This is a genomic window from Lonsdalea populi (assembly GCF_015999465.1).
Taxonomy (GTDB): Bacteria; Pseudomonadota; Gammaproteobacteria; order Enterobacterales; family Enterobacteriaceae; genus Lonsdalea; species Lonsdalea populi.
In genome coordinates, this window is sequence record NZ_CP065534.1 from 3,632,872 (window position 1) to 3,748,214 (window position 115,343).

Annotated in this window: 102 protein-coding genes, 1 tRNA gene and 4 pseudogenes (2 of these 107 only partly in view); 42 read left to right on the forward strand and 65 right to left on the reverse strand. The window is 56.0% G+C overall.

Going from position 1 to position 115,343, the window contains the following annotated elements:
* Window positions 1-596, forward strand: partial view of a tRNA (uridine(54)-C5)-methyltransferase TrmA gene (trmA, locus tag I6N93_RS16105; protein ID WP_085689924.1) — the 3' portion only. 508 nt of this gene lie to the left of the window's left edge; only the last 596 of its 1,104 coding nucleotides appear in the window; its start codon lies beyond the left edge, outside the window; it ends in the stop codon at window positions 594-596.
* Window positions 597-636: 40 nt separating this feature from the next.
* On the opposite strand, the gene I6N93_RS16110 is transcribed toward trmA, so the two are convergent.
* The 6 genes from I6N93_RS16110 to metB all read right to left on the reverse strand — a co-directional run bounded on the left by I6N93_RS16110 (window position 637) and on the right by metB (window position 8,225).
* Entirely contained in the window at window positions 637-1,005 is a 369-nt protein-coding gene (locus I6N93_RS16110; RefSeq protein WP_085689926.1) for a YijD family membrane protein, read from the reverse strand.
* Between the two features lie 25 nt (window positions 1,006-1,030).
* Window positions 1,031-1,675 carry an HTH-type transcriptional repressor FabR gene (fabR, locus tag I6N93_RS16115; RefSeq protein ID WP_074729089.1) on the reverse strand — a complete coding sequence of 215 codons (645 nt, stop codon included), beginning with the start codon at window positions 1,673-1,675 and terminating at the stop codon, window positions 1,031-1,033.
* 392 nt (window positions 1,676-2,067) lie between these two features.
* Window positions 2,068-2,985 (reverse strand): DNA-binding transcriptional regulator OxyR, encoded by a 918-nt coding sequence (gene oxyR, locus I6N93_RS16120; RefSeq protein WP_085689928.1) that lies wholly within the window; start codon window positions 2,983-2,985, stop codon window positions 2,068-2,070.
* A gap of 483 nt (window positions 2,986-3,468) precedes the next feature.
* The gene (gene metF / locus I6N93_RS16125) at window positions 3,469-4,365 is read right to left on the reverse strand and encodes a methylenetetrahydrofolate reductase (RefSeq protein WP_085689930.1); all 897 of its coding nucleotides are present in this window, start codon (window positions 4,363-4,365) and stop codon (window positions 3,469-3,471) included.
* 261 nt (window positions 4,366-4,626) lie between these two features.
* Window positions 4,627-7,062: a bifunctional aspartate kinase/homoserine dehydrogenase II gene (locus tag I6N93_RS16130; protein WP_085689932.1), complete on the reverse strand. Its 2,436-nt coding sequence runs from the start codon at window positions 7,060-7,062 to the stop codon at window positions 4,627-4,629.
* A 2-nt stretch (window positions 7,063-7,064) separates the two neighbouring features.
* A complete protein-coding gene (gene metB, locus I6N93_RS16135; protein ID WP_085689934.1) occupies window positions 7,065-8,225 on the reverse strand; it encodes a cystathionine gamma-synthase in 1,161 nt (386 codons plus the stop codon).
* A 187-nt stretch (window positions 8,226-8,412) separates the two neighbouring features.
* Here metB and metJ point away from each other — a divergent pair, with 187 nt between their 5' ends.
* Window positions 8,413-8,730 carry a met regulon transcriptional regulator MetJ gene (metJ, locus tag I6N93_RS16140; RefSeq protein WP_085689936.1) on the forward strand — a complete coding sequence of 106 codons (318 nt, stop codon included), beginning with the start codon at window positions 8,413-8,415 and terminating at the stop codon, window positions 8,728-8,730.
* A 95-nt stretch (window positions 8,731-8,825) separates the two neighbouring features.
* On the opposite strand, the gene rpmE is transcribed toward metJ, so the two are convergent.
* Window positions 8,826-9,041: a 50S ribosomal protein L31 gene (gene rpmE / locus I6N93_RS16145; RefSeq protein WP_085689938.1), complete on the reverse strand. Its 216-nt coding sequence runs from the start codon at window positions 9,039-9,041 to the stop codon at window positions 8,826-8,828.
* 275 nt (window positions 9,042-9,316) lie between these two features.
* Here rpmE and priA point away from each other — a divergent pair, with 275 nt between their 5' ends.
* The 7 genes from priA (at window position 9,317) to rraA (ending at window position 17,284) form a co-directional block, all read left to right on the forward strand.
* The gene (gene priA / locus I6N93_RS16150) at window positions 9,317-11,515 is read left to right on the forward strand and encodes a primosomal protein N' (RefSeq protein WP_085689940.1); all 2,199 of its coding nucleotides are present in this window, start codon (window positions 9,317-9,319) and stop codon (window positions 11,513-11,515) included.
* A 231-nt stretch (window positions 11,516-11,746) separates the two neighbouring features.
* On the forward strand, window positions 11,747-12,787 hold the full coding sequence (cytR, locus tag I6N93_RS16155; RefSeq protein ID WP_085689941.1) for a DNA-binding transcriptional regulator CytR: 1,041 nt from the start codon (window positions 11,747-11,749) through the stop codon (window positions 12,785-12,787).
* Between the two features lie 80 nt (window positions 12,788-12,867).
* Window positions 12,868-13,680 (forward strand): cell division protein FtsN, encoded by an 813-nt coding sequence (gene ftsN / locus I6N93_RS16160; protein ID WP_085689943.1) that lies wholly within the window; start codon window positions 12,868-12,870, stop codon window positions 13,678-13,680.
* A gap of 84 nt (window positions 13,681-13,764) precedes the next feature.
* Window positions 13,765-14,295, forward strand: a complete 531-nt coding sequence (gene hslV / locus I6N93_RS16165) for an ATP-dependent protease subunit HslV (RefSeq protein WP_026740890.1) — start codon at window positions 13,765-13,767, stop codon at window positions 14,293-14,295.
* 9 nt (window positions 14,296-14,304) lie between these two features.
* Window positions 14,305-15,636, forward strand: a complete 1,332-nt coding sequence (hslU, locus tag I6N93_RS16170) for an HslU--HslV peptidase ATPase subunit (protein WP_085689945.1) — start codon at window positions 14,305-14,307, stop codon at window positions 15,634-15,636.
* 109 nt (window positions 15,637-15,745) lie between these two features.
* Complete coding sequence (locus tag I6N93_RS16175) at window positions 15,746-16,663, forward strand: 1,4-dihydroxy-2-naphthoate polyprenyltransferase (protein ID WP_085689947.1); 918 nt, start codon at window positions 15,746-15,748, stop codon at window positions 16,661-16,663.
* A gap of 135 nt (window positions 16,664-16,798) precedes the next feature.
* Window positions 16,799-17,284, forward strand: a complete 486-nt coding sequence (gene rraA / locus I6N93_RS16180) for a ribonuclease E activity regulator RraA (RefSeq protein WP_026740887.1) — start codon at window positions 16,799-16,801, stop codon at window positions 17,282-17,284.
* 49 nt (window positions 17,285-17,333) lie between these two features.
* Here rraA and zapB read toward each other — a convergent pair whose 3' ends face one another.
* The gene (gene zapB, locus I6N93_RS16185; RefSeq protein WP_026740886.1) at window positions 17,334-17,576 is read right to left on the reverse strand and encodes a septal ring assembly protein ZapB; all 243 of its coding nucleotides are present in this window, start codon (window positions 17,574-17,576) and stop codon (window positions 17,334-17,336) included.
* Between the two features lie 585 nt (window positions 17,577-18,161).
* On the opposite strand from zapB, the gene I6N93_RS16190 reads away from it, so the two are divergent.
* From I6N93_RS16190 to fpr, 4 genes are all read left to right on the forward strand, one after another.
* Window positions 18,162-19,016 carry an MIP/aquaporin family protein gene (locus I6N93_RS16190; protein ID WP_085689949.1) on the forward strand — a complete coding sequence of 285 codons (855 nt, stop codon included), beginning with the start codon at window positions 18,162-18,164 and terminating at the stop codon, window positions 19,014-19,016.
* Between the two features lie 12 nt (window positions 19,017-19,028).
* A complete protein-coding gene (gene glpK, locus I6N93_RS16195; protein WP_085689951.1) occupies window positions 19,029-20,540 on the forward strand; it encodes a glycerol kinase GlpK in 1,512 nt (503 codons plus the stop codon).
* Between the two features lie 142 nt (window positions 20,541-20,682).
* Entirely contained in the window at window positions 20,683-21,693 is a 1,011-nt protein-coding gene (gene glpX / locus I6N93_RS16200) for a class II fructose-bisphosphatase (RefSeq protein WP_085689953.1), read from the forward strand.
* Between the two features lie 165 nt (window positions 21,694-21,858).
* Window positions 21,859-22,605 carry a ferredoxin--NADP(+) reductase gene (gene fpr / locus I6N93_RS16205; RefSeq protein WP_085689955.1) on the forward strand — a complete coding sequence of 249 codons (747 nt, stop codon included), beginning with the start codon at window positions 21,859-21,861 and terminating at the stop codon, window positions 22,603-22,605.
* A gap of 3 nt (window positions 22,606-22,608) precedes the next feature.
* Here the strand turns inward: fpr and I6N93_RS16210 are convergent, their stop codons facing one another.
* A complete protein-coding gene (locus I6N93_RS16210; RefSeq protein ID WP_085689957.1) occupies window positions 22,609-23,031 on the reverse strand; it encodes a DUF805 domain-containing protein in 423 nt (140 codons plus the stop codon).
* Window positions 23,032-23,195: 164 nt separating this feature from the next.
* Here I6N93_RS16210 and I6N93_RS16215 point away from each other — a divergent pair, with 164 nt between their 5' ends.
* The 3 genes and pseudogenes from I6N93_RS16215 to I6N93_RS16225 all read left to right on the forward strand — a co-directional run bounded on the left by I6N93_RS16215 (window position 23,196) and on the right by I6N93_RS16225 (window position 25,904).
* On the forward strand, window positions 23,196-23,786 hold the full coding sequence (locus I6N93_RS16215; protein ID WP_085689959.1) for a DUF1454 family protein: 591 nt from the start codon (window positions 23,196-23,198) through the stop codon (window positions 23,784-23,786).
* 125 nt (window positions 23,787-23,911) lie between these two features.
* The gene (gene tpiA / locus I6N93_RS16220) at window positions 23,912-24,679 is read left to right on the forward strand and encodes a triose-phosphate isomerase (protein ID WP_085689961.1); all 768 of its coding nucleotides are present in this window, start codon (window positions 23,912-23,914) and stop codon (window positions 24,677-24,679) included.
* A gap of 133 nt (window positions 24,680-24,812) precedes the next feature.
* Window positions 24,813-25,904: pseudogene (locus I6N93_RS16225) on the forward strand (IS4 family transposase).
* 77 nt (window positions 25,905-25,981) lie between these two features.
* On the opposite strand, the gene aguA reads toward I6N93_RS16225, so the two are convergent.
* From aguA to I6N93_RS16250, 5 genes are all read right to left on the reverse strand, one after another.
* Window positions 25,982-27,097: an agmatine deiminase gene (gene aguA, locus I6N93_RS16230; RefSeq protein WP_085690222.1), complete on the reverse strand. Its 1,116-nt coding sequence runs from the start codon at window positions 27,095-27,097 to the stop codon at window positions 25,982-25,984.
* Window positions 27,098-27,100: 3 nt separating this feature from the next.
* Window positions 27,101-27,985 (reverse strand): N-carbamoylputrescine amidase, encoded by an 885-nt coding sequence (aguB, locus tag I6N93_RS16235; RefSeq protein WP_085690220.1) that lies wholly within the window; start codon window positions 27,983-27,985, stop codon window positions 27,101-27,103.
* Window positions 27,986-28,170: 185 nt separating this feature from the next.
* Complete coding sequence (gene pfkA / locus I6N93_RS16240) at window positions 28,171-29,133, reverse strand: 6-phosphofructokinase (protein WP_085690218.1); 963 nt, start codon at window positions 29,131-29,133, stop codon at window positions 28,171-28,173.
* A 225-nt stretch (window positions 29,134-29,358) separates the two neighbouring features.
* Window positions 29,359-30,261 carry a CDF family cation-efflux transporter FieF gene (gene fieF / locus I6N93_RS16245; RefSeq protein WP_085690216.1) on the reverse strand — a complete coding sequence of 301 codons (903 nt, stop codon included), beginning with the start codon at window positions 30,259-30,261 and terminating at the stop codon, window positions 29,359-29,361.
* Window positions 30,262-30,360: 99 nt separating this feature from the next.
* Complete coding sequence (locus I6N93_RS16250) at window positions 30,361-30,552, reverse strand: 2TM domain-containing protein (protein WP_085690214.1); 192 nt, start codon at window positions 30,550-30,552, stop codon at window positions 30,361-30,363.
* A 76-nt stretch (window positions 30,553-30,628) separates the two neighbouring features.
* On the opposite strand from I6N93_RS16250, the gene I6N93_RS17370 reads away from it, so the two are divergent.
* Complete coding sequence (locus I6N93_RS17370) at window positions 30,629-30,976, forward strand: NUDIX domain-containing protein (protein ID WP_167459598.1); 348 nt, start codon at window positions 30,629-30,631, stop codon at window positions 30,974-30,976.
* Window positions 30,977-31,091: 115 nt separating this feature from the next.
* Here the strand turns inward: I6N93_RS17370 and I6N93_RS16260 are convergent, their stop codons facing one another.
* Window positions 31,092-31,907, reverse strand: coding sequence for a CPBP family intramembrane glutamic endopeptidase (locus I6N93_RS16260; protein ID WP_085690212.1), 816 nt, complete (start codon window positions 31,905-31,907; stop codon window positions 31,092-31,094).
* Window positions 31,908-32,196: 289 nt separating this feature from the next.
* Window positions 32,197-32,629 (reverse strand): annotated as a pseudogene (locus I6N93_RS16265) (IS3 family transposase); the annotation flags it as partial.
* Between the two features lie 65 nt (window positions 32,630-32,694).
* On the opposite strand from I6N93_RS16265, the pseudogene I6N93_RS16270 reads away from it, so the two are divergent.
* A pseudogene (locus I6N93_RS16270) lies at window positions 32,695-33,715 on the forward strand (IS110 family RNA-guided transposase).
* A gap of 222 nt (window positions 33,716-33,937) precedes the next feature.
* On the opposite strand, the pseudogene I6N93_RS16275 reads toward I6N93_RS16270, so the two are convergent.
* Both I6N93_RS16275 and cpxP read right to left on the reverse strand, forming a co-directional pair.
* Window positions 33,938-34,054: pseudogene (locus I6N93_RS16275) on the reverse strand (transposase); the annotation flags it as partial.
* Window positions 34,055-34,366: 312 nt separating this feature from the next.
* On the reverse strand, window positions 34,367-34,864 hold the full coding sequence (cpxP, locus tag I6N93_RS16280) for a cell-envelope stress modulator CpxP (RefSeq protein ID WP_085686707.1): 498 nt from the start codon (window positions 34,862-34,864) through the stop codon (window positions 34,367-34,369).
* A 151-nt stretch (window positions 34,865-35,015) separates the two neighbouring features.
* On the opposite strand from cpxP, the gene cpxR reads away from it, so the two are divergent.
* The 3 genes from cpxR to I6N93_RS16295 all read left to right on the forward strand — a co-directional run bounded on the left by cpxR (window position 35,016) and on the right by I6N93_RS16295 (window position 37,343).
* Window positions 35,016-35,714 (forward strand): envelope stress response regulator transcription factor CpxR, encoded by a 699-nt coding sequence (gene cpxR, locus I6N93_RS16285; protein ID WP_085686705.1) that lies wholly within the window; start codon window positions 35,016-35,018, stop codon window positions 35,712-35,714.
* Window positions 35,711-37,081: an envelope stress sensor histidine kinase CpxA gene (gene cpxA / locus I6N93_RS16290; RefSeq protein WP_085686704.1), complete on the forward strand. Its 1,371-nt coding sequence runs from the start codon at window positions 35,711-35,713 to the stop codon at window positions 37,079-37,081. The genes cpxR and cpxA overlap by 4 nt, the downstream gene beginning before the upstream one ends.
* A gap of 88 nt (window positions 37,082-37,169) precedes the next feature.
* Complete coding sequence (locus tag I6N93_RS16295) at window positions 37,170-37,343, forward strand: hypothetical protein (RefSeq protein ID WP_158088412.1); 174 nt, start codon at window positions 37,170-37,172, stop codon at window positions 37,341-37,343.
* Window positions 37,344-37,634: 291 nt separating this feature from the next.
* Here I6N93_RS16295 and I6N93_RS16300 read toward each other — a convergent pair whose 3' ends face one another.
* A complete protein-coding gene (locus I6N93_RS16300) occupies window positions 37,635-38,099 on the reverse strand; it encodes a tRNA (cytidine(34)-2'-O)-methyltransferase (protein ID WP_085686702.1) in 465 nt (154 codons plus the stop codon).
* Window positions 38,100-38,230: 131 nt separating this feature from the next.
* Between I6N93_RS16300 and I6N93_RS16305 the strand changes: the two genes are divergently transcribed.
* Complete coding sequence (locus I6N93_RS16305; RefSeq protein ID WP_085686700.1) at window positions 38,231-38,509, forward strand: hypothetical protein; 279 nt, start codon at window positions 38,231-38,233, stop codon at window positions 38,507-38,509.
* A 7-nt stretch (window positions 38,510-38,516) separates the two neighbouring features.
* Here the strand turns inward: I6N93_RS16305 and I6N93_RS16310 are convergent, their stop codons facing one another.
* The 6 genes from I6N93_RS16310 to ugpB form a co-directional block, all read right to left on the reverse strand.
* A complete protein-coding gene (locus tag I6N93_RS16310) occupies window positions 38,517-39,473 on the reverse strand; it encodes an AEC family transporter (protein WP_085686698.1) in 957 nt (318 codons plus the stop codon).
* A 185-nt stretch (window positions 39,474-39,658) separates the two neighbouring features.
* Window positions 39,659-40,408, reverse strand: coding sequence for a glycerophosphodiester phosphodiesterase (ugpQ, locus tag I6N93_RS16315; protein WP_085686696.1), 750 nt, complete (start codon window positions 40,406-40,408; stop codon window positions 39,659-39,661).
* Window positions 40,405-41,481 carry a sn-glycerol-3-phosphate import ATP-binding protein UgpC gene (locus I6N93_RS16320; protein WP_085686695.1) on the reverse strand — a complete coding sequence of 359 codons (1,077 nt, stop codon included), beginning with the start codon at window positions 41,479-41,481 and terminating at the stop codon, window positions 40,405-40,407. Before I6N93_RS16320 ends, ugpQ begins: the two co-directional genes overlap by 4 nt.
* 6 nt (window positions 41,482-41,487) lie before the next feature.
* Window positions 41,488-42,336 (reverse strand): sn-glycerol-3-phosphate ABC transporter permease UgpE, encoded by an 849-nt coding sequence (gene ugpE / locus I6N93_RS16325; protein ID WP_085686693.1) that lies wholly within the window; start codon window positions 42,334-42,336, stop codon window positions 41,488-41,490.
* Window positions 42,333-43,220, reverse strand: coding sequence for a sn-glycerol-3-phosphate ABC transporter permease UgpA (ugpA, locus tag I6N93_RS16330; RefSeq protein ID WP_085686691.1), 888 nt, complete (start codon window positions 43,218-43,220; stop codon window positions 42,333-42,335). Before ugpA ends, ugpE begins: the two co-directional genes overlap by 4 nt.
* Before the next feature lie 49 nt (window positions 43,221-43,269).
* Window positions 43,270-44,589 carry a sn-glycerol-3-phosphate ABC transporter substrate-binding protein UgpB gene (gene ugpB, locus I6N93_RS16335; protein ID WP_085686689.1) on the reverse strand — a complete coding sequence of 440 codons (1,320 nt, stop codon included), beginning with the start codon at window positions 44,587-44,589 and terminating at the stop codon, window positions 43,270-43,272.
* A gap of 547 nt (window positions 44,590-45,136) precedes the next feature.
* Here ugpB and I6N93_RS16340 point away from each other — a divergent pair.
* Window positions 45,137-46,807 (forward strand): methyl-accepting chemotaxis protein, encoded by a 1,671-nt coding sequence (locus I6N93_RS16340; protein WP_085686687.1) that lies wholly within the window; start codon window positions 45,137-45,139, stop codon window positions 46,805-46,807.
* Window positions 46,808-47,000: 193 nt separating this feature from the next.
* On the opposite strand, the gene I6N93_RS16345 is transcribed toward I6N93_RS16340, so the two are convergent.
* From I6N93_RS16345 to I6N93_RS16370, 6 genes are all read right to left on the reverse strand, one after another.
* A complete protein-coding gene (locus I6N93_RS16345) occupies window positions 47,001-48,185 on the reverse strand; it encodes an aminotransferase-like domain-containing protein (protein ID WP_085686685.1) in 1,185 nt (394 codons plus the stop codon).
* Window positions 48,186-48,258: 73 nt separating this feature from the next.
* Window positions 48,259-48,960: a high-affinity branched-chain amino acid ABC transporter ATP-binding protein LivF gene (gene livF, locus I6N93_RS16350; RefSeq protein ID WP_085686683.1), complete on the reverse strand. Its 702-nt coding sequence runs from the start codon at window positions 48,958-48,960 to the stop codon at window positions 48,259-48,261.
* A gap of 4 nt (window positions 48,961-48,964) precedes the next feature.
* Window positions 48,965-49,735, reverse strand: coding sequence for a high-affinity branched-chain amino acid ABC transporter ATP-binding protein LivG (livG, locus tag I6N93_RS16355; protein WP_085686681.1), 771 nt, complete (start codon window positions 49,733-49,735; stop codon window positions 48,965-48,967).
* The gene (locus tag I6N93_RS16360; RefSeq protein ID WP_085686679.1) at window positions 49,732-51,000 is read right to left on the reverse strand and encodes a high-affinity branched-chain amino acid ABC transporter permease LivM; all 1,269 of its coding nucleotides are present in this window, start codon (window positions 50,998-51,000) and stop codon (window positions 49,732-49,734) included. Before I6N93_RS16360 ends, livG begins: the two co-directional genes overlap by 4 nt.
* Complete coding sequence (livH, locus tag I6N93_RS16365; protein ID WP_085686677.1) at window positions 50,997-51,923, reverse strand: high-affinity branched-chain amino acid ABC transporter permease LivH; 927 nt, start codon at window positions 51,921-51,923, stop codon at window positions 50,997-50,999. Before livH ends, I6N93_RS16360 begins: the two co-directional genes overlap by 4 nt.
* A 79-nt stretch (window positions 51,924-52,002) precedes the next feature.
* The gene (locus tag I6N93_RS16370; RefSeq protein WP_085686675.1) at window positions 52,003-53,115 is read right to left on the reverse strand and encodes a branched-chain amino acid ABC transporter substrate-binding protein; all 1,113 of its coding nucleotides are present in this window, start codon (window positions 53,113-53,115) and stop codon (window positions 52,003-52,005) included.
* 401 nt (window positions 53,116-53,516) lie between these two features.
* Between I6N93_RS16370 and panM the strand changes: the two genes are divergently transcribed.
* Complete coding sequence (panM, locus tag I6N93_RS16375; RefSeq protein WP_085686674.1) at window positions 53,517-53,915, forward strand: aspartate 1-decarboxylase autocleavage activator PanM; 399 nt, start codon at window positions 53,517-53,519, stop codon at window positions 53,913-53,915.
* 103 nt (window positions 53,916-54,018) lie between these two features.
* Here panM and rpoH read toward each other — a convergent pair whose 3' ends face one another.
* The 4 genes from rpoH to ftsY form a co-directional block, all read right to left on the reverse strand.
* Entirely contained in the window at window positions 54,019-54,876 is an 858-nt protein-coding gene (gene rpoH, locus I6N93_RS16380) for an RNA polymerase sigma factor RpoH (RefSeq protein ID WP_085686672.1), read from the reverse strand.
* A 265-nt stretch (window positions 54,877-55,141) separates the two neighbouring features.
* Window positions 55,142-56,122, reverse strand: a complete 981-nt coding sequence (gene ftsX, locus I6N93_RS16385; protein ID WP_085686670.1) for a permease-like cell division protein FtsX — start codon at window positions 56,120-56,122, stop codon at window positions 55,142-55,144.
* A complete protein-coding gene (gene ftsE, locus I6N93_RS16390; protein ID WP_085686668.1) occupies window positions 56,115-56,783 on the reverse strand; it encodes a cell division ATP-binding protein FtsE in 669 nt (222 codons plus the stop codon). Before ftsE ends, ftsX begins: the two co-directional genes overlap by 8 nt.
* Before the next feature lie 5 nt (window positions 56,784-56,788).
* Window positions 56,789-58,309, reverse strand: a complete 1,521-nt coding sequence (gene ftsY, locus I6N93_RS16395) for a signal recognition particle-docking protein FtsY (protein ID WP_085686666.1) — start codon at window positions 58,307-58,309, stop codon at window positions 56,789-56,791.
* Between the two features lie 301 nt (window positions 58,310-58,610).
* Between ftsY and rsmD the strand changes: the two genes are divergently transcribed.
* Entirely contained in the window at window positions 58,611-59,186 is a 576-nt protein-coding gene (rsmD, locus tag I6N93_RS16400) for a 16S rRNA (guanine(966)-N(2))-methyltransferase (protein WP_085686664.1), read from the forward strand.
* 31 nt (window positions 59,187-59,217) lie between these two features.
* A complete protein-coding gene (locus I6N93_RS16405; RefSeq protein WP_176222533.1) occupies window positions 59,218-59,502 on the forward strand; it encodes a DUF1145 family protein in 285 nt (94 codons plus the stop codon).
* A 45-nt stretch (window positions 59,503-59,547) separates the two neighbouring features.
* Here I6N93_RS16405 and I6N93_RS16410 read toward each other — a convergent pair whose 3' ends face one another.
* Window positions 59,548-59,874, reverse strand: coding sequence for a DUF1820 family protein (locus I6N93_RS16410; RefSeq protein WP_085686662.1), 327 nt, complete (start codon window positions 59,872-59,874; stop codon window positions 59,548-59,550).
* 232 nt (window positions 59,875-60,106) lie between these two features.
* Here I6N93_RS16410 and I6N93_RS16415 point away from each other — a divergent pair, with 232 nt between their 5' ends.
* A complete protein-coding gene (locus I6N93_RS16415) occupies window positions 60,107-60,736 on the forward strand; it encodes a lysoplasmalogenase (protein ID WP_085686660.1) in 630 nt (209 codons plus the stop codon).
* 37 nt (window positions 60,737-60,773) lie between these two features.
* Here I6N93_RS16415 and tusA read toward each other — a convergent pair whose 3' ends face one another.
* The gene (gene tusA / locus I6N93_RS16420) at window positions 60,774-61,022 is read right to left on the reverse strand and encodes a sulfurtransferase TusA (RefSeq protein WP_085686658.1); all 249 of its coding nucleotides are present in this window, start codon (window positions 61,020-61,022) and stop codon (window positions 60,774-60,776) included.
* Between the two features lie 192 nt (window positions 61,023-61,214).
* Between tusA and I6N93_RS16425 the strand changes: the two genes are divergently transcribed.
* From I6N93_RS16425 to I6N93_RS16440, 4 genes are all read left to right on the forward strand, one after another.
* Window positions 61,215-61,868: a 7-cyano-7-deazaguanine/7-aminomethyl-7-deazaguanine transporter gene (locus I6N93_RS16425; RefSeq protein ID WP_085686656.1), complete on the forward strand. Its 654-nt coding sequence runs from the start codon at window positions 61,215-61,217 to the stop codon at window positions 61,866-61,868.
* A 120-nt stretch (window positions 61,869-61,988) separates the two neighbouring features.
* Entirely contained in the window at window positions 61,989-62,546 is a 558-nt protein-coding gene (locus tag I6N93_RS16430; RefSeq protein ID WP_085686654.1) for a DcrB family lipoprotein, read from the forward strand.
* A gap of 167 nt (window positions 62,547-62,713) precedes the next feature.
* Window positions 62,714-63,730, forward strand: a complete 1,017-nt coding sequence (yhjD, locus tag I6N93_RS16435) for an inner membrane protein YhjD (protein WP_085686652.1) — start codon at window positions 62,714-62,716, stop codon at window positions 63,728-63,730.
* Window positions 63,731-63,778: 48 nt separating this feature from the next.
* Window positions 63,779-63,979: a 2-hydroxymuconate tautomerase family protein gene (locus I6N93_RS16440; RefSeq protein WP_085686650.1), complete on the forward strand. Its 201-nt coding sequence runs from the start codon at window positions 63,779-63,781 to the stop codon at window positions 63,977-63,979.
* A 79-nt stretch (window positions 63,980-64,058) separates the two neighbouring features.
* On the opposite strand, the gene I6N93_RS16445 is transcribed toward I6N93_RS16440, so the two are convergent.
* The 15 genes from I6N93_RS16445 to dppA form a co-directional block, all read right to left on the reverse strand.
* The gene (locus I6N93_RS16445) at window positions 64,059-65,528 is read right to left on the reverse strand and encodes a M16 family metallopeptidase (RefSeq protein WP_085686648.1); all 1,470 of its coding nucleotides are present in this window, start codon (window positions 65,526-65,528) and stop codon (window positions 64,059-64,061) included.
* Window positions 65,529-65,794: 266 nt separating this feature from the next.
* Complete coding sequence (locus I6N93_RS16450) at window positions 65,795-67,087, reverse strand: dicarboxylate/amino acid:cation symporter (RefSeq protein WP_085686646.1); 1,293 nt, start codon at window positions 67,085-67,087, stop codon at window positions 65,795-65,797.
* Window positions 67,088-67,391: 304 nt separating this feature from the next.
* Window positions 67,392-68,564 (reverse strand): HAMP domain-containing protein, encoded by a 1,173-nt coding sequence (locus tag I6N93_RS16455; protein WP_099017417.1) that lies wholly within the window; start codon window positions 68,562-68,564, stop codon window positions 67,392-67,394.
* Between the two features lie 199 nt (window positions 68,565-68,763).
* The gene (locus I6N93_RS16460; RefSeq protein WP_232100087.1) at window positions 68,764-69,777 is read right to left on the reverse strand and encodes a glycosyl hydrolase family 8; all 1,014 of its coding nucleotides are present in this window, start codon (window positions 69,775-69,777) and stop codon (window positions 68,764-68,766) included.
* A gap of 10 nt (window positions 69,778-69,787) precedes the next feature.
* Window positions 69,788-70,258 (reverse strand): cellulose biosynthesis protein BcsD, encoded by a 471-nt coding sequence (gene bcsD / locus I6N93_RS16465; RefSeq protein ID WP_085686640.1) that lies wholly within the window; start codon window positions 70,256-70,258, stop codon window positions 69,788-69,790.
* A gap of 2 nt (window positions 70,259-70,260) precedes the next feature.
* Window positions 70,261-74,097, reverse strand: coding sequence for a cellulose biosynthesis protein BcsC (locus tag I6N93_RS16470; protein ID WP_085686638.1), 3,837 nt, complete (start codon window positions 74,095-74,097; stop codon window positions 70,261-70,263).
* 11 nt (window positions 74,098-74,108) lie between these two features.
* Window positions 74,109-76,517, reverse strand: a complete 2,409-nt coding sequence (bcsB, locus tag I6N93_RS16475; RefSeq protein WP_085686636.1) for a cellulose biosynthesis cyclic di-GMP-binding regulatory protein BcsB — start codon at window positions 76,515-76,517, stop codon at window positions 74,109-74,111.
* The gene (gene bcsA, locus I6N93_RS16480; RefSeq protein ID WP_085686634.1) at window positions 76,514-78,637 is read right to left on the reverse strand and encodes a UDP-forming cellulose synthase catalytic subunit; all 2,124 of its coding nucleotides are present in this window, start codon (window positions 78,635-78,637) and stop codon (window positions 76,514-76,516) included. Before bcsA ends, bcsB begins: the two co-directional genes overlap by 4 nt.
* Window positions 78,638-78,732: 95 nt before the next feature.
* Window positions 78,733-79,533 carry a cellulose biosynthesis protein BcsQ gene (gene bcsQ / locus I6N93_RS16485; protein ID WP_085686632.1) on the reverse strand — a complete coding sequence of 267 codons (801 nt, stop codon included), beginning with the start codon at window positions 79,531-79,533 and terminating at the stop codon, window positions 78,733-78,735.
* Window positions 79,524-80,063 (reverse strand): cellulose biosynthesis protein BcsO, encoded by a 540-nt coding sequence (bcsO, locus tag I6N93_RS16490; RefSeq protein WP_167459597.1) that lies wholly within the window; start codon window positions 80,061-80,063, stop codon window positions 79,524-79,526. Before bcsO ends, bcsQ begins: the two co-directional genes overlap by 10 nt.
* A gap of 492 nt (window positions 80,064-80,555) precedes the next feature.
* Window positions 80,556-81,572, reverse strand: coding sequence for a dipeptide ABC transporter ATP-binding subunit DppF (dppF, locus tag I6N93_RS16495; protein ID WP_123225452.1), 1,017 nt, complete (start codon window positions 81,570-81,572; stop codon window positions 80,556-80,558).
* A complete protein-coding gene (gene dppD / locus I6N93_RS16500) occupies window positions 81,569-82,549 on the reverse strand; it encodes a dipeptide ABC transporter ATP-binding protein (RefSeq protein WP_085686626.1) in 981 nt (326 codons plus the stop codon). The genes dppF and dppD overlap by 4 nt, the downstream gene beginning before the upstream one ends.
* A 10-nt stretch (window positions 82,550-82,559) precedes the next feature.
* Entirely contained in the window at window positions 82,560-83,465 is a 906-nt protein-coding gene (gene dppC, locus I6N93_RS16505) for a dipeptide ABC transporter permease DppC (RefSeq protein WP_085686624.1), read from the reverse strand.
* Window positions 83,466-83,474: 9 nt separating this feature from the next.
* Window positions 83,475-84,494 carry a dipeptide ABC transporter permease DppB gene (dppB, locus tag I6N93_RS16510; protein WP_085686622.1) on the reverse strand — a complete coding sequence of 340 codons (1,020 nt, stop codon included), beginning with the start codon at window positions 84,492-84,494 and terminating at the stop codon, window positions 83,475-83,477.
* Between the two features lie 119 nt (window positions 84,495-84,613).
* Window positions 84,614-86,221 (reverse strand): dipeptide ABC transporter periplasmic-binding protein DppA, encoded by a 1,608-nt coding sequence (gene dppA / locus I6N93_RS16515; RefSeq protein ID WP_085686620.1) that lies wholly within the window; start codon window positions 86,219-86,221, stop codon window positions 84,614-84,616.
* A 1,160-nt stretch (window positions 86,222-87,381) separates the two neighbouring features.
* On the opposite strand from dppA, the gene I6N93_RS16520 reads away from it, so the two are divergent.
* Complete coding sequence (locus I6N93_RS16520; RefSeq protein WP_085686618.1) at window positions 87,382-88,725, forward strand: 2-hydroxycarboxylate transporter family protein; 1,344 nt, start codon at window positions 87,382-87,384, stop codon at window positions 88,723-88,725.
* A 232-nt stretch (window positions 88,726-88,957) separates the two neighbouring features.
* Here I6N93_RS16520 and dcuR read toward each other — a convergent pair whose 3' ends face one another.
* The 5 genes from dcuR to ibpA form a co-directional block, all read right to left on the reverse strand.
* On the reverse strand, window positions 88,958-89,680 hold the full coding sequence (dcuR, locus tag I6N93_RS16525) for a two-component system response regulator DcuR (RefSeq protein ID WP_085686616.1): 723 nt from the start codon (window positions 89,678-89,680) through the stop codon (window positions 88,958-88,960).
* Window positions 89,673-91,286, reverse strand: coding sequence for a sensor histidine kinase (locus tag I6N93_RS16530; RefSeq protein WP_085686614.1), 1,614 nt, complete (start codon window positions 91,284-91,286; stop codon window positions 89,673-89,675). The genes dcuR and I6N93_RS16530 overlap by 8 nt, the downstream gene beginning before the upstream one ends.
* A gap of 131 nt (window positions 91,287-91,417) precedes the next feature.
* On the reverse strand, window positions 91,418-92,830 hold the full coding sequence (locus I6N93_RS16535) for an anion permease (RefSeq protein WP_085686612.1): 1,413 nt from the start codon (window positions 92,828-92,830) through the stop codon (window positions 91,418-91,420).
* A 640-nt stretch (window positions 92,831-93,470) separates the two neighbouring features.
* Window positions 93,471-93,926: a small heat shock chaperone IbpB gene (gene ibpB / locus I6N93_RS16540; RefSeq protein ID WP_085686610.1), complete on the reverse strand. Its 456-nt coding sequence runs from the start codon at window positions 93,924-93,926 to the stop codon at window positions 93,471-93,473.
* A gap of 140 nt (window positions 93,927-94,066) precedes the next feature.
* The gene (ibpA, locus tag I6N93_RS16545; RefSeq protein ID WP_085686608.1) at window positions 94,067-94,486 is read right to left on the reverse strand and encodes a small heat shock chaperone IbpA; all 420 of its coding nucleotides are present in this window, start codon (window positions 94,484-94,486) and stop codon (window positions 94,067-94,069) included.
* Between the two features lie 348 nt (window positions 94,487-94,834).
* On the opposite strand from ibpA, the gene I6N93_RS16550 reads away from it, so the two are divergent.
* Window positions 94,835-95,194 carry a YceK/YidQ family lipoprotein gene (locus tag I6N93_RS16550; protein WP_085686606.1) on the forward strand — a complete coding sequence of 120 codons (360 nt, stop codon included), beginning with the start codon at window positions 94,835-94,837 and terminating at the stop codon, window positions 95,192-95,194.
* A gap of 38 nt (window positions 95,195-95,232) precedes the next feature.
* Here I6N93_RS16550 and I6N93_RS16555 read toward each other — a convergent pair whose 3' ends face one another.
* On the reverse strand, window positions 95,233-96,528 hold the full coding sequence (locus tag I6N93_RS16555; protein ID WP_085686605.1) for a DUF3748 domain-containing protein: 1,296 nt from the start codon (window positions 96,526-96,528) through the stop codon (window positions 95,233-95,235).
* Window positions 96,529-96,763: 235 nt separating this feature from the next.
* Between I6N93_RS16555 and bhsA the strand changes: the two genes are divergently transcribed.
* On the forward strand, window positions 96,764-97,021 hold the full coding sequence (gene bhsA / locus I6N93_RS16560) for a multiple stress resistance protein BhsA (RefSeq protein ID WP_085686603.1): 258 nt from the start codon (window positions 96,764-96,766) through the stop codon (window positions 97,019-97,021).
* Between the two features lie 78 nt (window positions 97,022-97,099).
* Here the strand turns inward: bhsA and yidA are convergent, their stop codons facing one another.
* Window positions 97,100-97,915, reverse strand: coding sequence for a sugar-phosphatase (yidA, locus tag I6N93_RS16565; RefSeq protein WP_085686601.1), 816 nt, complete (start codon window positions 97,913-97,915; stop codon window positions 97,100-97,102).
* 668 nt (window positions 97,916-98,583) lie between these two features.
* A complete protein-coding gene (uspA, locus tag I6N93_RS16570; RefSeq protein ID WP_026740816.1) occupies window positions 98,584-99,021 on the reverse strand; it encodes a universal stress protein UspA in 438 nt (145 codons plus the stop codon).
* A gap of 588 nt (window positions 99,022-99,609) precedes the next feature.
* On the opposite strand from uspA, the gene uspB reads away from it, so the two are divergent.
* Entirely contained in the window at window positions 99,610-99,948 is a 339-nt protein-coding gene (uspB, locus tag I6N93_RS16575) for a universal stress protein UspB (protein WP_085686599.1), read from the forward strand.
* A gap of 120 nt (window positions 99,949-100,068) precedes the next feature.
* On the opposite strand, the gene pitA is transcribed toward uspB, so the two are convergent.
* Window positions 100,069-101,574 (reverse strand): inorganic phosphate transporter PitA, encoded by a 1,506-nt coding sequence (gene pitA / locus I6N93_RS16580; RefSeq protein ID WP_085686597.1) that lies wholly within the window; start codon window positions 101,572-101,574, stop codon window positions 100,069-100,071.
* 274 nt (window positions 101,575-101,848) lie between these two features.
* On the opposite strand from pitA, the gene I6N93_RS16585 reads away from it, so the two are divergent.
* A complete protein-coding gene (locus I6N93_RS16585) occupies window positions 101,849-103,036 on the forward strand; it encodes a BaiN/RdsA family NAD(P)/FAD-dependent oxidoreductase (protein WP_085686595.1) in 1,188 nt (395 codons plus the stop codon).
* Window positions 103,037-103,040: 4 nt separating this feature from the next.
* On the opposite strand, the gene I6N93_RS16590 is transcribed toward I6N93_RS16585, so the two are convergent.
* From I6N93_RS16590 to ligB, 4 genes are all read right to left on the reverse strand, one after another.
* Complete coding sequence (locus I6N93_RS16590; RefSeq protein WP_085686593.1) at window positions 103,041-104,000, reverse strand: arsenic resistance protein; 960 nt, start codon at window positions 103,998-104,000, stop codon at window positions 103,041-103,043.
* Window positions 104,001-104,222: 222 nt separating this feature from the next.
* A tRNA-Pro gene (locus I6N93_RS16595) sits at window positions 104,223-104,299 on the reverse strand.
* 131 nt (window positions 104,300-104,430) lie between these two features.
* Window positions 104,431-106,110, reverse strand: a complete 1,680-nt coding sequence (gene eptB / locus I6N93_RS16600) for a kdo(2)-lipid A phosphoethanolamine 7''-transferase (RefSeq protein ID WP_085686591.1) — start codon at window positions 106,108-106,110, stop codon at window positions 104,431-104,433.
* A 375-nt stretch (window positions 106,111-106,485) separates the two neighbouring features.
* On the reverse strand, window positions 106,486-108,183 hold the full coding sequence (ligB, locus tag I6N93_RS16605) for an NAD-dependent DNA ligase LigB (protein ID WP_085686589.1): 1,698 nt from the start codon (window positions 108,181-108,183) through the stop codon (window positions 106,486-106,488).
* 311 nt (window positions 108,184-108,494) lie between these two features.
* On the opposite strand from ligB, the gene gmk reads away from it, so the two are divergent.
* The 6 genes from gmk to I6N93_RS16635 all read left to right on the forward strand — a co-directional run.
* A complete protein-coding gene (gmk, locus tag I6N93_RS16610) occupies window positions 108,495-109,118 on the forward strand; it encodes a guanylate kinase (RefSeq protein WP_085686587.1) in 624 nt (207 codons plus the stop codon).
* Window positions 109,119-109,175: 57 nt separating this feature from the next.
* On the forward strand, window positions 109,176-109,451 hold the full coding sequence (gene rpoZ, locus I6N93_RS16615; protein ID WP_026740808.1) for a DNA-directed RNA polymerase subunit omega: 276 nt from the start codon (window positions 109,176-109,178) through the stop codon (window positions 109,449-109,451).
* An 18-nt stretch (window positions 109,452-109,469) separates the two neighbouring features.
* Window positions 109,470-111,569, forward strand: coding sequence for a bifunctional GTP diphosphokinase/guanosine-3',5'-bis pyrophosphate 3'-pyrophosphohydrolase (spoT, locus tag I6N93_RS16620; RefSeq protein WP_094107964.1), 2,100 nt, complete (start codon window positions 109,470-109,472; stop codon window positions 111,567-111,569).
* Between the two features lie 6 nt (window positions 111,570-111,575).
* Window positions 111,576-112,268, forward strand: coding sequence for a tRNA (guanosine(18)-2'-O)-methyltransferase TrmH (gene trmH / locus I6N93_RS16625; protein ID WP_112092272.1), 693 nt, complete (start codon window positions 111,576-111,578; stop codon window positions 112,266-112,268).
* The gene (recG, locus tag I6N93_RS16630; RefSeq protein ID WP_085686585.1) at window positions 112,268-114,349 is read left to right on the forward strand and encodes an ATP-dependent DNA helicase RecG; all 2,082 of its coding nucleotides are present in this window, start codon (window positions 112,268-112,270) and stop codon (window positions 114,347-114,349) included. The genes trmH and recG overlap by 1 nt, the downstream gene beginning before the upstream one ends.
* Before the next feature lie 130 nt (window positions 114,350-114,479).
* Window positions 114,480-115,343, forward strand: the 5' portion of a protein-coding gene (locus I6N93_RS16635) for a nucleobase:cation symporter-2 family protein (protein WP_085686583.1). 540 nt of this gene lie beyond the right edge of the window; only the first 864 of its 1,404 coding nucleotides appear in the window; it begins with the start codon at window positions 114,480-114,482; the stop codon falls past the right edge of the window.

Genomic DNA, 115,343 nt, shown 5'->3' on the forward strand with positions numbered 1-115,343 from the left:
AAGTGCTGCCGGTTGCCGGCAAAGACATCATCTATCGTCAGGTGGAAAACAGTTTCACCCAGCCCAACGCCGCGATGAATGTACAGATGCTGGAATGGGCGCTGAACGTGACGGCCGGTTCGAAAGGGGACCTGCTGGAGCTTTACTGCGGCAATGGCAACTTCTCGTTGGCGCTGGCGCGTAACTTCGACAACGTATTGGCGACCGAGATAGCCAAGCCATCGGTGGCTGCCGCGCAATACAACATTGCCGCCAACCAGATCGATAATGTGCAGATTATTCGCATGGCGGCAGAGGAGTTCACCCAAGCCATGCGCGGAGTCCGTCAGTTCAATCGGCTTAAAGGCATCGATCTTAGCAGCTATCACTGCGAAACCATTTTTGTCGACCCGCCGCGCAGCGGTTTGGATGACGATACGTTACGTCTGGTTCTGGAATACCCACGCATTATGTACATATCCTGCAACCCGGAAACCTTGTGCGCCAATCTGGAAACCCTGAGCCAGACACACAAAGTCAGTCAACTCGCTCTGTTCGATCAGTTCCCCTACACCCATCACATGGAGTGCGGCGTTTTACTGGAAAAATTAGCCTAACGCATTCGCAGCCGGATTTTCCGGCTGTCGGCTTGATTAACTAAGAGACACGTTCATCGGGCGACTGACGGCTACGCAGCTTAATGATCAGCCACAAAGCCAGTACGACGCAGAGGGTGGACGGCACGAAGTTGGAGCCGATTTGGGAGTACTCGGCCCGAATCGTCGCACTGTAGAGCAATAGCCCCAACAGAAAACATCCAGCAACCAACTTTGGCAACCCAAGCGACATATCCAGGCGCCGATAGCGTCGGTGTAGACAGTAAACCGACAACGCCAACGCGATGAGCGGGAAAATGGAAAATGGAACAATGGCGCTGAATAAGGCGGTGAACGTGCCATTGATGGACAAACCGGCAATCATCGACAGCACCAACGTCCCTTTCTCTGCATTTTTCAGTTTTGCCATGATGTTCCTCAACGAGTCTGAAAGACTACGGCGTAGTAAACCCTTTACTTAGCTCTCTTCGATACCAGTAATACGCCCCTTTCGCAATCATCCGCAGCTGTAGTACCAAGCGTTCTTCCAGTTGGCTTCGCTGTTCAGCGCCGATGTCTAGCGCTTCCGCGCCCGCACTGAAAACAATCGTCACCATCGCTTCCGACTGCGCCTCGGCGAAACTCCGTGGGATATGATTTTCGACTTCAAGATAATCCGCCAGTTCGGCAATAAAATGCTGAATTTCCCGGACAACCGCGGCACGAAATGCGGCGGAAGTCCCGGAACGCTCACGCAGCAAAAGGCGAAAAGCATTCGGGTTGTTGCCGATGAATTCCATGAAAGTGGATACAGACGTCCTGATTACGCTACCGCCGCTCTTGACGATGCGCTGGCGCGCCTGCCGCATCAATTGGCGGAGCATCAGTCCGCTCTCATCTACCATCGTCAGACCGAGTTCATCCACATCGCGGAAATGACGATAGAAAGACGTGGGGGCGATTCCGGCCTCGCGGGCAACCTCGCGCAGGCTAAGGCTGGCAAAACTGCGCTCAGCGCTTAGCTGACTAAATGCAGCTTCAATAAGGGAACGACGCGTCCGCTCTTTTTGTTGTGCTCTAACACCCGTGGTCTTGCTCAAAGTGATTTGCTCTCCTTACTTAGAGAGGCACTATAGCAAACTTTGCTCATGACAAAGTGCGTCAAAGTTTGTCCGTATAAAAAGTGACAATAGCGCGTTTTTTTAGGAAATCGTCGAGGGTGATCAAAATGGCAATATCAACAATTAGGCGACCGATAGCGGCCTGCACACCGACAATTTAGGCAAAATCGCGACTGTGCTTGCCTCAACATATATTGAAACGAGCAATGAAGAGGCGTTTACGCCTCCCATGCTCAACCATGTCCAAAGTACCGTGAAAAGTTGTTCTCTTATGGAGCGACCTCCAACCCACTTGTATAAGCAAGAATTAGCGTCACACAGACAGCGGAGGCGCTCACTCAGCGACGCCGACACATCCGTTATCAAACACCTTAAGCGGACTGCTTCGCCTGATTGTCCAAATACAGTTGCATGTGCTCGCGAATGGCATCGGCCAACTGCTCATATCGGCTACGCAGCGGCGACCCTGGGCGATAAATAAGTGCGACCGTGCGCTTTGGCTCCGGTTTGTAACACTGGAGGTAAGACACACCGTCACGCGTCCTTTCTTTCGGAACCGATAGGGCAGGCAACAGCGTAATACCGCTACCCGCTGCAACCATGTTTCTCAGCGTCTCCAAACTTGTCGCCCGAAAATGGGTGTCTTCATCCGCCCCGGCCTGGAAACAGAAGCCCATCGCCTGATCCCGCAGACAGTGGCCGTCTTCCAGCATTAACAGTTTCTCTCCGGACAGATCCGACATCGCTACCCGCTCGCGGTTAGCCCAGGGGTGATCCTGATAAATCGCCAGTTTCATCGGTTCGTCAAACAACGGCACTTCGATAAAGGCTTCCGATTCCTTCACCATCGCAAGAATAGCGCAGTCCAGTTTGCCGCTATCCAACTGAGCAAGCAGTTGATGGGTCTGCGCTTCGTGCAAATACATTTCCAGTTTTGGAAACGTTTTGTGTAACATAGGGATAATGTGAGGAAGGAGATAAGGGCCAACGGTCGGGATCAATCCGATATGCAGCGGACCAGACATGCTTTCACCTTGCTGGCTCGCCATCTCTTTCAGCACTTTGACTTCGCGCAGCACCGTTCGGGCCTGTTCGACCAACAGCAAGCCGGCCTGTGTGAACAGTACTTTGCGACTGGTACGCTCCAGCAACATGACGCCCAGCTCGTCTTCGAGCTTGCGAATCTGCCCGCTCAGCGTCGGTTGGCTAACGTGGCAAGAATCAGCGGCTCGGCGGAAATGCCGGTGCTCCGCTAACGCCACAAGATATTCTAAATCCCGGATGTTCATGCCTTAATTCTCCTTAATCACGATAGCCATTAACGATAGATATGATAGCAATGAACGATTATCCCTATCAACCTCTGTGAGCAATAATAATTCCAAGTAAAGCAAACAGCTCTCTTTTTGTACGTGATCAGACATAAAGGTGAACTTATTCAACGCCTCCACCAGGGCAGAGAAGCTACAACTGGATTGTAGCATTCAGGATCAGTGAATTTCTGGCAGGCCGGGGCTTACCCATGCAAACTACCGGCACCGGATGTTAACTAACGGTACAGAATCACGCCGATCTCATCCTGAGAATCATACAAATAAAAAGAAAGCCAACGTTACTTTGGCGGGCCTCAGGCCCGCTTTTTTTTGTCTACCGATAAGAGTCGCGGAGAAACCGGCGGGAACTGCGTGCTTTTATTGAGAAGGAGCGAGGAGGCATTCCCGTCAGGAGCATGCCGATAAGAGAGGCGCCGCTGCACTAATACGCGATCGCCATTAGGCCGCGATAGCGGGACGAACGCCCAACGTATGGCATATCGCATAGCTCAGCTCAGCGCGGTTCAGGGTATAGAAATGGAAGTCTTTCACCCCTTCCCGTCGGAGGATTTTCACCATATCCATCGCAATGGAAGCGCCCACCATCTTGCGCGTTTCCGGATCGTGATCCAACCCGTCGAACATGGCCGTCATCCAGTTCGGCACACGTACGTTCGTCATTGTGGCAAAGCGCTGCAGCTGTCGGAAGTTGGACACCGGTAGAATGCCCGGCACAATTTCTACGTCGATCCCTGTGGAAACACAACGGTCGCGAAAACGCAGATAGCTTTCCACATCAAAAAAGAACTGGGTGATGGCGCGATTAGCGCCCGCATCGACTTTGCGTTTCAAATTAATCAAATCGGCCTGAGCGCTCTTAGCCTCAGGATGCACTTCAGGGTAGGCCGCCACAGAGATATCGAAGTCACCCACTTCTTTCAGCAGGGTCACCAAATCCGCCGCATAAAGCTCCGGTTTGCCGCCTTCAGGGGGGAGATCGCCCCGCAGCGCGACGATGTGACGAATACCGCTTTGCCAATAATCCTGTGCAATGGCTTTCAGCTCACCGCGGCTTGCGTCAACACAGGTCAGATGTGGCGCCGCATCAACGCCGATGCGTTCTTTGATCGCCTTGATGATGCTATGCGTGCGATCGCGCTCTCCGGAGTTCGCGCCGTAAGTCACCGACACGAACTTAGGTTTCAGGCTGCTCAAACGGTCAATTGAACTCCATAGCGTCCCTTCCATCTCACTGGTGCGCGGCGGGAAAAATTCGAAAGAAACATTAATGTGCCCCTGCAATTCCGCCAGGCTCTGATTCAGCGCCTCCTGATGATTCGCGTGGAAAAAACTCATATCCTTACCTCAATTAGCCGTGATCATTGCCACCATTCACACGTCTATACGTTTAGACGTCTATATAAAAATGGCGGAATCGGTAGCCGTAGTCAACGCCTTCGGTGCTGATGTTTATTCATGCAATGTGAGGAGGATTCATGTTGCTTTTGCGTTGATTTAACTCGTTGAATTTAGGCATAAAAAAACCCGAAGCAGAACGCTTCGGGCGGAGTGGGAACGCGGCGATTTTTCACGATGACTTCGCCAGCATCCTCGCCATCAGAGGAGTTGAGCCAACCGGTTCAGATCGGATTGGATAGCCCCGGAGGTCACATCACGACCGGCACCCGGACCTCGGATAACCAGCGGGTTGTCACGATACCAACGGCTCTCGATAGCGAAGACGTTGTCGCACGGCAGCAACGCGGCCAGAGGATGATCCGGGCGGACGGCCTCGACCCCGACGCGCGCCTTACCGCTGGCGTCGAAGCGCGCCACATAGCGCAACACCAATCCCATTTCATTGGCTGCTTCCAGCCGTTGTAGCATTTGGTTGTTCAGCGACTCGCCATCCTCGAAGAACTGGTCGACGGACCCCTGTTCACAACCTGCGGGAACCAGCGACTCGACACGCACCTGCGACGGCTCGATTTCATGGCCGGCTTCGCGCGCCAGAATCACCAGTTTACGCATGACGTCCTGACCGGACAGATCGTCGCGCGGGTCCGGCTCGGTCAAACCTTGCTGCCATGCCTGATCCACCAGTTCGGTGAACGGCACCGTGCCGTCGAACTGCAGGAACAGCCAGGACAGCGTGCCGGAAAAGATCCCGCTGATGGCCAGGATACTGTCCCCGCTTTCACACAGGTCGCGGACCGCATAGTTCACCGGCAGTCCGGCGCCGACGGTGGCGTTGTATAACCAGTGACCGCCGGTTTTCGCGAACGCATCGCGAATTTGGCGATAATTGTCGCCGCCGGAAGCGCCCGCCTGTTTATTCGCGCTGATGACGTGAAAACCGTAGCTGGCGAAGTCCAGATAGAGGTCGGCCACCGCGCCGCTGGCGGTCACATCCAACACCACCAGGTCATCATAAGGATGATCGCGCATCCACAGGAACAGCTCATCTTCGTCGCGCTCCTGAGCTTCATCATCGAAATACGCCAGCACACGCCCCGCATCCAAACCGTCGTGATTAAGCAAGCTGCGGCGGCTGTCGACGACACCGGCCAGAACAAATTCAAAACCGGTACGCGCGGAAAGATGAGTCTGCTCGCGAGCGAACAGCTCCAGCCAGCGGGAACCGATGTTGCCTTTACCGAACAGCACCAGTCCGATGCGTTTCTCCGCACGGAACAGGGAATGATGCAGACCACGCACCAGATGTTCCGTCGGCCCGACGCGCAGCACCGCCGCCAGGCTGATGCTATCGTCCGATTCACAAACGAATTCGACCGGCTGATCTTTTAGCTGTTGATAGAAGCGGTGGCTATGAAGCGGGTTGTTGCCGACGCCAGCCCCCACGACCGCCACGACCGCCAAACCCTCGCGCAGTCGAAGCTGAATCGGCAGCGCCGACTGCGCTAACAGCGACCAGGCGCTGTCGACCACTTCCGAGGTATAGCAAAACTGCAGTAGGTCACGGTCAGGATGAATGCCCGTCGCCAGCGCTTTAATCTGCGCGCGCTGAAGCAATTGCCCGGCGTCTTGCTGCACACGTTGGAAATCGTGTCCATCTTGCACCGTCACCTCAATCAGACAAACATCATCATGGCTGGTGACGATCTTGGCGCCGGTCCCGGAGGCAAGCACGCGTTCTATACGTGTCGACCCCTGTTCAGGTTGATAACTGCACCGCAGCTCAAGATTGATATCGCTGCCGGACACCGGCTGCAACGTCCGGGTATGCAGAACCGGAGCGGCCAAACGCGCCAGCTCGCTCGCCTCATCCAACCGCAATAACGGCAGCAAACAGGCATCTTTGACTTTGCGCGGATCCGCGCTGAACACACCGGCAACGTCACTCCAGATCGTCACACGGTCAACGTCCGCCAGCGCGCCAATCTGCGTGGCCGAGTAGTCGCTACCATTTCTTCCCAGGAGGACCGTTTCACCCGCTTCATTGCGGCTGATAAAACCAGTGATCACCAGACGCTGATTGGCATGCTGTGTGAGCTGCTGCTGCAACAGCGGCCAGGAGCGTCCTTCGTCAACCTGCGGCAATGCGGAGCGCTCCGCGCAGAGAAACGTGCGCGCATCCAGCCAGGAGGCATCGATGTCTAATTGATTGAGTACGGCGGCCATCAGTCGGGCAGACCAGACTTCTCCGTGCCCAACGACTTCGGCGTAAACCGCTTCGGTAATTTTGCCATCCAGCAGTAGCGCCAAACGCTCAAGGTCATGGATAAATGCAGAAGTCAGCCGCTCTGCTGCGGCCTCCGGCAACAGGCCGGCAATAAGATCGCTTTGATAGCGGCGCAATGCCTGCTGCACCTGATGCGCGGAGATACGGTCGGTTTGGCTGAGCTTTAGCCAGCTAATCAGCTGATTGGTGGTCCCACCCGCCGCCGACACGACCATCAGATCACCGGGACGACTGTATTCAGCCATAATACCGGCGACGCGCTGATAGCATTTCACATCAGCCAAACTGCTGCCGCCAAACTTATGCAACTGCCGACCTGTGGCGGCACCCGCTATCCCTAAAGCACTCATCGTTACCTCTTTGCGACTGCCTGAAATGCCTGTTTCAAATCGGCGACCAGATCGTCGCCGTCTTCAATACCGACGGAAACTCGCAGCAGCATCTCGGAAATCCCTGCCGCCGCACGCGCTTCCGGGGCCATTCCGGCATGAGTCATGGTGGCGGCGTGGGAGATCAGGCTTTCCACGCCTCCCAACGACTCCGCCAGTGTAAATAGCGCCAGTGAGGACAGGAAACGGCGCAACGTCTCTTCATCGCCGTCCAGTTCAAAGCTCAGCATAGCCCCAAAACCCGATTGCTGGCGACGCGCGATGTCATGCCCGGCGTTTTCCGGTAAAGAGGGGTGATACAGTTTTTTCACCAGCGGCTGCTGCTGAAGGTATTCCACAATTTGTAGCGCGTTTTTCTGCGCCGCTGACATGCGGGGGGCCAACGTTCGCAGGCCGCGCAGCAGCATATAGCTGTCAAACGCCGCGCCGGTCACGCCGATATTGTTGGCCCACCAGGCCAGTTCGGTCACGAGTTCAGGGTCGCGCGCAATGACCGTCCCCGCGACCACATCCGAGTGACCGTTGAGATATTTGGTGCAAGAGTGCACCACCAGGTCGGCGCCCAGGCTCAGCGGATTCTGCAGCGCCGGGCTCAGGAAGGTATTATCCACCACGCTAACCGCGCCCTCATCACGCGCCGCCTGACAGATCGCGGCGATATCCACTACACGCAGTAGTGGATTGCTGGGGCTTTCAACCAGTACCAAACGCGGTTTTTCCGCCAGCGCCGCCTTCAGCTCCGCATCATTGCCCTGATCGACGAATTTCACCCGAAACGCGCCACGTTGGCTCAGGCTGTCGAACAGACGGTAGCTGCCGCCGTAGCAGTCATGAGGAGCCACCAAAAGATCGCCCGGACGCAGGAAAACGGTGCAAACCAGCAAGATCGCCGACATACCGCTGTTGGTCATCACCGCACCCGCCCCGCCTTCCAGCTCGGCGAGCGCACGTTGCACGACGTCGCGGGTGGGATTACCGCGCCGTGAGTAATCGTGCTCACGAGGCTGATTAAAACCGGCGAAGTTATAAGTGCTGGAGAGATGAATAGGCGGAACGACGCAACCATACTGCTCGTCGTTATTCAACCCGCTGCGAACTGCGATAGTGGCCTGTTTGCGCGTCATCGATGATGATTCCTGACTGGTAGCTGAATGAGGAGGCCCAAGAGTAAACGCAGTCAACGTAGACGTCAATACATCTAGACTTCTAAACTTCTTTGCGTATAGATTGAGCATCCCTATAATAATCGCTAGAATTAAGACAATTTATGACAGTGACTGTCCTCATCACGATAATTTTTTAAGGTATCTCATGGCTAAGTGGAATGGCGAATACGTAAGCCCATACGCTGAACACGGCAAGAAAAGTGAACAGGTCAAGAAGATCACGGTTTCCATCCCGTTGAAAGTATTGAAAATTTTAACTGATGAGCGCACCCGTCGTCAGGTAAACAACCTGCGTCACGCCACCAATAGCGAATTGCTTTGCGAAGCGTTTCTCCATGCGTTTACTGGGCAACCGTTGCCGAATGATGAAGACTTGCGTAAAGAGCGCTGCGATGAAATCCCCGAGGCGGCCAAACAGATCATGCGGGAAATGGGTATCAACCCGGATACCTGGGAATACTGAGTGATGCCGTAAACGGCATCCAGAAACAACAAAGGCACCCGAGGGTGCCTTTGCTATGCGCGGAAGAAAATCTGCGGCAAAAACCGTGAAGCAAATTACTTCTTGCTGCCCGGGATGCTGAAACGCCTGTTGAAGCGATCAACACGACCACCAGTGTCAACAACACGCTGTTTGCCAGTGTAGAACGGGTGGCAAGCGGAGCATACGTCCAGGTTCAGGTCGTGACCCGCAGTAGAACGGGTTTTGATGATATTACCGCAAGAGCAAGATGCAGTAATTTCGCTGTAATTCGGATGGATACCTTCTTTCATGGGAAACCTCTGATTAAGGCCGTGTCGCTATCCAGCCCTATTCCGCCAGACACCACACGAGGTTGAAGTTGAATTCGTTTTATCTTTACACACACGGTATAAAGGCGGCGAATCATACAGAAATTAACCAGCCGATGCAATCACCCCCACACAGAACCTGCCGCACCATGTACACTGTTGCCCGGATGGTTTTCCGCACAATCGTATTGTGCCGCTTTTGACTTGCCATCCTTGCTGTATAAAGAGTTTCCCCTTAGCTTTCGGACGGAGATGCCATGCCTGTCGTTCAGGTTGCCCTGCCCGTGCCACTGGCGCGTACTTTTGATTATCTGCTGCCCCCGGGATCCTTATCCCCGGCTCCCGGCATGCGGGTACGCGTGCCGTTTGGCAACCGCAGGATGATTGGCATCGTGACCGCACTCAGCGATAACAGCGCGCTGCCGCTGACCCAGCTCAAACCCTTGCAAGACGTGCTGGATCCGGAGTCGTTATTTCCCGCCAGCCTGTGGCGCATCCTGATGTGGGCCGTGAAGTACTACCACTATCCCATCGGCGAAGTGCTGTTCCATGCGCTGCCGACGCTGCTACGCCAGGGTAAACCCGCGCATACGGCTCCGCTATGGCAGTGGTTCGCCACCGAACAAGGGCGTGAAACCCCGCTGCCGACGCTGAAACGCTCGCCCAAACAGCAACAGGCGCTGGCCGCGTTACTGCAAGGGCCGCTCTATCGCCATCAGATCAGCGACGCCGAATTGACCGAAACCGCTCTGCAGGCGTTACGCGCCAAAGGACTGTGCGACCTGAGGCCTCTGTCGCAAACGCCGCGCGACTGGCGACCAAACTTTAGCGTCAGCGGCGAACGCCTGCGTCTGAATACCGAGCAGGCGACCGCCGTCGGCGCGATACGCAGCGAAGATCAACATTTTTCCGCCTGGCTGCTGGCCGGCATTACCGGCTCCGGCAAGACTGAGGTGTATCTCAGCGTATTGGAAAACATTCTGGCGCAGGGAAAACAAGCGCTGGTGCTGGTGCCGGAAATCGGACTGACACCGCAAACCATCGCTCGCTTCAGAGACCGCTTTAACGCACCGGTAGACGCGCTGCACTCCGGTTTGAACGACAGCGAACGTCTGGCCGTCTGGCTAAGGGCGAAAAACGCGGAAGCCGCCATCGTGATAGGCACACGCTCCGCCCTGTTCACCCCTTTCGCTCGACTGGGCCTGATCGTCATCGACGAAGAGCACGACAACTCGTATAAACAGCAGGAGGGGTGGCGCTATAACGCCCGCGATCTGGCCGTTTTCCGCGCTCGGGAAGAGAATATCCCTATCGTCATGGGCTCCGCGACCCCGGCGCTGGAAACGCTGTATAACGTCCAAATCGGCAAATACCGGCAGTTACGCCTTAGCAAACGCGCCGGTAACGCACGGCTTGCTCAGCAAAATATCCTCGATCTGAAAGGACTGCCGCTCAACACCGGTCTGTCGCAACCCCTGATTGCACGCATTCGCCACCACGTTCGGGAAGGAAACCAGGTCATCCTGTTTCTTAATCGGCGCGGCTTTGCGCCGGTGGTGATGTGCCATGAATGCGGCTGGATCGCCGAGTGTCCGCGCTGCGACCACTATTACACGTTGCATCAGCACCAGCAGACTCTGCGTTGCCACCACTGCGACAGCCAGCGGCCGGTGCCGCAACAATGTCCTGACTGCGGCTCGACCAACATAATGCCGGTGGGAGTGGGCACCGAACAGCTCGAACAGGCGCTACCCGCCCTCTTCCCCGATACACCGATTACCCGCATCGATCGCGACACCACCAGCCGCAAGGGAGCACTAGAGCAACAGTTGGCGCAAGTGCGTCAGGGCGGCGCCCGCATCCTGATAGGGACGCAGATGTTGGCCAAAGGCCACCATTTCCCCGATGTGACCTTGGTGGCGCTGCTGGACGTGGACAGCTCTCTGTTTTCCGCCGACTTCCGGGCTGCGGAACGGTTTGCCCAGCTCTACACCCAAGTTTCCGGTCGAGCCGGACGAGCGGGAAAAGCCGGTGAAGTGGTGCTGCAAACCCATCACCCCGAACATCCGCTGCTGCAAACGCTATTGCAACAGGGCTACGACGCCTTCGCCGCTCAAACGCTGAAAGAGCGCCAGAGCGTGGCCCTGCCGCCGTTCACCAATCACGTCCTGTTTCGCGCTGACGATCATGATAACCAGCAAGCCAGTCAATTCCTTCACCAGCTACGTAACCTGCTCGAAGCTAGCCCGCTGCGCGATGAAAACCTCTGGGTACTGGGACCCGTGCCCGCGCTACAGCCCAAACGCGCAGGGCGATTTCGTTGGCAATTGCTGCTTCAGCATCCCTCCCGCGCCCGGCTACAGCATCTGCTGCGCACTTCCCTAAGCCTCATCGATACCCTGCCACAGTCGCGTAAAGTCAAATGGGTACTGGACGTCGACCCAACGGACGGCTGACGCTTTCTTCATATTGATTCTTCTAAGATTTTGCGAACCAGCGCGAAAAATACGCGCTTGGCACTGTTCAGCGAACAATAAATCCACAACTATAATGCGTGATTTGTTAATGCCTGCGCCGCAAGGCGCTATGCTGAACACGGTAAAAATCTAACTGCGGCATAGGGGAGGTCCTGGGTGACAGGAGCCGGAAAGACGCAGCAGCGGAAGCTGGCGTGAGGAGAATAAGCGTTGGAGAATAAAAATACGGCCGCTGTAACCATGAAGAATGTGGCGGACAAGGCGGGCGTCTCGACCGCCACGGTGTCCCGAGCCCTGATGGATCCGGAAAAGGTCTCCGCCCTGACACGGCAAAAGGTTGAGGATGCGGCCAGGGCCGTGGGCTATTCGCACTACGCGTCCGCCCGCTGCGCCAGAAGACATGAAACCCGGACGCTGCTGGCGATCGTTCCGGATATCAGCGATCCTTTTTTCAGCGAAGTCATCCGCGGTATCGAAGAGACCGCTGTGGCTCGGGGTTACCTGATACTGATCGGCGACTGCGCCTACCAGCGGCGGCGAGACACGGGGCTGTCCGATCCCAACGTCACTGCTCAGGTAGATGGTATTTTGCTGCTCGGATCTGACTTACCGTTCGATACCGGTAAGGCGGCACGCCGCAATCTGCCGCCGATGGTCATGGCGAATGAATTCGTTCCAGAGCTGGAAATACCGACGGTGCATATTGACAACCTGACCGCCGCATTCAACGCTGTGCACTATCTTCACGGGCTTGGCCATCAGCGCATCGCCTGTATTGCAGGCCCGGATACTCTGCCTCTCAGCGAATATCGGCTGCAGGGCTATATCCAGGCATTGCGACGAGGCGGCCTGACGGTGGATAACCAGTATATCGTGCGGGGGGATTTCAGCTATGACGCCGGCATTCGCGGATTGGGTGTTTTAATGTCACATCCTGCCCCACCGACCGCGATTTTCTGTCATAGTGATACCATCGCGTTGGGTGCGCTGGCGCAAGCTCATAAAATGGGTTTGAACGTGCCGCGGGATCTATCGCTAATGGGATTTGATGATATTATCCAGGCCAGCTACTGCTTCCCTCCGCTCTCCACCGTGGTCCAACCCCGCTACGAAATCGGACGTGAAGCAACGCTGCTGCTGCTTGAACAGATGCAGGGGCATTCCGTAACCCGGGGCTCACGCCTGCTGTCCAGTAAACTGGTCATTCGAGACAGTACCGCTCCGCCGAATTTTGCGCGTCACCGGCTTTAGGGATCACGGTGCTAGTCAAACATTTTAGGGTTCAGTAACATGACATCCTGTTACTTTTTTTACTTCGTAGTGAAACGATAGTGGCACAAAGAGACTATGTCGGGCGGGGGCGTTCAGGCACACGCCGGAAGAAGACATCCAGCCGGAAGAAAAAGGGGTCTTCAGGCGCATCCAAAACCATGATTGCGCTTGCGGTCGCCGTATTGGTGACCTTCGCGGGCGGGCTGTATTTCATTGCCCATAACAAGCCGCAAGAAATTCCGGTACTCCCTAATCATGTCGGCGGCAAGAGCAATGGGCTTCCGCCAAAACCCGAAGAACGCTGGCGCTACATCAAAGAGCTGGAAAATCGCCAGATTGGCGTGACGACACCGACGGAACCTTCCGCCGGCGGCGAAGTGCGTTCGGCGGGGGAACTGACCGAAGAACAGCGCCAATTGCTGGAGCAGATGCAGTCGGACATGCGCCGTCAGCCTACTCAGCTGTCCGAAGTGCCGTATAACGATCAGACTCTGGTACCGCGTTCTCAGGTGTTTATCAAACCTCAGACGACGACGCCTGCGTCCGTCGCGCCGCTGACGCAGCGACCGAATCAGAATGTGCCGAAAACTACCGCTCCCGTCACTACGGAAACGGCCAAGGCCCCGGTGGACAAACCCGAGAAAGCGCCGCGCTGGATGATTCAGTGCGGCTCATTCAAGGCGATGGCTCCAGCAGAATCCATCCGAGCGCAACTGGCATTCGCAGGCGTGGAAAGCCGTATCACCAGCAGCGGCGGCTGGAATCGCATCATATTGGGCCCCTACGGCAGCCGCGCCACAGCGGACAAGATGATCCAAAAACTGAAAAGTATGGGCAACAGCAGCTGCATTCCATTAGCCTCCGGGGGTTGAAAACCCCCGTCCCGTCCCCATTTCTAACTTCAACATGCCCCGCACTGTGCGGGGGTCTTTTTATTCAGTAACGGGGATTAGCTCGTGACAACAATCGTAAGCGTTCGCCGCAATGGCCAAGTCGTCATCGGCGGAGATGGTCAGGCCACCTTAGGCAACACCGTCATGAAAGGTAACGTGCGGAAGGTACGCCGTCTTTACAACGACCGTGTCATTGCCGGATTTGCGGGCGGCACCGCCGACGCCTTTACCCTGTTTGAACTGTTCGAACGTAAATTGGAACTGCACCAGGGTCATCTGGTAAAAGCCGCGGTGGAACTAGCCAAAGACTGGCGTACCGACCGCATGCTGCGCCGCCTGGAAGCGCTGCTGGCCGTGGCGGATGAAAACGCCTCACTGATCATCACCGGCAACGGCGACGTCGTACAACCGGAAAACGATTTGATCGCTATCGGCTCCGGTGGTCCCTATGCCCAGTCCGCCGCACGCGCCCTGTTGGAAAATACCGACCTGAGCGCCAAAGAAATCGTCGAGAAATCACTCGGTATCGCCGGTGATATCTGCATCTATACCAATCAGTTCCACACGATTGAAGAATTAGCCTCCAAGGCGTAAGGATCTACTATGTCTGAAATGACCCCGCGCGAAATAGTCAGTGAGCTCGACAGCTACATCATCGGCCAGAACAAGGCGAAACGGGCTGTGGCAATCGCCCTACGCAACCGTTGGCGTCGTATGCAACTGGACGAAGACCTTCGCCACGAGGTTACGCCAAAAAACATTCTGATGATTGGCCCGACCGGTGTAGGTAAGACCGAGATCGCCCGACGTCTCGCCAAACTAGCCAACGCGCCGTTTATTAAGGTGGAGGCGACCAAGTTCACCGAAGTTGGCTACGTCGGTAAAGAAGTGGACTCCATTATCCGCGATCTGACCGATGCCGCACTGAAGATGGTGCGCCAGCAGTCGCTGGAAAAGAACCGTGTTCGCGCTGAAGAACTGGCGGAAGAGCGTATTCTGGACGCGCTGATCCCTCCGGCCAAAAACAACTGGGGACAGTCCGAAGAGAGTCAGGAACCGTCCCCTGCTCGTCAGGCTTTCCGTAAGAAACTACGCGAAGGCCAACTGGACGATAAAGAAATCGAGATCGAACTGGCCGCCGCGCCGGTAGGCGTTGAAATCATGGCGCCGCCGGGTATGGAAGAGATGACGAATCAGCTGCAGTCCATGTTCCAGAATCTGGCCGGACAGAAGCAGAAAACCAGCAAGATCAAAATCAAGGACGCGTTTAAACAGCTGGTGGAAGAAGAAGCCGCCAAGCTGGTGAACCCGGAAGAGCTGAAGCAGCTCGCCATCGATTCCGTTGAACAGCACGGTATCGTGTTCATCGACGAAATCGACAAAATCTGTAAGCGCGGCGAATCATCCGGCCCGGATGTTTCCCGTGAAGGGGTGCAGCGCGACCTGCTGCCGCTGGTGGAAGGCTGCACCGTATCCACCAAGCACGGCATGGTGAAAACCGACCACATCCTATTTATCGCCTCCGGCGCATTCCAGGTCGCCAGCCCATCGGATCTCATTCCTGAACTGCAGGGGCGTCTGCCGATCCGCGTTGAGCTGCAGGCGTTGACCACGGAAGACTTTGAGCGCATCCTCACCGAGCCGAGCGCGTCCCTGACGCAGCAGTATAAGGCGCTGATGGCGACCGAAGGCGTTGAGGTGGAATTCGCGCCGGACGGCATCCGTCGTATCGCGGAAGCGGCGTGGCAGGTCAACGAACGTACCGAGAACATCGGCGCGCGTCGTCTGCACACCGTGCTGGAGCGTCTGATCGAAGAAGTGTCCTACAACGCCAGTGAAATGGGCGGTCAGAATGTGACGATTGATGCGGATTACGTAAGCGATCACCTCGATGAATTAGTAGCAGATGAAGATCTGAGCCGATTTATCTTATAATCCGTGCCGGCGGATCGTCCTGACAACACATCAAGTGGGAGGCTATCGCCTCCCACTTGCGTTTTCGGCAACGACGTTAAGCATAAATCTCCCAGAACTGAAGCGGATCATGACCTTATTGACACATAGCAGCAAAACTCAGGCCTGGCTCGACAGTTTGCGTCCCAAGACGCTGCCGTTGGCCTTCGCCTCCATCGTGACCGGCTCGGCTATCGCCGGTTGGCAAAGCAGTTTCAAACCGGGAGTCGCTTTGCTCGCTCTGCTGACGGCCGGTTTGCTGCAGATTCTTTCCAACCTGGCTAACGACTACGGCGACGCGGTGAAAGGCAGTGATACCGAGACACGCATCGGACCACTGCGCGGTATTCAGACCGGTGCCATTAGCCTGACTGAGCTGCGCAACGCCTTGATCGTCACGGTGCTGCTGACGATCGTCTCCGGTATTTCACTGGTCGCGCTCGCCTGCGAACAACCGGTGGACATCGTCGTTTTTCTCGTCTTCGGGCTGATGGCGATTTTGGCCGCTATCACCTATACGGTGGGCAATCGACCTTATGGCTATATCGGCTTAGGCGATGTCTCGGTACTGATTTTCTTTGGCTGGCTCAGCGTGGCAGGTTCTTATGTCCTGCAAACCGGCCGCTTCGACAGTATCGTTATACTGCCCGCGACCGCCTGCGGTCTACTGGCTACCGCCGTTCTCAACATCAACAACCTGCGCGATATCGACAACGACCGTTTGAGCGGAAAAAACACGCTGGCCGTCCGGCTTGGTGCACAGAAAGCCCGCTGCTATCACATGATGTTGTTGATGGCCGCACCGCTGTGTCTGGGACTGTTCGCACTCATTTATCTGCAAAGCCCGGCTGGCTGGCTATTTATTCTGTCGCTGCCGCTGCTGGTGAAACAGGGTCGCTACGTGCTGCGTGAAACCACCGCGTTCAGTATGCGTCCAATGCTCGAAAAGACGGTCAAATGCGCCCTGCTGACCAATATTTTGTTTGCTGCGGGCGTAATGCTCAGCTAAGTTCGCCCACGTCAACATCATCCCTGTTCCTGGTTCCGGTCAAGGCGACAGGCGACAGGCGATGATTTTGCTAACCTTCGCCAGAAAGGGATATACTCAATTCCACGATCCCTGCGGCAACCAGGCGTTAATCCTATGAAATACGATACTTCCGAACTGTGTGATGTCTATCATGAAGAGGTCAATGTCGTTGAGCCTCTCTTCTCCAACTTTGGTGGACGTAGTTCATTTGGTGGTCAAATCACCACGGTGAAATGCTTTGAAGACAACGGGCTGCTTTACGAGCTGCTGGAAGAAAACGGCATCGGGCGCGTACTGCTGATTGACGGCGGCGGCTCGGTGCGCCGGGCGCTGATTAACGCCGAACTGGCAAGATTAGCGACGCAAAACGAGTGGGAAGGCATTGTGGTCTATGGCGCAGTGCGTCAGGTCGACGATTTGGCTGAGCTAGATATCGGCATTCAGGCCATGGCGGCCACGCCGGCTGGCGCTGAGGGCGAAGGCATCGGCGAAACGGATATCCGCGTCAATTTTGGCGGCGTCACCTTCTTCTCCGGCGACCATCTGTATGCCGACAACACCGGTATCATTCTCTCCGAAGATCCGCTGGATCTGGAGTAACCGGATGAAAAGGGCGTGAACGCGCCCTTTTCCGTCTCTTGCTACTGTCTTACTGTACTTCTTCCATCTTACCCAGTAGCGCCTGCAGACGTTCCTGCCATGAGCTCTGCGCTTCACGCAATTGTTCGTTCTCGCGCATCAGCGCATCACGATTGCCTGCCACACTCTGAACTTCCTGTGATAGCGCATTATTCTTTTCTTTCAGCTCTTCAATTTCCATCTGCAACAGCGTAATGGTGTCAATCGCCTGCTGAACTTTCGATTCCAGCTTCTCAAACACTTCAAATGACATAACTTCTAACCCCTTTTTCACGCAAGGCATACGCCGTTAACGCTGATTTATTGCGAATTCTCACACCGTACTGGCGTATTCATAGCGTCGGCGCACTAGCCGCAATGCGAACGGACGGTCTGCGCCGACTCCGTTACGCCCCAAGGGCGCAACACGCTAGGAAGATTGTATGTAGCCAGCCGGAAACTGTCTAGCGCCCATCCTCCACGATCTCGAGTGTGTCATTTTTTCCTGACCGGAGCTATCGGCAGAAACCGAAAAAGCGAACTGGAGAGCGGCAAATGTTAATCAGGTTAAGGCGTTATATAACGTTTTTCATCGGCGAATCGTTTCATCTTCGCGTGAAATAAGCGAATACGCTCATTTTTTTGACGTACAACACACATTTCACCAGCGATATTTTTCTATTTCGCTCATTAACGATAAATTAACATCAAAGGAACATGTGACCTGCACACTTCGCGCCTTCCTCACTTTGCGTGTGGTTGACCACAGCACTGTGAAGCGAACCGTAAGAGGTCGAACACCGCAGGAATATCTTCCTGCACCACTTATCACGCCCTACGTCAAAAACAGGAAATGTGTATGAGTCAATCGCGAATCTCTACATTAAAGGGCCAGTGCATTGCCGAATTTCTGGGCACGGGTCTACTGATTTTTTTCGGCGTTGGCTGCGTCGCCGCCTTGAAGCTGGCCGGCGCAAGCTTTGGACAATGGGAAATCAGCATCATCTGGGGCCTCGGCGCCGCCATGGCTATCTACCTTACGGCCGCGATTTCCGGCGCTCACCTTAACCCTGCGGTCACCATTACGCTGTGGCTGTTCGCCTGCTTTGACGGGCGCAAGGTGGCCCCTTATATCCTTGCGCAGCTGGCAGGCGCTTTCTGTGCCGCCGCCTTGGTCTATGGCCTGTACTACAATCTGTTCTACGCGACCGAACAGGCACAGGGGATCGTCCGTGGCAGCGTAGAAAGCCTGAGCCTGGCGAGCATTTTCTCGACGTACCCCAATCCGATGATCTCCGTTCCCCAAGCCTTCCTCGTGGAAACGGTGATTACCGCCATCCTGATGTGCCTGATCCTGGCACTGACCGATGATGGCAACGGCATTCCACGCGGCCCGCTGGCGCCTTTGCTCATCGGCATCCTCATCGCCGTGATTGGCGCCTCAATGGGGCCGCTGACCGGATTCGCCCTCAATCCAGCGCGTGACTTCGGCCCGAAGCTATTCGCCTACCTTGCTGGCTGGGGCAAGGTCGCCTTCACCGGAGGACAGGATATTCCCTACTTCCTGGTTCCCATTCTCGGGCCGATTGTCGGCGCTGGTTTGGGGGCTTTTGGCTACCGGAAACTGATCGGCCGCAACCTGCCCTGCGACGTCTGTCCTACCGATGACGCCAGCGCAACGCCTGGCGAAACTCGCAACGTGTCTCCCCGATAAAGGACCACTGCTATGACTTTGGAAAAGAAATACATTGTTGCCCTTGACCAGGGAACCACCAGTTCCCGTGCCGTAGTGCTGGACCACGATGCCAACATCGTCAGCGTTTCCCAGCGTGAATTCGCACAAATCTACCCGAAGGCTGGCTGGGTGGAACACGACCCAATGGAGATCTGGGCGTCCCAGAGCGCCACGCTGGTCGAGGCACTCGCTAAGGTCGGGATCAGTACGGATGAAGTGGCCGGCATTGGCATTACCAACCAGCGGGAAACCGCCATCGTCTGGGAAAAAGACACCGGCAAACCGATTTACAACGCCATCGTGTGGCAGTGCCGCCGCTCCGCCGAGATCTGCGAACAGCTGAAAAAAGCCGGTCTGGAAGAGACGATCCGCGACCTCACCGGTCTGGTTATCGACCCTTACTTCTCCGGCACGAAGGTGAAATGGATTCTGGATCATGTGGAAGGCTCTCGCGAAAGAGCGCGGCGCGGCGAACTGTTGTTCGGCACCGTCGACACCTGGCTTATCTGGAAAATGACGCAAGGCCGCGTACACGTTACGGACTACACCAACGCCTCGCGCACTATGATGTTCAATATCCACACGCTGGACTGGGATGACCGGCTGCTCGACGCGCTGGATATTCCCCGCGCTATGCTGCCGAGCGTTCATTCGTCGTCCGAGATCTATGGGAAAACCAATATCGGGGGCAAAGGCGGCACGCGAATCCCCATCGCAGGCATCGCCGGCGACCAGCAGGCGGCGCTGTATGGTCAGCTGTGCGTCAGTCCCGGTATGGCGAAAAATACCTACGGCACCGGCTGTTTCCTGCTGATGAATACCGGTAAGGAAGCCGTGAAATCCGAACATGGCCTGCTGACCACCATCGCCTGCGGCGCGCGCGGCGAAATCAACTATGCGCTTGAAGGCGCGGTATTCATGGGCGGCGCGTCCATACAGTGGCTGCGCGATGAGCTGAAACTGATCGGCGATGCAACGGACTCCGAGTACTTCGCCGGGAAGGTGAACGACACCAACGGCGTTTACGTAGTTCCCGCGTTCACTGGACTGGGCGCGCCTTACTGGGATCCCTACGCGCGCGGCGCCATCTTCGGACTGACGCGCGGCGTGAACGCCAACCACATCATCCGCGCAACGCTGGAGTCCATCGCCTATCAAACGCGCGACGTGCTGGACGCGATGCAAGCCGATGCGGGCACGCACTTGCACTCGCTGCGGGTCGACGGCGGCGCGGTCGCCAACAACTTCCTGATGCAGTTCCAGTCCGACATTCTGGGAACGCGCGTCGAACGCCCCGTGATCCGCGAAGTCACCGCGCTCGGCGCCGCCTTCCTGGCCGGTCTGGCGACCGGTTTCTGGAACGATCTGGATGAGGTTAAAAGCAAAACCGCCATCGAGCGGGAGTTCCGTCCCGGCATTGAAACCGTCGAGCGCAACTATCGCTATCGCGGCTGGCAGAAAGCCGTGGCGCGCGTGCGCGCGTGGGAAGACCATGACGACTAAATCGCCTATCGCTTAAATCCTCCACAACTTTGATCGGGCGCATCTGCCGCGCCCATTTTCTCCCTGCCGCTTTGTCTCCCGTTCCGACCCCTGTGATAATATCGCCGCACTTATTCTTGCCAGAGATAACGGACAGATATCCATGAAACGTGAATTAGCCATCGAGTTTTCCCGCGTCACCGAAGCAGCGGCACTGGCCGGTTATAAATGGCTGGGGCGCGGCGACAAAAACGCAGCGGACAACGCGGCAGTTCAAGCCATGCGCATTATGCTGAATCAGGTCGACATTGACGGTCAGATCGTCATTGGCGAAGGTGAAATAGACGAAGCCCCCATGCTGTACATCGGCGAAGCGGTAGGGACCGGTCAGGGCGACGCGGTGGATATCGCCGTCGACCCGATTGAGGGCACCCGCATGACCGCTATGGGTCAGGCCAACGCGCTCGCTGTATTAGCGGTCGCGGAGAAAGGCGCTTTCCTGCACGCGCCGGACATGTACATGGAAAAACTGATCGTCGGTCCTCAGGCCAAAGGTGCTATCGATCTGAACCGTCCGCTGGAAGACAACCTGCGCGCGGTCGCCAAACAGCTGAACAAACCGCTGCGTGATCTGACGGTCACCACGCTGGCCAAACCCCGTCATGACGCCATCATTGCCAACATGCAGCGCCTGGGCGTGAAAGTCTTCGCGATCCCGGACGGCGATGTCGCCGCCTCTATCCTTACCTGTATGCCAGACAGCGAAGTTGATGTGCTGTATGGCATCGGCGGGGCACCGGAAGGCGTTATCTCCGCCGCCGTGATCCGGGCACTGGACGGCGATATGCAAGGCCGCCTGCTCGCGCGCCATGAAGTGAAAGGCGATAACGAAGCAAACCGCCGTATCGGCGAGCAGGAATTGGCACGCTGCCGCGAAATGGGCATCGAAGCCGGCAACGTACTGACACTCTGCGATATGGCTCGCAACGACAATGTCATCTTCTCCGCCACCGGTATCACCAAAGGCGATCTGCTGGAAGGCATCGCCCGGAGCGGCAACATGGCGACGACGGAAACGCTGTTGATCCGCGGCAAATCTCGCACCATTCGCCGGATCCGTTCGACTCACTACCTCGATCGTAAAGATCGGGCGTTGCACGAATTTCTGTTATAAAACCTCAACTCACACTGTTTCACAGCTGTTAAAATATCGCGTATCTTAAGGGCCGACGCACATCGGCTCCGCATCTGAAAAGACCCCATGCACAGCCATGTTAATTTATTTTCAGAGCGGGATATCGTGCCGTTCGCGGCAGGCTGCAACAGGAGTATTCGAATTATGGCAGTATGGCTAACGGGAAAGGTGGTTGAGGTAGAAAGCTGGACGGAAAGTCTGTTCAGCCTACGGGTACGCGCCCCGGTCAATACATTCACCGCCGGGCAGTATGCCAAGCTGGCGCTGGATGTGGACGGAGAGCGGGTACAACGCGCCTACTCTTACGTGAACGCGCCCAGCAGCAGCACGCTGGAGTTCTATCTGGTGGATGTACCGGAAGGCAAACTCAGCCCTCGTCTGCACCAGCTCAAAGAAAACGACGAACTGCTCATCACTCAGGAAGCCGCCGGCTTCTTCGTGCTGGAAGAAGTACCGCCCTGCGACACACTGTGGATGCTGGCGACCGGCACGGCCATTGGTCCTTATCTCTCCATTTTGGAAGAAGGCCGCGATGTAGAACGCTTCAAGAACATTGTTTTAGTCCATGCGGCGCGCTTCGCCCGCGATCTCAGCTATCTCCCGCACATGCAGCAGCTGCAACAGCGCTACAACGGCAAGCTGCATATTCAAACGGTCGTCAGTCGTGAAGAGTCCGCCGGTTCACTCACCGGACGCATTCCGGCGTTGATCGCCAGCGGCGCGCTGGAAGCGGCGGTCGGCTTACCGATGGATGCCGCCACCAGTCATGTCATGGTGTGCGGCAATCCGCAGATGGTGCGGGACACCCAGCAACTGCTGAAAGATGAGCGGCAGATGACCAAGCATTTGCGCCGTCGGCCCGGCAACATTACCGGCGAAAACTACTGGTAAACCTCAGGAACGGAGCCGCAACGGCTTCGGTTCTGGACCAAAGCGGTTAGCGCCCGGCGTTCCGGCGAAAGAGCCGCAGTCGAGCAGCATCATGATGCCAATCAACGAGGGGATGAAGCGCCCCAGCCCCCACTGCCCCAGCGACGGCAGCATATACCAGTTGCCGCTGCTCAACAGCCACGCCAACACGAGCAGCAATGCCCACCACCCGCTTTTGTTGCGATCGTGCAGCCGCTTTATCAGTACGGCGGAGGTGGGCCACATCAGCGCCACCAGCGCGAAAGCAGCGGTCTGAGTCGGCAACCAGTTCTGACCCGCCAATGCGAATAGCGCAATTGTCAGCACCACCCAGGTCACCATCCACAGCCAGAATTCCCGCCGCCCAAGACGGCCACGAAAAGAAAAACACCACTGTTGCACTGTCATCTCAAGCCTATTCCGATAGCTGTTTTCTGGCGACGAGTTTACCTTAATGAACCGTCTCTCTCGTATTTTTTACGCGAACTTTGACAATCCCTAACCAATACCGCTTTAATCACAAGGCCGCTTTACGGCATAACGGCTACTGCGACGATACTGACGAACATGATATGAAAAAATCTCTACTTATCCTTTGCTTGCTCACCGCCGGAATAGAACAGGCTAGCGCAGTCAGGGCAGACGCGCTGTTTCAGCACAAAGGTCCTGCTGCGCCTTATCTGCTGGCCGGCTCGCCAACGTTCGACATGACCATCGTCCAGTTTCGTACTCGCTATAACCTCAGCAATCCAACGCTGCCGATAGGGGAATACCGGGTCGTCGATACCCATGAAGATTCCCCCATGCTGACCCGCGCCGCCAGCAAGATCAGCAATATGCTGTACTCCTCTACCGCGCTTGAGAAAGGCACGGGCAAAATCAAAACGCTGCAAATCACCTTGCTGCCGGGCTCGAAAGATCCCGACGAAGCGGGCCGACGCAAGCAGGCACAGGAGTACATGGCCGCACTGCTGCGGGTGTTCGTCCCCTCGCTGACTCGGGAACAAAGCCTGAAAAAAGTCGATACCCTGCTGACGCAAGGTAAAGGTCACCCCTTCTTCCAGCAGGAAGAAGGCGCACTGCGTTATGTGGTGGCAGATGGGGGCGAAAAAGGGCTAACGTTCGCAGTTGAACCGATTAAGCTCACGCTGGCAGAATATTGATCAAAGCCGCTATTAGGCACGAAAAACAGAGCCACCCGGCCTTTTCGTCTTTATACTGTCGCCAGGTTACACTGCCAACGGCAGTCACATATTGATTAACTTGCTATCCGTCTGGAGGAAAAAAGATGCGACATCCCTTAGTCATGGGCAACTGGAAGTTGAACGGTAGCACCCACATGGTTCACGAACTGATTACCGGCCTGCGCAACGAACTGAGCCCCGTCGCGGGTTGTGACGTAGCTATCGCTCCGCCGGCTGTTTACCTGGGTCAGGCTAAGCACGAACTGTCTGGCAGCCGTATTGCCCTGGGCGCGCAGAACGTTGATGTAAACCTTTCCGGCGCATTCACCGGCGAAACCTCTGCCGACATGCTGAAAGACATCGGCGCTAAATACATCATCATCGGTCACTCAGAACGCCGCACCTATCACAAAGAAAGCGACGAATTCGTTGCTAAAAAATTCGGCGTACTGAAAGAAGCCGGTCTGACTCCGGTTCTGTGCATCGGTGAAACTGAAGCCGAAAACGAGGCCGGACAGACTGAAAGCGTTTGTACTCGTCAGTTGGACGCCGTTCTGAACACGCTGGGCGCTAAAGCTTTCGAAAATGCCGTCATCGCTTACGAACCTATCTGGGCTATCGGTACTGGCAAGTCAGCCACTCCGGCGCAGGCACAGGCTATCCACAAATTCATCCGCAGCCACATCGCTAAACAGGATGCGGCGGTAGCAGAACAGGTCATCATCCAGTACGGCGGTTCCGTTAACGCGTCTAACGCGGCTGAACTCTTCACCCAGCCGGATATCGACGGCGCGCTGGTTGGCGGCGCATCACTGAAAGCAGACGCTTTCGCCGTAATCGTGAAAGCCGCAGCAGAAGCCAAAGGCGCGTAACGCCCTACGGTATCGTGTTCTCGGTATAAAAACGGCCCCTTTCGAGGAGTAATGCCAGTCAGTTAAGGATCGGTTGGCCGATCCAGTGGCTGTGTAAGAATCCGGAAATGCTCACCCGTTTCCGGATTTTTTTATGCGCATTGGACAGGCTCCTGATCTGATATCCCGTTACGATTCTCTGCGTAACCCGCTGACTTCTCAGGGTGATTATCTGAACCCGGAACTCATTTCCCGCTGTCTTGCCGAAGCCGGCACAGTCACCCTGCGCAAACGTCGTCTGCCGCTGGAAATGATGGTCTGGTGTATCGTCGGCATGGCCCTTGAACGTAAAGAATCCCTCCATCAGCTTGTTAATCGGCTGGACACTTACTGCCGGGCAGTCGTCCCTTTGTCGCACCCAGCGCTGTGATCCAGGCCCGTCAGCGTCTGGGAAGCGAGGCCGTCCGCCGCGTGTTCACGCAAACAGCGCAGCTCCGGCATAACGCCACGCCGCATCCGCACTGGTGCGGCCTGACCCTGCAGGCCCTCGTTGGTGTGTTCCGGCGAACGCCGGACACGCCAGAAAACGATATCGCCTTCCCCCGCCAGACGCATGGCGGGAAACCAGGACTCTACCCGCAGGTAAAAAGGGTCTGTCAGATGGAGCTGACCGGCCATCTGCCGACGGCACAATGAAAAACAGCGAAAATGAGCTCGCTGAGCAACTTATAGAGCCAACCGGAGATAACACCCTGACGTAATGGATAAAGGCTATTACTCACTGGGGCTGTTAAATGCCTGGAGCCAGGCGGGAGAGCACCGCCACTGGATGCTTCCTCTCAGAAAGGGAGCTCAGTATGAAGAGGTCAGAAAACTGGGTAAAGGCGACCATCTGGTGAAGCTGAAAACCCGTCCACAGGCACGAAAAAAGTGGCCGGGTATGGGAAATGAGATGACAGCTCGTTTGCTGACCGTGACGCGCAAAGGAAAAGTCGTCCATCTGCTAACTAATCTGGTGAGATATCAGATGATTAAAATGGCGGGACATCTGAAAGGATACTGGCCGAATCAGCTGAGCTTCTCTGAATCATGCGGAATGGTAATGAGAATGCTGATGACCCTGCAGGGCGCTTCACCGGGGCGGAGCCCGGAGCTGATGGGTGATCTTGAAAGTATGGGGCAACGGGTAAAGTTACCGACAAGAAGGGAAAGGGCCTTCCCGAAAGTGGTAAAGGAGAGGCCCTAGAAATACACAGCAGCCCCGAAAAAGGGCCAGTCAGTGGCTTAACTGACTGGCATTACCCCTTTCGAGGAGCCGTTTTTTTATGGGTGGGATTGTTCCGCGCGCGCTGACGGGATCTGCTGAGTAATGCAGTGGATGTTTCCTCCGCCCAGCAATATTTCACGCGCGGGTACGCCGCTGATCAAGTAATCCGGGAACATCTGCTGCAACAGCGCGTGAGCCTGGCGGTCCGTGCGTTTATCCAGCAGTGGATAAATCACCTGACGATTGCTGATCAGGAAGTTGACGTAGGACCCCGCCAGACGCGAACCCGCGATACGCTCAATCGCTTTCCCGTCGACCTCGATCCCTTCCGCCTCGCCCTGCGTCATATAGAGCGGACCCGGCGCCGGCAGCCTCCAGATCTTCAGATGCCGGCCGTGCGCATCGCGCGCCTGCGAGAGCACCTGATACGCCGCCATCGAGCGGGCATACTGGGGGTCGTTCTCATCGTCGGTCCAATGCAGCGCGACCTCGCCGGGACGCACGAAACAGCACATGTTGTCGATGTGCCCGTCCGTCTCGTCGTTGTAAACGCCGGACTCCAGCCAGATAAATGCCGAAACGCCGAGGTAGTCCGTCAGCAGTTGCTCAATCTGCGCCTTGTCCAGATGCGGATTCCGGTTGGGATTGAGCAGACACTCCGCCGTGGTCAGCAGCGTGCCTTCGCCGTCGGTATGTATGGAACCGCCCTCCAGCACCAGCGGCGCGGCGTAGCGGGCGTCGCGGTGATAGTCCAAAACTTGCCGCGCGACCTGCTCATCCCGACGCCAGTCCGCATACAGACCGCCCTGTTCTCCGCCCCAGGCGTTGAAGCGCCAGTCCACGCCGCGGCGCTCGCCCGCAGGGCTGAGCACCATCGTCGGCCCCGTGTCGCGCATCCAGGCGTCGTCGCTTTCCATGTCGACCAGCGTGACGCTGGCAGGCATGATACTCCGCGCATGCGCCATCTCTGCCGCCGGTACGCCCATGATGACCGGGGTCGTCTGGGCGATGGTCGCCGCAACGGTAGAGAAGGTCTGCTGCGCCGGGATCAACGCGTCTGCGGAGCGCCAGTTGTCGCGGCGATACGGCCACAGCATCCAGACCGCTTCCTGCGGAGCCCACTCTGCAGGCATGGCGAAACCGTCCTTAAACGGGGTGGTCAGCTGTAACATAGTTTATCTCCAGGTTTTACCGTCGGAAGTGCCGATCACGCCATACATTTCCGGGCGACGGTCACGGAACAAGCCCCAGGTTGCACGCATCTGCGCGATTTCCTGCAAGTCAAAACTGTGCATTAGCACCGCTTCATCGGTACGGTTGGCCTGCTGCACCAGCTCGCCGGTCGGATCGGCGATGAAGGAGGAGCCGTAGAAGGTCATTTCCAGCCCATCGATATGCTTGCTGGCTTCCGTCCCGATACGGTTGGAGGCCACCACCGGCACCAGGTTAGCGGCGGCGTGTCCCTGTTGTACACGCGTCCAGTGCAGCTGGCTGTCCCAGGAAGGGAAAGCGGGTTCAGAGCCGATGGCCGTCGGGTAGAAGATGATCTCTGCGCCCATCAGCGCCAAACTGCGGGCAGTTTCCGGGAACCACTGATCCCAGCAGATGCCCACGCCCACCTTGGCGTAGCGGGTCTGCCACACTTTGAAGCCGGTGTCGCCGGGAATGAAGAACTGTTTTTCCTGGTAGGCCGGGCCATTGGGAATATGCGTTTTGCGATAAACGTCCAGCACGCTACCGTCCGCATCGATCATCACCAGCGAATTGTAGTAGGCGTTATTGGCGCGTTCGAAGAAACTCAGCGGCAATACCACTTCCAGCTCGGCGGCCAGCGCGGAGAAATGTTTAATTAAGGGACTGTTATCGAGGCTCTGCGCCAACGCGTAGTGTTCAGGGTTCTGGTCGATGCAGAAATAAGGCGCGGCAAACAGCTCCTGGATCAGGATGATTTGCGCACCCTTTGCGTGCGCCTGCCGCACGAGTTTTTCCGCGTTTTCGATATTCCTGGGCAGGTCCCAGGTACAGGCCATCTGCGTAGCGGCAACAGTCACTTTTGTCATGCGAAAACCTCGATAATTTCTGCGTTTATGCTCTTGCTGAACCGCCGTAAAAGGCGAATTCAATCAGCGCCAAATAAAAGTTTAGGTCAACCTAGCACCCTGTGTCTGTGGATGACAGCCAAAAGAAATCCCGCCCCCTAGGGGACGGGATTTCAGACACCCTGCCACAACGGGCTGGCGACCAATCAGAACAGTTTTTTCGCCGTTTCCAGCCAGTCGCCCTTGAACGGACGTTTCATGTTCTCGATAGCGTCGATGATATCATGGTGAACCATTTTTTCATTCTGGATCCCCACGCAACGACCACCGTATCCCTGCAGCAGCAGTTCGATGGAGTAGGCGCCCATACGGGAAGCCAGAATCCGGTCGTAGGCGACTGGAGAGCCGCCGCGCTGAATGTGGCCCAATACGGTCGCGCGCGTTTCGCGCCCGGTTTCCTGCTGAATGTAGCTGGCCAGCTCGCCCACATCGCACATCAGTTCGGTGATGGCAACGATAGCGTGTTTTTTCCCTTTGGCGATCCCACCTTTGATTTCAGCCACCAGATCTTCTTTTTTGAAGTCGACTTCCGGCACAACGATGAACTCGCAGCCGCCGGCGATAGCCGCTGCCAACGTCAGGTCCCCGCAGTGACGCCCCATCACTTCAACGATGGAAATACGCTGATGAGAAGAGGACGTGTCGCGCAGGCGGTCGATAGCTTCAACAACGGTGTCCAGCGCAGTGAAGTAACCGATGGTGTAGTCCGTGCCTGCCACATCGTTATCGATAGTGCCCGGCAGACCGATGCAAGGGAAACCCATTTCGGTCAAACGTTTGGCACCCATGTAGGAGCCGTCGCCACCGATAACGACCAGCGCATCCAGACCCCGTTTTTTCATGTTTTCTACGCAGACCTGACGCACAGATTCTTCACGGAATTCAGGGAAACGGGCGGAGCCCAGGAACGTACCGCCGCGGTTGATGACATCTGACACGCTATAACGGTCAAGCTGCGCCATGCGATCTTCGAACAAACCCTGATAGCCATCATAGATTCCGTAAACTTCCAGTCCTTCCGTTAATGCAGCGCGTACCACACCGCGGATAGCTGCGTTCATGCCTGGCGCATCGCCACCGCTCGTGAGTACTCCTATCTTCTTAATCATGACAACCTCTGGATTTGTAGATGTTAATTCGCAGATTTTTGTTATCGTGCGCGAAGTTTGCGGCATTCAACACCGACAACGCAAACCTCTCACCTTCTTGTACGTATTTTATAACAAATACCCCCGGCTGAATTGATTCAAGTCAGGCTTAAAGACCAGTAAATTCCCTGTGGGGCATCACATATTTACAAAAATATAGCGCCTACGTGATAATTCGCTGTTGAATCAAATGTTCCACCATCCTCGCTGGGTATCTGGAACAGCCGATATTGGGTCCTGATGAATAATGATATCGGCATCGGGGAAGCGTTGCAGCAATGCTTTCTCCAAATCGTCCGCAATCTGATGAGATTCTACCAACGGCAGGGTATCTTCCATTTCCAAATGCAGCTGGATAAACCGCGTGGGGCCCGCTCGTCGCGTTCTTAGCTGATGCGCACCGCTGATGCCCGGCCACTTGGCAACAATATCGGTGATTTCCTGCCGTTCTTCATCCGGCAGCGCTCTGTCCAGTAGGGCTTGAATAGCATCGTAAGCCATTCGCAATGCGCTGTACAAAATATAAGCGCCAATGCCGAGCGCGAAAACGGCATCCGCCCAGGTCACACCTTTCCAGCTCAATCCCAGCGCCACCAGGATCGCACCGTTCATCATCACATCAGATTGATAGTGCAGCATGTCTGCGCGCACCGCCTGACTGTGGGTACGGGCCACCACCCAGCGCTGGAATGCGACCAGCAGACCGGTCACGACCAACGCCACGATCGTCACCCACATCCCGACGGCCGGATCCTTCAGCTCCTGGGGAGAAATCAGATGCTGGAAACCAGTCAGCAGCAGAAACAGCGCCGACCCCGAGATAAACATGCTCTGAGCCAATGCGGCGAGGGACTCGGCTTTGCCGTGACCGAAAGTATGCTCGGAATCCGCCGGCTGCAACGAGTAGCGCACCACCAGCAGGTTGATTAACGAGGCGGCGATATCCACCAGCGAATCGACCAAAGACGCCAGCAAACTGACCGATCCGGTATACCACCACGCAAAAACCTTCAGAGCAAAAAGCGACAGCGCCGTTGCGGTCGCCAGAATAGCGGCTGTCGTCACCAGGCGTCCGTAGCGTGAATCCATACCTACCTCCTGTAAAAACAAGACATTAAGTATAACGGATAGCACGGTCGGGATCCGAACAGACCGCCTATGGCGGCAAACTCATCTTGGAAACAGACGCTAACGCCGTAATATTTCTTGCAGTCGAGCCTGCTCCCATCGCGCCAGCTGCCCACGCAGCAGAAACAGTTTTATCACTCTCAGCGCCAGAACCCCGCCCCAAATCAGCAGCGGCCAGAGAAACCAGTGGTTTTGGGGAGCGGTGAGTTGATTGACGATTAATAGCGCGAGGTTAACCGGTGTCACCAGCATTGGATGCCGTAGACAGATCGCCGACGTCAGCGGACAATTGCGCTATTACTCTACGCTGTTATTAAGGCTTCATCCCATGAGACACCGTCCCGCTTCACGACTTTTGGTCATCGACCCGGCGCAACGCGTTCTGTTGTTCCAATTTTCCCATAGCGGGGATGCTCTGGCGGGGCACATCTATTGGGCCACGCCCGGCGGCGCAGTCGAAAGCGGAGAAAGCGTTGAAGAAGCGGCGCGGCAAGAGCTCTTGGAAGAAACCGGCTTCGCGACTGCGCCACTCTCCCCCTGCATCGCTACACAGACATTCTCTATGAGGTTGGATAGCGGCGAAGAAGTCATCGCTGAAGAACACTTTTTATTGTCCGCGTCGGCCACGCGGAGATCGACGCCAGCCGCTGGAGCGACAACGAAAGACGTGTCATAGGCCAGTACGCATGGTGGTCTTTTGCTGAACTGGCCCAGACAGAAGATACCGTGTATCCCGATAACCTGCTTTCATTGCTGCGGGAACCTCTCACAGGCTAAGATGCCGCAGGGCGTCAGCGCACAAAATAGGGATAGGTAAAGCACAGCAAATGTGTGAGATTAAGCGCAAAATGAAACGCCGTCGATACCCACAGCCGACCACTCCAGTACCAGGCAGCGCCGTAGATAAGCCCCGCCAGTCCGGCGAAAATCATCATCAGCGGCCCCGCCTGAAAGTGCGCCAGACCAAATAACGTCGCGGTCACGATCAGCGCCGGGAGAGGACCGGCACATTGCGTCAGGCGTCTTTGCAGATAACCGCGAAACAGCGCTTCTTCCGCCAGAGAGACGAAAAAAATATTGGCCAGCACAAACTGGCCCAGCCATGCGGGCCAATGCAATTCGAACCGCAAGCCACCGAGGACGACGGCCAGCAGCAAAAGGGCCGGCACCGTCAGCATCAATAACCCCCACTGCCAACGCGGCCTTGATTCGGACGTCACCTTGTAGAACAGATCGGGGATCGCCATCCACAGCAGGAACGGCGCAAGAGCTTTATCGAGATTGTAATAGAGCGAGAAAGGCGCGCTGTGCGGGCCCGCAACAACACGGTCAAGCACTTTGGGGTTGTGAAAACCGGGAACCAGATGCAAAAACAGCAGGATACAGAGCAGAACGAGAAGCCCTTCGCCACCCGCCGCAATCCACTTTCTGTCCCGATAGCGAAGCAGCCGATATCCTATCAACATCGCCACGCAGAGCGTTCCTACGACAGGCAGCGTGATAACGTCCTGCAGCCAGGCCACCATCAATGTGAACGCCAGCAACACTCCAGCGATGGTGTGATGTAATGTCAATGCGACAAGCGCCAATCCCAACAGATACTCCATCTTAACTCTCCGTTTATGCTTCTTAATGACACTTCCTTACCACCGACCCATATCCGTCCGGTGGGATACCATCATCGCTCAGACAAGACGGGGCTACACCGCCTACTGCATAGCGCCAGCTAATTCGTGATGAGCCATAGTGGTAATTTTGCGTGAAACGCCGCAAACAGGATCTGTGACTAAGGTGCGGTTTAGGTAAAAGAGGGGGAGAGAAGGAAAGAAAACCCGCTGCGCCACAGCGAGTTTCGTGTCGTGGAAACATCTGTAAGCACACCCGTTTTAGTTCCACCTTACGACGAAAATTCAGTTTCAGTAGGCAGTAAATACGATGAACGCGTTTATGCTTCCATGCATGCCCTTGCCTGCGTAACATCTGAAACAGCTTCGTGAAGCCGTATCGCGGGTAGCGCTTCGCCACTTCTGTCAACGCCTGAACCGCTGGCTCATCACGCCGGGTGTCGGGCTGATAAAGAGACACCGTCCTGCTCAGCGATAACGTCCTGCATGCCTGGCGTATGCTCATCGCAAATTGCGCAATCAGGTAACTGACGAGTTCACGCTTTATCTCTGGTTTTAGAGCTTTTTTTCGATAACCTCTTTGAGTGCCCGGCACTCCAGACTCAGGTCGGCAAACATCTGTTTCAGACGTCGGTTTTCGTCCTCGAGATCTTTCATTTTTTGATATCGGAGGACACCATGCCACTATATTTGGCTTTCCAGTTAATGGGATGGACTACCTCCTCCTTGCGGGCTTAACTGAATAGAACACATTCGGAGGAGAATAATTATGACCCTCAAATTTTTGGGTATCGATCTGGCTAAAAATGTTTTCCACTATGTGGACTGAATCAGGCCGGAAAACCGGTATACAGTAAGCGGGTTTCGCGAAAGGTATTGCTCCAGACAGTAGCTAGCATACCGGCCTGCCTGATCGGAATAGAAGCTTCGACAGGCGCATTTTACTGGCAGCGCGAATTTGAAAAGCCGGGCCATAAAGTCAAAGTTATTAGCCCTCAGTGTGTAAAACCTTTCGCCCGGGGGCAAAAGAATGACGGGAATGACGCGCAAACTATTGGCATTGCCCTTATGCAGCCGACAATGCGATTTGTTCCCCCCAAAAGTCCGGAGCAACAGGATATTCAGGCCCTCCACAGGGCCCGACAACGCATTGTTAATCACCGGACAGCAACTGTCTGCCAGATCAGGAGATTATTACTGGATCGGGGGAGCACTATCGGTGCAGCTATTTCCAGAGTAAAGCGTGCAGTTCCTCTTATTATTGAAGATGCGGAGAATGGATTAAGCACCAGAATGCGTAAAACAGTCGCTGAGCTGTTCGATCTTTTTATTGATTTGGGACGTCGTATGACTTTCTTTGATAAAGAAATAGAAACCATATTCAGACAGTCTGAACCCTGCCGGCGTATTGCCAAAATAAAAGGCATTGGTCCTAAAACAGCGACTGCTGTGGTAGCCGCTATAGGAAAAGGCTCCGAATTTAAGAATGGTCGCCACTCTGCCGCCTGGCTCGGCCTTGTCCCGCGGCAATACTCAAGCGGAGACAGACAGGTACTGATGAATATGACCAAAAAGGTGATAAGCATCTACGAACCATGTTTATACATGGGGCCAGGGCCGTCGTCAGAGTTGCTGAGAATAATCATGACAGCTCAATGAATCAGTGGGTTAATCAGTTAAAAGAGCGAAGAGGCGTTAACAAAACGACTGTCGCTGTCGCAAACAAGAATGCCCGGATTGTCTGGTCGATGTTGAAAAATAGTACAGAATATCAATCTGTTGTGATTTAAAGCTTTCCGAGAAAAGTTGCAGAGTATTGAAAAATGGTGACAGGTTGCACCTGCACCATCGGAACCCGACTATTATATTGGCCTTAGAGGCCGTCCAGTTGTTGAGGCGACGGTGTGCGGATTACCCATTTGGGCACAGGTCAGTATTGCTGATGCCGGATAGATGTAAGCAACAACCCAAAACCAGATTCAGTACTTGCAAAACGGAGGTAGTCCATAGATGTAATATGAGGCCTCGGATATCCCCGCTTCGCGACGGACAACTTTGACGGTGCGTCCGGCTTCAACAGATTTTAAAACGGCAATAATCTGATATTCGGTGAATCGGACTTTACGCATAGCGATCTCCTCAAAGGGACATAATCAGTATGTCGGAAGATCTCTAAAAGCGAATGGTTCAGTTTACTGGGATGCTTACACCCTCTCCAACGGGGTTGAACGGGTTGCAGTCAGTTAATGAATATAACCAACTGTTTTAAAATGGTTTTATTAGAAAAATCAAAAAAAAAGCCCTCCATCAAGGAGGGCAAATAGACAGGGATGGTGTCTATGGCAAGGAAAACAGGGTCCATCATCTACACACACAACGTTTCACTATCGATCAACTGCTCAGGGAGCCCGATGTAGCGTTGCCTACCATCACCAGCAGGTTCACTTAGGCACGCTGAAATATTTTTCCTGCTGATTCGCGACCGATATCTGCTCGCGAATCACTTCCATATGCTGCTCATGCTTATGGCGCATCACTTCTTTCTGTTCCGGCGTCAACAGGCTGTACATCTGATTACGCACCCGGGCCATTTCCACCTGACGTGCAATCTGCGCCTGGGTCATTTTATTAATTTGCGCCCGAACGGCCGCCTCATCGAATTTTTCAGCTATAACCAACTGATACATCGTTTCTACATCCTGCGCGGAATAGGGAGGCATGTCGTGCCGCACTTCCTGCATCAGATCACGCATCTGTTGGCGTTGCTGCTCCGTCAACTTTACGCCATCGAACATCCTTTGCTGATTAGGAATACGTTTCGTGGCAGAGTCATTCTGCGTCAGTTCTTCCATCCCGATCCCCTCAGCTTCAGCTGCCGTAGCGATGCTGGAACCCAGCAACAGCAGTGAAGCGAGAGACAACAAGGTGGTGCGCCGCATCAATAACTCCTCAGTAGTTGTACCGCTCAGCGAATTGATGGGTTCAGTCTAAACACCCCGCTGCAAACATGCGTCAGACGGTGTAAAACTACGTAAAGTCATGGAATAGCGGCAATCTATGGCGTATTTTGCCCGAGGAGGTAGGTAACCCATGAATAAAATCCTGTTGGTTGACGATGATAAAGAGCTCACATCCTTGTTGAAGGAATTGCTCGAAATGGAAGGATTCAACGTCGTGGTGGCCTATGACGGTGAACAAGCGCTGGGCGCGTTGGACGATTCAATAGATCTGCTGCTGTTGGATGTCATGATGCCGAAGAAAAACGGCCTTGATACCTTGAAGGAACTGCGTCAACGCCATCAGACGCCCGTCATTATGCTGACCGCGCGCGGCAGCGAGCTGGACCGCGTACTGGGGCTGGAACTGGGCGCGGATGATTATCTGCCGAAACCGTTTAACGACCGGGAACTGGTAGCGCGTATTCGCGCGATCCTACGCCGCTCGAACTGGACAGATCAGCAGCAGGCGGGCGAAACGACCGCACCGACGCTGGAAGTAGACGCCCTGCGTCTGAATCCCGGCCGTCAGGAAGCCAGCTTCGACGATAACGTGCTGGATTTGACCGGCACCGAGTTTACCTTGCTGTACCTGTTGGCGCAGCGTCTGGGTCAGGTCGTCTCCCGCGAACACCTGAGCCAGGAAGTACTCGGCAAACGGCTAACGCCCTTTGACCGCGCCATCGATATGCATATCTCCAATCTGCGGCGTAAATTACCCGACCGCAAAGACGGCCTGCCGTGGTTCAAAACCCTGCGCGGACGCGGTTATCTGATGGTATCCACCGCATGATCAACAGCCTTACTGCCCGTATTTTCGCCATATTCTGGCTAACGCTGGTCCTGGTGTTGATGCTGGTGCTGATGCTGCCCAAGCTGGACTCCCGCCAACTGACCCCGCTGCTCGAAAGTGAGCAGCGACAGGGGTTGATGCTGGAACAACATATCGAAGCGGAACTGGCTCTCGACCCGGCGAACGATCTGCTCTGGTGGCGTCGGCTGTTTCACGCCATTGAGAAATGGGCACCGCCCGGTCAACGCCTGCTGCTGGTGACCAGCGAAGGGCGCGTCATTGGCTCACAGCGCCAGGAAATGCAGATAGTACGCAACTTTATCGGCCAGTCCGATAACGCCGAATTCCCCCAGAAGAAGAAATATGGCCGCGTCGAGCTGCTGGGTCCGTTCTCCGTCAGAGATAGCGAAGACAACTACCTGCTCTACCTGATCCGGCCCGCCAGCAGCCCGCAGTCCGACTTCATCAACCTGCTGTTCGACCGCCCTCTGTTGCTGCTCATCGTCACTATGCTGATCAGCACCCCGCTGCTGCTGTGGCTGGCCTGGAGTTTGGCGAAACCGGCCCGCAAGCTGAAAATCGCGGCCGACGAAGTCGCACGAGGCAACCTGCGTCAGCATCCCGAACTGGAGTCCGGCCCGCATGAATTCCGCGCAACCGGCGCCAGCTTCAACCAGATGGTGAGCGCGCTGGAACGCATGGTGACCGTGCAACAACGTTTGCTGTCGGACATCTCTCACGAGCTGCGCACGCCGTTGACCCGGCTACAGCTATCAAGCGCACTACTGCGCCGCAGGCAGGGAGAAAGCAACGAACTGACCCGCATTGAAACCGAGACCCAGCGCCTGGACAGCATGATCGGCGATCTGCTGGTGCTGTCGCGCAATCAGCACAAAAACGAACTGCATCGGGAGCTGTTGAAAGCCGACGAACTGTGGGGCGATGTGCTGGACGACGCCAGCTTTGAAGCGGAGCAGATGGGTAAAACGCTGGAAGTGCTGTCGCCTCCCGGCCCGTGGCCACTGTTCGGCAATCCGTCAGCCCTCGACAGCGCGTTGGAGAACGTGGTACGCAACGCACTGCGCTACTCCAGGACATATATCGAGGTCTCGTTCTCCGTCGACGGTCAAGGCGTCACCATTATCGTCGGCGATGATGGTCCCGGCGTCAGTCCGGAAGACCGGGAACAGATTTTCCGGCCCTTCTACCGTACCGATGAAGCACGCGATCGCGAATCCGGCGGCACCGGCCTTGGACTGGCGATCGTCGAAACGGCCATCTCTCAGCATCACGGCTGGGTTAAGGCGGATGCCAGCCCTCTCGGCGGCCTGCAACTGACGATCTGGTTACCGCTCTATCACCGCTAACCGGTCAATGCAAAAAGCGGAAGAGCGCTCGGCTCTTCCGCTCCGTTCTGCCCCTTCACATTGAGTTTTTCCCGACGTCGGGTAGAGAGTGAACTTCATAGGGCCGCACAATCGTCTGGACGGCTATATTGAGGTGACCGCCAACCCGCAGGCCCCGCCGGAAGACAAAAGCTACGCGCTCTACCGTGCGATCTACGGTTACTCACTCAGCGGCTACAATAGCTGCGGCAGCGCCTGCCGTCGGACTACCGTCTTAGCGTGACCGGGCTGCTCGACTGGGCCAAAACCGGCGATATCGCGCAAATTAATCGGCTGGATAACATCGTGGACGAACGGGTGTGCAGACTTACCAGGGCCACTGCACGGTGGAGCATTCATTACACAGAGTACCTTTCGGCCCTGCTGACCCTACGGGCGCCGCTCCGGCTGGGGCTGGTGCAACATGGCCGCTGGGACGATCGCTGGCAGCATCGACCGTCTGCCTCGCTATTTTATCGCGGGCCGTCGTCTTCCCGCTCAATCCTCCGCCCGTCAAGCGCGCCCCGCCGACGCGTTAGCTTCTGCCGCCGAATCCGTTCTGACGCCAGGCTTCGTAACTGATAATCGCCACCGAGTTGGAAAGGTTCAGACTCCGGCAGTCCGGTTCCATCGGGATGCGAATGCGATATTCCGGCTCGATGCCGTTGCGCACGGAGTCAGGCAATCCCGCCGTTTCCGAACCAAATAGCAGCACGTCCCCAGGTTGATAGGCAGGACGATCGTAGGGCTGACTACCTTTGGTCGTGCAGGCGAAAATGCGACAGCCGGGCACCGACGCCAGAAAAGCGTCGTAATTTGCGTGACGCTGAACCACGGCCAGATCGTGATAATCCAGTCCGGCCCGACGCAATTTCTTCTCTTCGAAGTCGAAGCCCAGCGGCTCGATCAGATGCAAAGAGCACCCGTTATTCGCCGCGAGCCGGATGATATTGCCGGTATTGGGCGCAATTTGCGGTTCGTACAGCGCAATATGGAACATTCAGATAAGGTCTGTCGTCAAAAAGGTGGCGGCAGTATATCGTATCCCTGCGCACCACCCCAGTCTGCGGGCGACGGCGAAACGATTAACGACTAAACTTAAGCAACAGGCGGCTTTCCCGCGGAGGACGTATGCAGCACAACGTGATTCGGACAGTCATGCTCGGCGTTTTACTCTCACCGATGGCCATGTGGGCAAATGCAGCCCCCCTGCCATCGACCCAGCAGCAACAGTTTGAAAACGGCATCAGCAGCCAGAAACGGCTGCAACAACAGATGCAGCAAGATCAGAAGCTTCAGCAGCAGCGGTTGAATCAGAGCATCCAGCAAAACAGCGCCGCACGACAGCAACAGCTCCGGCAGCAACAGCAGCAGACACAACAGCGTGTAATGCCGTCAACCACCCCTTGATCCGGCGTTATATACGCACGCCCATCAGCGTCAGGATGAGCGGCGTGGTCACCGCCGCCAGCAACGTGGATAACAACAGACTGGCGGCCACCGGACCGCCCAGCGCGTTGAACTGGCGCGACATCAGATAGATATTCACCCCGACGGCCATCGAACCCAGCAGAACCACCACCCGTGTTTCCATCTCCGGCAACCCCAGCGCTATCGCCAGCAGCCAGACAATCAGCGGTTGCACCAGCAGCTTAATGGCGCAGATGGCGACGCTGATTCGCCAACCCTCGCGGATCTGATACTCCGCCAGGCCCATGCCCAGCGCCACCAGCGACAGGGGAACGGCGCTCTGGCCCAGCATATTCACTGAGCGCTCCGCCACCTCGGGCAGCGGCAGACCGGTAAAGCCAAACAGGGTGCCGGAAAGAATACCGATGATCAGCGGGTTTTTGAGCACGCCCAGCGCGGTGGTGGTAAACCCCTGCAACGAGAGCGAACCATTGCGAGCCCACTCGACGGACACGGTGACCAGCGTCCACAGAATCAGGCCGTTGAAGATCAGCACCAGCGCCACGGACGGGATCGCCTCCGGCCCCAGCATCATCGTGGCGATAGGCAGGCCCAGCATAACGTTGTTGGAGAAAATGCCGCTCAGCGCAAAGATCGAGCCGGACACGCCGTCCAGCTTGAATACCCAGCGGCCAATCACGCGTCCCAAGATAAACACCGCCAGACAGCTGCCGAAAAAGGCAATCAGCAAGCGAGCATCCACCGCCGGACGATCGGCGAAGTCGCACATCATACGGAACAACATCGCGGGTAACGCAATGTTAAAAATGAAACGGGTCAATGCGTCAGCGATGGCGGCCGGCCAATGGCCCACGCGCACGAGGCCATATCCCAGCGCAATCAGAACAAACAGAGGTAACGACAGATAAATCTGGTGCCAGAGTGAGACAACAAACGCGGGCATAACCCTTATTCCTTAACGTATGCGCCATCGTCCTTGCACCGTCTTGCAGCGGCAGGCTAGCTCCATCCAATCCATGCAGGGATAAAGCGAAACGGCCTGATGAAGGCATCCAGTGCGGGTAAGAATGAAAAACGCCGAGATTTAACCGACATGCCATAGCGGAGACAGGCTCCGCCCGGGCAGGTTCAGTCGGCGATTTCCGCTGCCCCAATCAAATCTATCCGGTCGGTGCAGATAGCGTCAACGCCCCAGCGCAATAAGTCTTGCGCCCGTTCCGGCTGGTTAACGGTATACACCAGAATTCGCAACCCGGCCTGTTTTAACTGCGCCACGCGCGCTTCGTCCAGCAGTGCATGATTGAAGTGAATCGACACGCAGGCCAACCGCTGCGTCAGCGTCAGCCAGTCGTCACGCCACTCGTCCAGCAGCAGCCCTCGAGGCAGTTCAGGCGCCGCCTGCTGAGCCGCTTCCAACGCCTCGACGGAGAAAGAAGACAGCAACGGCGGAACGACGCGATGTTGCCACAGTTTCCGCGCCGCCAACGCGACGACCCGGCCGGTTTCCGCTTCCTCACCGGTAGTCGGCTTAATTTCAATGTTCACCAGAATATCGTAACGGACGCTGCGCTGCGCCACGTCCGCCAGCGACGGCAGATGTTCGCCGCGGAATGTCCGTCCAAACCAGCTGCCCGCATCCAGCCGGGATAGCTGTTCCCAGGTCTGCTCGCCCGCAATCCCCCAACCGTTGGTGGTGCGATCCAGCGTGTCATCATGCAGCAGGAAAACCTGCCCGTCGCGCGACAGCTTGGCGTCGATTTCAATCATTCGATGCCCGTAGCGCGCGCCAGCATCAATCGCCGCCAGCGTATTTTCCGGCGCCAGTGAACCACCGCCGCGATGGGCGACATAAGCAGGATAAGGCCAAGAGTGTGTCATCGTTCCATCCGTAATCCGCTCTGCGAATCAAATATATGCCACGACGAGGCCGGCACATGCAGCCAGAGGGTAGCGCCCACGGCCGGACAATATGCGTGCGACAGGCGCACGACGACATTCTGCCCTGCCCACTGCCCATATGCCAGATTATCCGCGCCTAATAATTCCAACGCGTCGACCATCATCGCCACGGCGTTGTCTGGACCTTCCGCCAGTAGAATATGTTCCGGTCGAACGCCGAGCGTCATTTCCCGTCCCCGCCACTCGGGTTTTGACGCGGGAAGCGTTAACGCCAGGTCGGAGGACAGGATAAGCCGACCGCCGTCCTCACTCATCCGGCCCGAGAGCAGATTCATGGCGGGCGATCCGATAAAGCTCGCGACGAACAGCGAGGCCGGGCGACGATAGATCTCGGCGGGCGCGCCGATCTGTTCCGCCACGCCTTTGTTCATCACGATCACCCGCTGCGCCAGCGTCATCGCCTCGACCTGATCGTGCGTGACGTACAGGCTGGTGGTCCGCAGCCGCTGATGCAGCTGCCGCAGCTCCAGCCTCATCTGGACGCGCAGTCGGGCATCCAGATTCGATAACGGTTCGTCGAACAGAAACACCGCCGGTTCGCGCACGATGGCGCGCCCCATCGCCACCCGCTGACGCTGACCGCCGGACAGCTCGCGCGGCTTGCGCGCCAGCAACGGCTTCAGTTCCAGAATACGCGCGGCTTCCTCGACCCGTTTGCGGACCTGCTCTTTGCCCAGACCGCGAATTTTCAGCCCGTAAGCCATATTTTGGTAGACGCTCATGTGCGGATAGAGCGCGTAATTCTGGAACACCATCGCAATGCCGCGATCTTTCGGCTCCCGCTCGGTGACACGCTCGTCGCCGATATAAATATCGCCGCTGGTAGTCTGTTCCAGACCCGCGACCATACGCAACAACGTCGACTTACCGCAGCCCGACGGGCCGACCAGCACCACGAATTCCCCATCAGCCACGTCCAGGTTAATGGGCTTGATAATCTGCGTTTTGCCGTCGTAGGACTTGGTGACGGCCTGTAGTTTTAACGATGTCATAGCGTCTTATTTCTCACTGTCGACCAGTCCACGGACAAACCAGCGCTGCATCAGCAGCACAATCAACATCGGCGGCAGCATGGTGAGCAGCATCGCCGCCATCACATGCTCCCAGCGCGTCGGGCTGTCACTGCCGGCGATCATGCTCTGAATACCCGCCACGGCGGTGCCGAGACGCGCGTCGCTCACAATCAGCAGCGGCCAGAGATACTGGTTCCATCCATAGATGAAAATAATGACGAACAGGGCCGCCAGGTTGGTCTTGGACAACGGCAGCACTATGTCGAAGAAAAAGCGTATCGGCCCGGCGCCGTCGATGCGCGCCGCGTCGATCAGCGTGTTCGGCAGCGTCATAAAATATTGCCGGAACAGGAACGTCGCGGTGGCCGAAGCCATCAGCGGCAGCGTCAGACCCGTGTAGCTGTTCATCATCCCGAGGCGGGAGATGACCTCCACCGTCGGAAAAATGCGCACCTCCACCGGCAGCATCAGCGTGGTGAAAATGATCCAGAAGAACATCCGGCGGAAGGGAAAGCGAAAATAGACGATGGCGTAAGCAGACAGTATCGACACGCTGATTTTGCCTGCCGTGATGGCTAATGTCATGATGAAGCTGTTGAGCAGCAGCCGGCCGAACGGCGCGCTGTTGTTATTGTCCACTCCGTGCCGCCAGATGGCGTTGAGGTTCTGCCACAGGTGGCTGCCGGGGATGAGCGTCATCGGCGCCTGCGAGGCCTGCGCCTGGTCCAGCGTCGCCGTGACCAGCGCGATATACAGCGGAAACAGCACCATCAGCAGCGCCACCGCCAACATGACATGGCTGAAAATATTCAGCCCGCGACGATTCTCGATCATTGATAGTTCACCTTACGCTCCACGAAGCGGAACTGAATAACCGTCAGCACGATCACCAGCACCATCAGCACCACCGACTGCGCGGCCGAACCGGCGAGATCCAGCCCGGCGAAACCTTCGCGATACACCTTATAAATCAACGTGGTCGTGGCCTGCACCGGTCCGCCGGCGGTCGCGGCGTCAATCACAGGGAAGGTGTCAAAGAACGCGTAGACCAGATTGACCACCAGCAGGAAGAAGCTCACCGGCGAGATCAACGGCAGCACCACATCAAAGAAACGCCGAACCGGCCCCGCGCCGTCAATCGCGGCCGCCTCAATCAGAGATCGCGGCACGGACTGCAGCGCCGCCAGGAAAAACAGGAAGTTATAGCTGATCTGTTTCCATACCGACGCCACCACCACCAACAGCATCGCCTGACCGCTGTTCCGGGCGTGGTTCCAGTCATATCCCAGTTGATGTAGCCAGTAGGCGATAATGCCGAGACCCGGATTAAACAAGAACATCCACAGCACCGCCGCCACCGCCGGCGCGACGGCATAAGGCAAAATCAGCAGCGTCTGGTAAATCCGGCGCCCGCACGCCACATGGTTGACCAACGCCGCCAGAAACAGGGAAATCACCAGCCCGAAAAACGTGACCAGCCCGCTGAACCACAGCGTGGTGTAGAACGACTCGAGGTAGTAAGGATCGTGAAACAGCTGGATAAAGTTATTTATCCCGGCAAAGCGGCTCGACAGGCCGAATGGGTCGACGTCTTGCACGGAGTACCACAGCGCTTGCCCGGCGGGCCAGAGGAAGAAAATCGCCGTGATCGCCAACTGGGGAAAGACCAGCGCATAAGGTAGCCAACTGCGGCCAAAAACGGGGCGGTGAGCGTTCATCGCATAATCTCGCTAGAAGGAGGCCGAGTCTCTTCGGCCCAAAACACGATTACCGGACGGATTGTTCGAAGCGACGCAGCTGCATGTTCCCGCGCTGTACGGCGGCATCCAGCGCCTGCTGCGGCGTCTTCTTGCCCATCCAGACGCTTTCCAGCTCTTCATCCACGATGGTGCGAATTTGCAGCATGTTGCCCAGACGCAGCCCCTTGGTAAACGGCAACGGCGGTTTATTCAGCATCTGACGGATGGCGATGTCCGCACCGGGGTTCCGATCGTAGAAACCTTGCCGGCGTGTCAGCTCGTAGGCGGCGACGGTGACCGGCAGATAGCCGGTTTTCTGGTGCCACTCCGCGGCGATCTCCGGCTGCGCCAGGAACTGCATGAACGCCGCGACGCCATGATAGGTCGCCGCTTCCTTGCCGTTCATCACCCACAGGCTGGCCCCGCCGATGATGGCGTTCTGCGGCGCATTTCCGGCATTGGCGTCATACGGCATCATGCCCACGCCGAAGTTGAATTTCGCATATTGGCGAATGCCCGCCAGCGAGCCGGAGGAGGCCGTGATCATGGCGCAGTCGCCATTGTAGAATTTCCCGGTCGATTCATCCTTGCGCCCGTAGTAACTGAAATCCCCTTTTTGGTTCATGGCCTCCAGCAGGGCGATATGGCTGACCTGAGCGGGCTTATTGAACTCAAGCACCGCGGCGGCGCCGTCAAATCCGTTGTTTTGACTCGCGAACGGCAGACCATGCCAGGCGCTGAAGTTTTCAAGCTGGATCCAACCCTGCCAGCCGCTGGCGTAGCCGCATTTCATGCCGGCGGCCCGCAGTTTGGCCGTATATTCCGCCATTTTCTGCCAGGTTTTGGGCGGCTGTTCCGGATCCAGGCCCGCCTTTTTGAACGCGTCCTTGTTGTAATAGAGCACCGGGGTGGAGCTGTTAAACGGCTGAGACAGCAGATGGCCGCTTTTGGCATCGGTGTAATAGCCGGAGACCGTCGGCACGAACACGCGCTCATCGAACGGGACGCCCGACTGCTGGAACACCTCGTAAACCGGTTTGATGGCCTTGCTCGCCATCATGGTGGCGGTGCCGACCTCGTAGACCTGCAGGATTGCAGGCGCATTACCGCTACGGTAGGCGGCGATCCCTGCCGCCAGCGTCTGTTCGTAGTTGCCTTTATAAACGGGAACGATTCTGACGTCGCTCTGAGCGCGGTTGAATCGGTCCGCCAGTGCATCAAGCGTTTTCCCCAGTTCTCCCTCCATCGCGTGCCAGAACGGGATGTCGGTCACCGCCTGCGCCGGCGAAGTGAAGGTGATCGCCATGACGGCGCTGGCGGCGACGGTGCGGATTGCGTGTTTCAACATGTCGGTCTCCTGCCGAAATACCGTGCGGCCCCAACCGGGAGGCCGAGAATATGGCAGGTAACATGCCATCGGCGGATGACACAAAAATAACTTTTAAGTGAAGAAAATATGACAGCCCGCAGCGGAAACGCCGGAGAAAAACCGGCGGCGATCCGGGCTCCGTGCTCGCCGACATCGCGCCGAACGCCCGACAACGCGCGATTCGGCAACCCTACGGCGGAGAAAATACGCATCCCCGCGTCTCACCCATCCCACCGATTGATCCTCATCAATAAACCGCCTTTTTTAAACGTTCTGTCATCTCCCTGACATTGCGCCGGGTTCAGGTTTTGCTTTTTTCTACAATCATCTGAAATTGATAGTACAGGCCTGTGGATCATCGCCGATAAAGATCCTGTGGGTTCCTAAAAATGGTATGTCGCCATATGGCGGTAAGGGCGATTGCCAATGACATACCGCGCTCTGCCCTATTTCCTTATTTTCTATTTTTTTCAGACACCCGGACTTCTCCATGAAAATCAGGTGTCCGCCGACACGAAGGGACATTATGAAATTGTTTAAAAACATGAAGCTCAGCACAATGCTGGGCAGCGGTTTTTCGTTGGTCATCGTCATCGGCTTCCTGGTCGCGCTGTTCGGGCTGTTTCAGCTCAGGTCTCTCAGCGCTAATGTTCAGACGCTCTCCGAGCTTCGCATCACCCGCTTGCTCCAGTTCCAGGAATTCAAAGACAACGTCAACATCGTCGCCCGTTCCGCCCGCGATATCGCGTTGCTGGATGACCGGGAGCAGATGCTGCTCAGACAAAAGCAGATCGAAGACATCATCACCCAAAATACCGAGACGCTGAATACCGTCAGCCAATCCGTCTCCTCGCAGGAGATGACGAATCTGGTCGGTCAGTTGGCTCAGGTCCAGCCCGCCTACATCGCCTCCGTCAGAAAGGCGCTTTCGTTAGGGCTGTCGAACCAGCAGGAGCAGGCCAGAGACACCATCCTCACCGATGTTCGTGATGCTCAGGATAAAATCTTCGCTGTGGTCGACGACATTCTCACCTTTCAGAAACAGGTCACCGTCGCCGCCGCGGAACAGTCCGGCCAACAGGCCAACCGGGCCGGCGTGCTGATGATCGCACTGGCTATTCTGGTCGCCGTGCTGGGCGGCACGATAGCCGTGCTGATTACTCGCCGGATTATTAATCAGTTGGGCGGAGAACCGGCGTATGCCGTCCACATCGCCAGGGAAATCGCCAAGGGCGACCTGGCTATCCGCGTTCATCTGCGCGACAAGGATACGTCCAGTCTGCTCGCGGCGATGAATGATATGCGCCGCGGCCTGAGCGAAATGGTCAATCAGGTGCGCCAGAGCAGCGAGTCCATTGCTACCGGTTCCAGCCAGATAGCCATGGGCAACACCGATCTGAGCCAGCGTACGGAAGAGCAGGCGGCAAACCTCCAGCAGACGGCGGCGTCGATGGAAGAGATCAGCCAGACCATCAAACAGAATGTGGATACCGTCCGCATGGCGGCGGAACTGGCGAAATCCGCCAGCGACTCCGCGACCAAAGGCAACACCGTGGTCAGCGACGTCGTCAATACCATGAACGAGATCACCGCCAGTTCTCACAAAATCAGCGACATCATCAGCGTCATTGATGGCATCGCGTTCCAGACCAATATTCTGGCGCTGAACGCCGCCGTTGAGGCCGCCCGGGCAGGAGAACAGGGGCGCGGATTTGCGGTGGTGGCCGGTGAAGTTCGATCTCTGGCGCAGCGTTCCGCCTCCGCGGCCAAAGAGATAAAAGATCTCATTACCGAAAGCGTGGAGAAAGTGGAAACCGGCTCCAGGCTGGTCGGCCATGCGGGAAGCACCATGACCGATATCGTCGGCCAGGCCCATCGCGTTGCGGATCTGATTAGCGAAATCGGCGTCACCACCCACGAGCAGCAGGAGGGTATCACCCAGATTAACGATGCGGTAAACCAGCTTGATCAGGTGACGCAGCAGAACGCCGCATTGGTGGAAGAGTCCGCCAGCGCCGCAGACAGCCTCAGCGCGCAGGCGTCCAATCTGGTGGAACTGGTGCAGGTATTCAAAGTGGAAGGGGCGGACTCGCTGCCCGGCGCCAAAGCGCTGGTCAAAAGACCGGCCGTCGCGTCACAGCCTAAACCGGCGTTGGCGAGTGCCAGTGGCGGCAAAGATGACTGGGAACGCTTCTGATCTTCCTTGCGGAACGGCCGCGATAATGCGGCGTTCCGACGAGTTGCCGCCTGAAAGCGACACGTTGTGCTAGACCGGTCATTGGCCTACGCGGCATAGCGCGTTGGCGAATCCGCAGGATGGCGACCGAAAATCCCCTCGACAGCCCCGCTCTCATGCGGGGCTTTTTACTAGGCCGAAAACTGGCCCTGATTTACAGCGCCCGCCGCAGTCGCGCCACGGCTTCATACATTTGCTCTTCCGTCGCCGTCGCGAAAGACAAGCGCAGCGTTGAACGATCCGGCCGTTCGGCGAAGAAGAACTCACCCGGCACAAACACAACGCCTTCCGCCAACGTTTTTTTCAACCATTCGGTCGTATCGAACGGCTCACGGAATCGCGCCCACAGAAACATGCCGCCTTCAGGCTGATTGAAAGTCAGCACATCGCCAAGCGTCTCTTCAACCAACGCGGAAAGCCTCTCGCCTTTTTGCCGATAAGCATGACGAATGGTTTCAATCTGCTTCGGCAGGCGACCCAATCCTAAATAGCTCTCCACAATCGCCTGGGACAGCGCGCTGGCGTGCAAATCCGCCGCCTGCTTGATGATCGCTACATTGTGCAGCAGCCAGTCGGGCAGAACGGCCCAACCCAGACGCAGGCCCGGCGCCAGCACCTTGGAGAACGAGGAGAGGTAGACCACGCGATCTGCGTGTCCGGCCTCTTTCGCCAACTGGTACAGCGTCGCATGGCGTGTCTCGGTAAACCGCAGTTCGCCGTAAGGATCGTCCTCGATAATCAGGAAATCATGCTGTGCGGCCAGCGCAACCAGCTGCTTGCGCCTAGCCTCGCTCAGCGAAACGCCGCTGGGATTGCCGAAGTTCGGCACCAGATAAACGCCTTTGATACGTTGCGTCGCCAGCAATGCTTCCAGTTCGTCGACGATCATGCCGTGTTCGTCGGAAGACACCGACACGATCTGCGCTTCAGCCAGCTCCAGCGTCTGCAACGCCGCCAGATAGGTCGGTCGCTCAACGACGAAGACATCCTGCGGATCGATCGTCGCGCGCATGACCAAATCCAGCGCCTGCTGGGAGCCAGCGGTGACGACGATATCGTCCGCGCAGGTCTGTACGCCGCGAAGCTCGCACAGCTCCGCAATGCGTTCACGCAGCACCGGGCTGCCTTCGGTCAGACCATACTGGAACGCCGCCTTCGGCTGCTCGACGATCGCCTGCTCCGTCGCCTGCCGCAATCCGTCAAAGTCGAACAACGCGTCGGAAGGGATCCCGCCCGCCAACGAAATCACGCCATCCATTTTGCTGTGCTTCAGCAATTCGCGAATCGCCGAGCTTTTGAGCCGCTCCATCCGCTGCGCCACCAACTTACCCATTGCCATAACGATGCTCACTCATGAAAAAAGAGGGAATAATAGAATCAGACCGGGAGGACGACCCCGGCCAAAGAAAAATTTAACCGCCCAAATAGGCGTAGCGCACCGCTTCGTTCGCCAGCAGCGCCGCGCCGCTATCTTCCAGCACAACGCGTCCGTTTTCCAGTACATAACCGCGGTCGGCCAGACGCAGCGCCTGATTGGCGTTCTGCTCCACCAGGAAGATGGTCATCCCTTCTTCACGCAGTTGCTGAATGGTGTCGAAGATCTGCTGAATCACGATGGGCGCGAGCCCGAGCGACGGCTCATCGAGCAACAACAGACGCGGTTGGCTCATTAACGCGCGGCCAATCGCCAGCATCTGCTGTTCGCCGCCGGACATGGTGCCGGCGCGCTGAGAGCGGCGTTCCCGCAGGCGCGGGAACAGCGTATAAACGCGTTCGATACGCGCATCATACTGTTCGCGCTCGGCGAAAAAGCCGCCCATCGCCAGATTCTCTTCCACCGTCATGCGGGAAAAGACCCGACGGCCTTCGGGCACAATGGCGATGGCTTCACGCATGATCCGCGCCGTCGGCCAGTCGGTGATCTCCTTGCCGTCGAACACAATGGCGCCGGCGGACGCCCGTGGATCGCCGCATAGCGTGCCCAGCAGCGTGGTTTTTCCTGCGCCGTTGGCGCCGATCAGGGTGACGATTTCGCCCTGACTGATATGCAGGTCGACCTGATGCAGCGCCTGGATTTTACCGTAATGCGCCGATATCTGATTTAATGACAACATAACCTTATCCTTCACCCAGATAGGCACGGATCACATCCGGGTTATTACGAATCTCTGCCGGCGTGCCCTGCGCCAGCGGCGTCCCCTGATTCACCACGTAGATGCGGTTTGAAATGCCCATCACCAGCTTCATATCGTGTTCAATCAGCAGCACGGAAACCTGATGATTATCGCGCAGATCGACAATCAGAACGTTCAGCTCGTCGGTTTCTTTCGGGTTCAGACCCGCAGCCGGCTCGTCCAGCATCAACAGTTCCGGACGCGTCACCATGCAGCGGGCGATTTCCAACCGGCGCTGCTGCCCATAGGCCAGATTGCCGGCCTGACGGTTCGCCAGATCCAGCAGCCCTACCCGCTCCAGCCAGGTGACGGCGCACGCCTGTGCGTCCGCTTCCGCGCGGCGGAAGGCGGGCGTTTTCAGCAGCCCGGCGAAGACGCCGCTTTTCAGATGCTGATGCTGAGCGACCAGCAGGTTTTCAATCACCGTCATCTCGCGGAACAGCCGCACATGCTGGAATGTCCGCACCACGCCCATCCGCGCGATTTGCTGCCCCGGCAACGATTCCAGATGCTGATCGCGTAGCAGGATCGTGCCGCCGGTCGGGCGATAAAACCCGGTCAGGCAGTTAAAAATGGTGGTCTTGCCCGCGCCGTTCGGGCCGATCAACGAGACGATTTCACCGGCATGCAGATCCAGCTCGACATTGTTGACGGCCAGCAGACCGCCGAAACGCATCATCAGGCCCCGTACCGATAATAGTGGCTGCGTACTCATGCCTGTCCTTCCTTATCCTTCAGCTTCATCTGCGGCCGTTTCATCGGCAACAGCCCCTGCGGGCGCCAGATCATCATCAGCACCATCAGCGCGCCCAGCAACAGCATGCTGTACTCGTTGAGATCGCGCATCAGTTCACGGGACACCACCAGCAGCACCGCCGCCAGGATCACCGCGAACTGCGACCCCATACCGCCCAGCACGACGATGGCCAGTACAAAGGCGGACTCGGCGAAGGTAAAGGACTCAGGGCTGATAAATCCCTGACGGGCGGCAAACAGCGTGCCGGCAAAGCCCGCAAAAGCGGCGCTGATGGTAAAGGCCGTCAGTTTGATTTTGGTCGGGCTAAGGCCCAGCGAACGGCAGGCGATCTCATCTTCACGCAGCGCTTCCCAGGCGCGGCCCAGCGGCATGCGCAGCAAACGGTTGATGATGAACAGCGTCAGCACCACCAGCAGCAGCGCAACCAGATACAAGAAAATGATGCGATCGCCGGGATCGTAAGCGAGCCCGAAGAAGTTGTGGAACGTATCCCAGCCGCCTTCGCGCGGCGTGCGGCTGAACTCCAGTCCGAACAGCGTCGGCTTGGGAATTTGGCTGATGCCGTTCGGGCCGCCGGTCCACGCGGTGTTGTTCAGCAACAGAATACGGACGATCTCGCCGAACCCCAGCGTCACGATCGCCAGATAGTCACCGCGCAGCCTAAGCACCGGGAAACCCAGCAAAAAACCCGACAGCGCCGCCGTCAGCCCCGCCAGCGGTAGAGACTGCCAGAAGCCGAACCCGAAGTCGTTGCTCAGCAGCGCATAGGTATAGGCGCCGATGGCATAGAAACCGCTATAGCCCAGCACCAGCAGGCCGGACAAGCCCACCACCACGTTCAAACCCAGACCGAGCATGATATAAATCAGCGTCAGCGTGGCGATATCGACCGTGCCGCGGGACACCAGGAACGGCCAGACCACTGCGGCGACGATCAGCAGCAGCGCCAGCCCTTTCTGCCGCGGCGTACTGCCATCGAAACTCGGCAGCACCAGACCGTTGCCGGGAAATTGCTGTGCGCCCCGCGCCAGCAGAGGACGCAGCAGTTGGAACAGGAAGACCACGACACAGCCCGCCCCAATCCAGTACCAGCGCACCTTATCCGCGCCATGAACCACCAGCTTCGTGCCGTCCAGACTCAGCTGCATCCCCATCATGAAGGAGGCCAACACCAGCAGGACAAACGCCGAGAAAAAGGCGTTGAAGACGTTATGCTGTTTCATACCTTCTCCACCTCCGGGCGACCCAGAATACCGGTAGGCATCACCAGCAGCACGACAATCAACAGGGCGAACGACACCACGTCTTTGTATTCAGTGCTCAGATAAGCGGACGTCAGCGCTTCCGCAATCCCCAGAATCAGGCCGCCGATCATCGCGCCGGGAATGCTGCCGATGCCGCCCAACACGGCGGCGGTGAACGCCTTCATGCCGGCCATAAAGCCGATATAGGGGTTAATTACGCCGTAGAACTGACCTAACAGAACTCCGGCGACAGCGGCCATCGCAGCGCCGATCACGAACGTCAGCGAAATCACCCGGTCCGTGCTGATGCCCAGCAGGCTGGCCATTTTCAAATCTTCAGCACAGGCGCGACAGGCGCGGCCCATACGCGAATAGCGAATAAACAGCGTCAGCGCCAGCATGGTCAGGAAGGTGACCACCCAGATGGTCAGCTGCATCGTGCTGAGGGTGGCGGCGAAGCCGTTACTTTCACCCAGCGTCCACTGACCGTGGATCAGGCTTGGCAGCGCAACGTCGCGCGAGCCCTGGGTCAGGCTGACGTAGTTCTGCAGGAAAATAGACATCCCAATGGCGGAAATCAGCGCAATCAGACGTTTGGAGTTACGCACCGGCTTGTAAGCCACGCGCTCAATGCTCCAGCCATAGGCGCTGGAAATCACGACCGCCGCGACAAAAGCGACGCTGATCAGCAGCCAGCCGGTGTCGATACCCATCATCATCAGGGCGGCGATCACGATAAAGGAGACATAGCTGCCGATCATATACACTTCGCCGTGGGCGAAGTTGATCATGCCGATAATGCCGTAAACCATGGTGTAACCAATGGCGATCAGCGCATAAGTGCTGCCCAACGTCAGACCGTTGAACATTTGCTGAACGAAATAGAGGAATTGCTCGGACATACCTTAAGCCTTTGACGTTGCCCCTCCGTCGGCAGACGGAAGGACAACGGTATTCAGGGAGTAATACGGATCCAGTCAATCACTTCACGGAGGAGGAAGTACCGTCTGCGTGCCACTCAAATACACCAAACTCAAACCCTTTCAGGTCACCTTTTTCGTCCCAGCTCAGCGAACCCATCACCGTTTCAACCGGCCTGGCCTTCAGATCGGCCGCCAGTTTGGCGGGTTCCACGCTGCCGGAGCGCTGCATGGCGGTGGTCAGAGACTGCAATGCGGCATAGGTCGTCCACACGAACGGACCTGACGGGTCGAGGTTCTTCGCTTTCAGCGACGCCACCACCGGCTGGTTGGCCGGCACCTGGTCGTAGCGTTTCGGCAGGGTGACCAACATGCCTTCAGAAGCCTCGCCCGCGATATTGGACAGCGAGGAGTTGCCTACGCCTTCCGGTCCCATGAACTTGGCTTTCAGGCCAGCCTGACGCGCCTGGCGCAGAATCTGCCCCATTTCCGGGTAGTAGCCGCCGAAGTATACGAAGTCGACGTTCTCTTTCTTCAGACGCGCCACCAGCGTAGAGAAATCTTTATCTCCGGCGGTCACGCCTTCAAACAGGACGACGTTGCCGTTGCCCTTTTTCAGGTTGTCCTGAACGGCGCGCGCCAGTCCTTCGCCGTACTGCTGTTTGTCGTGCACGACGGCGATACGCTGCGGTTTGACGGCATCCAGAATATATTTGGCGGCGGTCGGGCCCTGATCTGAGTCCAGCCCGGTGGTGCGTAGAATCAATTTATAGCCGCGGGTCGTCAGGTTGGCGTTGGTGGCGGCCGGCGTAATCATGATCACGCCTTCGTCTTCGTAGATATCCGACGCCGGCTGGGTGGAGGAAGAGCATAAATGACCGATGACATAGCGGATGCCGTCATTAATCACTTTGTTGGCGACGGCGACCGCCTGTTTCGGGTCGCAGGCATCATCATATTCCACGCCGACCAGCTTATTACCGTTGACGCCGCCCTTAGCGTTGATATCCGCAATAGCCTGACGGGCGCCGTTGAATTCCATATCGCCGTACTGCGCGACCGGGCCGGACATGGCCCCAACGACGGCCACCTTAATATCAGCGGCGTTGACGGCGTAACCCAGCGTCATTGCCATACATCCCATCAGCAACATGCTGCCTTTGCTTAATTTCATCCTGTTTTACCCCATTCTAATTTTCATTTATTACGATCATGTTTGGCGCCAACCGTGACTACTCACGCTTTTTTTATAAGTAATAACAAGTTAGGCTTAATATTTGGCAATAGTCAGCAATAAGATTTTATTTTTCATGCCATTAAACAGGAGTTTTATGCTACATAGCAACTCGCATACGCAGTAAGTCGCGGCGTAAACAGCATAAAATTTTAGTCTTAATACCCAGATTTTTCTTCTTATCTAGTCGGTTGTGCTAACAGATGCGTAAAAAGGTAATTAATAACTCGAAAAATGACCAAAGCGAAAAACATTGCCCTGTAAACTGTACATAAAAATTACATAACCTTTCTGGCGTCTACTCACTACAATCGTCTTCACCATCAATCGGAGCGCATCGCATGAAACTGACCGTGGAATGCCTAACTTCTTTTACCGACCAAGACAAGCTGGATTTAAGCCCGCTATGGCCGCATCAAAACTTCACTCAGTTAGAGCAGAGCCTGACGCCGGACCACCAATTGTTCGCGGCGCGATTCAACGACCGCCTGCTGGCGGCGGTCATCGTGGAGATCAAACAGGACAGCGCCGAACTCTGCGATTTGCAGGTCAGAGAAGCGACGCGCCGGCGTGGGGTGGGGAAATATCTCGTCGAAGAGGTGCTGCAGGCGCTGCCGCACATCAAGGAGTGGTGGCTGGATGCGGCCGATCATGCCATGGTCAGCGAAAGTGTAATGGACGCGTTTATGCGATCCTGCGGGTTTGATCCGGTATCCGGAGGTTGGAAGTACAGCCGGTAACCGCACCGGGACGAGGCGTTTAGGCTCCTTTTTTCCGCCCCGAAAATATTACGGCCGGGACAAGCCCGGCCGTAATGTTTCGTGCGCCTGCCATCCGCCGCGACTAAGCTTCTATCGCCGTGCGCAGCTTTTTCATCGCGTTCTTTTCCAACTGGCGCACGCGCTCGGCGGAAACGCCGTAGCGATCGGCCAGTTCCTGCAAGGTGGACTTATTGTCGTCGTCCAGCCAACGGGCGCGAATGATGTGTTGACTGCGCTCGTCCAGACCTTCCATCGCGTGGGCCAGCTTGTCGGCCGCGTGGCTTTCCCAGTTGTCTTCCTCAATGCCATCGGCAAAGTCAGACGTTTTGTCCTGCAGGTACAGAATGGGGGCCATACCGTGTCCCGGCTGCGCATCGTCTTCCGGCGCCGGGTCGAAAGTCATGTCCTGCGCCGCCATGCGGGATTCCATCTCGAGCACGTCTTTACTGGTCACGCCGAGTTCACGCGCGACCACCTCGACTTCGTCCTGATTAAACCAGCCCAAACGCTGCTTGGTTTTACGCAGGTTAAAGAACAGCTTACGCTGAGCTTTGGTCGTGGCAACTTTGACGATGCGCCAGTTGCGCAGCACATATTCGTGGATTTCCGCCTTGATCCAGTGCACGGCGAAAGAGACCAGTCGGACGCCGATGTCGGGGTTAAACCGGCGCACGGCCTTCATGAGGCCGATATTGCCTTCCTGTATCAAATCCGCCTGCGGCAGGCCATAGCCGGAATAGTTACGGGCTACGTGAACAACAAAGCGCAGGTGTGACAGGATCAGCTGCTTGGCCGCATCCAGGTCTCCCTCAAAATGCAGCCGTTCAGCCAGCGCCCGCTCTTCCTCCGCCGTCAGCATCGGATAGGCATTGGCGGCACGAATATACCCTTCCAGACTGCCCTGGGGAACTAAGGTGAAAGTTTGCATATCTTTGGTCATTCAACCCTCTCATGATTTGTTTATGTCGTCGGACATGACGAACAATGTCTAACCCACATCAACGTTTAAATCTAGAATTTGCCCACTATTAGAGCGTGACTTGTCTCACAAGTTCACACAATTTTATCCATCTGCGTTTACATATCAAGATGGCCGTGCAGCAAAATGAATCCGGAGAGAAAAGCGTTCAAAGAAGCGAATTTTCTCATACTCTTCCCTTGACAATTTAATCCCTTTTACAAGGAAAGAGTATATCAGAAAACCCTTACTCCGGTGTAAAGCGTCGTAAATGTTGAACCGTGGCCAACCACGCAGCCAGCCAGCCGATCATCGCGGCAACCAGCAATAACAGCAGTCCTTCATCCCAGCCCATTCCCTTCACTGCGAATGTCGTGCCGAATACGGCGGCGACCTGTGCCGTAGCCGCAGAGAGCTTCCACACCAGCGCCTGAGATAGGATGAGGGACAGCACCGCGCCGCACAGTCCCAACATCGCCCCACCGTTCAGGAATGGCCGCAGGATGAAGCCGTCGGTCGCGCCGATCAGTTTCATGACGTTGATGGTATCTCTACGGCTGAAAATGCTCAGACGGATGCTGTTCCCGATCACCAGGAAGACCGCCACGAGCATCAGCACGCCGATCGTAAAGGCGACTTGCCCGACTAATCCGGTCATCGCCACCAGACGCGAATACCAGCTGTCGTCCATTCGTACTTCATCGACACCTTCAATGGTGGTAATACGGTCCCGCAGGGACGTCATTGTCTCGGCGCTCTGGAACGTCATTTTGGGCGTCACAATAGCCACCGCCGGCAACGGATTTTCTTCCAGCATATCCAATGCGCCGCCGAAGCCGGACCAATTGCGGAATTCACCCATCGCCTCATTGCGCGACAGATAGTTGACCTTATCGACCCCATCCGTCGTCTGAATTTTGGCGATCACGCCCTCTGCCGTTTTGTCATCCAGCGATTTATCCAGATAGATTGTCAGCTGCGGAGTGGGATACCACAGCGTCGCTGCCTGACTGACGTTTTTCCACACCAGATAACAGATGCTCGGCAGCGTCAGGGAAATGGCGATAACCATGATGGTCAGTAGCGTCGCCAGCGGCTGACGCAGCATATCCCGCAGCGTGTTCCCCCAGGCGTAGCGCCATTGTTCCTGCCAGCCGCCTTTAAGCGCACGGGCCTTACTGACAGGGCGTTTGTGTTTTTCTTTTCTGCGAACCTGATGATTAGCCATGGACGTTATCTCCCAGCATGTGACCTTGAGACAGCGTCAAAACCCGGTAACGGCGGCTGGCAATCAGCCCCGTATCGTGGGTTGCCATCAGCACCGTAACGCCGACACGGTTAAACTCTTCAAACAGGCGCAGGATATCTTCGGACAATTCGTCGTCGAGGTTGCCGGTCGGTTCATCAGCCAGCAGCACCACGGGTTTATTCACCACCGCACGGGCAATGCCCACCCGCTGTTGTTCCCCCCCGGAGAGCTGAATGGGGTAGCTGCGCGCTTTGTCCAGCAGCCCCACCTTATCCAGCGCCGCCGACACGCGACGGCGGATGTCTTCCACCGAAGCGCCGGAGATGATGAGCGGCATCGCCACGTTTTCATAAACGGAGCGATCCATCAGCAGATGGTGATCCTGAAAAATCATGCCGACCTGACGGCGCAGGAAGGGGATCTCGCTCTTCTTCAAACGGCTGATGTCATGACCGCCGAACAGGATCTGCCCCGCGCTCGGCCGTTCTATCCCGCAAATCAACTTTAACAGGGTGCTTTTCCCGGCGCCTGAGTGGCCGGTCAGAAAGACCATCTCCGCAGGCCGGACATGAAAATCAACGCCTTGCAATGCCTGGCGACCGCCACGATACGCCTTACTGACCTGCTCGAAACGAATCATCCGTATTAGTCCTCACGGGCAAAAAGTGCCTCAATAAAATCGTCAGCCTTGAATGGCCTTAAATCCTCGATGCGCTCCCCTACCCCGATATAGCGGATAGGAATACCGAACTGATCGGCGATGGCGAAGATCACGCCGCCTTTTGCCGTTCCGTCCAGCTTGGTGAGGGCGATACCGCTCAGCCCTACCGCCTCGTTAAACAGTTTAGCCTGACTCACCGCATTCTGGCCGGTGCTGGCATCCAGCGTCAGCATCACTTCATGCGGCGCCTGATCGTCTAGTTTCTTCATCACCCGGACGATTTTTTTCAACTCTTCCATCAGATGGGATTTGTTCTGCAGACGGCCCGCCGTATCGGCGATCAACACGTCTACGCCGCGCGCTTTCGCCGCCTGAATCGCGTCAAAAATAACGGAAGCAGAGTCCGCCCCGGTATGCTGCGCCACAACCGGCACGTTGTTGCGCTCACCCCAAATCTGTAGCTGTTCCACCGCCGCCGCGCGGAAGGTATCCCCCGCGGCCAGCATCACCGACTTGCCCTGAGCCTGATATTGGCGGGCCATTTTGCCGATAGTGGTGGTTTTTCCCACGCCGTTCACGCCGACCATCAGAATCACAAACGGCGTTTTGCCTTCGATATTCAGCGGCTCATCCACTTTTTCCAGAATGGCGGCCATCTCTTCTTTCAACAGCGCCATCAGCGCTTCGGCGTCTTTCAGCTGCTTGCGGCTGGCGTGTTCCGTCAGACTGGCGATGATCTTGCGGGTGGTATCCATCCCCACATCCGCAATCAGCAGCTGCTCTTCGAGTTCTTCAAACAGATCGTCGTCAATTTTCTTACCGCGAAACAATGAGACAAATCCAGAACCCAGATTCTGCCGGGTTTTGACCAGGCTGCGCTTGAGGCGGCTAAAGAAACCCTCTTTGGCAGGACGCTCCTGCTCCTGAGGCGGTGCCGTCGGCGTTAACACCGTTTCCTCGACGGACTCTGCGGGCTCATCTTCCAGCACTTCAGCCTGCGCAACGATGACCGCTAGCGGTTCATCGTCGACGGCTTCAGGCTCCGCTTCCGGTTGGGCGCGAGACACGGCGTCTTCCATGTCCTGGCGCGCTGTTTCCAGCGCCTCTTCCTGCAACAGGACGTCTTCCGGCAATGCGGTTTGCGCCGAGCTATCCAATCCTTCGACCGCCTGCGGCACCGCTTTCTGAGCGGTGGCGGTAACCGGCTCATCCACCGTCTTGTCGACGACTTCCGACTCTTCCGGCATCTCGCCCAACGGGGCTTCATCCGCGGCCTCGGCGGCCTCTTCCCGCTCGACGGGCGCCGGCGCGTCATCGTCCGGGTTCAACGGCTGGCGTTCAGCCTCTTGGGGCGCCGAGGCTTCAGTAGATACGATCTGCGCATCCGGATCTGAGTGCGCCGTCTCGCCTGATTCAGGAAGTGTCTGCGGTTGCTCACTATTTTCTTCTTCCTGACGTCCCAATCCCAGCCAGGAAAAAAATCCGCGCTTTTTCTGTTTAGCCATCTTGTAATTGCGCTCCTCGCCATCCAGTGCAGATGATGAATAATCTATGAAGTCAATAAAGAGCAGAGTTTAACACTTTCCCGACCGCAGCAACACGCGGCGCAGGGACCTGAGCGCAGACAATCTGCGTAACCAAGTGTTTCAATATTCAAGGAGAAAAACACCGGGAAACGGAAGTTGCGACGCCCTTCAATAGGCGCATATCTTTGCATTTCCTGGATGGCCCCGTCCCGTTAGAATAGCGCGACTTTCAACCCTATACGGTTGCGACCAGTAACGAACCTCAGTGAATGGCAGGCTAATGGCAAAACAACATGCTACATCCGCACCCGGACAAATTCGAATCATCGGCGGCCAGTGGCGCGGCAGAAAACTTCCCGTTCCCCACAGCCCCGGCCTGCGCCCCACCACCGATCGTGTGCGGGAAACGCTGTTTAACTGGCTGGCGCCGGTGATCCAGCAGGCACGTTGTCTGGACTGCTTTGCAGGCAGCGGCGCATTGGCGCTGGAAGCGCTGTCGCGGTATGCCGCTCACGCCACACTGCTGGAGGCAGAGCGCGGCATTGCGCGTCAGCTCAGCCAGAATCTCTCGCTGCTGCGGGCGGAAAACGCCAGCGTGATCCATACTGATGCGCTGCAGTGGCTGTCTCGGCCAGGAGAGACCTTTGACGTGGTCTTTCTCGATCCACCGTTTCGACAGGGATTGTTGAACAACACGGTCAACCTGCTGGAAACGCAAGGTTGGCTGGCGGACGACGCCTGGATCTATATTGAAACAGAGGCGGAAAACCGCACCCTGAACCTTCCGACCAACTGGCAATTGCACCGTGAAAAAGTCGCGGGCCAGGTCGCCTACCGGCTTTACGCGCGCAGCTGACAGACCGGCAACCTCAGAGGACATTATGATAATTTGGATTAATCTCGGACGATTACTGATGCTGGGCGTGTGGGGCTTTCTGATCATGAACCTGATTCAGCCGTTTCCACGGCCGTTGAATATCTTCATGACGGTGGCGATGGTGTTCATGGTGCTGATGCACGGCATGCAGTATCTGCTGCTGAAGGCCAGTCAGCCGAAAGACGCCCCGCCCATCAGCGGAATGACGCAACTACGGATCTTTTTGTTCGGGGTGTTCGAGCTGATGGCATGGCAGCATCATCAGCCGCAGGACAGCAAGCCGGAAAAGCGCTAGGTTCAGGGCATCCGCTTGCACGATGCGGATGCCTGACAACCGAGATCAGGTTTTTTTACCGGGCAGGTAAGGAAAATGGGTCACATTGTCGCCGAGTTCGGCAATCCGTGAACTGCCGCGCTCCCGCTCCTTCACCGAATCGATGCGAATCACCGCCTGCAGCGGAATATAGCTGCGATCAACGCCGGCGAATTCGGTCTTCAGCTTTTCCGTACTCGGATCGACCAGCAGCTCCGACGGGCTTTCAAACACGAAGTCGGCGATTTCGATAAAGCCGAACAACGCGCTCTGCGCCAACTCTCGCACATAAAGCTGATAGTTCTTGCCGTTGTTCATAAATTGAATGCGGTAGAGTGCGGATTCATTACTCATTAAACAACATTCTCCCTTTCAAGCGATTCACCATATCGTACTGCCGCCTATCCGGCGCTACCTTAGCATGATGCCCCAACACCCGCATCCGCCATCCTGTCGTTGTCTCGCTTAGGGTCGATCACCTACACTGAAAGAGCAATCATTGTGCAGATTCATCCCAGAAGCCGGGTTTCGCCTCGGCGCGTTCGCTTTTCTGGCCGTCTGAATTTCCCACATTTAAGGACGTTCTATGCTTTGGTCATTTATTGCCGTTCTTTTTTCCGGCTGGCTGTACGTCGACGCCAGCTATCGTGGTCCCACCTGGCAACGCTGGCTGTTCAAGCCCCTCACCTTACTCTTGCTGATCGCGCTGGCCTGGCAGGCGCCGATGCTGAACGTCCCGGCCTACCTGATCGTACTGGGCCTGCTGGCGACCATCGCCGGCGATACCCTACTGCTGCTGCCCGCGCAGCGAATGTTGTACGCCATCGGCGCTTACTTCGCCGCGCATTTGCTCTACACCATCAGCTTCCTGTCCACCCAAATGACGCTGAATGTGTTCTGGCCGCTGCCGCTGCTGCTCGCCATCGTGTCGGCGTTGCTGGTTGCGATGCTGTGGACCAAGCTGGATAGGCTGCGTCTGCCGGTCTGCGCCTTTATCGCCATGACCGCCGTCATGGTGTGGGTGGCGGGCGGCCCCTACTTTGCCGTGAGCACCGACTACAACCTGTCGCTGCTGGTCGGCGCGGCCCTGCTCTTTATCGGGCATGCGTCCTGGCTGATTTATCACTTCCGCTTTAAATTCCCGGCGCATCAGGTGATTCTGGCCATCTGCTATTTTGGCGGCCATTTCCTGATCGTGCGTTCCATTTATGCCTGAACGCTAAACGCATCAATGGAGCGCGAGGAAACGCGGGCTATTTTCCCGCTTTGCGCAGGAGATAACGGTAGGGCAAGGCATCCGTCGACTGACCGAGCAGCTCGTGCTCCATAAATACGCAGAAGCCGGGAATATCACGCGTCGTCGCGGGGTCATCGGCAAGAATCAGCAGCGTCTCTCCCGCAGCCATGCCGCGAACTGTCTTGCGCACCAGCATTACAGGTTCCGGGCAGCGCAGTCCTAGCGTGTCGAGGGTTAGATCGGCGTGGGCAAAAATATCGGTCATGGCGAGTCTCAAAAGGGGTTGTCGATGGATAGCGGCCCTAGTTTACGCTGCGAATTTCAGGGCGCAAGCCGCGAAAAATCAGGATGTTCAAAGAAAATGGAAATGGGTATGATGCCGTTTTATTGACGTCCTGCGCCGCGCAAGACGTTGTCACTGGGTTCCCTCACCCCATATAACCAAAAAGGTCGCGACATGTTTGACTTTACGCCGCAGCAGCGGCTGACAGCATTGTGCTGGCTCACGCTATTCCACATTCTGATCATCACCTCCAGTAACTATTTAGTGCAGCTGCCGGTTTCCGTGTTTGGCTTTCACACGACCTGGGGTGCCTTCACCTTCCCGTTTATTTTTCTGGCGACGGACCTGACGGTGCGGATTTTCGGCGCGCCATTGGCGCGGCGCATTATTCTGCTGGTGATGATCCCGGCGCTGGCGATTTCCTACCTGGTTTCCACGCTGTTTTATGACGGAGGCTGGCAGGGTTTTGCGTCGCTGAGTCAGGTCAATATCGTGGTCGCCCGCATCGCCTGCGCCAGCTTTATGGCTTATGTGCTGGGACAAATTCTGGACGTCCATGTCTTTAACCGCCTGCGGCAGCGTAGCGCTTGGTGGGTCGCGCCCTCGGTCTCCACCGTGATCGGCAACCTCTGCGACACGCTGGCGTTCTTTTTTATCGCGTTCTATCGCAGCCCGGACCCGTTCATGTCCTCGCACTGGGTTGAAATCGCGCTGGTGGATTACACTTTCAAGATCCTGATTTGCGGGATTCTGTTCCTGCCGATGTACGGCATCATGCTGAATGTGCTGCTCAAACGTTTGAGCGAACGGACGCCGCAGGCGGCATAACACCAGATTGCCCCGAAAGGGGCCGACAGACAGGCTTTGTGACAACAAAAGGCTTGTTTTTACTGTCTGAATCGGGTGGCATAGCAGTATTGATGTTTTCTAGTTGAGGAAAGAGCCGCTATGCCGAAAGTCGTCAAATTTATTGGGATCGGATTGCTGGTTGCCACGCTGGCCGCCTGCGATGGCAAAAACGACGAGACGTCTTCCACCGCAGATCCGGCGGCGCAGGCTCAGAGCAGCCAGACGGTCTCTTTGCTCTCCGGCAAGCTGACGTTCGCCCTGCCCGCAGACCTGAGCGACCAGAGCGGAAAGCTGGGCAACCAGGCCAATAACATGCACGTGTACGCCAACAAAAGTGGACAAAAAGCGGTCATCGTCATTCTGGGCGACAGCACGACCGAAGAGCTGTCGGTGCTGAGCCAGCGTCTGGAAGACCAGCAGCGCACCCGCGACGCCAATCTGCAGGTCGTCACCAATAAAACCATTGATGTCGACGGCCACAAGCTACAGCAGTTGGACAGCATCATCTCCAGCAGCGGTCAGAAAGCCTATTCTTCCGTCGTTTTGGGCATCGTCGGCGACCATCTGATGACGCTGCAAATTACCCTACCCGCAGACGATCAGCAGCAGGCGCAGACCGAAGCGGAAAATATTATCCGCACGCTGAAACTGAGCTGATCCTCACCGTTCAGGGTATTAACGCAGCCCTGAACGGCCTTCCCGACCTGCACCATCACCCCGCATTTCGCCGTTTATTCCAGGCCGAAGCCCGCACAAGACTGTGATTACGATTATGTCGGTTATAATCAATAGGATGGATAACTGCGCGTAAGAGGTTTCTTTACATGCCCGTAACACCAAAACGGCCCCCTGACAACACATCGGCCCAGCCCCCTTCCCAAGAAGACGCCGCGTCTTCGGCGGAGAAAACGCCTATCGCCCGGCTGACCCGCTGGAGCAAATGGATTCAGTCCCTGCCTTACGTCGCGCACTTTATCCGCGCCGTCGAACGGTTCAATGACCGCATGGGCAGCCAGTTCGGGGCGGCCATCACCTACTTCTCCTTTTTGTCGTTGATCCCCATTCTGATGGTCTCTTTCGCCACGGTCGGGTTCGTGCTGGCCTCCAACCCCGATCTGCTCACGGAGCTGATCAGCCGCATCGTCAACAGCATCAGCGATCCCAATCTCGCGAATACGCTGAAAAACACGGTGAATACGGCGATACAGCAGCGTACCACCGTAGGGCTGACCGGTTTGCTGATCGCGCTGTACTCTGGGGTAAATTGGATAGGCAACCTGCGAAACGCCATCCGCGCTCAGTTCCGCACGAAGTGGGAACGCAATCCGCGCGATGAAGAGAAAATCTATTTTCAGTATCTGTGGGATTTCTTGTCGCTGCTGGGGCTATTGATCGCGCTGGCGTTCACGCTGTTCCTGACCTCCGTCGCCGGGACGGCGCAGAACAGAATTGTGATAGCGCTGGGACTGGAAGGGATTGAGTGGCTGCGGCCCGCCATGACGTTGATTGCAGTTTCGATTTCCATTTTTGCCAACTATTTGTTATTTCTATGGATACTGGGCGTTCTGCCGCGCCGCAAGCCCAACCGTAAGGCGTTGTTGCGCGGAACCTTGCTGGCCGCCGTCGGTTTCGAGATATTGAAATTCATCATGACCGTTGTGCTGCCCAAACTGGCGTCGTCTCCCTCCGGCGCGGCCTTTGGCTCGGTTATCGGCCTGATGACCTTTTTCTACTTTTTTGCCCAGTTGACGCTCTTTTGCGCCGCGTGGATCGCCACCGCCAACCCCAGACGTCATAACATCCCCGAAGACACGGCCGAACCACCGGCTGCATCTTCATGACGGTCGGCGGCTTAGCCGCCGACCACATAACCCTGACAGGAGAAACATATGCCGGTTGTTACCGTTCGCATCCTCAAAGAGGACACTACCGCAGAGCAAAAAGCGCAGGTGATTGAAGGCATCACGCAGGTGCTGGAGAAAGCGCTGAGAAAGGACCCGGCCAAAATCATCGTGATGATTGATGAGGTCGAGGCTGACAATATGGGCGTCGGCGGACAAAGCATGACCGAACGGCGCAAGCCGTCCTGACCCCATCGGAAGCGGCGTTGGCACGCCAGGGTGGCGACACGCTGATAAATCCGGAGTGTCTGCCCCCGGCTAAATCAGCTTATGGCGCCGCAGGCGCGGTTTCATCCGCTGCGGGTGCGGCGCTCTCAGCCTGTGTCATCATCCCGTTATACCTATCCATGAGTTCTTTCAGGTTGGCTTCGGGTTCACCCGGCTGCTGTTGCAGCAATAGCGTCGCAGGTTGCGCCAGTTGCAGACGCAGCGCCCGATTAAGGGATTCCAGCGTCACCGAGGAGAGATAGTTTTTACGCAGCTGCTGATACTGCTCCGGCGCGATATCCACCACGCCGCTTCGCTGCGAGCGCAGCCGCTGCTCCATCAAAATCTGCGTACCGGTGCGAGCGTAGGTGGCAAAAAGCTTGCCCAACTCCTCGTTTTTACGCGCCACCAGCGCATCGAATTCCGCCTGCGTCAGGCCACTCTCCTGCAACACGCCGAGCGCTTTGCCCACCAGCGTAACGCCCTCGACCAACTGCTCTCCGTTCAGGTTGTCCATATGCAAAGAGCACTGCGCGCGCCCGTACAAGACGTTACAGTCGAAGCGCACGTTGGCTTCTTTCAGCGCGCTTTTCTCCAGTGCCTGCTGTACGCGCTGAAACATCGCCTCCCGCGCCAGGTCGCGTTGCCAATAGCGGGCGAGTGCGTTTGAATCTCGAATCGGCTGCCAGACCGTATCCCATATCAGCGCGATGGAGTCCGGTTTTCCCGTGGTGCCTATAAGGCGGATCGGTTCCGCGGGCAGCGGAGACAACACCGGCATCGGTGCGGGCGTCGCGCGCTTGCCCTCCAGCGGCGCGAAGACCTTCCGGATCTGGTCGACGATCGCGCGGTGGTCTACGTTACCGACCACGTATAGCGTCATCGCATCCGGCGTGTACCATGCTTTGTAGAACGTCTGCAGCGCTTCGGCCGTGAGCGGCGTTTTAACCGGCTGCCCTGGATTGCGCGCCAGCAGAATGGAATCTTGCAGGCGATATCGCCATGCGGGATCCTGCGGATTGGGCGGCAACGTGGCGACGCCGTCTCCCCTTTGCAGCACCGTCCCCATACTGTGATCGTCGATTGACAGCCCGCCGGCGGTTTCCGCCAGCCAGCTCAGCGCGTCTTTCAGCAGCTCGGGCCGGTTATTCGGCAGGCTCAAATTGTAGGAGGTGAAGTCGTAGGAGACGACGACCGGCGACGGCGTCTCATCGTTGGGAGCAGAAGCCCACAATGCCGCCAGTTGGCCCGGCGTAAACGACGCGTTAGGCATCATCGCCAGACGAGGAATGACGTGAGAAAATCCAGTTTGCTGTGTGTTTTCGCTCAACGATCCCGTGTTCACCACCAGACGAAGTTCGAGGCGGTCGTTGGGACGCTGAGGGGTAGTCAGAAGCTGCCAGTTAAAACCGTTATCCAGCTTACCCTGCTGCCAGGCGGGATCGGGCTGTAGCTCTTCCGCCAGTGCAAAACGGCCGACGGCCGCCAGTAAAACACCACCTAATAAAAGACTGATTTTGGTTCCCTGCATGTGAACCCCTGCTTTCTAATCACTCTCTGAAGACGTGCATTTTATGAATGACGGTGACGGTTGTGCGGTCACCACACTGTGTACTCACCTCACAAAAAACAGAGGCGCAGTGTACCATCCGGTTAGACCGCGTGCTTTCGCCGATGTCACTCAACAGGGCGAAATATACCGAAAAAAGTGGAAAATGCTGAATTTGGACTCATTCAGTAAACAATGGCCCACAGCGTTTATATTCGCTGCGGGCCACTGACAGAAGGGCGGAAACGTCAGGAAATACGTGAGGAAGAGGGCTCCGACTTGGCGGGTTTATTGTTATCCAGCACCTCATTCAGCTGCTTTTCATCCAACTGACCGACCCACTTAGCGACGAAAATTGTCGCGATACCGTTACCGACCAGGTTAGTCAACGCGCGGGCTTCCGACATAAAGCGGTCGATCCCAAGAATCAGCGCCAGCCCGGCCAGCGGCAGATGGCCTACGGCGGAGATGGTGGCGGCCAGCACGATAAATCCGCTGCCGGTGACGCCCGCCGCCCCTTTTGAGGACAGCAACAATACCACCAGCAACGTGACCTGATGCCAGATATCCATCTGGCTGTTGGTGGCCTGCGCAATAAACACCGCCGCCATTGTCAGGTAGATGGAGGTACCGTCAAGATTGAAGGAGTATCCGGTCGGGATCACCAGCCCCACGACCGACTTCTTACAGCCCGCCTTCTCCATTTTTTCCAACATCCGCGGCAGAACCGACTCGGAGGAAGACGTCCCCAGTACAATCAGCAGCTCTTCCTTGATGTACCGGATGAACTTGAAAATGCTAAACCCGGTGGCGCGGGCGATAGACCCCAGCACCAGAATCACAAACAGCACACAGGTGATGTAGAAGCAGACCAGCAACTGTCCCAACTGCACCAGCGAGCCGACGCCGTATTTGCCGATTGTGAACGCCATCGCCCCGAACGCGCCCAACGGCGCGAGGCGCATGATCATGTTGATGATGCCGAAGATGACTTTGGAAAAGCTTTCGATCACATCAAAAACGATTTTCCCTTTCGCGCCCAAGCGGTGCAGCGCGAAGCCGAACATCACCGCGAACAGCAGCACCTGCAGGATATTGCCGCTGGCAAACGCGCCGATCACGCTGGCGGGAATGATATCCAGCAGGAACGGGACGATACCCTGCTCGGCGGCCTGGCTGGCGTAGTTGGAGACCAGAGACGCATCGAGCGTGGTGGGATCGACGTTCATTCCCGCGCCCGGCTGCACCAGATTGACGACGACCAGCCCGATAAGCAACGCAATAGTACTCACCACTTCGAAGTACAACAGAGCGACGGCGCCGGTCCGCCCCACCGCTTTCATACTTTCCATGCCGGCGATGCCCGTCACGACCGTACAGAAAATGACAGGCGCGATGATCATCTTGATCAATTTAACGAAACCATCACCAAAAGGTTTCATTTGTTCGCCGATGGATGGATAAAAATGTCCCAGTAGTACCCCGATGGTAATCGCCACAATCACTTGAAAATACAAACTCTTGAAGATTGATGTTTTCATCATTATGTCCTTGGGTAGGAGTGCACACGTGGACGGGAAACGATATAAGCCACCACCTGTGGTTGCGCAGAAAAGTAACATCGCATTAACAGTTGGAATATCTTTTATAACTTAAGTTTGTGACTTAAAGGCGAGAGTTAGGAGCTGAATCGCATCAATGGGTTATGAATAAAAAATAGTTTAGAAACAGAACAATAACAATATTCGCAGGGAGGAGAACGCCGGGCGATCTAACACACTGTTATTTATTAATTAATTTAAATAAGAGTGATTGTCGCCCGCGGGCTGGGAAGTCACGGCGGCGTTACGACAAGGAGGATGCGGGAGAGACAACGACAGAGATAACGCCATCGCGGCCTGCGCCTCGCGCCTGCTCCATCGCCAGACGGGCCTGCGCCAGCCATTGCCCGGCGGCGTTAGCCCGCATGAACGCGGCCTCGTCGAGCACCGCCAGCAGACCGATGCTGACATTCACGCCTCCGTGCAATCCGCCTTCACGCAGGCGAGCGAGCGTTTGATGTGCCCACGCCAGCGCGAGATCGGGCGCCGCCGGAACCGCGCCCAACACGGCATATTCGTCGTTATCAAGCCGCACCAGCAAGCCGGACTCGCCGATAACAGACCGGAGCGCCGCAAGCGTTGGCGGCAGATCGTCGTTTCCACAGGCCGCATCCACTTCCAACCCCACCACGCTCAGACAGAACGGCTCGCGTCGGCGGGATAGGGCGTGAATGAGCGTCGCTTTGTCCTCCGGCGCCTCGTCGCCCGCGCGCCGGTACGACTTCCACCGCCGCAACTTACGGTTGTAGCTACGCACCAGCATGCCCAGTTCATCATCGCTGTGCCGCTCCGGCAGCGTCAGCGGACAGTCAGGCAGAAACTCTGAGGGAACGTCCTGCAATTCCTTGATGATTAATCGCAGCGGGTTAACTACGCGGTGTTTCACGCACCAGGTGATGCCCACCGAGAGGATCAGCGCCAGCAACAGATAGGTCACCAGCAGGGTCGAAAACGTGCTGACGATGAACTGGAACATCCGGTAGGAGTCAGCTTGCAGCACCAGATGCGCCAGCGGCGTGGAACCCGGCACCTGCGGCAGGGAATATAACGGAATCGAGACCTCTATCGGCAGGCTAAACGTCCGTGCAACCCAGCGTGGTAAAGGCCGCTCGGACGGGAAATTGGCATGCAGCGTGTGCAGTTCGCCGGGCAGGACCAGATAAGCCCGGCTCAGGAAGCCGACCGGTAATAAGTTGTTGAGCAGACCGTCGGCCTCAACCACATCACCCTGCAAGACGGCATTGGTCAGGGGAGTTCGCACGGAATAAGCAATATGTTCCAGCTGGCGCACGTAATCATCCCGTCGCTGATGCACGAAATGGAACAGCTGGATCACGATAAACAGGCAGACGGCGGTGACCGACACTGCCGAAATCACCGTCATCTGTTTGATAGTTAGTGAACGACGAACGTGCAAACCTATTCTCCCAAAACCCCGATGCACGGGGAAAAACAGCCGTACAGTATATCTCGAGCGCCAAGTTTATAGGATGCAAAGGGAAGTCGGTTAAAAGGTTTAAGGATTTTTCCGAGGGAAGTCTTTCCGTCAGTGGCCGGGCATCAGAAAAAGGGCGCGCTTATCAGTCCGAAGCAGGCGACAGCCGCGCCTGATGAGGTCAAGGCGCGTCGGCAGTGACACGCGCCAAATCGGCCAGCAAATGCAGGCTGGCGGAATAGTAGTCTTCATCCGGGCTGATGGCATCATTGACCTGATGACTGTCGCCCATCGTCAAATCCCGCACCGCCAGCAGGCCGCCGTTCATCATGTACGGCGCGGTATGGTTATTCAACACATCCACCCAGGCGGGCGTTCGAAGACGCGGGAAACCGCGCCAGTACAGGCGGAACGCGCTAAGCTCCGCGCTTTCACGGTCGTACCAGTAAACGTACAGAGGGATGCGGATAGCGTCATAGCTGAAGCGCGATGGCCAGTTCATGGCCGGCGCGGTGGTGCCATCGGCGTTCAGCGCCACCCAGTCGGACGGCAGGTTGGTATCGCCGAACCGCGTTTTGCTTAGCAGCAGCATCCCGTCTTCAATCAGCTGATGCCATACCGGCAGACGGCTGCGTTTGGAAAAATCCTCCCAGGCGGGGAAGATAAAATAAGAAGGGTTGAGGACGAGGTAAGTGCTTTTATTGAAGCCATTCGCGCCCGGCAGCATCACGGTATGCCCGGCGTACTGCGTCACATTGTGCGCGATGATGTCTTTTTGCAGGCTGTCCGACGCCTGTAAATACGGCTCGTTGCGCCACTTCTCACCGGCCTTCAACAAGGCCCAGGCAATCATGACGTCGCCGTCGGAAGCATTATTTTTGTCGGCCACCGGGTCGGCGGCTTTCGGGGTATAACGCCAGTAAAACAGGCCGTTCTGTTTATTTTTGAGATGGGACTGCGTCCATGACCACAGGCGGTCAAAAGTGTTCCGGTCATCATAATGCACCGCCAGCAACATGGCGAAGCCTTGCCCTTCCGTGTGGCTGACGTTGTTATTGCCGGTATCCTGAATTCGCCCGTCTACCGTTAAAAAACGGCTTTTGTAACTATCCCATCCCTGATCTGCCGCTATCGCATTCGTGCTGCATAACGCCATGAGCAAGACCATAGTCCAGTGCCGCAATGGCTTTATCATGCTTTCCCCTCTAGTTATTTTGATAACGAAATCGCAGAGCCGTCTCACCGTCGGCCGCTTCACCGACCAGCGGCACATGGGCGCCGCCGCCCTGCTCTTTGAGCCAGTGAGCATACAGCCCCTGCAACACCGCCTCGATCGCCATCAGCCAGCGCGCCTTGCTCAGCGCGCCATCACCGGCCGGCAGGGCCAGATGTAAGATCTCCAGCGACGCTTCGCCCGGCAGCAGTTCGACATAGCCCCAATCAAACGCGGCCAGCACCGCGTTCATCTCCCGCTCCAGATCTGCCACGGTCAATGCCGCCGATAAGGGATAACGCTTCGCAAGCGCCTCGCCCATTTGCTGAAGAAAGGCCTGACCTTCGCTTTCGCCGACGTTGTTCATCATATTTTCAATGATGATCCCCAGAAGATCAAACCAGCCCGGCGGGCACTGCTGCTGGCGATAATACTGCAAGGTCGTTTGCTGCCATTCACTCATGCTTATTCACCTCCAAGCCTATAGCGGAAATAGAGTTGCGCGCTGCTTTCGTTATAGTCACCGAAGGTATCGTAACCGAGCTGGCCGCCGATGGTGACGTTGCGGTTGATTTTATAGTCGGCCCCCGCGTGCAGGTTGTAGCCGATGCCGTTTTTACTGGTGCCGGGGTAGTAGGCCTCTTGCGTCAGCCCGCTGGCGGCGACCCTTTCCAACGCTTCCTGGAGTAATGGGTCATTGGGGTAGTAGGCGCTGCGATCCTGCGAGTAGGACTGATAGCCCAAGGCGCCGCCGATCTTCACGCTCAGATCGTCGTATTTCCGGGTGTAGTCGATGGGGAAAGAGACCGCCACGAAGTTCTGCGGGCTAAAGTAGCCGCCCTGCCCGTAGCTGTAGTTGCTCAGGTTGCGGGAGAAATCCATCCACGACATGCTGATGCCGGTCTTCAGCTCACGCTCGCTATCATGATAAGGACGCACATAAGCCCCGGCATGCGCCACCAGGCTTTTGTTGCTTTTCACGTTCTCTCCCAGATAGCTGTAGGCCCCCGCGCCGCCATAGAAACCGGCGTCGCCGTCGTCATAGCTCAGCAGCGCCGTTCCACCGTTCTTGGTCACGCGGCCCCATTTCTCGCCGCTGTAGGCGTCGCGCGCGCCGACATAGGAGAGCAGGCTGTCGGTGACCGCCCGGCGTTCGCCGGTCAGCACCAGCGTCAGGAAGTCAGTCAGCTTCGGCGACCACTGAACGCCCCCCACCAGCGTGCTGAGATCCTGCCCCAGCGGGGTCGAACCGATGTCCACCTTGTACTGTTTACCGGTCAGCGCGAGATTCAGCTCCACGCCGGTGGCATTCTGCGCCCCAGGAGAATCCGCCGTGATCTTGTCGAGATTGAAGCTGCCCGAGTTAGATTTATCCCTCGCCTTTGCGGCCTGCTGAAGCGCCCCCAAACCGAAGCGGCGGCTGGAGGTGTCTTCGGCGCTTCCCGCGCTCAGCGTCACCGGCGTCACGGTCAAGTTGAAGCGGTCCTCGCCCAGCGGCGCACTGGACCACGTCAACGGCGCTTTCGCCTCGGTCAACTTGCTGAGGCCGGACTCGCCGTCCCGGCCGCGCACCTGCACCCCGGCCTGAACCCAGGTGCCGGTATCGCTCTCCAGCGCATCCATCATCTGGTTAATCTGGCGGAAAGTGCCGTTCTGCGCAGAGGCCGTCGTGCCCCCCTGCGCTCCGTCGAGGCGTTGTCCGCCCGCCGCGCGATAATCGGCGTTCTCGTCGCGCTGTTGCCACGGCATCACGCCCCCGTAGGCCGAGGGCGAACGACGCGTACTTTCCGTCGTCCGGTTGATGAACGGGTTATCCGCCAGCGCCAGTCCGCCAATCACCGGCAGACGGCCGGACGCGGCGCCTTCCAGCCCGATCATTTTGCCGCGCGCGGTGCGTAGATACGCCATCGCCTGCGCATTGTTCCCGTCCGCTTCGGCCACCCGCGCCAGCAACAGCAGGCGCTCCGGCGTCTGTTTGTCGTTCAGACCGGCGGCCAGCGTGCTGGCCTTCGAGACGTCGTTCTGCGCCAATGCCACGTCGATAGCGCCGACGCGCGCATCCTGCGTGGGGGTATCGCGCGTCATCAGGTAGTCGTAGACCGTCGCTGCTTCCTGATTCATTTTGCCGGACTGATAGAGTCGCGCCATCGCCAGCATCAAATCGGTATTCTGCGGATCGTGCTGCAACGCGCCGATCAGCTTATCGTAAGCGGCCGCATACTGCCGGGCCTCGCGCAGGCGATCCGCCTCCTGGATCACGCCGCCGTTACGCACGGCAGCCAACTGCTCCGGCGTGCTGCGGGACAGAATATCGGGATTGCTCAGCCACGCTTGCGCTTCCTGGCCCAGACCGGCCTGATTCAATACGGCCACCTGCGCCGCGTAGTCGCCGGCGTTGCCCTGAACCCCGCGTTGCAGGTTGTCGCGCACCACGCCGACCGCCGCGGCGGTATCGCCTGCCGCCGCCAGCGCCTGCGCCAGCTGCCCGGCATCCTGCGGGTTGTCGGGCGGATTCACCGCCAGCGCCCTCAGGGTGTTGGCCGCCGCCATGTTGGAGCCGGTTTTAAGATAATCGCGCGCCGTCGCCATCTGCAGGTTGAAATCAGCCCGCCGGGCCAGCGCACGCATGTTGGGCGTCTGCCGGCCTTCCGGTACGCGAGCCAGCAGCGTTCCGGTCTGCTGCCAAGCGCCGTTTTGGCTGGCGAAGAGCGCGCCAGCGAACAGTTGCTCGGGGCTGGCGCCGGGACGATACAGCGGCTGCATCACATCGGCGGCCGCCGTCATGTTCCCTTGCTGTTTGTAGGCGCGCGCCAGGTCGTATCTCACCCAGCCGTCGGCCGGCCAACGCTGTATCGCCTGCTGCAATAGCGCGATAGCCTGCGCAGAATCGCCCGCCGCCAGCTCGCGCTCCGCGGCGCGGCGCGCCGACGCGCTGCCTTCCACCACGGCTACGCGAGACGCCAGACGTTGGCGCACGCTATCCGGCAGCTCAGCCAGCAGAACGTCGGCTTCCGTACTGCGATTCTGCTGGCGCAGCACATAGTAGAGCCCTTCTTTCGCCGCGCTGTTGTTCGCATCCAGCGTCAGCACATCGCGATAGCTCTGCTCCGCCTGCGTCAGCTGACTGCTGCGCCGTTGCACATCGGCCCGAAAGAGACGCACGGCTATGCCGCGTTCTCCGCTGGCCTGCATCAAGGGTTCGCTGAGCGCCAGCGCCTGCGTCGCATCGCCCGCTTTCATCGCCTGCTGCGCCACACTCAGCTGCGCGTAGAAACGCGCGTCCTCCGCCTGCTGCCGGCGCTCGACGCTGTTTTCACCGCCCTGCTTCGCCGCCTGCTCCAGATAGTTGGCGGCGCTGGCGTAGTCGCCGCGGCGCTGAGCGACATAGCCCAGACCGGCCAGCGCATCCGCATCCTGCGGCGAGGCCTTGAGCACCTGTTCAAACGCGCTTTGCGCGCTGTCGACGTCGCCGCCGTTCAGTTCGGCGAAGCCCCGGCCTTTGGCCGTGCCGCCCACGTGGGTGCGGTAATGCGTCATGACCGCCGTATCCTGAGGATGGCGCTGCTGATAGTTGTCGTACAGCGGCGCGTCGTCAGGCTGGGGACTCATCCACAGCAACGCCTGCCGCATGGCGCTGTCCGCGTCGGGGCTCCCGGAGGCCATGCCGTCCAGCAACCCCAGCCCTTCCCGCCGGCTGGATTCCTGATAGGTCAGCGCTTTGGCCAGCGCCAGCCGGGCCTGATTATCCTGCGGATGCGCCGCAGCGAACTGGCGCAGGCCGTCCACCGCCTGCGGCCACAGGGTGCGGTCGCCCGCCATCGTGAGATAGTATTCGACCGCGACATTGGCCGGCGGTTGCCCGCCGTCGAACAGGCTGCGCCAGGTTTGCAGCGAAGCGGCGATGTTGCCGCTGCGGGCCTGCTGACGAGCCAGCGCCAGCTGAGCGGGTGGAATATTCCGCCAACGTCGGGCGTTGTCCAGCGCCTGCAACCGAGGGTCCTGCGGCGAAATACTCGCCAGACGCGTGCGCCACTTCGTTGCCTCGGCGTTGTCGCCGCGCTGTTGAGAGTAGAGCGCCATCAGGTAAATCGCGCGGGCGTTCTCGGCGTCGACGGCCAGCACCTTCTGCAACGCCCCTTTGGCCAGATCGTCGTGGGCGCGTTGATGCCAATATTCCGCCTGGTCGAACAACGCCTGAAACGCCGGGTTGTCGTCCGCCGCCAGCGTCGGCGCGGACAGTGCCGCCGCCCCGACCAGGCACAATGACCGAAGCATTCTGGCTGTCAGTGTGTTCTTTTTCATAGTTCGCTCAATTATTTCCGGCCTGGATCACGCGCGTCCTGCGGATGCAGGCGGCGATAGGCGCGACGTTTCAGCACGCGATACAAACCCGCTCCGCCTAACGAAGCCACGATTAAAGCGACAAACGCCAGAATGACGGCGTGCTGGTTGGCGTACCAGATAATCATCATGTACCAGGGCATCTGCCCGCTGGGGAACTGCGGGCCGACCCGGAAACTGCGGATGCCGTTCTCATCGGTAATGATGGCGGTATCGCCCCGGATCGCCGCGGTGATGCGCGTCGACATCAGGTCGCCGTGCAACCGCTGCAACTGCTGGTCATTCGTCGCCAACGCAACCACCGCCACGCGTTTAGGGTTCCACGGGGATCGGTAGCTGACAAAACCGCGCCAGAACTCATTCGAGGAGAAGTAACGGTCGGCGTCTATCGGATGACGGGACCAGTCGCCGGTCAACCAACTGATCCATTTTTCCAGCACGCTCGGCATTTTAACGCCCAGCGCATGACCGTCCGTCTGGTAAGGGGACTCTGCCAGCAGCGCCGCGTTAAATCCGGCGCGCGATAGCGTCGTGACCGCCAGCACATCGCTGTTTTGCAACCGATGCAGCGCTACGCCGTCTTTCGGCACGCCGAATACGACCTGGTTACGGTTGATACTGACGCCGGTGGCGTCGCCGGATCGGCCCGCCATACCGAGCAGCGTGCTGATCTCCTGATCGGTGGGGCGTTCCGGCAGCAGCATCACCGTCTGAGCGTAGTCAGCCAGCCGGGAGAAGGGGAACGACGCGCCGATGAAATACGACAGGTTGGGCAGCATCGTGAAGTGACGCGTGTGGGTCAGATCTATCCACGAGTCGTTCTCAATGCGGCTTTTAATATTATTGTTCAGCAGTACGCTGCACGGCGCATCTGCTTTGGGCCGGATGTTGAAGTAGAGCTGCAGCTGGTTAAAACCGTAGATCAGATACGGATCCAGCTTCAGCGTGTAGGACTCCTGACGATTGTCGCCTCCCAGCCGACGCCAAAGCCGTTCCAGCAGACCCGCTTTCACCATCGGTAAGTTGCTGATAAACGTACCGTTAAGCGTGACGTTCAGGTCAGAGCGATGTTCGTCAATCCAGCTTTCCGCCGGGAAACGGTAGCTGATGTGTACGGGGATCGTTTCGCCGTCCCACAGAAAGAGATCGGGTGCCGCCCGGAACTTGAGATTCTGTGCGGAGTGCCAGATGCCCAGTGACGTCATGCTCTGCTCTTGCTCCAGCAGTTCGCTGAAGCGGACACGCCGATCGGTACTGATCCAGCGCGGCGCATCGTAGCTCTGATGACGCGGAAGGGTCTGCGGGGTGACGGTGATGGCCGACTGTTTCGCGATCAACGGCTGGCTGACGAGGTAATAGGCGGCCTGTCGCAGCTGATCCTCGTCCTTCCCCACCACCAGCAGCAGTTTATAGATCGGATTATCGGGATTATCCATCAGCTGCAACGTCGGCGCATCGACCTGCGGCAGCGTGACGCGGCCAATCTTCTGGCCCGGATAGCCAAACAAAATACCGTTCTGTTCCGGCACGCGGTCTCGCGCCACGGGGAACGCGATGTCCCGCCCGTTGGTCTTAACTCCCATCCAGGACGCCACCAGCGCCGCCGCGCTCACCTGATCGGCCGTCGGCTCAGCGGGGAAGATCATCGGCACGGAGGCCGTCGCCATCTGCATGGCGTCGATAAACGGCCGCGGGAAGTTGCCGATGTCCGCCCCGACATTTAACTGCTGACCTTCCAACTGCAGCGTGGTGCTCGGCAGAATGGTGACGCTGTATTGATGGGCATTATCGCGCCCGCACAGCAGACGATCTGAATTGATGATGCGGAAACTGAGGTTGTTGTCGGACACCACCAGCGCGGCCGGGATCTCTATCTGATAGGTCCCGGTCTCCTGTCCGCCCGTGGTCAGGGGGACGTTGCCCAGCGGCTGTCCGTTCAGCATCAGCTGTAGCGCGGTATTGCGCTCGGCCAGCGCCGTAGAAACGGCGAACTTGAGCGCCAGATGCGCGGACGTCACCACCTGATCGGCGGGGAGCGTAAATCGCAGTCCGGCCTGTAGCTGACCGCCGCTCAGGGCGACGCCTTGCGTCTGCCCCATCTGCGCCACGGAAATCGTGCTGCTGAACGGTTCGTTGTCAATGTCCGGGGGCGCGTTTGAAGCAATATCCGGGGGCGCGTCCGGCGCGGGCGGAACCGTTAGCTCCGGCGGCGGCGCGGGTGAGGACACGGGCGACGGAGAAACGTTGGGCAGCCACGGGGGCAGCGGGACGTCCACGGGAGAAAGCGGACGGGCCGCTTCGTCGGCGGCCACGCCGCCGACGAAGCACAGCAGTAAAAACGCAGCAAAACGCCGACGCGTTCTGGAAACTCCGTATGTCATGCCGTTTTATCCTCTTGCAGCGTTTCTTCCGCCGTCGCGGCTGCTGCCGGGAGCGTCCGACCCTTTTTCTTTCTTCCCTTCCAGGTCAACCAGAAGAATTCACACACGGTCCGGAGCACCGTCACCAGGGAGCGCAGCGGGTTGTCCCGCGGCCAGGGCGGGTCGATCCAGGCATCCGCGCGCGAAAGGACCACGCGCACCAGACCACGGCGCTGCGCCAGCGGGATTTCATCAAATCGCAGGCGAATGGTGCCGTCATCAAAACTCACGGACTTCACCGGCAGCGCGATTTCCCCCGCGCGCGACAACAGCTCAAGACACTCAATGGAATCGGTTTTGTGACGCTGATCCGGTGCTTTGATTTGTGCGCCGCCCATCGACAGGTCGACGGTCACCGTGCGTGAGGCAATACCGCTGGCGTAATGAATAACGGCCGGCAGTTCGACGTCGATACGGATAGTCTGGCGCGTCTGCTTCGTTTCTCGCGCCACCGCAATAGCCGCCATCAGAATCAGCAGGCCGATGCAGGCCCAGGCCACGTTCAGGGCGATTACGTATGGATCGACGTTGTAATAGTCATGCCCCGCCGCCCGGACGATGCCGGCGACGATACCCACGAACAGCAGGACGGCGGTCGCGATATGCGGCCGCACGATGCGGAAGTCAAAGAAGCCCACGTCCAGCAGGCCGCCTTTATCCGTCACGTTGAATTTGCCGTGACGCGGGGAGATAAGCGTAAGCAGCGTCGGGATGATCAGGTGGAACGCCATCACCGTTTCATAAATCTCGCCCCAGAAGCTGTAGCGGAAACGTCCGTTCATCCTCGCATTGAGGTATACCGACATCACCAAATGCGGCAACACGTAGGCAAAAATCAGGTTCGCCGACGAATGAATGATATTGAGGTTGAACAATAGATAAGCAAGAGGCGCGGTCAGGAAGATGACGCGCGGCAGGCCGAACTGGAAGTGCAGCATGGCGCTGAGATAACACAGACGCTGCTGCCAGGTCAGCCCTCTGCCCAGCAGCGGATTGTCGACCCGGAAAATCTGCGTCATTCCTCTCGCCCAGCGGGTACGCTGAATGACATGCAGCACCAATCGTTCGGTCGCCAGCCCTGCCGCCAGCGGGATCGCCAGAAAAGCGGATTTCCAGCCACGACGCTGCATTTTCAGCGCCGTATGCGCATCTTCCGTCACCGTTTCCACGGCGAATCCGCCCACTTCTTCCAGCGCCGTTCGGCGAATCACCGCGCAGCTGCCGCAGAAGAAGGTGGCGTTCCAGTAGTCATTGCCCTGCTGGATCGGCCCGTAGAACAGCTCGCCCTCGCTCGGCATTTGTCTGGCCGCCTTGAGGTTGCGTTCGAACGGATCGGGGGAGTAGAAATAGTGCGGCGTCTGCATTAGCGCCAGCTTGTCGTCTTTTAGGAACGCGCCTACCGTCGCCTGCAGGAAAATACGTTTAGCGACGTGATCGCAGTCAAAGACGCAAATCAGTTCGCCGTTGGTGAGCTGCATGGCATGGTTCAGGTTGCCCGCCTTGGCGTGCGAGTTGTCGTCACGGGTGATGTAACCCACGCCGGCCTGAGCGGCAAAGACCGCGAACTCGCTGCGCTTGCCGTCATCCAGAAGGTAGACCTTGAATCTGTCCTGCGGGTAGTCCATACACTGCGCCGCCAGCACCGTATCCCGCACCACGTCCAGACTTTCGTTGTAGGTCGGGACGTAGACGTCCACCGTCGGCCACAGGTTGGCATCCTCCGGCAGCGCTTCAATGCCGCGCTTCAACGGCCAGATGGTCTGCATGAAACTCAACAACAAAATAACCCAGACATAGACCTCGGCAATAAATAAGCCAATTCCCAAAATCGTCTCGATCTCGGAATTAAAATGCAGTGTTTCCGTCGCGCGCCAGTATATATAGCGCGTTGACATTAATAACGTAAGAATAACCATGACCACAGTCACCTTTTGGCTTTCACTGCGGCCCAATAAAAACAGTATGCCAATACTCATTAAGCCAAAAATGTATTGTTTCTGGCTGTCCATCGGGGTGATGATAATCACTAACGCTACCGGAAATAATACCAGTAATAACAGATAAAAAAGCGCCTTCTTCATAAATCACCCTGATGTTCAGTAATGAGCGGACGAATGCAGAAAAGAGTAAATATCCTAAAGATAATGACGCAGAATCATTATCTGCGCCTTTCCTATTAATAGGAGGCAGGCACGACTGTCTTATGGACTTCGCCATTACCCACTTTGATATCTACCAGCGCCGCAATACGCTTGCTGATTAATTCAATATCAAACGCCGCCGCTGAAGCCGGACTAAAATCGAAGATAGAGCGCTGTGAGGCGTTAGCTTCGACGACGCTTTCGTCACGGTGTACGCAGCCAATCAACCTGTCGCCTTTGTTTTCCTGCATGTACGCCGCTACATCCCAGCTGATCGCGCGTCGGGTATCCGTCTGATTAAGCAGCCAGTAGTATCCCTGTTTGTGGTTCAACGGTCCGCCGATGAGCCGGTTTTCTTCTACGGGCGACAGGAGAGACAGCGAGGCGGTATCGGCCTGCATGACGACCAGATGCAGGTCGGCCAGCTCGGTCATCGCCTTCAGGGCGGGGCTGGGACCAGGGGGAAAATCGGCCAGGATCACCAGGCCCGGGTAGTTCAGCATGGCGCTGAGTCCGCGCGCCAAAAACGTGGGATCCGCCAGGTGCCGATCGAAATCCTCACGCTGCGCTTCCGTCACGCCGCCGTAGGGCAGCACGAAAATATTACCGCCAGCCGTCAGGATGGACTGGCTCCAGTCCGGGGAGTCGACCGCGGCTGCCACGTAGCCCCGTTCATCGGATAACGGAATGCCGAAATGCAGGCGTAGCGCGTTCTGAACGTCAAAATCGATCGCCAGCACTTTACTGCCGCCGCGCGCCAGGGCATAGGCCAGATTGGCCACCATCGTGGTTTTTCCGACTCCGCCTTTCGGAGAACAAACACAAACTAACGGCATGAGGCAATTCTCTCCAGTAGCGGTTTTAACAGTTCTTCTTTGTTCGGCGCCTGCGCAGTTTGCCGACCACGCGTGCTGAACATCTGCTTATAACGCTCGGGATCCAGCGGTGCCGTGCTGACGACGGCGGTCGCTTCCGGGCGGGACACAGGGGAAGAGGAGGCAAGCTCAGGCTGCCGTGATGACGTCGCAGGGTCGATAGGCTGCGACGCGGCGGCGACAGCATTCAGGAGCAATCGCTGTTCTGCGGGGTCGTCGTTGTGCGGACGGGTATGGGAATCGTCCAACCTGACAGGCTTGACGGCGGAAGCCGGAGCTGCGAATTCATGTTTCGCGACCGGCCTCAGAGAGGGCTGCATGCCAACGCCGAATGAAGATTCGGCACTGCCTTTATCTTCATGAATGACCTGCCTCACAATGGCCCAGCGAGAACCTTCATCATGCAAAGATTGGCCCGGCATTTCCTTGAAATTAATGTCTTCCGACCGGGTCTTTTCTTTGAAATGCTTCAGATCGTCATAGCTTCTCATAAGACTCCCAAATCTCCACATGAATGCCAGCTAATATATCATTATTAAGCGAACACTTAATCAAAAATATCCTCATCCATTGTTACAGAATAGGTTAAATACCGCCGTAAAAATCAAATGATTAATACGATGATCATTTCTTATCTGTCCTCTTTTCCGCAAAAATCAGCGCAGAAAAAAACATCCTCACTCTTTTAAGGTGTTTATAATTAAAATTTTTATAATAAAAGAACGTGATATTTAATTATCAGGATTAGGGCGTTGTTGTGGTGGTAAATAGGATTTACGGCGCCACAAAGTGCTCATTTCCTTTCCCTTTTGCGACCGTAAAAGCAGCATACTTCCTCGGCTCGCCCTCTCTTTTACTATAAAGCCAATGAGTCCGTTTGAATTGGAGCAGGCGCGCCTGCTATTGCCGGTGGCGTTGCAGTACAGAAACAGAAAGCCCGCCAGACGCCTGCATTATCGTCTGACGGGCTTTCTGAACGGTTCTTACCGCGATACAGGCTGGGACAGTGTCTCTTCTTCATCCACGGCAAAGCAGGCCACCCTCCGTTCACCGTAAGCGATAAGCTGAGGCTGCCGTGCCACACAGGCGTCGAACCGTTGTCGGCAGCGGGTGTTGAACGCGCATCCCGGCGGCGGATTGAGCGGGCTGGGCAGTTCCCCGCTTAGCTTGATGCGCTCGCGTCGCAAATCAGGATTCAGGCGCGGCGTCGCGGAGAGCAGCGCCTGAGTGTAAGGATGGCGGGGATGGTCAAAAATATCCTCCTTGCGGCCCTGTTCGACGCAACGGCCCAGATACATCACCATGACCTCATCGGCAATATGCTCGACCACCGATAAATCGTGGGAAATGAACACGTAAGACAGGCCCAGATCCTGCTGTAAGTCCATCATCAAATTCAGGACCTGCGCCCTGACGGATACATCCAGCGCTGAAACCGGTTCGTCCGCGATCAGCACGTCCGGGTCCAACATCAACCCGCGCGCAATGGCAATACGCTGACGCTGCCCGCCGGAAAACATATGCGGATAACGGTCATAAAATTCCGTTCTTAAGCCGACCTTCGCCATCATCGCCAGCGCCTTCTCCCGCCGTTCGGCTCGACTCAGCGCCGTGTTGATAATCAGTGGCTCTTCCAGAATCTGACCAATTTTCTTGCGGGGATTCAGCGACGCGTAAGGATTCTGAAACACGATCTGAATTTTCTGCCGCCGCAATTTTTCGGCCGCAGGGTCCGACTTCAGCAAATCTTGTCCCTGATAATAGAGCTCGCCGTGGGACGGCGTTTCAATCAGCGTCAACAAGCGGCCCAACGTCGATTTACCGCAGCCGGATTCGCCGACTACGGCCAACGTTTTGCCTTTTTCCAGCGTAAACGATACGCCATCCAGCGCTTTCACCACCCGCTCTGGCTGAAATATTCCAGACTTCACCGGGTAGTATTTTTTCAACGCACGCGCTTCCAGCAGCACGTCCTGACACACGTCTAGGTCATCACTCATAAACTGGGCCTCCCCGAATCATCCAGCGGCGTATGGCATTTTACCCGGCGGTCGCCCCAGGGCTGCAGTTCTGGCTCTCGCTGGCGGCAGAGGTCCGTAACATACGGACAGCGCGGGTTCAGCAGGCAGCCCGAAGGCCGGTCGTATTTGCCGGGGACAACGCCCGCCAGCGAGGCCAGCCGGGATTTATCCGTTGCAAACTCCGGCAAAGCTCGCAGCAGCGCCTGCGTGTAGGGATGACGCGGCGCTTTGAAAATCTCACCGGCAAGCCCCGACTCCACGACCTGCCCGGCATACATCACGATGATCTGATGCGCGGCTTCGGCGACCAGCGCCAGATCGTGGGTAATCAGTATCAGCGCCATATTTTCCTGCCGCTGTAGCGTCAGCAGCAGCTCGATAATCTGCGCCTGAATCGTGACATCCAGCGCGGTCGTAGGCTCATCGGCGATCAGCAGTTGCGGGCGGCAGGCAATCGCCATCGCAATCATGACACGCTGGCTCATGCCCCCCGACAGCTGATGAGGATAAATATCCAGCCGCGAGGCCGGATCCGGTATCCCGACCATCGTCAGCAGGTCGATGGCTCGCTGGCGTCGGGTTCGGCGATTACCGCCCTGATGCACCTTAATGGCCTCCATGATCTGGAATCCGACGGTGTAGCAGGGGTTGAGGCTGGTCATCGGGTCCTGAAAAATCATCGCGACTTCCGCGCCCACCAGCTGACGGCGCGCCTTCTCCGGCATGGCGATTAAATCACGGCCGTCGAACGTCAGACTGCCGGCAGCGACCTGACCGGGATAATCAATCAATCCCATAATGGCCAACGAGCTAACCGATTTGCCAGAGCCGGACTCTCCGACAATCCCCACGACCTGACCGCGTTCTACCTGATAGCTGACACGGTCGACCGCCTTGAACGGCTCCGCGCCCTCGCCGAAACTCACGGACAGGTGTTCTACGTTAAGTAACGCCATCGCTCTTCCTCTACGACTGCTTGAGTTTGGGGTCGAGCGCATCGCGCAAGCCGTCCCCCACCACATTGAATGCCAGCACCGTCAGCAAAATCAGCAGCCCCGGAAAGGTCACGACCCACCAGGCGCTTTGCGCATATTGCAGCACGTCCGATAGCATGGTTCCCCATTCCGGCGCGGGCGGTTGCGCGCCCATGCCCAGGAACCCCAGCGCCGCCATATCCAGAATCGCGTTGGAAAACCCCATGGACGCCTGAACAATCAACGGGGCCAGACAGTTGGGAAAGATATTAATGAACATCTGCCGCATCGCGCCCGCGCCCGCGACGCGAGAGGCGGTAACGTAGTCGCGGTGGACTTCCACCAGCACCGCGGCGCGCGTCAGGCGCACGTAGTGCGGCAGCGAGACAAATACCAGCGCAATGGCCGCATTCACGATCGACGGGCCGAAAATTGCGACCAACACCAGCGCCAAGAGCAGGCTCGGCAAGGCCAGCATGATGTCTACCAGCCGCATGATGGCGGCATCCACCAGACCGCCGAAGTAGCCGGAGATCAGACCCAATACGGTTCCGAACAGCAAGGAGATCGTCACGACCATACACCCGACCAGCAGCGACAGGCGCGCGCCGTACATCAGGCGGGACAACATATCGCGCCCCACATCGTCCGTGCCGAGAAGAAATGTCCAGCTGCCGCCGTCCTGCCAGACCGGCGGCGCAAGCAACGCTTCACGGAACTGTTCGGACGGCGAGTGCGGCGCCAATATCCCCGCCCCGAGCGCGATCAACAGCATGATCACGATGTAGGCCAGCCCCACCACCGCGCCTTTATTACGACGAAAGTCGTGCCAGAACGCCTGCAACGGCGTCAGCGGCGGCGGTGCCGTATTCACTGCGGATTGAGTCAGTTGCGTCATCGTGGCCTCCTATTTGCCATGCCGGATGCGCGGATTCACCACGCCGTACAGCAGGTCCACCAGCACATTGACCAGAATGATCAGCGACGCCACCAGCAGGACGCCGCCCTGCACGACCGGATAATCCCGGCGTTGCAAAGCATCCATCAGCCAGCGTCCCAGCCCCGGCCAGGAAAAAATGGTCTCCGTCAGAATGGCGCCCGCCAGCAACGTGCCGACCTGTAGCCCGATCACCGTGACCACCGGCAACATCGCGTTTCGCAGGGCATGCACCACGACGACCCGCAGACGGCTCAACCCCTTGGCGCGTGCCGTGCGGATATAATCCTCGCCCAGTACTTCCAGCATGGAAGAACGGGTCATGCGCACAATCACCGCCAGTGGAATCGTCCCGAGCACGATGGCAGGCAGGATCATATGCATCACCGCATCGGTGAAGTCGCCCTCCGCTCCCCATATAAAAGTGTCGATGAGCATGAAGCCGGTCAGCGGCAAAGACTCATCCAGAAATAAGGTATCGCCCACCCGGCCGGAGACCGGCGCCAGATTGAGATGAACGGAAACCAGCATGATGAGCATCATTCCCCACCAGAAGATCGGCATGGAATAGCCGGTCAACGCTACGCTGACTGCCGCATGATCGAAGAGTGAGTCACGCTTGACTGCCGCCAGGACGCCCACCGGAATACCGACCGCGATGGCGAAAAGCATGGCGCACACGCCAAGTTCAAACGTGGCCTTGAAGCGCGGAACGAACTCGTCCCAAACTGAAGTCCGGCTTTTGAGCGATGTGCCTAAATCGCCGTGCAGAACGCCGTCGATATAGTGGACATACTGTTGCCACATGGGCTTATCCAGCCCCATTTCAGCCATTAGCTGGGCGTGACGTTCGGGAGTGATCCCCCGCTCTCCGGCCATGATCATGACAGGGTCGCCGGGGATCAGATGCACAAAGGCAAAGGTCAGTAGTGTGATACCAATAAACGTTGGGATAACCAGCCCCAAACGCCGGAGTATGAACTGAAACATATTCGCACTCTTCGTAGATGACCGACCCGCCGGCGGATCGGTCAAGGGCCGCCGCCTGCAGCATTCATCGTCGCTGCGCCCCCGTAAGCACGCAGCGACATCCGCATCGTGGTCAGTGATTAATCCAGGGACACATGGTTGAAGTTATGTAGGCCGCGCGGCTCGATGACATAGCCCTTCACGTTGCTGCGAATGGGTTCGTATACCGTCGAGTGAGCGATGATCAGCGCTGGGGCCTGATCGTGCATGATGACCTGTGCTTGTTTATACAGCTCAATGCGCTTAGCCTGATCGGAGATGGCTCGAGCCGGCTGAATGACATCCTCGAATGGCTTGTAACACCATCGGGAATAGTTGGAGCCTTTGCGGGCGGCGTCGCAGCTAAACAGCGTCGCGAAGAAGTTATCCGGGTCCCCATTGTCGCCGGTCCAGCCAAACAGGACAGTCTGATGCTCACCGTCTTTGGAACGTTTCAAATATTCTCCCCATTCGTAGGTCACAATCTTGGCGTTCACGCCGATTTTGGCCCAGTCAGACTGAATCATCTCCGCCATACGGCGCGCATTCGGGTTATACGGCCTCTGGACCGGCATGGCCCACAGGTCAATAGTAAAACCATCACTTAGCCCAGCTTCCTGCAACAGCGCTTTCGCCTTTTGCGGATCGTAGGTGTAATCCTGCACCGCATCGTTGTAACCCCACATGGTGGGCGGTATCAGGTTTTTGGCCGTCTGACCGGCGCCCTGATAGATGGCATCGATGATGGACTGTTTATTGACGGCATAGTTCAGCGCCTGCCGCACTTTGAGGTTATCCAGCGGCTTTTTTTCCACGTTATACGAGAGATAGCCAACGTTCAACCCGGGTTTTTCTAGCAAGATCAGTCTCTTATCCTTTCTCAGACTGGCCAGATCTGCCGGATTGGGATAGGGCATGATCTGGCATTCGTTTTTCTGCAGCTTGGCGTAACGGACCGAGGCGTCCGGCGTTATGGAGAAGACCAGGCGGTCTATGCCCGGTTTCTGTCCCCAAAAACCGTCGAACGCCTTATATAGAATGCGTGAGTCTTTTTGATATTGCTGCAGTTGGAACGGACCGGTACCAAGCGGGTTTAGATCGACTTTCTCAGGCGTTCCGGCCTTCATCATCGCATCAGCATATTCAGCGGATAAAATGGAGGCGAAATCCATCGCCAGATCGGCGGCAAATGGCGACTCGGCGTGGGTCAGGTGGAAGCGCACGGTGTGGTCGTCCACTTTTTCCACGTTCTCAATCAGTTCCCGCATCCCCATACCTTCAAAGTATTCATAGCTGCCGCCTGACACTTTATGATACGGGTGATTCACATCCAGCTGACGCTGGAACGAGAACAGCACATCGTCAGCATTAAGACCGCGCGTCGGCTTGAAATCTTTACTGCTTTGCCACTTCACGTCAGTGCGCAGATGGAAGGTGTAAGTTTTGCCATCCTCGCTGATATCCCACTTCTCAGCCAAGCCGGGTTCGATCTCCGTTGTCCCATTTTTAAATTCAATCAGACGGTTATAGATGGGAACCGAACTGGCATCAAACGTCGTGCCCGACGTGTACAACTGAGGATTGAAACCTTCCGGGGAACCTTCCGAACAATACACTAACGTTTTAGACTGCGCGCCCGCCGCAACCGAGAGCGCCAGCAGTCCCAGACCAAGCCTCAGCATCCTTGATTTCATTATGGGTTCAGCCATTTACGTATGCCTCATAGTATGGATGTTGTGTAATAGCAGACGGACCATGGCGGTTATTCCTTGGTCCGAATACTGCGGCGTTACTGCGACAGGCATCAGTAACCAGGAAAATAAGCCGTGCGATGCTTCCCTGCTTGTCGAATAAAATAAGGGGAAATACCCCCACACAGACGGTGCTCTTTCCTGCAGCGTCATCAATTTGTCAACTGTTCACATCCAGGTCAATACAACCAATATGGATTTACAAAGTCATCCAGCGCGTTGAAACGAACAAAAAAGAGAAAAAAGCCCCTAACCTCAGATTTAAAATCCGAGATATATAAAAAATTAAGCCCAAAATCACAAAAAAGCCCAAACCCAGTAATTTAAAGACGAAAAATAACTATATGAAATTCATCTTACCTTCTTCCTACAGCGTCACTTTTGCGGATTTTTAGCGCAAGGATGATAATTTTGTCACAAATAAAGGGAAGGCAATGATTGCAGATTTTCATCTTACGTGGCTTAAGATGACTATCTGCGTAAGGTGAAAAAAGGGAGTTAAAAAGCGGTCGGCTCAACAGAGGCGATGCCTCCACACCCAGGGCGAACGCCTGCGGGCAACGCTTACTCATAAAGATAAACGGCGCTGTGTGATTGGCATCACAAAATAAAAGGAAATAAAAATGAGGAGGCGGGCTAAAATAAGGGTGATTATGTGACCCAGTAGACAATCCGCTGCAAATGTAAAAAGTACAAAGATTAATAATTACAGCAGTGATCTCATATTTCCCTCATGAAATTTACGTTAGTTTTAAAACTTTATTATCTAGGCGCCATTGGCTATTTTTATTACGCGATTATATTAAGATAAAAAGACATTGCCCGCTTAAATCATTTCCCGCCCCCATCTTGAGTTAATTTTAATTACAAAACTAAGAATTAAATTATTTAAAATGGAAGTGCCGTTCAGTTCACAATTACATCACGCATTCAATTAATGGCTATTATTTTTAACAATAAGCCATGCTAGATTGCCATATATTCAATGTCAGTATCCGAAATACCATACCCATTCACATTACGCATGTGAGCAAAAATAAAATAAATACTTATTATTCAACATCTTACGTTTATCCATTGACTTCTGTATGCCCTACCACCACAACAAGGTGAATATAATGAAAAAAATTGATGCTGATATCCTCCGTGAGGATACCCTCGTGAACACACCGCCTCCTGGTTTTATCAGTAGTTTGAATAAAACCACGATTGGTGCCGTCCCTTTAGTTCTCTTTATCGTCATTTCCGCCATTGTTTTTGTCGCCGCCTATACCGGTGTTTTGCCCAAAAATATGATCGGCGGTTTCGCCGTTATCATGTCGATGGGTTTTTTACTCGCGCACATCGGCCGCAATATTCCGGTGTTGAAAGAAATAGGTGGACCGGCAATTCTGTGCCTGATCGTGCCGTCGATATTGGTCTATTACCAATTCTTCAATGACACCACGATGGATACCGTGACCCTGCTGATGAAAGAGGCCAACTTCCTTTATTTCGTCATCGCCAGTCTGGTGGTGGGCAGCATTCTCGGCATGAACCGCATCATTCTGATTCAAGGCATGGTGCGTATGTTCGTTCCGCTGGTTATCGGTACGGTCACTGCCGTGTCGACCGGCCTGCTGGTCGGGAAATTGTGCGGTTATACCTTCTACCACACCTTCTTCTTCATCATCGTTCCCATCATTGGCGGCGGTATCGGTGAAGGCATCCTGCCGCTCTCCCTGGCCTACTCCGCCATTCTGGGTCAGTCTCCCGACGTCTACGTGGCCCAGTTGGCCCCCGCTGCCGTCGTTGGCAACATTTTCGCTATCATCTGCGCAGGCATGCTGGCGCGACTGGGCATAGCGCGCAAAGATCTCAGCGGTCAAGGCCGGCTGATCCGCAGCGATAAAGACAATGAGATCTTCAACGTGACGGAAACGCCCAAACCGGTAGACTTTTCGCTGATGGGCGGCGGCCTGCTGCTTATCTGCGCCTTCTTCATCGTTGGCGGTCTGGCGGAGAAAATCGTACACATCCCCGGTCCGGTTCTGATGATCCTGATCGCCGTTATCTGTAAATACGCTCGTGTCATTCCTTCCAGCATGGAAACCGGAGCCAGCAGCTTTTACAAATTTGTCTCCAGCGCTCTGGTATGGCCTCTGATGATTGGGCTCGGCATGCTGTATGTTCCGCTGGAGAGCGTTGTCGCCGTCTTCTCCGTCGGTTACGTGCTGGTATGTGGTTCTGTGGTTATCTCCATGGCGCTGGTCAGCTTCTTTGTCGCACCGTATCTCAATATGTACCCGATTGAGTCCTCCATCGTCACAACCTGTCACAGCGGCCTTGGCGGCACCGGCGACGTCGCCATCCTTTCCGCCTCCAACCGTATGTCGCTGATGCCGTTCGCGCAAATCGCAACGCGTATTGGCGGTGCGTCTACCGTTATCGGAGCAACGCTGCTGCTGAGATTGTTTGTCTAGCCGAAATCGAGTCAAAGAAAACCACCTTCTCTGAGAGGTGGTTTTTTTTCGCCAGCTTACCAGCGGCCGTAAAAAGCTATTTATCGAGGAGATGGGTGACAAAGGCCGATAAAAAATCCGCCAACCCAATGGAGGTGGCGGATTTTCATTTGGTAAGTTGAACCGTTATTCAGTTCAGACTGAACGACTCCATGATTCGTCCAGAGGACGAGCTCGGCGGCCTTTATGGCAATCATTCGCAGTATTGGCGCAATGCATCCTGCTTTTCAGGCAACAGACGATAGAGATACACCGGACGCCCCGTCGAACCGTACAGGATATTGGTGGCAAGAATGCCGGTGTCCGCCAGATAGATGAGGTACTTACGGCAGGAAACACGAGAGATGCCAATCGCATTGGCCAGCATTTCGGTGGAAAACTCCGCCCCCTGATTCCCTTCAATCCACTCGCATACGGTACGCAGCGTCAGGCTAGTCAGCCCTTTAGGCAGCTTCTTACGCTCGGCGATAGGATTCCCGCTAGTGCGTCGAATCAAGTTATCGATGTCCGTTTGCGCCACGAATTCACGGTGTTTAAGCAGGTTTGCTTCTTCGCGGTAAGCGGTTAACGCCTGCTCGAAACGAGCAAACTGGAAAGGTTTGATCAGATAGTCCACCACACCGTAGTGCAGCGCTTTTTTGATGGTGTACACGTCGCTGGCCGACGAGATAATGATCACGTCAGTGTGTTCGCTGAATTCGCGGATAGCCGGCAACAAGTCCAGCCCGTTATCCTGCTGCATGTAAATATCCAGCAACACCAGATCGATTTCACAATCTGGCTGCATCAGCAGATTTCTGGCCTGCTGCAACGTGGAGACGGTAGCGTAACAGTTGAATCCGGAAACCTGATTCAGGTAACACTTATTCAACTCAGCCACCATGGCATCGTCGTCAACGATCAGTACATTAATCATGGTCAATCTGCCTTGCTTTATAAGGAATGTTCACGAAAAACTGGGTATACACCTCGGGTTCAGAATCGAGATCGATGGTGCCGCCAATTTTTTCCAGACTTTGTTTAATCAAATACAAGCCAATGCCGCGTCCACTGCCTTTGGTCGAGAATCCTTCCTGGTAAATCTTTTGCTGTATATCCAGCGGTATACCGGGGCCATCGTCGCTGACCATACAGTGCAGATGCCCTTTTTTATGATGGAACGTCACGCGAATCTCGCGGTTTTCCAGGCCCGTCATCGCGTCTAGCGCATTTTCGATCAGGTTCCCCAGAACGGTAATCAGTTCGTTCGTCGCTTCCACATCATCGGTATCCGGCAGCAGGCTGTCTTCGCTAATCGACAGATTGATACCTAAATCCCGCGCCCGGTTGATCTTACCGAGCAAAAATCCGGCGATCACGGGAGACTTTATCTTACGGATAATGGCGCCTATTTCCGCCTGATAATGATTCGCCGTTTTGAGAATGTACTCTTCCAACTGCGGGTAGTATTTCAAATGCAGCATACCCAGAATGACGTGCAGTTTATTCATGAATTCATGAGACTGCGCGCGCAATGCGTCAGCGTAATACGACATCCCGGTCAAACGCTGCACCAGTTGGCTGATCTCGGTCTTATCCCGCAGCGTGGCGATAGCCCCTATCGTTTCTCCATTCACCACGACCGGCACCGTATTGGTCAGCAGTTGGTTGCCGTTAAAATTGATCTCTTCGTCTCGCTGTGGCTTTCCAGATTTTACGGCCTTTTCCAGACTCATCAGAGCCGGCCAGCGGCTGATCGTACTGCCGATAGTGAGCTCATTGCTGGCAGAGTGCTGGCTGAACAAGCGCTGGGCTTCATCGTTAACTATCGTCACGCGTAAATCAGTATCGACCGCAATAACCCCTTCCTTAATCTGCTTAAGCATAGCGTTACGCTGCTCAAACAAATTCGAAATCTCGAAGGGTTCGAAGCCAAGCATGATTCGTTTCAGGGCTTTCACCAGAAAATAGGTGCCTAATAATCCTACCAGCGCGCCAAAGAGGATCGTCCACGGAATAATCCAGCGGTTTTCATTGATTAGCGACTGCACGCTGGTTAACGAAATCCCTACGGCGACAACGCCCAGCTGTTTGCCGCTCTGGTCGAATACCGGGACAAATACCCGCAGGGCGGGTTCCAACACCCCACGATTCACCGCTGAATTCTCAAGACCCATCAGCGCCGGATAGAGATCATTGCCGATGAAGTGGCGGCCAATCTGATCGGACTCGGGATGCGAATGGCGAATTCCTTTCATGTCGGTCACGATGACGAACAGCAAGTGGTTACGCCATTTCACTTCTTCCGAAAAGCGCTGTACTTCTTCCGGGTTGCCGACATTGCTCAACTCGTGGATTACCACCGGGGCATAAGCGACGGTGCGAGCGATGGCAAATGCCTTTTCTCTGAGGTGGGTTTCCGTCAGCTCACTGATGCGGAAAAACAGCAGGGCATACACTACCAGCAGTACGGAACCAATCACCGCCGATACCATAAGGATGACTGATGTACTCAGCTTCAGCGGAGTCTTCTTCTTACCCATGGCTCGCTCCGAAAGAATGTCGTAACCCATTATCTTATACCGTTTAAGCTGATTTCGCGCAGTTCATATAACACGCCGCCGCTATAAAGCGGCGGCGGCGGTTTATTTCACTTGTGGGTGCTTGCTGCTTGTTACCACAGGCCCAGAACTTTCCACCAGAAGCTACCGACAATCAGCCAGATGGGGATGACGACCAACCCGGTCAGGAAACCGATTTTCCACCAGGTAGACAGCGACATGTAGCCGCAGCCGAACAAGATGGGCGCCGGACCGCCGGAGTAGTGCGTGGTGGACATGAACAGGTTACTGAAGGCGGCAAAGACCAGAACCGTCAACATAGGAGGGGCACCTGCGGCAATAGCAATGGAGACGAAAATCGCATACATGGCGCTGATATGCGCCACTGCGCTCGCCATCAGGTAATGGCTGTAGTAGTAGACCAGCAGCAGCAGACCCAGCATGGGCAGCCAGTGCATACCTTTGACGGAATCCCCCGCCATGTTGCCCAGCCAGCCGATCAGGCCCAATTTATTTAACTGCGTTGCCAGCATGATCAGTACCGCGAACCACACCACGGTGTGCCAGGCTTCTTTCTCACTTACCACGTCGTCCCACGTTAAAGCGCGAGTCAACAGCAGCACGCTCAAACCAGCCAGCGCAGTCAGCGTTGCGTCGATATGTAGCGTAGAACCCAGAACCCAGAAGGTGACGAGTCCCAGGAACACCCCCAGCACCACCCACTCATCGCGGCTCATTGACCCCATTTCACGCAGTTTTTCAACTGCCATGGCGCGTATTTCGCCCGTTTTTTTCAGCTCAGGGGGATAGAAGCGGTACATCACCAGCGGGATTACAATCAGGGAAACAAGCCCCGGCAGCAATGTCGCCATCGCCCACTGTGTCCAGCTAATGTGCACGCCGAATTGCCCAGCCAGCTTACTGATCATCGGGTTACCGGCCATGGATGTCATAAACATCGCGGATGTTACAGCGTTACACTGGAAGATAGTTTGCACCAGGAACGCGCCGATACGTTTTTGCGTTCCCTGAGCCGGCGTCGAACCGTAGGCTTCAGCGATAGAACGAAATAGCGGGGTGATGATACCGCCGCAGCGCGCTGAGGTAGACGGCATCGCCGGAGCAAACAGCAGATCGGTAAAGACCAGGCCGTAGGCCAGACCCAAACTACTGTTGCCGAGCTTGCTGATAAACAGTAGACCGATACGGCGGCCAAAGCCGGTTTTGATAAAACCGCGCGAGATGAAGAAGGCGCAGGCGATCATCCAGATGGTAGGGTCGCTGAAACCAGCCAGCACATCTTTTACGCTCAGCAGCCCCATGGCGGCAACCGCCGTGATGCTGAATATGGCTATCGCTCCCAGCGGGTAGGGAGAAAGAATCAAACCCACGACGGTCGCAATGAAGATGGCCATTAAATGCCAGGCTGAAGGGCTAACGCCCTCGGGGACGGGGAAAAACCATAATCCGACGGCAATGCCGAGGATGACCAGAAGTTTAACTAACCTGCTATTATTCGCAGACATACACACACCACTCATATTAAAACGAAATCAGACGTTTTACCGGGTGTACCCTGTCATGAGTGGGGGATCGTTATTCTCTTTTATTTCCCCATTAATAAATACAACGGGTACAACGACAGTAAAAAAAGCAAGAAAATAATAGCGTTTCAGCGATCCGCTTGCCCATAAATTCGATGAATGTTCAACGGTCCAGATAGTATTATAAATGGCGCCACCGAACCCCTTACTTTAATTACTAAATGGGTTTAATAATTTAATTATGATTTAATAATTGGTGTATCAACAAATAAAAACAACAAGATCACGACCAGCAAAAACCTCATAACAATAGAACATAAAATTAACGTAGTGACTGATATTTATCTATCTATCAATTAAAAAACTCACACTCTGTAATATTAACGAATCTGTTAATTTAATCGCTTTCATTTGATACTCAGAAATAATATCCAATGACGAGGAGTTTGGCAGAGCCAATATCAATTACTGCACATATAAAATCAGACGTATTTAAAAAAAGTATGTTCCCAATCATCGCCACCGAATTTTCCTCTCACCCGCAATCCAGCAAACCGGCAAGCAAAAAAAACCGCCCACTGCGGCAAGCAATAGGCGGTCGTTACGATGCCAGACGCGGTTGTTAAGCGTCAATCACCTCTACAGAGGGTTTATTCAGCTGCTTAGTACGCGACGTGCCGATAGCGATACGCTGCGGCTGCAACTCTTTGGGGACTTCGCGGACAAGGTCGATGTGCAACAATCCGAGTTCAAACTGCGCTTCCGCCACGCGGATGTGTTCAGCGAGCGTGAAGCTGAGGGTGAAAGGTTTGAATACTAACCCCTGATGGACGTACTTCACAGGCTTGTCCGCCGGGACGGGCGAACCTTTGATCGTCAGGCGCGGCCCTTCAATTTCAATCGCCAGATCCTGCTGCCGGAACCCAGCCAGAGCCAACGTGATGCGATAGCGATCGTCGTCCTGTTTTTCGATGTTGTAAGGGGGAAACTCCGCCGTCTCCTGACTGCCCATCGAGCTAGCCAACTTATCGAAGCCAATCCACTGACGCAGCAGCGGGGATAAATCATAGTTACGCATAGTCATGACTCCTTCTTTGAAGCGAGAAATTCATCCGGAGCGTCAAACATTCCGGGCGCGCCCCCACTCGGCAGGCGCCGCATATTAAGGCGAGACGTTGAACCTTTCTCGCCGGTGCTCACATCGGTCAACTTGGTTTCTTACTTAATTTCGATACGACGCGGTTTCAACGTCTCAGGGATCACGCGCTCCAGATCGATATACAACAGCCCGTTTTCCAGGTGTGCGCCTTTAATCTGAATGTGCTCGGCCAGCTGGAATTTACGCTCAAAATTACGTTCGGCGATGCCCTGATAGAGGTAATTACGAGGCGTAGGTGCAGCCTCGTCGCCGTGGGCGCCTTTGACAATCAGCATGTTGTCATGCGCGGTGATATCCAGCTCGTCTTCAGCAAAACCGGCAACGGCAATAGCGATCCGGTACTGATTCTCGTCGACAAGTTCGACATTATAGGGGGGATAACCGCCGTTACCCTGGCTTTGGCCAGCTTCCAGCAGGTTCAACAAACGATCAAAACCGATAGCGGAACGGTATAGCGGAGAAAAATCGGGGTTACGCATTATAGCCTCCTAAGCTTCAGCGAGGTGCTAACGACGGCCTTCCATCAGGACAGGCCCCTTGCCGGAAAGAAATACCCTGTCGGCATACTTCTCTCTGCGGCTCTATAACCGATATGGCGGCCACACCCTTTTTTTCAAGAGGGTCGAAAAAATTTTCGCCGGGAAGAGTGGAAATTAACCGAAAGGGATCTCACGTAGGACGGAGTTATCGCTTACACTGAACAAAGCACGTTTTGCCTAAATCCGTACCATCACCGGTGCACATCAATAACAGCACAAACGCGACAACGATTTGTGGGTATGCGGGCTCAAGAGAGTTTGCGGAGCGGTTTCCCTGTGGATAACGTTATGACCATATTGAAAGGTGTCTTATCTGCTTTCGTTCTGGCCGTTGGCATCATCATCGCATTAAGCGGATGCTCCAGCGTGATGACCCGAACAGGAGGCGACCAAGGTTATTATTCGGGTACCCGAGCGGGCATCAACATGCTGAAAGACGACCACACCGGCTGGGCGATGATGCCCTTGGTCGCGATTGATATCCCTTTCTCTGCCGCGTTAGACACGCTGTTGCTGCCCTACGACTACTATCATTCCGGTAATAAACCCGAAAAATCCTTGCACGACAGGGTCAGCAACAGCGATGCGAATGCGCCTTTCAGCTCGACTCCAGCGACGTCCGCCATAGCCAATCCATCGCAACGCTGAGTCGCCATGCTCGCTGCAAGACTTCGGTCGATAGTCATTCAGCCCGCATCGTCAAGTTGGAGGCGAACCCTGAAAATCTGATTCACGCCATCCACCTCCCGCAGGTAAGCGACGTCACTGCCGCTGGGAGAAAAGACGACGGCGTCTCCTGACGGCGGCACTGCACTACGCAGCGTCTGGCGGAATAAACGCCCCGTCGAAGCGTCACATACCATAATGCTGTTATCACAGACAAAGGTCAGATACTCCCCGCTGGGATGCCAGGTAAAGGCCGATTGTATCGAGTCAGGCCCATACGTCACCTGACGAGGAGCCCCGCCATTCGGCGACACCGTCCACAGCTGTACAATACCGTCGTCATCTTGCATCAAAAACGCAATTTGGCTGCCGTCCGGCGAAGCTCTTAACCAATGGCGCGGCTGATTCACCACCCCGGGGTAACGTCTGTCGGCGCTGAATGTCAGACGTCGCTGAGTGACGCCCGCAGGAGGGGAGGGCAACGTGGCGGCGGTCCCGGCAAGCGGCTCAGATCCTGGCTGCGCATAGGCTTCAAGCGCTTCCGGCAGATCGACGATGAACACCTCCGGCACCCGTTCCCCTGTCGTCGATACCGTATCGCCGATAAATGCCAACGCCCATCGCTGGCGACAGCCGTCCGTTCGGAGATACCCCCTTTCACCAATCCAGCCCTCTTCATAGGCCCGGTTGATCTCATCACTGCCCGGGCGAGGGCGCATCGTCGTGCGGCTGACGAGAACGCAGTAATGGCTGCCGTCATATTCTCTCGGATGCTGTTTCGGCACGATGACCGGCCGCAGCGGCACACCCACCCCGACGTTACGCAGGTCGAGAGACGGATCCCGCTCGTGCAGGACGTGATCGTTGTAGGTGAAGCTCAAACGCGTTCCATCAGGGCTGAAGACGTGGACATGTGTCCCGCCGCGCAGCGCGCCAGCGACATAGGGAGGCGTGATCGACAACGCATCCAGCGTGATGGCCTGACGACGTTTGTCGTCGGCGACGATAACACCGCGACGATGGTGGAAATCATAGTGCCAATCGTCATCCGGATGTTCCGGACCGTGGATAAAGACATAGCGTTGAGGTAACGCGGGGCTACCGGTTATCACACCGACACACGCATTTTCTCTCGCCTCATAGACGACCTCCGTCTGTCGGGTATGAATGTTCACGCGTTCAACCCGACGGCCGGTAAATGAAGAACCCGTTGGTCTGACGTCATACAGCACCCATTGACCATCGCATGTCCAAATATTGACGTTCGTCAGCTGATGGGAAACGGAGCCCGACGTTAATTGAAATTCTTCATTCATCGTAAAAATCCACAGGGTGTATCGATTATTAACCTATAATAAAAATCTATGTGTAAAATAAAAAATTAAATAGATAAAACAATTCGTTATTTACAGTACCTGACTTTCTTCTCGTTAAAACAGGAGGACTATAGTCGCAACTGATTACGGTTTATCGTCGTACCAACAAGGCAGGCGTTTCGCTACAGAAGAACGCGCCATTTCTTTTCGTTATCGATATAGAAGGTATAAGACTATGAAAAACGTTAAAATTGTCGTTGCAGCTGTTGTACTTTCCACCCTCTCTTTTGGCTCGTATGCGGCCCAATATATCAGCGTGCTACAGGCACAAAATATGGAAAAAATCGGCGAAGCCACCGATACCGCCAAAGACTTAACATCACTGCAGCAAAAACTCTCAGCCAAAGCCGATAAAGCCGGCGCTAAGGCTTATACGATCACGAAAACCACCGGCGACCAGGTCATGCACGGAACCGCAAATTTCTACAAATAGTTCTGTTGCTAAGCCTCCCCTGTTTTGTCCGTATTAACCGGATAAACGGGGGGAGTGGCGGCAATACGCCGCCTCGCATTATCCCTTCAAGACAAACTTCTCGATGGCATAAGCTACACCGTCTTCCTGATTGGTTTTGGTGACGAATTGACTGGCGGCTTTCACCTTCTCAATCGCGTTACCCATTGCCACGCCAAGTCCCGCATAGTCCAGCATCGCCAAATCATTTTCCTGGTCGCCCAGCGCCATGACCTCATCGCGCTCGAGGTTCAGGTGTTCCGCCAACATCTTGACGCCTTCCCCCTTATTTACCCGTTTATCCAGAATTTCCAAATAGAAATCAGCACTTTTCATAATGGTATAGCGTTCGAAAACGTCAGCAGGAATCTTTTTGATGACCTCATCTAACAGCGCAGGTTCGTCTATCATCATCAGTTTGGGAAAATGAAGGCAACGGTCCATTTCTACTACGGATCGGTATCGCAAGGGCATGCCAGTGAGAAACGACTCGTGCACCGTATAAGGGCTGATATCCTTATTCGCGGTATAGACATAATTAAAATCCAACGCGTGGAAATGAACGTTTAAATCCCTCGCCAATTTTTCGAAATAGAGATAATCATCAAAACTGAGCGTAGTTTCTGCAACGCACTCCGCACTGGCGGCCTTCTGAACCAGCGCACCGTTATTGGTGATGCAGAACTGATCGTCCTGATATAAATCCAACTCTTCCAGATAGCGCTTCACGCCGATATAAGGCCTCCCGGTCGCGATAACAACATGCACCCCTTTATCGCGTGCGGAGGCAATCGCGTCTTTTACCGCCGCAGATACGACATTTTGTGGGTTAAGCAGCGTGCCGTCCATATCGATGGCAATAAGTTTGATTGTCATAATTTGTACCGGTGTCGGAATAATAATTCGTATGCTAACGCGCCTTTGTGCGGCGATGCCAGTGAATATAGAACAAGGACATGGTTTCCTGGAACGGGAGCGAAATCGCTATAGGTTGCTGTTTAAAAATGTGACATTGATCATGTTCTGCCATGATAAGAACGGAAATAAACCGGATCAATAAACACAACAGCGAATTAAAATAACGGGACGCTTTCTTAGCCTTTTTTGATTTTCTAACCACACGTAGTAATACGCTTGTATTTCGAAATAACCCATGGATTAACCCCGGGCGTCACCGAATCTCCCTGATGAGCTCCCTTCAGATTACTTCATTTCGCTCACATATATTTCAAGCAAGCTTAAATGAGACGCGAGTTTTATCGGCTTCCCGAAATAAAACCGGGAATGGAATCCAATTCCAGCCCACGAGAGTCAGTCGCTGTGTTTTAGCCGTCGATACGGGATAAACGATGAAACGACTCCGCCTCAGGCAGGGTGGGTGTATCACGCTGAGGATTAAGCCCGAGGCAAAGTGAAATGAGGTGGAGGACAATACTAGCGCCAGAGCGGAAAACACCGCTTTAGGCAGGAACTTCCGGCGGCACGTATCAATGGAGATTCAACGCACCCGCCACCCTGATACTTAAGCGGCGGGTGACCCCACGTTAAACTTCTTCGTCATCCTGCAGTGGAACAATCAGCATATCGACATGGATGGTATTAATCAGCTGACGGGCGGAGGACATCAGCTTGCTCCAGAAGTCCTGGTGGTGTCCGCACATGACCAAATCGACATCGTACTTATGAATGGCGTCCAACAGCACCTGACCCAGATCGCCGCTCCCGCTTAGTGTTTCCGCAATGGGATATCCCGCGTTCTGCGACAGGTCTTTCAAGGCATTTTGCGTTTCTTCAGAGATGCGCTGCTGCATATCGCCGAGGTTGACATCAATCAGTCCGGTATAAAGATCGGAATAGTTAACATCAACATGAATCAGGGAAACCTTGGCATTATACGGCTTGGCCATTGAGACCGCCTTGTCGACTAGCATTTTGCTTTCCGGCGACAGGTCGACGGCAATAAGAATGTGTTTATAAGCCATAATAAGCTCCTTCCATAAAGACTAATGAATGGGTCGGCAGATATTTCTCCTGCCAAACTGATACTTACTGGCGATCTGCATCATAACACTCGCCGTCAAGGCGGGGATGTTCAGCAGATCACAACGCCGTAGAGTGGCGGTTAGCGGTAGTCACGGAACCCATCACTACGCCTCCCTATCCTGAAGTTAACGTCAGTGTACGCCGATGAGCGGCACCGCCGACGGAAAATCACGAGAACACATAAGTATAGTTAAAGATCGCTCGCGATAAGGCTAACAGGACTGGCTTGGATGACGGGGATCCTGCCAATTTTTCATCACATTAGCATGTCTAAGAGACATTAACGGCGTTATAGTAAAAAAATGAAACGGCCTTCTACAATGAAAATAATCCCGCGTCACTAGCTCAGCGCGGAGAAGAAGAATACGCCAGCAGTAGAAAATATCCGCGGACCGCGCCTTGATACGTAACAATCGGGCCGCTTTGAAACATCGCATACATGATATTTGGGATGACTATCTACAGGTGTCAACGACGGGGATGCGGGACGTACAAACACCTGCCGGATAGCTAAGCGGGAGGGGAGCATGGTAATCAGCACGTTTGCGCTTTTCTGGGCTTTATGCGTCATCTGTGTCATTAATATGGCGCGTTATTACTCTTCTTTGCGAGTGCTGCTGCTGGTATTGCGAGACTGCGATCCGCTGCTGTATCAGTACGTGGACGGACGCGGTTTCTTTACCACTCACGGCCAGCCCAGCAAGCAACTGAGGCTTGTTCGCTACATCTACAGCCAACGCTATCTGGACCACCACGACCCCGAATTTATCCGTCGTTGTGAACGCGTTCGCGGACAGTTCCTACTCACTTCCGCTTTGTGCGGACTGGTCATCGTAAGCCTTATCGCCCTACTCGTTTGGCACTAATGAAGCGGCCGTTTAAGGGGCATCGCGAACGATGCTTACTCGAATAGCGTCCATTAAAAATGGCGACCTAAGGTCGCCATTTTCCTACTTATTGCTGTTTCTTCGTGTTGTCGCGCAGCCTTAAATCAGCTTTAGCGTCAACCAGTACAGTACGCCGGACAGTATCAGCGATACCGGCAGCGTAAAGATCCAGGCCAGCAGGATGCTTTTCACCGTCTTACTCTGCACACCACCGCCATCTACGATCATCGTCCCCGCCACCGCGGAGGAGAGCACATGCGTCGTAGACACCGGCATGCCGGTATAACTGGCGACCCCAATCGACAGCGCTGCCGTTACCTGAGCCGAGACGCCCTGAGCATAGGTCATCCCTTTCTTACCAATCTTCTCACCGATAGTCACGGCAACACGTTTCCACCCCACCATGGTTCCCAGAGACAGAGCCAATGCCACGGCGACAATAATCCACAGCGGCGCATACTCTACGGTATGCAGCAAGTCGGTACGCAGATTGGTCAGCAGGCGTTTGTCTTCGCTGTTCGTTTCCGGCAGCTTGATGATGCGGTCCATGGTATCGGAAATACACATCAGCAGACGGCGAACCTGGCCACGGTCGTCGCTGGACAACTCGCTGTAGTCTTTCAGGTTATTCAACAAACCTAAAGAGTGGTCGATCGCCAGCATGACGCGTGAGCTATCGCAATGGAAGTCGGGTTTACCTTCGATAGGAATGGTTTTTTCCTGCGTGGGAATTATCGGCGGAGACAGATCGATGACATGCTTCAACGCTTCGCCGTGCGTGAGGTAGTATCCCTGCAGATTAACGACCGCATCGCGAGTTCGGCTAATATCATAACCCGATGCATTCATGTTCAGCACGAAACCTGCGGGCGCAACGCCAATCAGTACCAGCATAATCAGGCCGATGCCTTTCTGACCGTCGTTGGCACCGTGAGAGAAACTGACGCCGACGGCGGACAGGATCAAGGCCGTTCGCGTCCAGAACGGCGGTTTACGTTTGCCATCCTGTTTCTCACGTTCATCTGGTGTGAGGTGAACCCGCTTTCTTTTCTTGGTATTGCTCCAGTAACGACGCAGCAGGAACACCATTAGCCCAGCGATGATCATGCCCACAATCGGCGACAGGATCAGCGACAGGAAAATGCTGACCATCTTCGAAATATTAAGCGCATCCACGACCGACGTCTTCGTCAGCAGTGCATTGGTCAAACCGATACCGATAATAGAGCCGATCAGGGTATGGGAGCTGGAGGCCGGCAATCCGAAGTACCAGGTACCCAGGTTCCAGATGATCGCAGCCAGCAGCATGGAGAAGACCATAGCCAGGCCGTGAGCAGAGCTGACGTTCAGCAACAGATCGGTCGGCAGCAGATGGACAATGGCGTAAGCAACGCTTAATCCGCCCAGAAGTACCCCAAGGAAGTTAAATATTCCCGCCATCACCACAGCAAGCTGGGCGCGCATGGCACGAGTATAAATAACGGTAGCAACAGCATTGGCAGTGTCGTGAAAGCCGTTAATGGCTTCGTAAAACAATACAAACAGCAAAGCCAAAATCAACATCAGACCGGTGTGGAAATCAATCCCGGCAAATAAATGTAGCATAAGCGTTAGGCCATATAGTGGTCATCAACGCGGCGCATTATCGGCGACAAGCGGGGCTTGGGAAAAGGAAAATCTGACATTATTTTGACTTACTTTAATCCAATCATCCATCAGCTGATTATTTTTTTGATAAAAATCAAATAATTGTAACCTATTACGAAATTCTGCAATTTGTAACACTGGTCAGATCACAGGACGAGCACTACAATCTGCCGCCCTGAACGGCAATTCGGCCGCAGGCCGATACCTGACGAATTGCGGGGGTGCAAAGCAAGTGGAACAGTATGATGTGGTAGTGATTGGCGCAGGCGCGGCTGGACTTTTCTGCGCGGCGCAGGCAGGACAGAAAGGCCTGCGTGTGTTGCTGGTGGATAATGGCAAAAAACCGGGCCGCAAGATTCTGATGTCCGGGGGCGGACGCTGCAATTTCACCAACCTTTATGCAGAGCCTGGCGCTTACCTGTCGCAAAACCCGCATTTCTGCAAGTCCGCTCTGGCGCGCTATACCCAGTGGGACTTTATCGACCTGGTCAACCGCCACGGCATCCCCTACCACGAAAAAACCCTGGGACAGCTGTTCTGTGACGATTCCGCTCAGCAAATCACCGATATGCTGCTGAAAGAGTGCGAACAGGGTCAGGTCACGCTGCGGTTGCGCAGCGAGGTGCTCGAGGTGGACAAGGCCGAAGGCTTTACTCTCCGGCTGAACAACGGGGCGGTGCGGAGCCGGGAGCTGGTTATCGCCACCGGCGGCCTGTCGATGCCCGGCCTCGGCGCCAGCCCCTTCGGCTATCAGCTCGCCCGACGGTTTGACATCAACGTACTGCCCACCCGCGCGGCATTAGTCCCCTTCACGCTGCATAAACCGTTGCTGGAACAGCTGCAAACGCTGTCCGGCGTCTCTGTGCCGTCTCTGATCAACGCGGAAAACGGCGTGACCTTCCGCGAGAATATCCTGTTCACCCACCGCGGCCTGTCCGGCCCGGCGGCACTTCAACTTTCCAGCTACTGGCAGCCAGGCGAATTCGTCACCATCAATCTGCTGCCCGACCAGGATCTGACCGCACTGCTCGATGCAGAACGCCTCGCCCATCCCAATCAGAGTCTGAAAAATACGCTGGCGCAGTGGTTGCCCAAACGCCTGGTGGAATATCTTCAGGCACAGAGACAGTTGCCGGATGTGACGCTCAAACAGTTGCAAAAACCTCAGCAAACACAAGTAGAGAACACGCTACAGCAGTGGCGAGTGCAGCCCAACGGCACCGAAGGCTACCGCACGGCAGAAGTAACGCTAGGCGGAGTCGATACCCGCGAGCTTTCGTCAAAAACGCTGGAAGCCAACAAGGTGCCTGGACTGTACTTTATCGGCGAGGTCGTGGACGTCACCGGCTGGCTCGGCGGTTACAACTTCCAATGGGCCTGGAGCTCGGCCTGGGCCTGCGCTCAGGCTTTAGGGAAGTAACCACTCATTTGCCTGCGTGAAAGCGCAGGCGCGGCACCCAATGAACGTAAATCAATTCGGCAATCAGCTCGACCAGCGTCTGGCTAACCACCACGACAGGCATCAGAGGTAACGCGCCGGGAACCGCCAGCGCCAATGGCAAAATCACCAGCGAATTGCGCGTCGCAGCGCTAAATACCACGCCCCTTCCCTCCGCCGCATTCAACTTCAATAGTCGCGCAACGCCCCAACCCGCCAGCGGCGCAAGAGCCGAGAACAAAAGATAAACGGGCAACACCGCCAGCGCCGTACCGCGCGACTGCGTTAGCTGCGGTACGACAAACGCCGTAATCACCGCCAACACCAGCGCCGTTGCTGGCACGGGAAAGCACCCAAGCCAGTTCGCCATAACCCGCCCCGCTGCGGATGTCTTACTCCAGCGTTGGAAGATCCATGCCAACAGCAGCGGAGTGGCGATCATGGTGATAAAAGCCTGCAGGAAAGGCGCGATGCTGACGGTCTGGGCCGTATCGAACAACAGGCCAAAATACAGCGGCAATAGCAGCATTTGTAAAAGCAACAACAGTGGCGTAGCGGCAAGCAACAGACGCGAGTCCGCCTGACCCTGCTGACAAAACGTCACGACGTAGTCGATGCAGGGACATAGCAACACCATCGCGACCCCATACGCCACCACGGGCGCTAGCGGGAATAGCGCCAGCAACAGCGCCACCAGCGCAGGGATCGCGACAAAATTGGCGATAAACAGAGCCAGCAGGAAACGTACATACCGGAAGGCATTAAGCATCTCCCCCAACGGCAGCGACAAAAAGGTGACGAACAACATGGATGCCAAGGCCGGGTTGAGCACCACCACCACTCCCGACACCGCCGGCCAGCAGCCAGCAACGACCGCCGCCGCGACCATAGTCAAAAAATAAATCCCGGTTTGCCGGTGTTCCAACGTGTCTTTTATCTGGCTCATAAAAATCAGACATTTCAATGAAAAAAACGGCTAGCATCATGGCAGAGATAACCGGCGTTGCCTATTGGTGACCAGAATGCGGGAAGGTGTTGCATTGGGATAAACGGCAATGGCATCGGGAGATAGAGAACAATCTGTATCAGGGGGAGACAAAAACAAAAAAACCCGCTGTCGTTAGCGGGTTCCTTGATGAAGACAACCGGGTATTGTCTTCTTTGAATTTGGTCGGTGAGAGAGGATTCGAACCTCCGACCCCTTCGTCCCGAACGAAGTGCGCTACCAGGCTGCGCCACTCACCGAATGCGGGGCGCATATTACTGCGCCCCTGATAACGCGTCAATCCCTTTTTAACAAACAACCTTAGAGTTGGCGACAAAGTGTGCGACGCAGTTTCCAGGAGCAGGATAACTCTGTAGGTTATTGATTTTAATCAATTAACCGGTTTCTCACACCAGTTATTGCTCTGATTGATGCCGCCATCAGGAGAGGTATACCCCAGACATCCCAACACAGAGTCGAAGATCTCCTCATGGCGCAGAATTTCACCGGCCTCCTTTCTGGCCTTTAAATTAGCGAAAGCCTGCTGATGTTCTGGCTCAGCCAGAAACTTATCAGACGCCCACATCATTATCGGAGAACGAAATTGCTCCGGCGGCGCGACACGACGCGGCGTTCCATGCAGGTGCGAGTTCTCATCGATTGATTCGCCGTGATCGGACGAATAGAACACCAACGCTTTCTTATCTCTCACCTGGTTGATGACCTGTTCGATAAACGCATCCGTGTAGAGAACGCTGTTGTCAAAAGAGTTGATGAGCTGTTCTCGGGTACAGGAGGCATCCACGCTCATGCACTCCGGCTGGTAGCGGGCAAAGCTGCGCGGGTAACGCATCGAATACTGGTAGTGCGACCCTTTGGTATGTAGGACGATAAGATGTTTGCCTTTGGTATAACGCGCCAATGAGGACTTCATCTCATCGATTAACAACACGTCATCAACCGATTTTCCATCATTGCGTTTTTCAGAGGCAATCATCTCGCGGATGGAGTAGTTATCAGCCCGAATGTTGTTGTAGAACCACACCTCGCTTTGCATGGCAAACAACTCCGATGAGAATCCCAATCCTTTCATCACGGAAAAAATATTGTGCTCTTTCAGCGTTCGCTGAGGATTATCTTCCGCCCCGCCTTCGCGCACAAACATACAGCGCATAGAAAGTTTGGTGGAGGTATCGCAAGAGCGACCGCGAAACGCCAATAGATTTTCCTCTTTGCCCAACTGAGGCGTCGTGTCCCGTGAGTAGCCTAACAGCCCCAAATGATCCCATCGTGTCGTCTCGCCAATGATAAAGACGACATAGGTATCATCAATATCCTTAGGCGCCTGATAGGTAAATTGAGTGCTCGGATCAAACAGGGAAGAGGCATCCTGATTTTCATCGTAGTGGGCATAGGCGAACAATCCCAGGGCAGACAACCAGTTAGACGGCAGATACGAGTGAGCCACTACGCCGCCATAGCTGGGTAAATCTTGATTAGATGCTTTTTCCGCGTCAGCGTTGACCTTGCCCATATAATCCATGGGTAGCCAGACCAGCGCGACGATAACCGCCAAACCCAGCACTGCAGACAAACGTTTCCCTGGCGTTTTCAACTGTTCTAACAACGTTTGTTGCAGACGGCTTGTCCAGATGATCGCCAGCGGCGGCACGCTGACGAATATCATCCACAGTACGAAATTGACGCCAATCACCTCCCGAGAGAGATCGATATCTGTCGTCATCACTGAAGCGATGATGCCGTAGCCAATAACCACATTAAAAAAGGTCATGTAATAGCTGGCAGCCACTGAAATTAATGTCAGTAACGAAGCCAGAATACGAAAACATCTTTTTCCACCCAGAGAAATAAGCCGCATCAGGAAAAAAGTAAACAGAATGCAAGCCAGCAGCTCAGCCACGGCAGAAAGAAAATGCGTGGCATGTTTAAGGTCGAAAATAGCCAGAGAATCAAAACGGCGGTAATAAACGGATAGATTCAGGAATAAGCCTATATAAAAAGCTAATATCCAGGAAACTTTGGGTTGGGAATAAACTTGCATTCTTATAATCTGCTCCAGAGGCTTGCGTCTGTAATCTGTAAACAGACACCGCAGCCCCCCTCGGAGTTCATTATCTTTTAGCGTTATAGCGTAATAAATGTGATGAAGCGCAATCGCTTAGCTAACCAACCGTCGTATCAGACCTCTCCATTATTAGACTGGATCATGAAATGATTAGGTTGATTTATCTATTCTGCAAGGATAATCGTCTAACTCATTAGTTCTGATGTGTGAGTAAAACCCTGTGATCTTATTTATATATAACAAAAAATAGTTCCCCACGTTTCAATCCACAGCATTCCCTTTTAATAAATTTATTTATTAGCTATCTCACTTACTTTTTTATCACTGCCATCTAAGTCTTTTTAAAAACAAGAAATTACGCTATTTAATACCGTATGGCTCGATGCGCCGCATCATTGATTGCACTTCTGGATGAAGTAAAAACTGCCTTATTTTATGTGCACGCCGATGACCCACACCGGAAAACTGCTGCCACTCTGCGGTGCTACGCTGCTGAAGCTGAGACAAAGATAGTCCTTCCAGCGCGGCGTGCGCTGATTTCGGCAACGGCATACCCAAGGCCAGCAGCCAACGCGATAACGGCAGATGACGCGTCGACTGGAACTGCTGGTGCAGCATCGCCGCACGCGTTTCGCCGACATATGCCGCGGCACTAATCTGATTCCGGTCCAGAGCAAGCCAGTCAACGACATCCTTCATTTGCTCCGCCAGCATCAATCTTTTCCACATGCCTTCGCGTAATCCCCGGATCGCCAATCCGGCGTCGCTGCTTAACCAGACCAAGCGAGCCAGAAATTGCGGCTGACATGCTCTGCTCCATCGAAAGCAGGAAAATTCGTCGAACTGCGCTGCCTCCGGCGCATCCACCGTCGAGCGTTCCGCGCTACGCCACACGACGCCATCGAGCCGGGGAGTCCCCCGGCCTGCGAGACTGACCGTCACGCGATCTCCCGGCTCAACATCCCACTGCCGCCAGCGTGCCACAGATCCGACGTTCACTCTGCTAACCTGCTTATCATCCAGCATCACCGTTTCCAGCGCCAAAACGGCTCCTATTTTTCCGGTTCTCCCCACCGAAAACTCAATTCCCTTTACCTCAGCGACGCGATGAATCGGAGGATATTTCCAGGCAATCACCCATTCAGATTCTCCAGACTGCCAGTAGCGCCCCGCAGGTTCGTCTTCCTGGCGGATCACTACGCCATCGGTGACAAAAGGCAATGGGGACTGATACCAGTGCTTACGCCAGCGTCGGGCTTCCGCCAACGAGGCGATAGATTCGGAATAGCGCTCCGTCAGCGCAAAACCCATTTTTCGCAGCTCCACCAGCCGCTGCGTCATGCTGCGCGGGCCGTCGGGCCACGCCCAGATAAAAATCCCTATCCTCGCCAGCAAGGATGACGGCTGTTTTCGCCGCATTTCACCCGCGACCAGCGCCCGGGCATTGAGGCCGCCAAGCTTATTCTGACGATGATTTTTCACCGGAAAAAACAGCTCGCCCTGCAGCACCACACGCTCTGGTATCTCGGTATGGCTGCCCCGCATGATTTGCTGAGGGATCGCAGAAATTTGCCTCACCTTCTCCGTCCAATCTTCCCCCTGCCGCCCATTGCCTCTACTGACGGCAGAGATCAGGCGCCCCTGCTCATAAACCAGCGTCACCGCCACACCGTCGACCTTGGGTTGGACCCAAAGATGACGCCGGGCCGCCATCCATTGCCGTAGCTCGCCCTCGTCGGAAAGTTTTCTGAGGCCGGTATGCTCTACAGGGTGAAGCGTTTTACCCTGACTGGATAGGCGTACCTCAAACCCCATGTCCTGCGATGGAAAGCAGCGCTGCCAGCTTGCCAACATCGTCCGCATCTGGTCGTAAGTATCATCGGGAACCGGGCTTTGTCCCTCTTCATGATATGCCTTATCCCACAGCGTCAACTGCTGCCCCAGTCGCTGAATTTCCTTACGCGCCCGCTGGGGTGCCCACTCAGGACAAGAGTCGGCGGCCGAAGCCGGTTCCGTCAACAATATCGCCACTATGCCCAGCCAATATCCATATCGCATAAATCCTCAATCCTCCGCTAAACGCAGCGGCAGTAAAACACGCCGTCCGGAACCGAGACCAGTCCAAGGACGTGCAGTTGCGGCCCGTTTCGCAAACAATCAGCATATTTACAGCAAGGAGATAAAAAATTGCGGCGCACTGAGCAAGGAAGAGGAAAGGCGTTTGACCGCGACAGTAAAGATAAGCCAATTTGTCAAACAAGGCGGGTTCAATACTTACGTTGCACGACTGACAGCGGCGTGGCATGTATAATGCGATGAGCTGCGCGTTCAGCGGCATCAATTCTAACTACTGAATAGATACATTCACTATGGCTCAAGGCACGTTATATATTGTTTCAGCACCAAGCGGTGCCGGAAAATCCAGTTTGATTACTGCGCTGTTAAAAACGCAGCCGCTGTATGACACACAGGTTTCCATTTCTCATACGACCCGTGATAAACGGCCGGGAGAAAATCACGGCGAGCACTATTATTTCGTACCGGTTGATGAGTTCAAGCGCATGATTGGAAACGACGAGTTTCTGGAATATGCCGAGGTTTTCGGTAATTATTACGGCACATCTCGTACCGCCATCGAGCAAGTGCTGTCTACCGGCGTGGATGTATTTCTGGACATAGACTGGCAGGGTGCCAAGCAGATTCGCGAGCGGATGCCCTCCGCACGCAGTATTTTCATTCTGCCGCCCTCCAAAGAAGAGCTAGAACGTCGCCTACGTGGTCGTGGGCAGGACAGCGAAGAAGTCATTAATCGACGCATGGCGCAGGCGATTGCCGAAATGAGCCACTATGCTGAATACGATTATCTTCTCGTTAACGATGACTTTAATTTGGCGCTGCAGGATTTGAAAACCATCATTCGCGCCGAGCGTCTGCGTTTATCCCGACAGAAAGTGCGGCATGACGGCTTGATCACCAAACTATTGGCAGACTGACGGCACATTCAGTATCATGCCCAGTCTTTTTTTTATTTCCCTGTGGAGTACCTCATTATGGCACGCGTAACTGTTCAAGACGCTGTAGAAAAAATTGGTAACCGTTTTGACCTGGTGTTGGTCGCTGCCCGTCGCGCCCGACAGATCCAAGTTGGGGGCAAAGATGCCCTGGTTCCTGAAGAAAACGACAAGTACACGGTTATCGCACTGCGTGAGATCGAAGAAGGTCTGATCACTTCCCAGATTCTGGACGCCCGTGAGCGTCAGGAGCAGCAGGAGCAGGAAGCCGCAGAAATTCAGGCGGTCACCGCAATTGCTGAAGGTCGCCGCTAATCACACCACGAGTCGCCCTTGTATCTGTTTGAAAGTCTTAATCTGCTGATTCAGAATTACCTGCCCGAAGATCAAATAAAACGTCTACGGCAGGCTTACCTTGTCGCACGTGATGCTCACGAGGGGCAGACTCGCTCCAGCGGCGAGCCCTACATCACCCATCCTGTAGCCGTAGCCTGCATTTTGGCCGAGATGCGTCTCGACTATGAAACGCTCATGGCGGCGCTACTGCATGACGTGATTGAAGACACGCCCGCCACCTATCAGGATATGGAACAGCTGTTCGGCAAAAGCGTTGCCGAGCTGGTGGAAGGCGTCTCCAAGCTAGATAAGCTGAAATTTCGCGACAAGAAAGAAGCGCAGGCAGAAAACTTTCGCAAAATGATCATGGCGATGGTGCAAGACATCCGCGTCATTCTAATCAAACTTGCCGACCGCACCCACAATATGCGGACGCTGGGGGCGCTAAGGCCGGATAAACGCCGACGCATCGCCCGGGAAACGCTGGAAATTTACAGCCCGCTGGCCCATCGGCTCGGTATTCATCACCTGAAAACCGAACTGGAAGAGCTGGGGTTTGAAGCGCTCTATCCGAACCGTTACCGCGTTATCAAAGAAGTGGTGAAAGCCGCGCGCGGCAACCGTAAGGAGATGATTCAGAAGATCCTGTCGGAAATCGAAGGGCGTTTGCTGGAAGCCGGTATCCCCTGCCGCGTCGGCGGCCGGGAAAAACACCTCTACTCCATCTACTGTAAGATGCACCTGAAAGAGCAGCGTTTTCATTCCATTATGGATATTTACGCTTTTAGGGTGATCGTCCACGATCTGGATACCTGCTACCGCGTGCTCGGTCAGGTTCACGGTCTGTATAAACCGCGCCCCGGTCGCGTTAAAGACTATATCGCCATCCCGAAAGCCAACGGCTATCAATCTTTGCATACCTCTTTGATCGGGCCGCACGGCGTCCCCGTCGAAGTGCAGATCCGTACGGAAGATATGGATCAGATGGCTGAAATGGGCGTGGCCGCACACTGGGCTTATAAAGAAGGCGAAAGCAGCACGACCGCACAGGTTCGGGCGCGTCGTTGGATGCAAAGCCTGATGGAACTGCAGCAAAGCGCTGGCAGTTCATTTGAATTTATCGAAAGCGTGAAGTCGGATTTGTTTCCCGACGAAATGTACGTCTTCACGCCCGAAGGCCGCATTGTCGAACTGCCCTCTGGCGCCACGCCGGTGGACTTCGCCTATGCGGTACATACCGACATCGGCCACGCCTGCGTGGGCGCACGTGTCGACCGCCAACCATATCCTTTGTCGCAAGCGCTGAAAAGTGGTCAGACGGTTGAGATCATCACGGCGCCGGGCGCCCGTCCAAACGCCGCTTGGCTGAATTTTGTCGTCAGTTCCAAAGCTCGAGCCAGAATTCGTCAACTGCTGAAGAACCTGAAGCGTGACGACTCCGTCAGTCTAGGACGTCGTCTGCTGAACCATGCGCTGGGTCACGGACGCAAGCTGTCCGAAGTTCCCGCACCCAATATTCAGCGCGAACTGGACCGAATGAAAATCTCTTCGCTGGACGATCTGCTGGCGGAAATCGGTCTTGGCAATGCCATGAGCATCGTGGTGGCCAAAAATCTGCTGGAAGAAGATACCGGATTGAACAGTTCCGGCATCCGCAAGCTCCCGATCAAAGGCGCCGACGGCGTGTTGGTGACCTTCGCCAAGTGCTGCCGTCCCATCCCGGGCGACCCCATCATTGCCCATGTCAGTCCCGGCAAAGGGTTGGTTATCCACCACGAGTCCTGCCGCAATATCCGCGGATATCAGAAAGAACCCGAGAAATTCATGGCGGTGGAATGGGACAAGGTCACCGAGCAGGAGTTTCTGACCGAAATCAAGGTGGACATGCTCAACCATCAGGGCGTGCTGGCCAATCTGACCGCCGCCATCAACAGCGCCAATGCCAATATCCAGAGCATCAATACGGAAGAAAAAGACGGCAGGGTCTACAGTGCCTTTATACGGCTCACCGCGCGTGATCGCGTCCATCTCGCCAACATCATGCGCAAGATCCGCGTAATGCCGGATGTCATTAAAGTTAATCGTAACCGAAACTAATCTGTTATGACGCCAGAACGTTATACGCGCATCAGAGAGATGCTGAATCACCGTCAGCCCGACCTGACGGTGTGTATGGAACAGGTTCATAAGCCTCACAATGTCTCCGCCGTTATTCGCACGGCGGATGCCGTAGGCGTGCATCAGGTTCACGCCATATGGCCGACCGGACATATGAGAACGCTGGTTTCCACCGCCGCCGGCAGCAACAGCTGGGTAAAAGTCAAAACTCACGCCACGATTAAGGACGCCGTCGAACATCTGAAGGCGCAGGGTATGCAAGTGCTGGCCACCAACCTTTCTGACAAAGCCGTTGATTTTCGCGACATTGATTACACCCGCCCCACCTGCATTCTTCTTGGACAGGAAAAAAAAGGCATCTCCGCAGAAGCGCTGGCCTTGGCAGACCAGGACATCGTTATTCCGATGACCGGCATGGTCCAATCCCTCAATGTTTCCGTAGCCTCCGCGCTGATTCTGTATGAAGCGCAACGTCAGCGACAGATGGCTGGAATGTATCATCGGGATACCAGTCCGTTGGACGAAGAGGAGCAGCAGCGCCTGTTGTTCGAGGGCGGCTACCCCGTTCTCGCCCGCGTGGCGAAACGTAAAGGACTTCCACGTCCGCTCATAGGCCAGCAGGGTCAGGTGGTCGCCGACACCCCGTGGTGGGCCGCCATGCAGTCCACGGAATTATAATGCGCGGACGCCTGCTGAATACCCAACCGCTGAACACGCTTGTCGGCGTCGGGCCCAGTCAGGCGAATAAACTGGCCCGCATCGGCTTGGAAACCGTGGAAGATCTGCTGTTTCATCTGCCGCTGCGCTACGAAGACCGCACCCAACTTTATCCCATCAACGACCTGCTGCCGGGCATCTACGCCACCGTTGAAGGCGAAATTCTGCGCTGTGACGTCACTTTTGGCCGCCGCCGTATGCTGACCTGCCAGATCAGCGACGGCAGCGGCGTGCTCACGCTGCGTTTTTTCAACTTTAACGCCGCCATGAAGAACAGTCTGGCGCCGAGCCAGCGGGTCTTCGCTTACGGTGAAATCCGCCGTGGCAAGCTGGGAGCTGAAATTATCCACCCGGAGTATCGGGTTCAGGGCGAAGAAAGCGACGTGGCATTGCAGGAGACGCTGACGCCGGTCTATCCCACCACCGACGGCATCCGTCAGGCCACGCTGCGCAAGTTGACCGACCAGGCGCTGAAACTGCTGGACCGCCATCCGATTGATGAACTGCTGCCGCAGGAGCTCAATCACTCGATGATTAGCCTGACAGAAGCGCTGCATACGCTACATCGGCCGCCGCCCGACATGCAGCTGAGCGAGCTGGAACAGGGGAAGCATCCGGCTCAGCAACGGTTGATCATGGAAGAGCTGCTGGCCCACAATCTGAGTATGCTGGCCGCACGGGCCGGCGCCCAGCGTCACCACGCGCTGGCGCTCCCGCCCCGCGATACGTTAAAACAGCAGTTGCTGGCCGCCCTGCCGTTTTCGCCGACTCAGGCGCAAGATCGCGTCGTCGCCGAAATCGAACAGGATTTGAATCATCCCTATCCCATGATGCGGCTGGTACAGGGCGATGTCGGCTCTGGCAAAACGCTGGTGGCGGCTCTGGCCGCATTGCGCGCCATTGCTCACAGCAAGCAGGTGGCGCTTATGGCGCCCACCGAGCTGCTGGCGGAGCAACACGCCAACAACTTTCGCCAGTGGTTCGCGCCTCTGGGCATTAACGTAGGATGGCTGGCCGGAAAGCAGAAAGGCAAAGCGCGTCAGGCGCAACAGGATGCCATCGCCAGCGGCGATGTCGGTATGGTGGTCGGCACCCACGCCATTTTTCAACAGCAGGTCCAATTTAACGGTCTGGCGCTGGTAATTATCGATGAGCAGCACCGGTTTGGCGTCCATCAGCGGCTTGCTCTGTGGGAAAAAGGCGAGCAGCAGGGATTTCACCCCCATCAGCTAATTATGACTGCAACGCCGATCCCGCGCACGCTGGCGATGACCGCCTACGCCGACCTGGAAACCTCGGTCATCGACGAGCTGCCGCCGGGCAGAACGCCCGTCACTACCGTCGCCATTCCCGATACTCGTCGCGGCGATATCATCCAGCGTGTCGACAATGCCTGCCAGCAGGAAGGCCGTCAGGCCTATTGGGTGTGTACCCTGATTGAGGAGTCGGACCTTCTGGAGGCCCAGGCGGCGGAAGCGACCTGTCAGGAACTGCGCGAAGCGCTGCCGGAACTTACCATCGGGTTAGTGCACGGGCGGATGAAAGCGCAGGAAAAACAACAGGTGATGGAGGCGTTCAAGGCAGGAAATATTCAACTGCTCGTCGCCACCACCGTGATTGAAGTCGGCGTAGATGTCCCCAACGCCAGCCTGATGATTATCGAAAATCCCGAACGGCTCGGTCTGGCGCAATTGCATCAGTTGCGTGGACGCGTAGGCCGCGGATCGGTGGCCTCCCACTGTGTACTGCTGTACAAATCGCCGCTCAGCAAAACCGCGCAGAAGCGACTGCAGGTTTTACGAGATAGCAATGATGGCTTTGTGATCGCTCAACGCGATCTCGAGATTCGCGGACCGGGTGAACTGCTCGGCACCCGTCAAACCGGCAGCGCCGAGTTCAAAGTCGCCGATCTGCTGCGAGATCAGGCGTTGATTCCGCAGGTCCAGCGCCTGGCGCGCCACATCCACGAACGCTATCCCGAACATGCGCGGGCGCTCATCGAACGCTGGCTGCCGGAAAGCGCGCGCTACACCAACGCCTGACTGTCCACGGCGATCGCTTCCTCCCAAATTATCCTCTACGCTCGTGCATCAAGGCGGCATGCGCAACCGTTTGCTTTTATTAGGTAGATCATTAAAATGCGTTTTTTGTCGTTCTGGAGTGCCAACCGCCATGCGTATTCCCCCTGCCGAACCACTGCGCCCGGAAGAACCCGCCGCCGCCCAACCTCGCAGCGAACTTATCTACCGTCTCGAAGATCGCCCGCCGCTGCCGCAAACCCTGTTTGCCGCCGGCCAGCACCTGTTAGCCATGTTCGTTGCCGTCATTACGCCGGCCTTGCTGATTTGTCAGGCGCTCGGGCTGCCGGCGCAGGATACGCAGCACATCATCAGCATGTCGCTGTTCGCCTCCGGTCTGGCCTCCATTCTGCAAATTAAAACCTGGGGGCCTGTGGGTTCCGGGCTGCTGTCGATTCAGGGCACCAGCTTTAACTTTGTGACGCCGCTAATCATGGGCGGATTGGCGATGAAAAATGGCGGCGCAGATGTTCCCACCATGATGGCCGCGCTGTTCGGCACGCTGATGGTCGCCTCTTGTACCGAGATCCTGCTGTCCCGCGTTCTTCATCTAGCCCGAAGGATTGTCACTCCGCTGGTTTCCGGCGTGGTCGTCATGATTATTGGTCTGTCGCTGATTCAGGTGGGGCTGACCTCGATTGGCGGTGGATTCGCGGCGCTAAACGACCATTCGTTCGGCGCGCCCAAAAATCTGCTGCTGGCAGGCGTGGTCCTACTGGTTATTATCCTGTTGAATCGCCAGCGTAATCCCTATCTGCGCGTCGCCTCACTGGTCATTGCTATGGCCGTCGGGTATCTGGCGGCGTGGCTGATGGGAATGCTGCCGAAAGAGATGTCCAGCACGGCGCAGTCCGCCATCATGGTGCCGACACCGCTGTATTACGGTCTGGGCTTCGACTGGAGTCTGCTCGTGCCGTTGATGCTGGTATTTATGGTGACATCGCTGGAAACCATCGGC

What these genes read in the sequence shown, in the direction of transcription:
- I6N93_RS16110 (WP_085689926.1), bottom strand. Translation starts at nt 1,005, where the DNA reads ATGGCAAAACTGAAAAATGCAGAGAAAGGGACGTTGGTGCTGTCGATG.
- oxyR (WP_085689928.1), bottom strand. Translation starts at nt 2,985, where the DNA reads ATGAACATCCGGGATTTAGAATATCTTGTGGCGTTAGCGGAGCACCGG.
- metF (WP_085689930.1), bottom strand. Translation starts at nt 4,365, where the DNA reads ATGAGTTTTTTCCACGCGAATCATCAGGAGGCGCTGAATCAGAGCCTG.
- I6N93_RS16130 (WP_085689932.1), bottom strand. Translation starts at nt 7,062, where the DNA reads ATGAGTGCTTTAGGGATAGCGGGTGCCGCCACAGGTCGGCAGTTGCAT.
- metB (WP_085689934.1), bottom strand. Translation starts at nt 8,225, where the DNA reads ATGACGCGCAAACAGGCCACTATCGCAGTTCGCAGCGGGTTGAATAAC.
- metJ (WP_085689936.1), top strand. Translation starts at nt 8,413, where the DNA reads ATGGCTAAGTGGAATGGCGAATACGTAAGCCCATACGCTGAACACGGC.
- rpmE (WP_085689938.1), bottom strand. Translation starts at nt 9,041, where the DNA reads ATGAAAGAAGGTATCCATCCGAATTACAGCGAAATTACTGCATCTTGC.
- priA (WP_085689940.1), top strand. Translation starts at nt 9,317, where the DNA reads ATGCCTGTCGTTCAGGTTGCCCTGCCCGTGCCACTGGCGCGTACTTTT.
- hslU (WP_085689945.1), top strand. Translation starts at nt 14,305, where the DNA reads ATGTCTGAAATGACCCCGCGCGAAATAGTCAGTGAGCTCGACAGCTAC.
- I6N93_RS16175 (WP_085689947.1), top strand. Translation starts at nt 15,746, where the DNA reads ATGACCTTATTGACACATAGCAGCAAAACTCAGGCCTGGCTCGACAGT.
- rraA (WP_026740887.1), top strand. Translation starts at nt 16,799, where the DNA reads ATGAAATACGATACTTCCGAACTGTGTGATGTCTATCATGAAGAGGTC.
- zapB (WP_026740886.1), bottom strand. Translation starts at nt 17,576, where the DNA reads ATGTCATTTGAAGTGTTTGAGAAGCTGGAATCGAAAGTTCAGCAGGCG.
- I6N93_RS16190 (WP_085689949.1), top strand. Translation starts at nt 18,162, where the DNA reads ATGAGTCAATCGCGAATCTCTACATTAAAGGGCCAGTGCATTGCCGAA.
- glpK (WP_085689951.1), top strand. Translation starts at nt 19,029, where the DNA reads ATGACTTTGGAAAAGAAATACATTGTTGCCCTTGACCAGGGAACCACC.
- glpX (WP_085689953.1), top strand. Translation starts at nt 20,683, where the DNA reads ATGAAACGTGAATTAGCCATCGAGTTTTCCCGCGTCACCGAAGCAGCG.
- fpr (WP_085689955.1), top strand. Translation starts at nt 21,859, where the DNA reads ATGGCAGTATGGCTAACGGGAAAGGTGGTTGAGGTAGAAAGCTGGACG.
- I6N93_RS16210 (WP_085689957.1), bottom strand. Translation starts at nt 23,031, where the DNA reads ATGACAGTGCAACAGTGGTGTTTTTCTTTTCGTGGCCGTCTTGGGCGG.
- I6N93_RS16215 (WP_085689959.1), top strand. Translation starts at nt 23,196, where the DNA reads ATGAAAAAATCTCTACTTATCCTTTGCTTGCTCACCGCCGGAATAGAA.
- tpiA (WP_085689961.1), top strand. Translation starts at nt 23,912, where the DNA reads ATGCGACATCCCTTAGTCATGGGCAACTGGAAGTTGAACGGTAGCACC.
- aguA (WP_085690222.1), bottom strand. Translation starts at nt 27,097, where the DNA reads ATGTTACAGCTGACCACCCCGTTTAAGGACGGTTTCGCCATGCCTGCA.
- aguB (WP_085690220.1), bottom strand. Translation starts at nt 27,985, where the DNA reads ATGACAAAAGTGACTGTTGCCGCTACGCAGATGGCCTGTACCTGGGAC.
- pfkA (WP_085690218.1), bottom strand. Translation starts at nt 29,133, where the DNA reads ATGATTAAGAAGATAGGAGTACTCACGAGCGGTGGCGATGCGCCAGGC.
- fieF (WP_085690216.1), bottom strand. Translation starts at nt 30,261, where the DNA reads ATGGATTCACGCTACGGACGCCTGGTGACGACAGCCGCTATTCTGGCG.
- I6N93_RS16250 (WP_085690214.1), bottom strand. Translation starts at nt 30,552, where the DNA reads ATGCTGGTGACACCGGTTAACCTCGCGCTATTAATCGTCAATCAACTC.
- I6N93_RS17370 (WP_167459598.1), top strand. Translation starts at nt 30,629, where the DNA reads ATGAGACACCGTCCCGCTTCACGACTTTTGGTCATCGACCCGGCGCAA.
- I6N93_RS16260 (WP_085690212.1), bottom strand. Translation starts at nt 31,907, where the DNA reads ATGGAGTATCTGTTGGGATTGGCGCTTGTCGCATTGACATTACATCAC.
- cpxP (WP_085686707.1), bottom strand. Translation starts at nt 34,864, where the DNA reads ATGCGGCGCACCACCTTGTTGTCTCTCGCTTCACTGCTGTTGCTGGGT.
- cpxR (WP_085686705.1), top strand. Translation starts at nt 35,016, where the DNA reads ATGAATAAAATCCTGTTGGTTGACGATGATAAAGAGCTCACATCCTTG.
- cpxA (WP_085686704.1), top strand. Translation starts at nt 35,711, where the DNA reads ATGATCAACAGCCTTACTGCCCGTATTTTCGCCATATTCTGGCTAACG.
- I6N93_RS16300 (WP_085686702.1), bottom strand. Translation starts at nt 38,099, where the DNA reads ATGTTCCATATTGCGCTGTACGAACCGCAAATTGCGCCCAATACCGGC.
- I6N93_RS16305 (WP_085686700.1), top strand. Translation starts at nt 38,231, where the DNA reads ATGCAGCACAACGTGATTCGGACAGTCATGCTCGGCGTTTTACTCTCA.
- I6N93_RS16310 (WP_085686698.1), bottom strand. Translation starts at nt 39,473, where the DNA reads ATGCCCGCGTTTGTTGTCTCACTCTGGCACCAGATTTATCTGTCGTTA.
- ugpQ (WP_085686696.1), bottom strand. Translation starts at nt 40,408, where the DNA reads ATGACACACTCTTGGCCTTATCCTGCTTATGTCGCCCATCGCGGCGGT.
- I6N93_RS16320 (WP_085686695.1), bottom strand. Translation starts at nt 41,481, where the DNA reads ATGACATCGTTAAAACTACAGGCCGTCACCAAGTCCTACGACGGCAAA.
- ugpE (WP_085686693.1), bottom strand. Translation starts at nt 42,336, where the DNA reads ATGATCGAGAATCGTCGCGGGCTGAATATTTTCAGCCATGTCATGTTG.
- ugpA (WP_085686691.1), bottom strand. Translation starts at nt 43,220, where the DNA reads ATGAACGCTCACCGCCCCGTTTTTGGCCGCAGTTGGCTACCTTATGCG.
- ugpB (WP_085686689.1), bottom strand. Translation starts at nt 44,589, where the DNA reads ATGTTGAAACACGCAATCCGCACCGTCGCCGCCAGCGCCGTCATGGCG.
- I6N93_RS16340 (WP_085686687.1), top strand. Translation starts at nt 45,137, where the DNA reads ATGAAATTGTTTAAAAACATGAAGCTCAGCACAATGCTGGGCAGCGGT.
- I6N93_RS16345 (WP_085686685.1), bottom strand. Translation starts at nt 48,185, where the DNA reads ATGGCAATGGGTAAGTTGGTGGCGCAGCGGATGGAGCGGCTCAAAAGC.
- livF (WP_085686683.1), bottom strand. Translation starts at nt 48,960, where the DNA reads ATGTTGTCATTAAATCAGATATCGGCGCATTACGGTAAAATCCAGGCG.
- livG (WP_085686681.1), bottom strand. Translation starts at nt 49,735, where the DNA reads ATGAGTACGCAGCCACTATTATCGGTACGGGGCCTGATGATGCGTTTC.
- I6N93_RS16360 (WP_085686679.1), bottom strand. Translation starts at nt 51,000, where the DNA reads ATGAAACAGCATAACGTCTTCAACGCCTTTTTCTCGGCGTTTGTCCTG.
- livH (WP_085686677.1), bottom strand. Translation starts at nt 51,923, where the DNA reads ATGTCCGAGCAATTCCTCTATTTCGTTCAGCAAATGTTCAACGGTCTG.
- I6N93_RS16370 (WP_085686675.1), bottom strand. Translation starts at nt 53,115, where the DNA reads ATGAAATTAAGCAAAGGCAGCATGTTGCTGATGGGATGTATGGCAATG.
- panM (WP_085686674.1), top strand. Translation starts at nt 53,517, where the DNA reads ATGAAACTGACCGTGGAATGCCTAACTTCTTTTACCGACCAAGACAAG.
- rpoH (WP_085686672.1), bottom strand. Translation starts at nt 54,876, where the DNA reads ATGACCAAAGATATGCAAACTTTCACCTTAGTTCCCCAGGGCAGTCTG.
- ftsX (WP_085686670.1), bottom strand. Translation starts at nt 56,122, where the DNA reads ATGGCTAATCATCAGGTTCGCAGAAAAGAAAAACACAAACGCCCTGTC.
- ftsE (WP_085686668.1), bottom strand. Translation starts at nt 56,783, where the DNA reads ATGATTCGTTTCGAGCAGGTCAGTAAGGCGTATCGTGGCGGTCGCCAG.
- ftsY (WP_085686666.1), bottom strand. Translation starts at nt 58,309, where the DNA reads ATGGCTAAACAGAAAAAGCGCGGATTTTTTTCCTGGCTGGGATTGGGA.
- rsmD (WP_085686664.1), top strand. Translation starts at nt 58,611, where the DNA reads ATGGCAAAACAACATGCTACATCCGCACCCGGACAAATTCGAATCATC.
- I6N93_RS16410 (WP_085686662.1), bottom strand. Translation starts at nt 59,874, where the DNA reads ATGAGTAATGAATCCGCACTCTACCGCATTCAATTTATGAACAACGGC.
- I6N93_RS16415 (WP_085686660.1), top strand. Translation starts at nt 60,107, where the DNA reads ATGCTTTGGTCATTTATTGCCGTTCTTTTTTCCGGCTGGCTGTACGTC.
- tusA (WP_085686658.1), bottom strand. Translation starts at nt 61,022, where the DNA reads ATGACCGATATTTTTGCCCACGCCGATCTAACCCTCGACACGCTAGGA.
- I6N93_RS16425 (WP_085686656.1), top strand. Translation starts at nt 61,215, where the DNA reads ATGTTTGACTTTACGCCGCAGCAGCGGCTGACAGCATTGTGCTGGCTC.
- I6N93_RS16430 (WP_085686654.1), top strand. Translation starts at nt 61,989, where the DNA reads ATGCCGAAAGTCGTCAAATTTATTGGGATCGGATTGCTGGTTGCCACG.
- yhjD (WP_085686652.1), top strand. Translation starts at nt 62,714, where the DNA reads ATGCCCGTAACACCAAAACGGCCCCCTGACAACACATCGGCCCAGCCC.
- I6N93_RS16440 (WP_085686650.1), top strand. Translation starts at nt 63,779, where the DNA reads ATGCCGGTTGTTACCGTTCGCATCCTCAAAGAGGACACTACCGCAGAG.
- I6N93_RS16445 (WP_085686648.1), bottom strand. Translation starts at nt 65,528, where the DNA reads ATGCAGGGAACCAAAATCAGTCTTTTATTAGGTGGTGTTTTACTGGCG.
- I6N93_RS16450 (WP_085686646.1), bottom strand. Translation starts at nt 67,087, where the DNA reads ATGAAAACATCAATCTTCAAGAGTTTGTATTTTCAAGTGATTGTGGCG.
- I6N93_RS16460 (WP_232100087.1), bottom strand. Translation starts at nt 69,777, where the DNA reads ATGATAAAGCCATTGCGGCACTGGACTATGGTCTTGCTCATGGCGTTA.
- bcsD (WP_085686640.1), bottom strand. Translation starts at nt 70,258, where the DNA reads ATGAGTGAATGGCAGCAAACGACCTTGCAGTATTATCGCCAGCAGCAG.
- I6N93_RS16470 (WP_085686638.1), bottom strand. Translation starts at nt 74,097, where the DNA reads ATGAAAAAGAACACACTGACAGCCAGAATGCTTCGGTCATTGTGCCTG.
- bcsB (WP_085686636.1), bottom strand. Translation starts at nt 76,517, where the DNA reads ATGACATACGGAGTTTCCAGAACGCGTCGGCGTTTTGCTGCGTTTTTA.
- bcsA (WP_085686634.1), bottom strand. Translation starts at nt 78,637, where the DNA reads ATGAAGAAGGCGCTTTTTTATCTGTTATTACTGGTATTATTTCCGGTA.
- bcsQ (WP_085686632.1), bottom strand. Translation starts at nt 79,533, where the DNA reads ATGCCGTTAGTTTGTGTTTGTTCTCCGAAAGGCGGAGTCGGAAAAACC.
- bcsO (WP_167459597.1), bottom strand. Translation starts at nt 80,063, where the DNA reads ATGAGAAGCTATGACGATCTGAAGCATTTCAAAGAAAAGACCCGGTCG.
- dppF (WP_123225452.1), bottom strand. Translation starts at nt 81,572, where the DNA reads ATGAGTGATGACCTAGACGTGTGTCAGGACGTGCTGCTGGAAGCGCGT.
- dppD (WP_085686626.1), bottom strand. Translation starts at nt 82,549, where the DNA reads ATGGCGTTACTTAACGTAGAACACCTGTCCGTGAGTTTCGGCGAGGGC.
- dppC (WP_085686624.1), bottom strand. Translation starts at nt 83,465, where the DNA reads ATGACGCAACTGACTCAATCCGCAGTGAATACGGCACCGCCGCCGCTG.
- dppB (WP_085686622.1), bottom strand. Translation starts at nt 84,494, where the DNA reads ATGTTTCAGTTCATACTCCGGCGTTTGGGGCTGGTTATCCCAACGTTT.
- dppA (WP_085686620.1), bottom strand. Translation starts at nt 86,221, where the DNA reads ATGGCTGAACCCATAATGAAATCAAGGATGCTGAGGCTTGGTCTGGGA.
- I6N93_RS16520 (WP_085686618.1), top strand. Translation starts at nt 87,382, where the DNA reads ATGAAAAAAATTGATGCTGATATCCTCCGTGAGGATACCCTCGTGAAC.
- dcuR (WP_085686616.1), bottom strand. Translation starts at nt 89,680, where the DNA reads ATGATTAATGTACTGATCGTTGACGACGATGCCATGGTGGCTGAGTTG.
- I6N93_RS16530 (WP_085686614.1), bottom strand. Translation starts at nt 91,286, where the DNA reads ATGGGTAAGAAGAAGACTCCGCTGAAGCTGAGTACATCAGTCATCCTT.
- I6N93_RS16535 (WP_085686612.1), bottom strand. Translation starts at nt 92,830, where the DNA reads ATGTCTGCGAATAATAGCAGGTTAGTTAAACTTCTGGTCATCCTCGGC.
- ibpB (WP_085686610.1), bottom strand. Translation starts at nt 93,926, where the DNA reads ATGCGTAACTATGATTTATCCCCGCTGCTGCGTCAGTGGATTGGCTTC.
- ibpA (WP_085686608.1), bottom strand. Translation starts at nt 94,486, where the DNA reads ATGCGTAACCCCGATTTTTCTCCGCTATACCGTTCCGCTATCGGTTTT.
- I6N93_RS16550 (WP_085686606.1), top strand. Translation starts at nt 94,835, where the DNA reads ATGACCATATTGAAAGGTGTCTTATCTGCTTTCGTTCTGGCCGTTGGC.
- I6N93_RS16555 (WP_085686605.1), bottom strand. Translation starts at nt 96,528, where the DNA reads ATGAATGAAGAATTTCAATTAACGTCGGGCTCCGTTTCCCATCAGCTG.
- bhsA (WP_085686603.1), top strand. Translation starts at nt 96,764, where the DNA reads ATGAAAAACGTTAAAATTGTCGTTGCAGCTGTTGTACTTTCCACCCTC.
- yidA (WP_085686601.1), bottom strand. Translation starts at nt 97,915, where the DNA reads ATGACAATCAAACTTATTGCCATCGATATGGACGGCACGCTGCTTAAC.
- uspA (WP_026740816.1), bottom strand. Translation starts at nt 99,021, where the DNA reads ATGGCTTATAAACACATTCTTATTGCCGTCGACCTGTCGCCGGAAAGC.
- uspB (WP_085686599.1), top strand. Translation starts at nt 99,610, where the DNA reads ATGGTAATCAGCACGTTTGCGCTTTTCTGGGCTTTATGCGTCATCTGT.
- pitA (WP_085686597.1), bottom strand. Translation starts at nt 101,574, where the DNA reads ATGCTACATTTATTTGCCGGGATTGATTTCCACACCGGTCTGATGTTG.
- I6N93_RS16590 (WP_085686593.1), bottom strand. Translation starts at nt 104,000, where the DNA reads ATGAGCCAGATAAAAGACACGTTGGAACACCGGCAAACCGGGATTTAT.
- ligB (WP_085686589.1), bottom strand. Translation starts at nt 108,183, where the DNA reads ATGCGATATGGATATTGGCTGGGCATAGTGGCGATATTGTTGACGGAA.
- gmk (WP_085686587.1), top strand. Translation starts at nt 108,495, where the DNA reads ATGGCTCAAGGCACGTTATATATTGTTTCAGCACCAAGCGGTGCCGGA.
- rpoZ (WP_026740808.1), top strand. Translation starts at nt 109,176, where the DNA reads ATGGCACGCGTAACTGTTCAAGACGCTGTAGAAAAAATTGGTAACCGT.
- trmH (WP_112092272.1), top strand. Translation starts at nt 111,576, where the DNA reads ATGACGCCAGAACGTTATACGCGCATCAGAGAGATGCTGAATCACCGT.
- recG (WP_085686585.1), top strand. Translation starts at nt 112,268, where the DNA reads ATGCGCGGACGCCTGCTGAATACCCAACCGCTGAACACGCTTGTCGGC.